Annotated in this window: 96 protein-coding genes (2 of these 96 cut by a window edge); 43 read left to right on the top strand and 53 right to left on the bottom strand. The window is 58.7% G+C overall.

Translation table 11 applies throughout. The annotated features are described in order from the left end of the window. Together HU754_RS08555 and HU754_RS08560 are read right to left on the bottom strand one after the other, a co-directional pair. Window positions 1-82, bottom strand: the 5' portion of a protein-coding gene (locus HU754_RS08555; protein WP_007956512.1) for a vWA domain-containing protein. It extends 1,097 nt beyond the left edge of the window; 82 of the gene's 1,179 nt are visible here — the first part of the coding sequence; its start codon is at window positions 80-82; its stop codon lies beyond the left edge, outside the window. Between the two features lie 25 nt (window positions 83-107). Continuing rightward, the gene (locus tag HU754_RS08560) at window positions 108-953 is read right to left on the bottom strand and encodes an AAA family ATPase (RefSeq protein ID WP_025110627.1); all 846 of its coding nucleotides are present in this window, start codon (window positions 951-953) and stop codon (window positions 108-110) included. Window positions 954-1,232: 279 nt separating this feature from the next. On the opposite strand from HU754_RS08560, the gene HU754_RS08565 reads away from it, so the two are divergent. Next, window positions 1,233-1,538, top strand: coding sequence for a DUF2442 domain-containing protein (locus HU754_RS08565; protein WP_186622724.1), 306 nt, complete (start codon window positions 1,233-1,235; stop codon window positions 1,536-1,538). On the opposite strand, the gene HU754_RS08570 is transcribed toward HU754_RS08565, so the two are convergent. Beyond that, on the bottom strand, window positions 1,498-2,574 hold the full coding sequence (locus HU754_RS08570) for a DUF748 domain-containing protein (RefSeq protein ID WP_186622727.1): 1,077 nt from the start codon (window positions 2,572-2,574) through the stop codon (window positions 1,498-1,500). The genes HU754_RS08565 and HU754_RS08570 overlap by 41 nt on opposite strands. A gap of 127 nt (window positions 2,575-2,701) precedes the next feature. On the opposite strand from HU754_RS08570, the gene cysK reads away from it, so the two are divergent. Beyond that, the gene (cysK, locus tag HU754_RS08575) at window positions 2,702-3,676 is read left to right on the top strand and encodes a cysteine synthase A (protein ID WP_186622729.1); all 975 of its coding nucleotides are present in this window, start codon (window positions 2,702-2,704) and stop codon (window positions 3,674-3,676) included. 184 nt (window positions 3,677-3,860) lie between these two features. Further along, window positions 3,861-4,799, top strand: a complete 939-nt coding sequence (locus HU754_RS08580) for an aspartyl/asparaginyl beta-hydroxylase domain-containing protein (RefSeq protein ID WP_093438167.1) — start codon at window positions 3,861-3,863, stop codon at window positions 4,797-4,799. A 56-nt stretch (window positions 4,800-4,855) separates the two neighbouring features. Here the strand turns inward: HU754_RS08580 and HU754_RS08585 are convergent, their stop codons facing one another. Next, a complete protein-coding gene (locus HU754_RS08585; protein ID WP_099758281.1) occupies window positions 4,856-5,053 on the bottom strand; it encodes a hypothetical protein in 198 nt (65 codons plus the stop codon). Then, on the bottom strand, window positions 5,050-5,244 hold the full coding sequence (locus HU754_RS29675) for a hypothetical protein (RefSeq protein WP_367617450.1): 195 nt from the start codon (window positions 5,242-5,244) through the stop codon (window positions 5,050-5,052). The genes HU754_RS08585 and HU754_RS29675 overlap by 4 nt, the downstream gene beginning before the upstream one ends. 784 nt (window positions 5,245-6,028) lie before the next feature. Here HU754_RS29675 and HU754_RS08595 point away from each other — a divergent pair. Then, window positions 6,029-6,892: a DMT family transporter gene (locus HU754_RS08595; RefSeq protein ID WP_186622730.1), complete on the top strand. Its 864-nt coding sequence runs from the start codon at window positions 6,029-6,031 to the stop codon at window positions 6,890-6,892. 121 nt (window positions 6,893-7,013) lie between these two features. Here the strand turns inward: HU754_RS08595 and HU754_RS08600 are convergent, their stop codons facing one another. Both HU754_RS08600 and HU754_RS08605 read right to left on the bottom strand, forming a co-directional pair. Further along, the gene (locus HU754_RS08600) at window positions 7,014-7,922 is read right to left on the bottom strand and encodes a DMT family transporter (protein WP_186622732.1); all 909 of its coding nucleotides are present in this window, start codon (window positions 7,920-7,922) and stop codon (window positions 7,014-7,016) included. An 85-nt stretch (window positions 7,923-8,007) separates the two neighbouring features. Next, complete coding sequence (locus tag HU754_RS08605) at window positions 8,008-9,633, bottom strand: methyl-accepting chemotaxis protein (RefSeq protein ID WP_093438144.1); 1,626 nt, start codon at window positions 9,631-9,633, stop codon at window positions 8,008-8,010. Between the two features lie 401 nt (window positions 9,634-10,034). Here HU754_RS08605 and aceK point away from each other — a divergent pair, with 401 nt between their 5' ends. The 5 genes from aceK (at window position 10,035) to HU754_RS08630 (ending at window position 18,389) form a co-directional block, all read left to right on the top strand. Continuing rightward, on the top strand, window positions 10,035-11,756 hold the full coding sequence (aceK, locus tag HU754_RS08610; protein ID WP_186622739.1) for a bifunctional isocitrate dehydrogenase kinase/phosphatase: 1,722 nt from the start codon (window positions 10,035-10,037) through the stop codon (window positions 11,754-11,756). Between the two features lie 292 nt (window positions 11,757-12,048). Further along, window positions 12,049-15,960 carry an ATP-dependent RNA helicase HrpA gene (hrpA, locus tag HU754_RS08615; protein ID WP_186622749.1) on the top strand — a complete coding sequence of 1,304 codons (3,912 nt, stop codon included), beginning with the start codon at window positions 12,049-12,051 and terminating at the stop codon, window positions 15,958-15,960. 328 nt (window positions 15,961-16,288) lie between these two features. Further along, window positions 16,289-17,410, top strand: a complete 1,122-nt coding sequence (locus HU754_RS08620) for a beta-ketoacyl-ACP synthase III (protein ID WP_093438130.1) — start codon at window positions 16,289-16,291, stop codon at window positions 17,408-17,410. 137 nt (window positions 17,411-17,547) lie between these two features. Beyond that, the gene (locus HU754_RS08625) at window positions 17,548-18,159 is read left to right on the top strand and encodes an RNA polymerase sigma factor (protein ID WP_093438125.1); all 612 of its coding nucleotides are present in this window, start codon (window positions 17,548-17,550) and stop codon (window positions 18,157-18,159) included. Next, a complete protein-coding gene (locus tag HU754_RS08630) occupies window positions 18,153-18,389 on the top strand; it encodes an anti-sigma factor family protein (RefSeq protein WP_093438121.1) in 237 nt (78 codons plus the stop codon). The genes HU754_RS08625 and HU754_RS08630 overlap by 7 nt, the downstream gene beginning before the upstream one ends. Before the next feature lie 145 nt (window positions 18,390-18,534). On the opposite strand, the gene HU754_RS08635 is transcribed toward HU754_RS08630, so the two are convergent. Next, window positions 18,535-19,857 (bottom strand): putative porin, encoded by a 1,323-nt coding sequence (locus tag HU754_RS08635; protein WP_186622751.1) that lies wholly within the window; start codon window positions 19,855-19,857, stop codon window positions 18,535-18,537. Window positions 19,858-20,139: 282 nt separating this feature from the next. Between HU754_RS08635 and HU754_RS08640 the strand changes: the two genes are divergently transcribed. Then, window positions 20,140-21,264: a GNAT family N-acetyltransferase gene (locus HU754_RS08640; RefSeq protein WP_186622753.1), complete on the top strand. Its 1,125-nt coding sequence runs from the start codon at window positions 20,140-20,142 to the stop codon at window positions 21,262-21,264. Between the two features lie 113 nt (window positions 21,265-21,377). On the opposite strand, the gene aqpZ is transcribed toward HU754_RS08640, so the two are convergent. The 5 genes from aqpZ to HU754_RS08665 all read right to left on the bottom strand — a co-directional run bounded on the left by aqpZ (window position 21,378) and on the right by HU754_RS08665 (window position 26,606). Continuing rightward, window positions 21,378-22,073, bottom strand: a complete 696-nt coding sequence (aqpZ, locus tag HU754_RS08645; RefSeq protein WP_064586473.1) for an aquaporin Z — start codon at window positions 22,071-22,073, stop codon at window positions 21,378-21,380. 309 nt (window positions 22,074-22,382) lie between these two features. Next, a complete protein-coding gene (locus tag HU754_RS08650; protein ID WP_093438109.1) occupies window positions 22,383-24,215 on the bottom strand; it encodes an ABC transporter ATP-binding protein in 1,833 nt (610 codons plus the stop codon). An 88-nt stretch (window positions 24,216-24,303) separates the two neighbouring features. Beyond that, window positions 24,304-24,861 (bottom strand): peptidylprolyl isomerase, encoded by a 558-nt coding sequence (locus HU754_RS08655; RefSeq protein ID WP_186622754.1) that lies wholly within the window; start codon window positions 24,859-24,861, stop codon window positions 24,304-24,306. Between the two features lie 3 nt (window positions 24,862-24,864). Continuing rightward, the gene (locus HU754_RS08660; protein ID WP_186622755.1) at window positions 24,865-25,668 is read right to left on the bottom strand and encodes an alpha/beta fold hydrolase; all 804 of its coding nucleotides are present in this window, start codon (window positions 25,666-25,668) and stop codon (window positions 24,865-24,867) included. A gap of 14 nt (window positions 25,669-25,682) precedes the next feature. Then, window positions 25,683-26,606: a PA3225 family LysR-type transcriptional regulator gene (locus tag HU754_RS08665; RefSeq protein ID WP_007914443.1), complete on the bottom strand. Its 924-nt coding sequence runs from the start codon at window positions 26,604-26,606 to the stop codon at window positions 25,683-25,685. A 49-nt stretch (window positions 26,607-26,655) separates the two neighbouring features. Here HU754_RS08665 and HU754_RS08670 point away from each other — a divergent pair, with 49 nt between their 5' ends. The 3 genes from HU754_RS08670 to HU754_RS08680 all read left to right on the top strand — a co-directional run bounded on the left by HU754_RS08670 (window position 26,656) and on the right by HU754_RS08680 (window position 29,014). Beyond that, window positions 26,656-26,970 (top strand): 3-phosphoglycerate kinase, encoded by a 315-nt coding sequence (locus tag HU754_RS08670; protein WP_186622757.1) that lies wholly within the window; start codon window positions 26,656-26,658, stop codon window positions 26,968-26,970. Between the two features lie 231 nt (window positions 26,971-27,201). Beyond that, window positions 27,202-27,801 (top strand): FMN-dependent NADH-azoreductase, encoded by a 600-nt coding sequence (locus HU754_RS08675; protein WP_099758291.1) that lies wholly within the window; start codon window positions 27,202-27,204, stop codon window positions 27,799-27,801. A 346-nt stretch (window positions 27,802-28,147) separates the two neighbouring features. Further along, the gene (locus tag HU754_RS08680; RefSeq protein ID WP_186622759.1) at window positions 28,148-29,014 is read left to right on the top strand and encodes a carboxylate/amino acid/amine transporter; all 867 of its coding nucleotides are present in this window, start codon (window positions 28,148-28,150) and stop codon (window positions 29,012-29,014) included. Window positions 29,015-29,120: 106 nt separating this feature from the next. Here the strand turns inward: HU754_RS08680 and HU754_RS08685 are convergent, their stop codons facing one another. Beyond that, window positions 29,121-30,419 carry a mechanosensitive ion channel family protein gene (locus HU754_RS08685; RefSeq protein ID WP_186622761.1) on the bottom strand — a complete coding sequence of 433 codons (1,299 nt, stop codon included), beginning with the start codon at window positions 30,417-30,419 and terminating at the stop codon, window positions 29,121-29,123. A 191-nt stretch (window positions 30,420-30,610) separates the two neighbouring features. Between HU754_RS08685 and HU754_RS08690 the strand changes: the two genes are divergently transcribed. Continuing rightward, complete coding sequence (locus HU754_RS08690; RefSeq protein WP_038358505.1) at window positions 30,611-31,951, top strand: DEAD/DEAH box helicase; 1,341 nt, start codon at window positions 30,611-30,613, stop codon at window positions 31,949-31,951. Window positions 31,952-32,006: 55 nt separating this feature from the next. Here HU754_RS08690 and HU754_RS08695 read toward each other — a convergent pair whose 3' ends face one another. The 4 genes from HU754_RS08695 to HU754_RS08710 form a co-directional block, all read right to left on the bottom strand. Then, entirely contained in the window at window positions 32,007-32,606 is a 600-nt protein-coding gene (locus HU754_RS08695) for a hypothetical protein (protein WP_186622763.1), read from the bottom strand. Between the two features lie 12 nt (window positions 32,607-32,618). Further along, complete coding sequence (locus HU754_RS08700) at window positions 32,619-33,197, bottom strand: papain-like cysteine protease family protein (protein ID WP_186622764.1); 579 nt, start codon at window positions 33,195-33,197, stop codon at window positions 32,619-32,621. A 262-nt stretch (window positions 33,198-33,459) separates the two neighbouring features. After that, window positions 33,460-33,735: a hypothetical protein gene (locus HU754_RS08705; RefSeq protein ID WP_093438074.1), complete on the bottom strand. Its 276-nt coding sequence runs from the start codon at window positions 33,733-33,735 to the stop codon at window positions 33,460-33,462. Between the two features lie 106 nt (window positions 33,736-33,841). Then, a complete protein-coding gene (locus HU754_RS08710; RefSeq protein ID WP_186622799.1) occupies window positions 33,842-34,576 on the bottom strand; it encodes a DUF899 domain-containing protein in 735 nt (244 codons plus the stop codon). A 175-nt stretch (window positions 34,577-34,751) separates the two neighbouring features. Between HU754_RS08710 and HU754_RS08715 the strand changes: the two genes are divergently transcribed. Beyond that, window positions 34,752-35,144, top strand: coding sequence for a transcriptional regulator (locus HU754_RS08715; protein WP_186622766.1), 393 nt, complete (start codon window positions 34,752-34,754; stop codon window positions 35,142-35,144). A 121-nt stretch (window positions 35,145-35,265) separates the two neighbouring features. Here HU754_RS08715 and HU754_RS08720 read toward each other — a convergent pair whose 3' ends face one another. From HU754_RS08720 to HU754_RS08730, 3 genes are all read right to left on the bottom strand, one after another. Further along, a complete protein-coding gene (locus HU754_RS08720; protein ID WP_186622768.1) occupies window positions 35,266-36,135 on the bottom strand; it encodes a DUF6279 family lipoprotein in 870 nt (289 codons plus the stop codon). Between the two features lie 78 nt (window positions 36,136-36,213). Continuing rightward, a complete protein-coding gene (locus tag HU754_RS08725) occupies window positions 36,214-36,930 on the bottom strand; it encodes a TorF family putative porin (RefSeq protein ID WP_186622769.1) in 717 nt (238 codons plus the stop codon). A gap of 205 nt (window positions 36,931-37,135) precedes the next feature. Continuing rightward, window positions 37,136-37,324, bottom strand: a complete 189-nt coding sequence (locus HU754_RS08730; protein ID WP_170844885.1) for a PFL_1563 family small protein — start codon at window positions 37,322-37,324, stop codon at window positions 37,136-37,138. A gap of 340 nt (window positions 37,325-37,664) precedes the next feature. Between HU754_RS08730 and HU754_RS08735 the strand changes: the two genes are divergently transcribed. The 3 genes from HU754_RS08735 (at window position 37,665) to HU754_RS08745 (ending at window position 40,110) form a co-directional block, all read left to right on the top strand. Further along, complete coding sequence (locus tag HU754_RS08735; protein WP_093438054.1) at window positions 37,665-38,501, top strand: CvfB family protein; 837 nt, start codon at window positions 37,665-37,667, stop codon at window positions 38,499-38,501. A gap of 46 nt (window positions 38,502-38,547) precedes the next feature. After that, window positions 38,548-38,952, top strand: a complete 405-nt coding sequence (locus HU754_RS08740) for a DUF2177 family protein (RefSeq protein WP_099758296.1) — start codon at window positions 38,548-38,550, stop codon at window positions 38,950-38,952. A gap of 225 nt (window positions 38,953-39,177) precedes the next feature. Beyond that, complete coding sequence (locus tag HU754_RS08745) at window positions 39,178-40,110, top strand: DMT family transporter (RefSeq protein ID WP_116254445.1); 933 nt, start codon at window positions 39,178-39,180, stop codon at window positions 40,108-40,110. On the opposite strand, the gene HU754_RS08750 is transcribed toward HU754_RS08745, so the two are convergent. Continuing rightward, entirely contained in the window at window positions 40,055-41,236 is a 1,182-nt protein-coding gene (locus tag HU754_RS08750; protein ID WP_186622771.1) for an MFS transporter, read from the bottom strand. The two genes, HU754_RS08745 and HU754_RS08750, sit on opposite strands and share 56 nt — an antisense overlap. A 104-nt stretch (window positions 41,237-41,340) precedes the next feature. Here HU754_RS08750 and ptrR point away from each other — a divergent pair, with 104 nt between their 5' ends. Together ptrR and HU754_RS29590 are read left to right on the top strand one after the other, a co-directional pair. Next, complete coding sequence (gene ptrR / locus HU754_RS08755; protein WP_095125552.1) at window positions 41,341-42,234, top strand: putrescine utilization regulator PtrR; 894 nt, start codon at window positions 41,341-41,343, stop codon at window positions 42,232-42,234. Between the two features lie 142 nt (window positions 42,235-42,376). After that, complete coding sequence (locus HU754_RS29590; protein ID WP_007914492.1) at window positions 42,377-42,505, top strand: PA1414 family protein; 129 nt, start codon at window positions 42,377-42,379, stop codon at window positions 42,503-42,505. A gap of 104 nt (window positions 42,506-42,609) precedes the next feature. On the opposite strand, the gene HU754_RS08760 is transcribed toward HU754_RS29590, so the two are convergent. The 6 genes from HU754_RS08760 to speB all read right to left on the bottom strand — a co-directional run bounded on the left by HU754_RS08760 (window position 42,610) and on the right by speB (window position 48,213). Further along, window positions 42,610-42,858 (bottom strand): phosphopantetheine-containing protein, encoded by a 249-nt coding sequence (locus HU754_RS08760; protein WP_034153223.1) that lies wholly within the window; start codon window positions 42,856-42,858, stop codon window positions 42,610-42,612. 43 nt (window positions 42,859-42,901) lie between these two features. Next, complete coding sequence (locus HU754_RS08765) at window positions 42,902-43,627, bottom strand: MBL fold metallo-hydrolase (protein WP_093438035.1); 726 nt, start codon at window positions 43,625-43,627, stop codon at window positions 42,902-42,904. A gap of 86 nt (window positions 43,628-43,713) precedes the next feature. After that, on the bottom strand, window positions 43,714-45,093 hold the full coding sequence (locus HU754_RS08770) for a sodium:solute symporter family protein (protein ID WP_186622773.1): 1,380 nt from the start codon (window positions 45,091-45,093) through the stop codon (window positions 43,714-43,716). A 177-nt stretch (window positions 45,094-45,270) separates the two neighbouring features. Continuing rightward, entirely contained in the window at window positions 45,271-46,773 is a 1,503-nt protein-coding gene (locus tag HU754_RS08775) for a purine-cytosine permease family protein (RefSeq protein ID WP_186622775.1), read from the bottom strand. Between the two features lie 56 nt (window positions 46,774-46,829). Then, complete coding sequence (locus HU754_RS08780; RefSeq protein WP_186622777.1) at window positions 46,830-47,252, bottom strand: YybH family protein; 423 nt, start codon at window positions 47,250-47,252, stop codon at window positions 46,830-46,832. Between the two features lie 10 nt (window positions 47,253-47,262). Then, the gene (gene speB, locus HU754_RS08785) at window positions 47,263-48,213 is read right to left on the bottom strand and encodes an agmatinase (protein ID WP_003222717.1); all 951 of its coding nucleotides are present in this window, start codon (window positions 48,211-48,213) and stop codon (window positions 47,263-47,265) included. Window positions 48,214-48,608: 395 nt separating this feature from the next. On the opposite strand from speB, the gene HU754_RS08790 reads away from it, so the two are divergent. Both HU754_RS08790 and HU754_RS08795 read left to right on the top strand, forming a co-directional pair. Further along, window positions 48,609-49,502: a LysR family transcriptional regulator gene (locus HU754_RS08790; protein ID WP_007956593.1), complete on the top strand. Its 894-nt coding sequence runs from the start codon at window positions 48,609-48,611 to the stop codon at window positions 49,500-49,502. Window positions 49,503-49,507: 5 nt separating this feature from the next. Beyond that, window positions 49,508-50,104, top strand: a complete 597-nt coding sequence (locus tag HU754_RS08795) for a tRNA-uridine aminocarboxypropyltransferase (protein ID WP_186622779.1) — start codon at window positions 49,508-49,510, stop codon at window positions 50,102-50,104. Between the two features lie 121 nt (window positions 50,105-50,225). Here HU754_RS08795 and HU754_RS08800 read toward each other — a convergent pair whose 3' ends face one another. The 3 genes from HU754_RS08800 to HU754_RS08810 form a co-directional block, all read right to left on the bottom strand. Further along, complete coding sequence (locus HU754_RS08800) at window positions 50,226-51,587, bottom strand: HlyD family type I secretion periplasmic adaptor subunit (protein ID WP_099758304.1); 1,362 nt, start codon at window positions 51,585-51,587, stop codon at window positions 50,226-50,228. A gap of 10 nt (window positions 51,588-51,597) precedes the next feature. Further along, on the bottom strand, window positions 51,598-53,757 hold the full coding sequence (locus tag HU754_RS08805) for a type I secretion system permease/ATPase (protein ID WP_093438012.1): 2,160 nt from the start codon (window positions 53,755-53,757) through the stop codon (window positions 51,598-51,600). 167 nt (window positions 53,758-53,924) lie between these two features. Further along, a complete protein-coding gene (locus HU754_RS08810) occupies window positions 53,925-55,283 on the bottom strand; it encodes a TolC family outer membrane protein (protein ID WP_093438007.1) in 1,359 nt (452 codons plus the stop codon). 532 nt (window positions 55,284-55,815) lie between these two features. On the opposite strand from HU754_RS08810, the gene HU754_RS08815 reads away from it, so the two are divergent. The 4 genes from HU754_RS08815 to HU754_RS08830 all read left to right on the top strand — a co-directional run bounded on the left by HU754_RS08815 (window position 55,816) and on the right by HU754_RS08830 (window position 70,719). Beyond that, a complete protein-coding gene (locus tag HU754_RS08815) occupies window positions 55,816-63,672 on the top strand; it encodes a retention module-containing protein (RefSeq protein ID WP_217827611.1) in 7,857 nt (2,618 codons plus the stop codon). Window positions 63,673-64,239: 567 nt separating this feature from the next. After that, window positions 64,240-66,159 carry a hypothetical protein gene (locus tag HU754_RS08820; RefSeq protein ID WP_186622789.1) on the top strand — a complete coding sequence of 640 codons (1,920 nt, stop codon included), beginning with the start codon at window positions 64,240-64,242 and terminating at the stop codon, window positions 66,157-66,159. A gap of 150 nt (window positions 66,160-66,309) precedes the next feature. Then, window positions 66,310-68,250 carry a hypothetical protein gene (locus HU754_RS08825; protein WP_189661452.1) on the top strand — a complete coding sequence of 647 codons (1,941 nt, stop codon included), beginning with the start codon at window positions 66,310-66,312 and terminating at the stop codon, window positions 68,248-68,250. A 183-nt stretch (window positions 68,251-68,433) separates the two neighbouring features. Then, the gene (locus HU754_RS08830; RefSeq protein ID WP_186622791.1) at window positions 68,434-70,719 is read left to right on the top strand and encodes an autotransporter outer membrane beta-barrel domain-containing protein; all 2,286 of its coding nucleotides are present in this window, start codon (window positions 68,434-68,436) and stop codon (window positions 70,717-70,719) included. 203 nt (window positions 70,720-70,922) lie between these two features. Here the strand turns inward: HU754_RS08830 and HU754_RS29400 are convergent, their stop codons facing one another. The 5 genes from HU754_RS29400 to HU754_RS08860 form a co-directional block, all read right to left on the bottom strand. Beyond that, window positions 70,923-75,458, bottom strand: a complete 4,536-nt coding sequence (locus tag HU754_RS29400) for an Ig-like domain-containing protein (protein WP_225919970.1) — start codon at window positions 75,456-75,458, stop codon at window positions 70,923-70,925. Window positions 75,459-75,859: 401 nt separating this feature from the next. Then, entirely contained in the window at window positions 75,860-76,222 is a 363-nt protein-coding gene (locus HU754_RS08840; RefSeq protein WP_186622793.1) for a DUF6124 family protein, read from the bottom strand. Between the two features lie 532 nt (window positions 76,223-76,754). Continuing rightward, the gene (locus HU754_RS08850; RefSeq protein WP_217827613.1) at window positions 76,755-80,819 is read right to left on the bottom strand and encodes a hypothetical protein; all 4,065 of its coding nucleotides are present in this window, start codon (window positions 80,817-80,819) and stop codon (window positions 76,755-76,757) included. A 146-nt stretch (window positions 80,820-80,965) separates the two neighbouring features. After that, window positions 80,966-81,361, bottom strand: a complete 396-nt coding sequence (locus HU754_RS08855) for a YbaN family protein (RefSeq protein WP_186624437.1) — start codon at window positions 81,359-81,361, stop codon at window positions 80,966-80,968. Between the two features lie 10 nt (window positions 81,362-81,371). Beyond that, on the bottom strand, window positions 81,372-81,959 hold the full coding sequence (locus HU754_RS08860) for a UPF0149 family protein (RefSeq protein ID WP_016984205.1): 588 nt from the start codon (window positions 81,957-81,959) through the stop codon (window positions 81,372-81,374). Window positions 81,960-82,355: 396 nt separating this feature from the next. Here HU754_RS08860 and recQ point away from each other — a divergent pair, with 396 nt between their 5' ends. The 3 genes from recQ (at window position 82,356) to HU754_RS08875 (ending at window position 87,118) form a co-directional block, all read left to right on the top strand. Then, window positions 82,356-84,485, top strand: coding sequence for a DNA helicase RecQ (gene recQ, locus HU754_RS08865; protein ID WP_186624436.1), 2,130 nt, complete (start codon window positions 82,356-82,358; stop codon window positions 84,483-84,485). Between the two features lie 301 nt (window positions 84,486-84,786). Continuing rightward, on the top strand, window positions 84,787-85,221 hold the full coding sequence (locus HU754_RS08870; RefSeq protein ID WP_016984207.1) for a MarR family transcriptional regulator: 435 nt from the start codon (window positions 84,787-84,789) through the stop codon (window positions 85,219-85,221). Window positions 85,222-85,348: 127 nt separating this feature from the next. Further along, a complete protein-coding gene (locus HU754_RS08875; protein WP_186624435.1) occupies window positions 85,349-87,118 on the top strand; it encodes a motility hub landmark protein FimV in 1,770 nt (589 codons plus the stop codon). A gap of 121 nt (window positions 87,119-87,239) precedes the next feature. Here HU754_RS08875 and HU754_RS08880 read toward each other — a convergent pair whose 3' ends face one another. Then, a complete protein-coding gene (locus HU754_RS08880; RefSeq protein WP_186624434.1) occupies window positions 87,240-89,429 on the bottom strand; it encodes a patatin-like phospholipase family protein in 2,190 nt (729 codons plus the stop codon). Between the two features lie 71 nt (window positions 89,430-89,500). On the opposite strand from HU754_RS08880, the gene HU754_RS08885 reads away from it, so the two are divergent. Next, a complete protein-coding gene (locus HU754_RS08885) occupies window positions 89,501-89,788 on the top strand; it encodes an Rdx family protein (RefSeq protein ID WP_186624433.1) in 288 nt (95 codons plus the stop codon). On the opposite strand, the gene HU754_RS08890 is transcribed toward HU754_RS08885, so the two are convergent. Next, a complete protein-coding gene (locus HU754_RS08890; protein WP_186624432.1) occupies window positions 89,782-90,675 on the bottom strand; it encodes a DMT family transporter in 894 nt (297 codons plus the stop codon). The genes HU754_RS08885 and HU754_RS08890 overlap by 7 nt on opposite strands. Before the next feature lie 195 nt (window positions 90,676-90,870). After that, window positions 90,871-91,635 carry an AraC family transcriptional regulator gene (locus tag HU754_RS08895; protein WP_093442629.1) on the bottom strand — a complete coding sequence of 255 codons (765 nt, stop codon included), beginning with the start codon at window positions 91,633-91,635 and terminating at the stop codon, window positions 90,871-90,873. Between the two features lie 135 nt (window positions 91,636-91,770). Between HU754_RS08895 and HU754_RS08900 the strand changes: the two genes are divergently transcribed. Next, window positions 91,771-92,586 (top strand): UDP-2,3-diacylglucosamine diphosphatase, encoded by an 816-nt coding sequence (locus tag HU754_RS08900; RefSeq protein ID WP_007919701.1) that lies wholly within the window; start codon window positions 91,771-91,773, stop codon window positions 92,584-92,586. 116 nt (window positions 92,587-92,702) lie between these two features. Here the strand turns inward: HU754_RS08900 and HU754_RS08905 are convergent, their stop codons facing one another. Next, complete coding sequence (locus HU754_RS08905) at window positions 92,703-93,293, bottom strand: HD domain-containing protein (RefSeq protein ID WP_186624431.1); 591 nt, start codon at window positions 93,291-93,293, stop codon at window positions 92,703-92,705. A gap of 14 nt (window positions 93,294-93,307) precedes the next feature. Next, window positions 93,308-93,619: an Mpo1-like protein gene (locus HU754_RS08910; protein ID WP_093442638.1), complete on the bottom strand. Its 312-nt coding sequence runs from the start codon at window positions 93,617-93,619 to the stop codon at window positions 93,308-93,310. 164 nt (window positions 93,620-93,783) lie between these two features. On the opposite strand from HU754_RS08910, the gene HU754_RS08915 reads away from it, so the two are divergent. Further along, window positions 93,784-94,845 carry an AraC family transcriptional regulator gene (locus tag HU754_RS08915; protein WP_202894563.1) on the top strand — a complete coding sequence of 354 codons (1,062 nt, stop codon included), beginning with the start codon at window positions 93,784-93,786 and terminating at the stop codon, window positions 94,843-94,845. Here HU754_RS08915 and HU754_RS08920 read toward each other — a convergent pair. After that, entirely contained in the window at window positions 94,802-96,256 is a 1,455-nt protein-coding gene (locus HU754_RS08920) for a TrkH family potassium uptake protein (protein WP_093442646.1), read from the bottom strand. The two genes, HU754_RS08915 and HU754_RS08920, sit on opposite strands and share 44 nt — an antisense overlap. A gap of 121 nt (window positions 96,257-96,377) precedes the next feature. Between HU754_RS08920 and HU754_RS08925 the strand changes: the two genes are divergently transcribed. After that, window positions 96,378-96,944, top strand: a complete 567-nt coding sequence (locus HU754_RS08925) for a nitroreductase family protein (protein ID WP_186624430.1) — start codon at window positions 96,378-96,380, stop codon at window positions 96,942-96,944. 371 nt (window positions 96,945-97,315) lie between these two features. On the opposite strand, the gene HU754_RS08930 is transcribed toward HU754_RS08925, so the two are convergent. From HU754_RS08930 to HU754_RS08955, 6 genes are all read right to left on the bottom strand, one after another. After that, window positions 97,316-98,656, bottom strand: a complete 1,341-nt coding sequence (locus HU754_RS08930; protein ID WP_186624429.1) for a sensor histidine kinase — start codon at window positions 98,654-98,656, stop codon at window positions 97,316-97,318. Between the two features lie 174 nt (window positions 98,657-98,830). Continuing rightward, on the bottom strand, window positions 98,831-99,280 hold the full coding sequence (locus tag HU754_RS08935) for a Spy/CpxP family protein refolding chaperone (protein ID WP_016987938.1): 450 nt from the start codon (window positions 99,278-99,280) through the stop codon (window positions 98,831-98,833). Window positions 99,281-99,509: 229 nt separating this feature from the next. Then, entirely contained in the window at window positions 99,510-100,187 is a 678-nt protein-coding gene (locus tag HU754_RS08940; RefSeq protein WP_093439526.1) for a response regulator transcription factor, read from the bottom strand. A gap of 7 nt (window positions 100,188-100,194) precedes the next feature. Continuing rightward, window positions 100,195-100,605, bottom strand: coding sequence for an SH3 domain-containing protein (locus HU754_RS08945; RefSeq protein WP_103305312.1), 411 nt, complete (start codon window positions 100,603-100,605; stop codon window positions 100,195-100,197). Window positions 100,606-100,754: 149 nt separating this feature from the next. Further along, a complete protein-coding gene (locus HU754_RS08950) occupies window positions 100,755-101,054 on the bottom strand; it encodes a YciI family protein (RefSeq protein ID WP_007919677.1) in 300 nt (99 codons plus the stop codon). A 1-nt stretch (window position 101,055) separates the two neighbouring features. Then, complete coding sequence (locus HU754_RS08955) at window positions 101,056-101,655, bottom strand: septation protein A (RefSeq protein WP_099758321.1); 600 nt, start codon at window positions 101,653-101,655, stop codon at window positions 101,056-101,058. An 87-nt stretch (window positions 101,656-101,742) separates the two neighbouring features. On the opposite strand from HU754_RS08955, the gene HU754_RS08960 reads away from it, so the two are divergent. The 6 genes from HU754_RS08960 to rluB all read left to right on the top strand — a co-directional run bounded on the left by HU754_RS08960 (window position 101,743) and on the right by rluB (window position 106,771). After that, complete coding sequence (locus HU754_RS08960; protein WP_186624428.1) at window positions 101,743-102,606, top strand: PHP domain-containing protein; 864 nt, start codon at window positions 101,743-101,745, stop codon at window positions 102,604-102,606. A gap of 13 nt (window positions 102,607-102,619) precedes the next feature. Then, window positions 102,620-103,249 (top strand): L-threonylcarbamoyladenylate synthase, encoded by a 630-nt coding sequence (locus HU754_RS08965; RefSeq protein ID WP_093440143.1) that lies wholly within the window; start codon window positions 102,620-102,622, stop codon window positions 103,247-103,249. Then, a complete protein-coding gene (locus tag HU754_RS08970; RefSeq protein WP_024012074.1) occupies window positions 103,250-104,071 on the top strand; it encodes a segregation and condensation protein A in 822 nt (273 codons plus the stop codon). It abuts the gene before it with no gap. Window positions 104,072-104,082: 11 nt separating this feature from the next. Beyond that, entirely contained in the window at window positions 104,083-105,069 is a 987-nt protein-coding gene (scpB, locus tag HU754_RS08975) for an SMC-Scp complex subunit ScpB (RefSeq protein WP_093439535.1), read from the top strand. A 143-nt stretch (window positions 105,070-105,212) separates the two neighbouring features. Beyond that, window positions 105,213-105,404: a DUF1289 domain-containing protein gene (locus HU754_RS08980; protein ID WP_034153249.1), complete on the top strand. Its 192-nt coding sequence runs from the start codon at window positions 105,213-105,215 to the stop codon at window positions 105,402-105,404. A gap of 143 nt (window positions 105,405-105,547) precedes the next feature. Further along, entirely contained in the window at window positions 105,548-106,771 is a 1,224-nt protein-coding gene (gene rluB / locus HU754_RS08985) for a 23S rRNA pseudouridine(2605) synthase RluB (protein WP_116254430.1), read from the top strand. A 198-nt stretch (window positions 106,772-106,969) separates the two neighbouring features. Here rluB and HU754_RS08990 read toward each other — a convergent pair whose 3' ends face one another. Beyond that, window positions 106,970-107,935, bottom strand: a complete 966-nt coding sequence (locus HU754_RS08990) for a M29 family metallopeptidase (RefSeq protein ID WP_186624427.1) — start codon at window positions 107,933-107,935, stop codon at window positions 106,970-106,972. A gap of 71 nt (window positions 107,936-108,006) precedes the next feature. Next, a complete protein-coding gene (locus HU754_RS08995) occupies window positions 108,007-108,144 on the bottom strand; it encodes a hypothetical protein (protein ID WP_003222780.1) in 138 nt (45 codons plus the stop codon). Window positions 108,145-109,037: 893 nt separating this feature from the next. On the opposite strand from HU754_RS08995, the gene HU754_RS09000 reads away from it, so the two are divergent. Continuing rightward, window positions 109,038-110,456 (top strand): amino acid permease, encoded by a 1,419-nt coding sequence (locus HU754_RS09000; protein ID WP_186624426.1) that lies wholly within the window; start codon window positions 109,038-109,040, stop codon window positions 110,454-110,456. 68 nt (window positions 110,457-110,524) lie between these two features. Here HU754_RS09000 and glyA read toward each other — a convergent pair whose 3' ends face one another. After that, window positions 110,525-111,874, bottom strand: a complete 1,350-nt coding sequence (gene glyA / locus HU754_RS09005; protein WP_186624425.1) for a serine hydroxymethyltransferase — start codon at window positions 111,872-111,874, stop codon at window positions 110,525-110,527. 533 nt (window positions 111,875-112,407) lie between these two features. Between glyA and HU754_RS09010 the strand changes: the two genes are divergently transcribed. Next, window positions 112,408-113,013 (top strand): helix-turn-helix transcriptional regulator, encoded by a 606-nt coding sequence (locus tag HU754_RS09010; protein ID WP_186624441.1) that lies wholly within the window; start codon window positions 112,408-112,410, stop codon window positions 113,011-113,013. Then, window positions 112,997-113,872: a queuosine precursor transporter gene (locus HU754_RS09015; RefSeq protein ID WP_093439557.1), complete on the top strand. Its 876-nt coding sequence runs from the start codon at window positions 112,997-112,999 to the stop codon at window positions 113,870-113,872. Before HU754_RS09010 ends, HU754_RS09015 begins: the two co-directional genes overlap by 17 nt. Before the next feature lie 54 nt (window positions 113,873-113,926). Here the strand turns inward: HU754_RS09015 and queC are convergent, their stop codons facing one another. Next, a complete protein-coding gene (gene queC / locus HU754_RS09020) occupies window positions 113,927-114,625 on the bottom strand; it encodes a 7-cyano-7-deazaguanine synthase QueC (RefSeq protein WP_186624424.1) in 699 nt (232 codons plus the stop codon). Window positions 114,626-114,781: 156 nt separating this feature from the next. Here queC and arfB point away from each other — a divergent pair, with 156 nt between their 5' ends. Continuing rightward, window positions 114,782-115,195, top strand: coding sequence for an alternative ribosome rescue aminoacyl-tRNA hydrolase ArfB (gene arfB, locus HU754_RS09025; RefSeq protein WP_007920134.1), 414 nt, complete (start codon window positions 114,782-114,784; stop codon window positions 115,193-115,195). Here arfB and HU754_RS09030 read toward each other — a convergent pair. Continuing rightward, window positions 115,192-115,343 carry the 3' end of an MFS transporter gene (locus HU754_RS09030; RefSeq protein ID WP_175559663.1) on the bottom strand. 1,036 nt of this gene lie beyond the right edge of the window, so 152 of the gene's 1,188 nt are visible here — the last part of the coding sequence; its start codon lies off the right edge, out of view — the gene reads right to left on this strand; its stop codon occupies window positions 115,192-115,194. The genes arfB and HU754_RS09030 overlap by 4 nt on opposite strands.

Raw genomic sequence — 115,343 nt, forward strand, 5'->3', positions numbered from 1 at the left:
GCGCGTTGATCAGGTCGAGCAGCTCACGCACCGACACCGGCACCTTGGCTGCACGCATTTCATTGAAGAGGTTGAGCAGCATAACGATGGCCCCTGCTTACAAGTGCTTAGCGAGAGCCGCGACGGCTCATGAACGCCAGGCGCTCAAGCAATTGCACGTCCTGTTCGTTCTTCACCAAAGCACCGGCCAGTGGCGGAATCGCTTTGGTTGGATCGCGCTCACGCAGCACCGCTTCGCCGATGTTGTCGGCCATCAGCAGCTTCAGCCAGTCCACCAGCTCCGAGGTCGACGGCTTCTTCTTCAGGCCCGGCACCTTGCGCACGTCGAAGAACACGTCCAGCGCTTCGCTGACCAGATCCTTCTTGATGTCCGGGTAGTGCACGTCGACGATTTTTTGCAGGGTAGTGCGGTCGGGGAAAGCAATGTAATGGAAGAAGCAGCGGCGCAGGAAGGCGTCCGGCAGCTCTTTCTCATTGTTGGAGGTAATGATGATGATCGGGCGTTTTTTCGCCTTGATGGTCTCGTCGATTTCGTAAACGTAGAACTCCATCTTGTCGAGTTCTTGCAGCAGGTCGTTGGGGAACTCGATGTCGGCCTTGTCGATTTCGTCGATCAGCAGAATGACCCGCTCCTCGGACTCGAAAGCCTCCCAGAGCTTGCCCTTCTTCAGGTAATTGCGCACGTCGTGGACTTTTTCGTTGCCCAATTGCGAGTCGCGCAGACGGCTGACCGCATCGTATTCGTAGAGACCCTGATGGGCCTTGGTGGTGGACTTGATGTGCCAGGTGATCAACTTGGCGCCGAACGATTCGGCCAGTTGCTCGGCGAGCATGGTCTTGCCGGTGCCCGGCTCGCCCTTGACCAGCAGCGGCCGTTCCAGGGTGATGGCGGCGTTGACTGCCAGCTTCAGGTCATCGGTGGCGACGTAGGCCTGGGTGCCTTCGAACTTCATCTGCTAATCCTCGAACGGTAACGCCGACCTGACGGGCAGGGCGGGGGCGAAATAATCGGATGCCCGACTATAACGCGCAGCCCGGTCGACTGTGAACGCAGACGGCTTATTCAGTCTCTGAATGGGGCGTCACATGTTGACTCAGTCTCGGCCGATGGCCAGTATTCAGGTATCGCCGATTTGGCGATAGCCTTCAGGATGTCCGCTGAATCTGTGGCGAGGGAGCTTGCTCCCGCTGGGCTGCGAAGCAGTCCCCATGTGCCTGGAGGCGCTGAATTGATGCTATCCACAAAACGACCACGCTTGGCGGCAGTTACTGCACTCTCTGATTGCCGGCTTGCACTGGACTTTGTTGATGGTCGAGCGCTGACACTCGATTTAAGTCGAGATATTCAAACGTGTAAGCAGTTGCAGCCTTTGCTTGATCCCCAAGTCTTTGCGACTGTCATCTTGGGCGATAAAGGTTGGACCGTTGAATGGCCGGCCCCGGATATTCAGATTGGCGCCGATACTCTATATCTGGATGCTTTTCCAGAAATGAACCCTAACCCGCATCCGGCTTCGGCCGCTCATACCGGGCGTTGAACGCCTGTATGAATCCATTGCGCAAAATCTGCAAAAACGCTTCGAATGCACTGATGTTTTGCTGATGCACGTTACCGCTGAGTTCGACCTTGGTGGCGAACTGATTTTTCGCCTGGTTCTTCAGCACGGTTTCCGAGCCGCCGACGATGGCCTCCCAGACCGAGCGGAAAATGCTCTTGTTCTTGTTTTCCACGTCCTGCTGCCAGTTGAACACTTCGACGTCGCGCAGCAGGGGTTTGATGTAGCCGTTGACCTGCGCTTTTTTGGCTTGGGCTTCGATTACCACGTCACCGTGGCCTGCGTTGAAGTCGAACTTGCCGTAGGCGGAGGCGAAGTCGTTCATGCTCTTGAGTTCGATGTCTTTGGCGCGCAGGCGGAACTGGAAGTCTTCGAAATTGCTCAGCGGGTCGAAGGTGGCAGTGGTTTCCAGTGGCGCATGCCCGAGCAAAAGCGCTTTGCCTTCGAAACGTGCGTCACGTTTGCCCTGATTGTCGACCACGTTGGTCAGGTTGTAGATGCTGGCCTCGACGTTGGTGGCGTTCATATTGACCGGTGGCTTGGAGTTGAAATTGCGGAAAGTGATTTTGCCTTCGTGAATCTGGACCTCGTCGAGGGTAATCGGCAGCAATTTGCCCAGTTGTTCGCGCCAGTCGGTACCTTGACCGGTTTGAGAGTTCTGCTTGTTGGCACCGCCGTCGACGAAGTTAATCTCAGGTTTGACGAATTTCACCTGGGCTACGACGGCATGGTCATACCACAGCGAATGCCAGCTGACCGCCAGATCGATCAGCGGTGCATTGACGAACGGCACCGGCACCTTGCCATCGACCTTGACGATCTTCAGTCCATTGATCTTGTAGGCGCCGCGCCATAGGGCGAGGTCGACATCAGTGATCTGGCCCCGATAGTCACCCATGTCCGCCAGTTTGCCGTTCAGGTAGTCGCGCACCATGTAAGGCAGGGCGATGTGCAGTGCGATCAGCAGCACAACGACGACGGCGAAAATCCCTAGTGGCCAACTGTAACGACGCTTCATGACGGCAATTCCCTGACGATGTAAGCGATTGACTGTTACGTCGCGCAGACGTTCGACCCGACTGGACTGTGATGGGCAACAGGCATACCTTGGAAGGCTGAATTCAACGCTGCATAAGGACCCAGCCATGAGCCGTATTTTTGCTGACAACGCCCATTCCATCGGTAATACGCCGCTGGTGCAGATCAACCGCATCGCACCGCGTGGCGTGACCATTCTGGCCAAGATCGAGGGGCGCAACCCCGGTTATTCGGTCAAGTGCCGGATCGGCGCCAACATGATCTGGGACGCCGAAAGCAGCGGCAAACTGAAGCCGGGCATGACCATTGTCGAACCGACGTCGGGCAACACGGGGATCGGTCTGGCCTTTGTTGCCGCGGCCCGTGGGTACAAGTTGATGCTGACCATGCCGGCCTCGATGAGCATCGAACGCCGTAAAGTCCTCAAGGCTCTGGGCGCCGAACTGGTGTTGACCGAGCCGGCCAAGGGCATGAAAGGCGCAATCGAGAAGGCGGCCGAAATCGTTGCCAGCGATGCCGACAAATATTTCATGCCGGCGCAGTTCGATAACCCGGCCAACCCCGCCATTCACGAAAAGACCACCGGTCCGGAAATCTGGAACGACACTGACGGTGCCGTCGATGTACTGGTAGCGGGCGTCGGCACCGGCGGAACCATCACCGGCGTTTCGCGGTATATCAAGAATACCCAGGGCAAACCGATTCTGTCGGTGGCCGTGGAGCCGATGTCGTCGCCGGTGATCACCCAGGCGCTGGCGGGTGAAGAAATCAAACCGAGCCCGCACAAGATTCAGGGGATCGGTGCCGGCTTTGTGCCGAAGAACCTGGATCTGTCGATGGTCGACCGGGTCGAGCAGGTCACCGACGAAGAATCCAAGGCCATGGCCCTGCGGTTGATGCAGGAAGAGGGGATTCTATGCGGCATCTCTTGTGGCGCGGCCATGGCAGTCGCGGTGCGTCTGTCCGAGACGCCGGAGATGCAGGGCAAGACTATCGTGGTGATTCTGCCCGATTCCGGCGAGCGTTATCTGTCGAGCATGCTGTTCAGCGATCTGTTTACTGAGCAGGAGACTCAGCAGTAATCCAGTTGATTCAGATCAGCCGGGGTTCAGGATCGTTATGCTAATAAATGCTTTGTTGCGCAATTCTTAACACTGAATCTTGTGTAAGGCGGGTTTTGCCCGGCGCCGGTAGTGTTTATCATGGCCGGCTGCCATGCCGGGTAAAGGGCATTGCGCAGCGTTGTCTTTATTCAAGGAGTCGTTGATGACCTTTTCGTTAGCCGCCAAGGTATTGGTGCTGCTGCTGTTCGTGGGCAGCATCCTCTATGTGCATTTGCGCGGCAAGGCGCGTTTGCCGGTTCTGCGCCAGTTCGTCAACCACTCGGCGCTGTTCGCTCCGTACAACGCCCTGATGTATCTGTTCTCCGGCGTGCCGTCCAAGCCGTACCTGGATCGCAGCAAATTTCCGGAACTGGACGTGCTGCGCGACAATTGGGAAACCATTCGCGACGAGGCCATGCACCTGTTCGACGAAGGTTATATTCGCGCGGCAGAAAAGAACAACGACGCCGGTTTCGGCTCGTTCTTCAAGAAGGGCTGGAAACGTTTCTACCTCAAGTGGTACGACAAGCCGCTGCCATCGGCCGAAACCCTGTGCCCGAAAACCGTGGCGCTGGTCAGTGCGATTCCCAACGTCAAAGGCGCGATGTTTGCGCTGTTGCCGGGTGGCAGCCACTTGAACCCGCATCGCGATCCGTTCGCCGGCTCGCTGCGTTATCACCTCGGCTTGTCGACGCCAAACTCCGACGATTGCCGGATCTTTGTCGATGGTCAGGTTTATGCCTGGCGTGACGGTGAAGACGTAATGTTCGACGAGACCTACGTGCATTGGGTCAAGAATGAAACCGACCAGACCCGCGTCATCCTGTTCTGCGACGTCGAGCGTCCGCTGAGCAACCGCCTCATGACCCGCATCAACCGCTCCATCAGCGCCTGGCTCGGCCGTGCCACTGCACCGCAGAACCTTGATGATGAACGCGTCGGCGGGATCAACCAGGCCTACGCCTGGAGCAAGAACTTCAGTGACAAGTTCAGTGGCGTGGTCAAGCAGTGGAAACGCCGTCATCCGAAAGCCTACCGCGTGATGCGTCCGGTGCTGGCGGTGGTGGTATTGACGTTGTTGGGGTATTGGCTGTTTGGCTGAGGCTGGACAGGCAATGAAAAACCGCTCCTTGTGAGCGGTTTTTTATTATCTGCGAGTCAGCGCCGCCCAGCGAGAACGTTGGGTTCGTCTTCGATGCCTGTAATCAATAGCTGAAGAAAGCGCTGCTGATTGGCTGATAGTTCGGAGGAGATAAACTTTTCGTCCGTTTTGATTGATCTTTTCTTAGTAGGGGATTTTTTCACGGATTTACGCATGTTCCCGCCCTCGTTGATCATTACTTGAACAGTTTTCACGATACTTTACTCTCCACTGCGAGGACAAGGCGGCCTTCCAAATCAAATTTGAAGCCGAGTTTTGTATAAACAGGAATTGCTCCAGGTATCGGTTCCTGAACTTCAATGCACTTGCTACCGATTATTTGCGCAAACTCATCGATGGCCACCATCGACAAAAGCGCAATACGCTTTTTAAGCGGGTGAGGCACTCCGGGCCGCCCCTCCAATCGTACGATTCGAATTCGCTGGCGGCTTTTGTTCGGATTGACGAAACACAGCCCGCACAGCTGTTCTTCAAGTCAGATCGCGATATCCAGGGACAAGGGTTCTCGTGACTTCCATTTGGCAATCTCTCGCCAGCAAAAATGCGGATTCTCCCAAAGCTCGAACGCACCTAGTGCTTCGGCATCGATAGGTTCAAAGCGTACTGTCGACAAGTCTTGTCCCGCCGGTAGCTGCAACAGAGCAGTGGCGATGCTTGCCTGCTTCCTGGCCAGCGACCGATACAACTGATAGCGCAAATACGTCCGTTCTCTTGGCATATGATTTCGAGCATTCCATGTCTCCCCATCGATAGGTGTTGCGGTTGCTCAAAAGCCTATTCAGCTCTCATGCATCCGTTGCTACTGGCCCTTTGTCCAAATCATTGCAATCCATGTCGCCTGGTGGTTATAGTCGGCGCTCGTGAGCCCCCATGGCTCACCTTCCAACCCTTCAAAAAAGATCTGCGCCAATGCCTGCATCCCTCAGCAACGCGGTAGTCGATTCAGCGGTCAACGCTGGCGTCGTGCCGTGCGGGAATCAGCAGCCCAAGCAGATCAGTCATTACCCCCCAGCTGTCAGTAGCACGCCGGTGTGCGCAGTCGTATCACCGCCGGGCGTTGGCGTTTCGGGCTGATCGGCAGTTTTTGCTGACCCCTGCGCCCGCCAGAAAAACCTACTGAATTTCAGCTTCGGCTGAGTTGGCTTCTTGCCTGACTACAGGTGGTAATCATGTTTGTCCTGTCGAAAAAATCCGCGCTCGCGGCCGCGTCCACGAGCCTGTTCGTTCTGCTGTGGAGCAGCGGCGCGATCTTCTCCAAATGGGGGCTGGCCCACGCGTCACCATTTGCCTTTCTGCTGATTCGTTTCGCGATTGCCTTGTGCGGCCTCTTGTTGTTGGCGCCGCTGCTCAAGCTCAAGTTGCCCAAGGGCGGCAAACCAATGCTGTTTGCGATTGCCACGGGTGTGGTGTTGTTGGGGGCCTATCAGATCTTTTATCTACTGGCCTTGAACAGCAAAGTCACTCCGGGCGTGATGGCGACCATCATGGGCGTGCAGCCGATTCTCACCGTGGTGTTGATGGAGCGGCAGCGCTCGGCGAGCCGGATGTTTGGTCTGGCCTTGGGGTTGGCGGGGCTGATCATGGTGGTTTACCAAGGCATCGGTTTGGCCGGGATGTCCTTGGCGGGGATGCTGTTTGGTCTGCTGGCGCTGGCGAGTATGACGCTGGGCTCGATCATGCAGAAACGCATCACCGACAATCCTCTCGGTACGCTGCCGGTGCAGTACTTGGCCGGTCTGTTGTTATGCGGGATTTTCGTGCCGTTTCAGCCGTTCCACTTCGAGCACAGCACCGGTTTTATCGTGCCGGTGTTGTGGATGGGACTGGTGGTGTCGGTGCTGGCGACGCTGTTGCTGTATCGGTTGATCGCGCGGGGCAATCTGGTCAATGTCACCAGTCTGTTCTACCTGGTGCCGGCGGTGACGGCAGTGATGGACTATCTGATTTTCGGCAATCGCCTGGCGGCGTTGAGTGTGCTGGGGATGCTGTTGATCATTGTCGGTCTGGCGTTTGTGTTCCGTAAAACCAGCTAACAGATCGTCAGGTGGCGGCTTTTAGGCCGCCGATCGCAAGCAGGCTCACTCCTACAGAGGAACGCATTCCAATTGTAGGAGTGAGCCTGCTCGCGATGGCCTTTTCGGCAACCGCACAAATTTATCGGGCCGGCGCCTCAGCCGGTTTCACCACCGCCGGCTTCAACACCAGCCACAACGCCAACGCAATCAACACCCCGCCATAAATGTGCGCCATCGACAACGGCTCATCCAGCAGCAACGCCCCCCACAGCACGCCGAATGGCGGAATCATGAAGGTCACGGTCATCGACTTCACCGGCCCGATCGAACTGAGCAGGCGGAAGTAAATGATGTAGGCAAACGCCGTGCAGCCAAGACCCAGGCCCAACAGCGACAGCCAGACATTCCAGCCGCCCCAACTGGCCGGCGGTGCGGTGATCACGCTATATCCAAACAGCGGCAACAGAAACAGCGTCGCACCGAGCATGCTGCCCAGCGCCGACAGGCGACTGTCCAGACCACCGGCCTGATCCAGCCAGCGTCGCGCGAGGAAACCGGCGAAGCCATAGCAAGTGGTCGCGAGCAGGCAGGCGAGGGCGCCCATCAACAGTTGCAGATCGAACGCCACGGGACCGGCGCGGGTCAGCACGCCAACGCCGAACAGGCCGAGGAACACCCCGCCCAGTTTGGCTGCGGTGAGTTTTTCACTGAAGAACAACCCGCCAATCAGCACGCCCATCAACGGCGTGGTGGCATTGAAGATCGCCGAATAACCGGCCGGTAACACCTGGGCCGCGACCGAATACAGCGTCGCCGGAATCCCCGAGTTGATCACACCCAGCAGCATCACGGTTTTCAGTTTGCCTTTGAAGTCCCAGCGCACGCGCATCAGCCCGAGGATCACCAGCAGGCCGACGGCCGCAATTGACACGCGAAAGAATCCGGTCGGGATCGTGCCGATCACCGGCGCAATAATGCGCATGAACAGAAAACTCGCGCCCCAGATGGCCGCCAGCGACAACATACGGAAAATATCGACAGGGCTCACGGCGGGTCTCCTTCCTTGATCGGGACGAGAGTGTTGCCGAGCGCCCTGCCGAAGGCAACCGCTAATCGGGCATGCAACTGTTCGTTCAGATCACAAAGCGTGTGACCAGGCCGTTCAAGTCGACGGCCAGACGCGACAGTTCCTGGCTTGCGGCCGAGGTCTGGGTGGCGCCAGCGGCGGTCTGGGTCGAGAGGTCGCGGATGGTCACCAGATTCTGATCGACCTCGCGAGCGACCAAGGCCTGTTGCTCGGCTGCACTGGCGATCACCAGATTGCGCTGGTTGATCTGCGAGATCGACGCGGTGATTTTCTCCAGCGCCTGACCTGCGCTGTTAGCCCGGCGCAGCGTCTGACCCGCCTGCTCGGCACTGCTCTGCAGCGCGCCCACGGTCGACCCCGTACCTTGCTGGATGCTGCTGATCATCAGCTCGATTTCTTCAGTGGAATTTTGCGTGCGTTGTGCCAGCGAGCGCACTTCATCGGCCACCACCGCGAAACCGCGCCCGGCTTCACCGGCGCGGGCCGCTTCGATCGCCGCATTGAGCGCCAGCAGGTTGGTCTGTCCGGCAATCCCGCGAATCACTTCCAGCACTTTGCTGATGTCCTGTGCCTGCGTGGCCAGGCCTTCGGCTTGTGCAGAGGCGCCCAGTACGGCGTCGACCAGTTCTTGAATCGAGCTGATGGTTTCGCTGACCTGCACATGGCCGTGCTTGCTGTCCTCGTTCGACGCGGCAGACGCCTCGGCGCTGGACACCGCGTTGGCCGCGACTTCGTCCACCGCGGTGCTCATCTCGGTCACTGCGGTGGCGGCTTGTTCGATCTGATCGTTCTGCTGTTGCAGGCCGCGAGTGCTTTGCTCCATCACCGAACTCATTTCCTCGGCCGCGGAAGCCAGCTGCTGCGCCGATTCGCTGATGCCGCGAATGGTCGAGCGCAGATTGCCCTGCATCTCGGCCAAGGCGTTGAGCAAATGCGCAGCCTCATCTTTACCGGTGCTGACGATCTCGCCGCTGAGGTCGCCGGCAGCAATGCGCCGCGCCACATTCAGGGCCTGATTGATCGGGGTGGTGATGCTGCGTGTCAGTTGCCAGGCCAGCAGCAGCGTGGCAATCAGGGCAACCACGATGATGGTCGCGACGATCCACAATGCCCGTTGGTACATCGCTGCGGCGGCATCTGCGGCGGCGTCGGCACCTTGCTGATTGAACGCGATCATCTGCTCGAGGGTTTTGTCGAGCAGCGTTCCCTGTGGCGCCAGTTCATTGTTAAGCCGCGTGTAGGCCTGCTCACTTTGCCCGGCGTCGATCTGGCCGATGATCTGTTCGAGAATGCTCATGTACTTGGCGGTGTTGGCATTCAAACCGTCGAGCATCAGCCGTTCTTCTTCGCTGGTGAGCAGGGCTTTGTGATCGGCGAGGCGCTTGAGCAGTTCTTCGCGCTGCGCCTTGATGAGGCCTTTGCTTCTGTCGCGCACAGCAGACTGGGTGCTGGTGATCAGGCGCAAGGATTCAAGACGGATGCTGGCGATGTTCGCCGCCGTGTCATGGATGCTCTCGATGCTCGGCATCCACGATTCTTCAATCACTGTTGCACTCTCGCGCAGGGTTTTCATCTGGCCCAGACCGAACAGGCCGACCACCACCAGCAGACCGGCCAAAACGGCAAAGCTCAAACTGGCGCGCAAACCTATGCGCAGATTCCGGATAGACATCAGTGTGCTCCTTGATCTTTGAGGGGGGGGAAGGTCGTCCTCGTCAGCGAGGATCTTGTTATGAAGGGGGGAATGGTGGGCTGTATATCAAAGTGCCACTATTTTGGTAAGACCAATCTGGAAGCGTTGCCGTCGGTAAGTGCATTTGCAGTAAAGCCGCGAGCTAGACGCGTTTGATCAGTATTGGATCCGAAGCCCAGAGAATTCGCGGCCTGGCGCAGGGCGGCCAGAAGGACCATCAAGGTGATTAACTGACCGAACGGTCGATTAAAAAAACTTTGCTAAAAACTGTGTCGCTGTACAACCCTGACGCGGATTTGGCAGAAATTGCACTTCACGCGCACACGCTTGCGTGGCTAAGCTCAGGCACAGATTTCCCCACGCACGCCGAGGTCTTATCTATGCCGCAGCAATGGCCAGCCACCGATATCGCCCGCATGATCCTCGATGGCTTTGACGATTACCGCGAGCATTTCCGGCGAATCACCGACGGCGCCCGGGAGCGCTTCGAGCAGGCGCGCTGGCAGGAGACGCAAACGGCGTCGGCGGCACGGATCAATCTCTACGAAGAAAAGGTCAGCGAAACTATCGCTCGCCTGCGCGAATACTTCGATGATGAAACGCTGATGAACGTCAGCTGCTGGCCGTTGGTGAAAAGTGCCTACATCAGCGTCATCGACCTGCGCTTCGATGATGAGTTGTCCGAGACCTGGTACAACTCGATTTTCTGCGGGCTGTTCAGCCACGACCTGATCAGCGACGGCTGCATGTTCATCCACACCACCCGCCCGAGCCTGCGCCGAGCCCGCGCCGCGCAAACCCGCACCTACAAACCGCAGGGGCAGTTGTCGGGGATGCTCGCGAGCATTTTTGCCGACTATCGCTTCAGCGAGGATTACGCCGATCTGCCGGGTGACCTGCGTCGCCTCGAAGCGCAACTGCGTGAGAACCTGCCGGACTGGGTGTGCAAGGATCCGGAGCTGAGCGTCGAGCTGTTTTCCTCGGTGTTGTACCGCAACAAGGGCGCCTATCTGGTTGGACGCATCTTCACCCGCGACGAGCAATGGCCGCTGGTGATCCCGCTGTTGCATCGAGAAGGGCGCGGGATTCAGATCGACGCGTTGATCACCGACGAAGCTGATGTATCGATCATCTTCTCGTTCACCCGTTCGTATTTCATGGTCGATGTACCGGTGCCGGCGGAGTTCATCGGCTTCCTGCGGCGCATTCTGCCGGGCAAGCACATTGCCGAGCTGTACACCTCAATCGGCTTCTACAAGCACGGCAAGTCCGAGTTTTACCGCGCGCTGATCAATCACCTGGCCAACACCGATGATCAGTTCATCATGGCGCCGGGTGTGCGCGGCATGGTCATGAGCGTGTTCACCCTGCCGGGCTTCAACACCGTGTTCAAAATCATCAAGGACCGTTTCTCGCCGTCGAAAAACGTCGACCGCGCCACGGTGATCGAGAAGTACCGACTGGTGAAAAGCGTCGACCGGGTAGGGCGCATGGCTGATACCCAGGAGTTCGCCGATTTCCGTTTTCCGCTGAGCAAGTTTGATCCGGCGTGCCTGGAGGAGCTGCTGGAGGTGGCGCCGTCGACGGTGTCGGTCGAGGGCGACACGGTGTTGATCCGTCACTGCTGGACCGAGCGGCGGATGACCCCGCTCAACCTCTATCTGGAAAACGCCAACGATGCGCAGGTGCGTGAGGCGCTGGAGGATTACGGCCTGGCGATCAAGCAACTGGCGGCGGCGAACATCTTTCCCGGTGACATGCTGCTGAAGAACTTTGGCGTCACTCGCCACGGGCGCGTGGTGTTCTACGACTACGACGAAATCTGCTTCCTGACCGAAGCCAACTTCCGCCACATCCCGCAACCGCGCACACCGGAGGATGAAATGGCCTCGGAGCCGTGGTATTCGATCGGGCCGCTGGATGTCTTCCCCGAGGAGTTTCCGCCGTTTCTGTTTGCTGATTCGGGGCAGCGCAAGTTGTTCGATCAGTTGCATGGCGAGTTGTATAACGCCGATTACTGGAAGAGCTTGCAGGAGGCGATTCGGGCCGGGAAAGTGATTGATGTTTTCCCGTATCGGCGTAAAGGTCTCGATAACGAGTAGCTCTTTTAAAAAAACACCCTCACCCCAGCCCTCCCGAAACGTCGGACCGCCCGTAGGGAGAGGGGGCCGACCGAGGTGTCTTGCGCCAAACACCGACCTGAAAGAGCTTGGCGATTGTGGATTCGGTGATGCGCGTTCAGGTCGGCGAAGCTGGCAAAGTTGACTCGGTCGGTCCCCTCTCCCTTTGGGAGAGGGCTAGGGTGAGGGCCGCAATCCCCCAGACACGCCACAAATCCGCCAAATCTGCGACAATCCGCCCCCTGCATAAATAGACGACCGAATTGCCTACCCGATGACCGACGAATCGCCCTCCATCGACAAACTGCTGAAGAACCTCGATCACGCCATGCTCGCCGACCGTCACCGGCTGCGGCGACAGTTGCTTGAGCTGCGCAAGAAACCCGACGAGGCCAAACTGGCCCAGTGGGTGACGCGCATGCAGGCGTCCTGTGATCAGGTGCTGGCCCGCCGTGCCAGCCTGCCGGTGATTCGTTACGACGACAGTCTGCCGATTGCGGCCAAGCGCGACGAGATCAAGAAGGCGCTGGAAAAGCATCAAGTGCTGATCATCGCCGGCGAAACCGGCTCGGGCAAAACCACCCAGTTGCCAAAAATCTGTCTGGAAATCGGTCGCGGTCAGCACGGTCTGATCGGCCACACCCAACCACGTCGAATCGCTGCGCGCAGCGTCGCCAGCCGGGTCGCCGAAGAACTCGCTACGCCGCTCGGTGCGCTGGTCGGCTATCAGGTGCGTTTCGAGGATCAAAGCGATTCCAACACCCTGATCAAGCTGATGACCGACGGTATTCTGCTGGCGGAAACCCAGAACGATCGCTACCTCGAACGCTACGACACGATCATCGTCGACGAAGCCCACGAACGCAGCCTCAACATCGACTTCCTGCTCGGCTACCTGAAAACCCTGCTGCCGCGTCGCCCGGACCTGAAAGTCATCATCACTTCGGCGACCATCGATCTGGAGCGCTTCTCCAAGCACTTCGACGATGCGCCAATTGTCGAAGTCTCCGGCCGCACCTTCCCGGTGGACACCTGGTATCGCCCGCTGACCCTGGAGCAGGACGAAGAGGGCAACCGCGTCGAGGATGACCTGACGGTGGATCAAGCGATCCTCGCGACCCTTGACGAAATCGCCGCTTACGAGCGCAGCGAACGCCGCAGTCCGGGAGACGTGCTGGTATTTCTGCCCGGCGAGCGCGAGATTCGCGACGCCGCCGACATGCTGCGCAAGGCGCAACTGAAACACACGGAAATCCTGCCGCTGTACGCGCGCTTGTCGCCGGCCGAACAACAGCGGATTTTCCAGTCGCACCCGGGCCGTCGCGTGGTGCTGGCGACCAACGTTGCCGAGACCTCGTTGACTGTGCCGGGCATTCGTTACGTGATCGACAGCGGCACCGCGCGCATCAGCCGTTACAGCTACCGTGCCAAGGTCCAGCGTCTGCCGATCGAGGCGATTTCCCAAGCCAGCGCCAACCAGCGTAAAGGTCGTTGCGGACGGGTTGAGCCGGGCATTTGTATTCGGCTGTACAGCGAAGAAGATTTTAACGGGCGCCCGGAATTCACCGATCCAGAGATTCTGCGCACCAACCTCGCTGCCGTGATTCTGCAGATGCTGCATCTACGTCTCGGCGAGATCACCGCATTCCCGTTCATCGAGCCGCCGGATGGCAAGGCGATCAGCGACGGTTTCAACCTGCTGCAAGAACTCTCGGCGGTTGACCGCAACAGTCAGCTGACCCCGCTCGGTCGCCAACTGGCGCGCCTGCCGGTCGACCCGCGCATGGGCCGTATGCTGCTTGAAGCAGCCAAGCTCGGCAGTTTGCAGGAAGTGCTGATCGTCGCCAGTGCGATGTCGATTCAAGACCCGCGCGAGCGGCCGCCGGAGCGTCAGCAAGCCGCCGATCAGGCCCACGCGCAATGGAAGGACACCGATTCGGACTTCGCCGGACTGGTCAATCTGTGGCGTGGTTTTGAAGAGCAGCGCCAGGCGCTGACCGCCAGCCCGTTGCGCAACTGGTGCCGGAAGAATTTCCTCAATTACCTGCGTCTGCGCGAGTGGCGCGACTCGCATCGGCAGTTGAGCCTGATCTGCCGCGACATGCAGCTGAGCCTCAACAAAGAGCCGGCGGATTACCCGAAACTGCACAAAGCGGTGCTGGTCGGCTTGCTCAGCCAGATCGGTCAGAAAACCGAGGATGGCGATTACCTCGGCGCGCGTCAGCGACGTTTCTGGATTCACCCGTCGTCGGGCATAGGCAAGAAGCGCCCGCAGTGGCTGATGACCGCCGAACTGGTGGAAACCACCAAGCTTTATGCTCGCATGGTCGCCAAGATCGACGCCGACTGGATCGAGCCGCTGGCCGGGCACTTGATCAAGAAAAACCACTTCGAACCGCATTGGGAAAAGAAGCGCGGCCAGGTCGTGGCCTACGAGCAGATCACTCTGTTCGGGCTGATCGTGGTCGGCCGCCGGCCGGTGCATTACGGTCTGGTGGATCCCGTGGTTTCTCGCGAGTTGTTCATTCGCGAAGGCTTGGTGCGTGGCGAGATTCAATCGAAAGCCAAGTGCCTGACCGCCAACAAACAGTTGCTCGAACAGCTCGACGAACTGGAAGCCAAGGCCCGTCGTCGCGACATTCTCGCCGATGAAGAAACCTTGTACGCGTTCTACGACGCGCGGTTGCCGGCGGAGATTCACCAGACCGCGACCTTCGACAGTTGGTACCGCATCAACAGCCAGAAGAATCCGCAGTTGTTGATCATGCGCGAAGAAGACGTGCTGGCTCGCGAAGCCAGTGAAGTCACCGCGCGGGATTACCCGGACACGCTGCACATCGGCGATCTGGAACTGGCGCTGACTTATCACTTCGAGCCCAATCATCCGCGCGACGGCGTGACCCTGCGCGTGCCGGCCCCGCTGTTGCCGATGCTGCCACCGGAACGCCTGGAATGGCTGGTGCCGGGGATGATCGAGGCCAAGTGCATCGCCCTTGTGCGCAACCTGCCGAAGGCCTTGCGCAAGAACTTCGTGCCGGTGCCGGACTTCATCAAAGCCGCGCTGCAACGCATGACCTTTGCCGAGGGTTCGTTGCCGCAAGCGCTCGGTCGCGAACTGCTGCGCATGACTGGCGCGCGGGTCAGTGACGAGGCGTGGGCCGAAGCCGAGCAAGGCGTCGAGGGGCATCTGCGGATGAACCTGGAAATTGTCGACGGCCAAGGCAAATTCCTCGGCGAAGGTCGCGATCTGGCCGAGCTGACCGCACGGTTTGCCGAAGCCAGTCAGGCCGCGCTGGCGGTGCCGCAGAGTGCGAAAAGTCAGCAACCGGTGGAGGCCAAGGTCTTCGCCCCGGTAGCAGAAAAGACTCAACAGAAGATCGCCGGGCTGTCGATGACGGTATATCCGGCGCTGGTTGAAGAGGGCGGCACGGTCAAGGAGGGGCGCTTCTCGACCCCGGCCGAAGCCGAATTCCAGCATCGTCGCGCCTTGCAGCGGTTGTTGATGCAGCAACTGGCGGAACCGGCCAAGTTCCTGCGTGGCAAGTTGCCGGGGCAGACTGAGCTGGGCTTGCTCTATCGCGAGTTGGGCCGGGTTGATGCGCTGGTCGAAGACATTCTGCTGGCGAGCCTCGACAGCTGCATTCTCGAAGGCGAAGACCCGCTGCCCCGCGACGGCGCCGGTTTGGCGGCACTGGCCGAGCGCAAACGCGGCAACTGGACTGAACACGCCGAACGCGTGGCGCGCCTGACGCTGGAAATTCTCAAGCTGTGGCACAGCCTGCAAAAGCGCTTCAAGGGCAAGATCGATCTGGCCCAGGCCGTGGCGCTCAATGACATCAAGCAGCAAATCAACAATCTGGTGTATCCGGGGTTTGTCCGCGAAACGCCGATGCAGTGGCTTAAGGAGTTGCCGCGTTACCTGAAAGCGGTCGAGCAGCGCTTCGAAAAGCTCGGCGCGCAGGTGCAGAAGGATCGCGTCTGGAGCGGCGAACTCGCCGGCCTCTGGGGGCAATACCAGACTCGCGCGGCGAAACATGCCCAGGAAGGCAAACGCGATCCGCAGCTTGAGCTGTATCGCTGGTGGCTGGAGGAATACCGGGTCTCACTGTTCGCCCAGCAGTTGGGGACGAAAGTACCGATTTCCGACAAACGCCTTAACAAGCAGTGGACCCAGGTCGAGCCCTGACCTAGAGGCATATGCAGTCCCTTGTAGGAGTGAGCCTGCTCGCGATTGCGGTGTGTCAGTCACCTTGCCACTGGCAGACAGACCGCAATCGCGAGCAGGCTCGCTCCCACATTGGGATTTGGGTTGTGCTTGAGAAAGGCGCCAAAACCCCGCGTTTATGGCAAACTTCGCGACCATAAACGCCGGTTTCGCGACCCAGAGCCTTCGCCCGGTTCGCGCGACGGAATAAAGCGATGCCAGGTTTGCGTCCCCCGGATGGGAATAGACCCTTTGTGTGTTGGTACGACGGTTCCAGCACTTTCTGCCTGAACAGATTAGAGAAACGACCATGCATAACGTCGTCATCAGCGGCACCGGCCTGTACACCCCGGCCAACAGCATCTCCAATGAAGAGCTGGTGCAGTCTTTCAACGCCTACGTCGCCCAGTTCAACGCCGACAACGCCGAGGCCATTGCCCGCGGCGAAGTCCAGGCCCTGACCGAATCCAGCGCCGCGTTCATCGAAAAAGCTTCAGGCATCAAGAGCCGCTTTGTCATGGACAAGGACGGCATCCTCGATCCGCAACGCATGGCCCCGCGTCTGCCGGAGCGTTCCAACGACGAATGGTCGGTGCTTTGCCAGATGGCTATCGGCGCTGCCGAACAGGCCCTGCAACGTGCCGGCAAAACTGCTGCCGACATCGACGGCGTGATCGTTGCCTGTTCCAACCTGCAGCGCGCCTACCCGGCCATCGCCATCGAAGTCCAGGAAGCCCTGGGCATTCAGGGTTTCGGTTTCGACATGAACGTGGCCTGCTCCTCGGCGACTTTCGGCATCCAGGCCGCCGCCAACAGCGTGCAACTGGGCCAGGCCCGGGCGATCCTGATGGTCAACCCGGAAGTCTGCACCGGTCACCTGAACTTCCGTGACCGCGACAGCCACTTCATCTTCGGCGATGCGGCGACTGCAGTGATCATCGAGCGCGCTGAGACCGCGACGTCCAAACACCAGTTCGATGTGGTCAGCACCAAGCTGCTGACCAAGTTCTCCAACAACATCCGCAACAATTTCGGGTTCCTCAACCGCGCGGCGGAAGAGGGCATTGGTGCCCGCGACAAACTGTTCGTGCAGGAAGGCCGCAAGGTGTTCAAGGATGTCTGCCCGATGGTTGCCGAGCTGATCGGCGAACATCTGCAAGAGAACCAGCTCAACGTCGGCGACGTGAAGCGCTTCTGGCTGCACCAGGCCAACCTGAGCATGAATCACCTGATCGTGCGCAAGTTGCTGGGTCGCGAAGCCACTGAAGAAGAAGCCCCGGTGATTCTCGACACCTACGCCAATACCAGCTCTGCGGGTTCGGTGATTGCGTTCCACAAGTATCAGGATGATCTGGCTGCCGGTTCGCTGGCGGTGTTGAGTTCGTTCGGTGCAGGCTATTCGATCGGTAGCGTGATTCTGCGCAAGCGTTGAAAATCGGTTTAATTTCCACCTGATCGCGCCGACCTTTCCTACATCCGAATCGGCTCAAACGCTGTAATTTTTCGGAAATGGCGGCAGGTGAAGACCTGCCGCTATCATTTTCGGAATCGGCACAAGGAGATTTTTGGATGGCGGCTGACGACACCCAACTGCTTGCGCGCCTGCTGGCGGGTGAGCAAAAGGCTTTCAAGGAACTGGTGACGACGTATCAGAGCGCCATGCGCGCCGTGGCGTATGCGATTGTCGGCCAGCGCCATGTCGAAGAAGTGGTGCAGGACGCCTGGTTGTCGGTGGTGCGCCACATCGCCAGCTTCGAAGGCCGCTCCAGTCTCAAGACCTGGCTGTTGACCATCACGGCCAACTCGGCCAAAAGCCGATATAAACAAAATCGCCGGGAAGTGTTGATGGATGATCTGCCGTCACCCCATGGCACGATCGACGATGACCGCTTTTCTCCCGGTGACGGCCATTGGCTGGTTGCCCCGTTCGCCTGGCATCAGGACACCCCGGAAGCCTTGCTGACCGAAGGTGAATTGCGTGACTGTCTGGAGCACACCCTGCTGAACCTGTCGGAACTGCAAAGCAGCGTTTTGTTGTTGCGCGAACGCCAAGGGCTGGAGCTGGAGGAGATCTGTAATCTTCTGGAGATCTCGCTCTCCAATGTCCGTGTGCTGCTGCATCGTGCGCGGCTGAAAGTCTTCGCGACCGTGGAGCATTTTGAGGAGACAGGGGAATGCTGACCTGTAAGGAACAAGTGGCGCGCTCCAGCGATTATCTCGATGGCCAATTGAGCTTTCGTGAAAAACTGATGGTGCGCCATCACCTGATGTTTTGCCCGAACTGTCGGCGTTTCATTCGTCAGATGCGTTTGATGCAAGCGACCTTGAAGGCGATGCCGGAGAAACCGGAAGAGGGTGTGGACGCGCTGGCTGAGCGTCTGGCTACGCAGAGGCGGGACGATAGCCCATGAAAAAACACAGCCCGGTGCAGCGCCAGCGAACGGATGATGGGGATCGCTGTAGCTGCACCGGGCTGCAGGAAAATCAGCTTCGATCGGCAAATCGCAAGGGGAGCGGTGACTTGCAGCTTGTCGCTCGAAGCTTGTAGCTGTTTTCTTAGAACTTGGCTTCCGCGTCCAGCTGCAAGGTGTTGGCGTCAGCGTCACGCTGGGTACGGCTGGCGAAGTCAGCCTTGGTCAGGAAGTACGTAGCGCCGATGGCGAAGTTCTTGTCGATGTCGTAACCGACCTTGAACTTGTGGCCACGGGAACCGGTGGTGCCGTTGGCGAAGTCGGAGTCGGTGAAAGCGCCGACTACGGCGTTGCGCTGCACGTCACGATAGTTGTAATCGAGGTTCAGGCCGAAGACTTTCGACTTGGCACCCAACAGCCACGCAGTGTCCTGATCGGTTACGGCATCGTTGTTCTTCACGTACTGACCGTAGAACGACAGTGGCATCGGCAGACCGCCGATGTCGACCTGGCTGAAGCCTTCATACAGACGGAATTCGTTGTTGGCCGAGTTGCCGTTGACCGCCAGTGCGCACGGTGTGGAAGTGCCGGTGCAGCGGCTGTCTTCGTCGTTCTGGTAGGCATAGACACTACCGCCCAGAGTCACTTTCAAGTTGTCAGTGATGTTGAAGCGGCTACCCAACTGGCCGGCGGTCAGACGCAGGTCGTGACGGAATTGCACGCCATCGCCATCGACGTTGTCCTTGAGGTTGTAGTTACCCAGGCTGCCGAACAGTTCGGCGCTGCTGCCCAACGGGTATTTGTAGGTAACGGCCAGACCTTCCGGGTTGATGTCGCTATCCCAGATCACGTCGCCCATGCTGACCCACGGCTGGAGCATCTTGCCGCCGATGATGTGCAGGTTCTTGATCTGGTCAGGGTGGTAGTCGATGTAGCCCAGATCCAGCCAGATCTGCTTCTTGTCGAAGTAGTTGTCCTGGTCCTGGTTGGTGGAGCGGGCATCGTCGCCGCCGCCGGTGGCAATACGGATGCCGGTGTCGACCTGCGGGTTGATCTCGGTGTAGGCACCCAGACGGGCGCGGATGCGCTGACGGTCCTTGTCGCGGCCACCGTTGTTCGGTTCGCCGTCGATCTTGATGGTCTCCTGACGGATACGCACATCGCCCTTGAATTGGGTCTTGGCTGCCCAGGCGAGTTTCTGGTCGAAGGCGCTTTGTTCGTTGGTTTTCTTCGCAACAGCGGCGACTTGTTCGTTGGTCTCTTGCTGCGCCTGCTGCGCGATTTGCTGAGCCTTCTGATCCTTGGCCAGTTCAGTTTGCAGTTCGATGTACTGCGCCTGGGAAATGGAACCGTTAGCCTTGAGCATGTCGAGCAGTTTGGCGTCGACTGCAGCACTGGCCGGAACACTCATGGCCAGCAACAAGCCACCGCACAGGGCCGCCGCAGTTTTCGTGGAAGCAAGACGCATAGCAATCTCCGAAGATGAGAGGGGATGGCACAACCATCCGGGGCACAACCGACGATTCGAACGTCGGAAAACAGTGTCCGGGTAGAACCCGGCGCTCTAAAAACAGGCGCCAGTATCGCGATGGTTTATGACAGAGCAGTGGCACAGTGATGGCAGGTTGATGACGATATCGATTTGTCCTGAACTATTGATCTAGAGCGCTGTCGGCCGATTGCGGGTGTGCAATGCCACGCAATCGGCGATACTCGCCGGGCGCTGAAGTCTTGTTGTGGAGAGCTGTCGATGCCGTTGCAATGCCTGCAAAACCTGTCGCAAATCGCTCCGGCAACCTGGGATGCGCTGGTGCCTGAAAGCCAGCCATTTCTGCGCCACGCTTTTCTCAGTGCACTGGAAGACAGTGGCAGCGTTGGCCCTCACACCGGCTGGCAACCTGAGCATTTGCTGCATATTGAAGATGATCGACTGATCGCCGCACTGCCCAGTTATCGCAAGTGGCATTCCTACGGCGAGTACGTGTTCGATCATGGCTGGGCCGACGCCTGCGCCCGCGCCGGCATCGATTACTACCCCAAGCTGTTGAGCGCTGTGCCATTCAGTCCAGTCAGCGGCCCGCGCCTGTTGGCGGCCAATGTCGAAGACGGTTTCGAACTGCTCAAGAGCCTGCCTGGTTACCTGGAGATCGAAGGGCTTTCCAGTGCGCACATCAACTTCACGGATCCTTTCACCGACGCTGCAATGGCCGAGCAACCAGGCTGGCTGCAACGTATTGGCTGTCAATATCACTGGCAGAATCGCGGGTATCGCGACTTTCAGGATTTCCTCGACGTACTCAGTTCGCGCAAGCGCAAACAGATGCGCAAGGAGCGCGAGCAAGTGGCGGGGCAGGGCTTTGCGTTTGAATGGCTGGAGGGGCGCGAGCTGGACGAGGCGCAGTGGGATTTTGTCTACGCCTGCTACGCCAATACCTATGCGGTGCGGCGTCAGGCACCGTACCTGACGCGGGAGTTTTTCAGTCTGCTGGCCGAGCGTATGCCCGAGGCGATCCGCGTGGTACTGGCCAAACAAGGCTCACGGCCGGTGGCGATGGCCTTCAGTCTGGTCGGTGGCGACAGTTTCTACGGGCGCTATTGGGGCTGTCTGGCGGAGTTCGATCGACTGCACTTCGAGACGTGTTTTTACCAGGGCATGGATTACGCGATCGCGCAGGGTTATCAGCGTTTCGATGCCGGGGCGCAGGGCGAGCACAAACTGATTCGTGGGTTTGAACCGGTGATCACCCATTCATGGCATTACTTGCTGCATCCGGGGTTGAAAGCGGCGGTGAAGGATTTCCTGAAACAGGAACGCGCCGGCGTCCTCGCGTATGCCGAAGAAGCCAGAACAGCCTTGCCCTACCGCCAAACCTAGATCCCTTGTGGGAGCGAGCCTGCTCGCGAAGGCGTCGTGTCAGTCGACATATACGTTATTGACACAACGTCTTCGCGAGCAGGCTCGCTCCCACAGAAGGATTTCATACGTCCTCAGGTTTCCTCTTTGCCCAACCAGCGATAGATCCCGCCACCGACCACCGCGCCAATCAACGGTGCGACCCAGAACATCCACAACTGCGCAATCGCCCAGCCGCCGACCATCAGTGCCGGTCCCGTGCTACGGGCCGGGTTCACCGAGGTGTTGGTGACGGGAATCGAGATCAGGTGAATCAGCGTCAGACCCAGGCCGATGGCGATCGGTGCCAGCCCCGGTGGTGCGCGTCTATCGGTCGCGCCCAGAATGATGATCACGAACATCGCCGTCATCACCAGCTCGGTCACAAACCCCGCCGCCATGGAATACTTCCCCGGCGAATGCTCGCCATAACCATTGGATGCGAGGCCGGCGGCGATATCGAAACCCTCCTTGCCGCTGGCAATGTGCGCAATCAGCGCCGCCGCGAGAATCGCGCCGAGCACCTGCGCGATGATGTAGGCGGGCAACTCTTTGGCCGGAAACCGACCGCCGACGAACAGACCGACCGACACGGCCGGGTTTAGGTGACATCCGCTGATGTGACCGATGGCGAATGCCATGGTCAGCACCGTCAGACCAAACGCCAGGGCCACCCCCAGCACCCCGATTCCCAACGGTGAAGACGCGGCGATCACCGCGCTGCCGCAACCACCCAATACTAACCAGAACGTACCCAACAACTCAGTGACTGAACGTTTGAACAGAGACATGAGAGGCGTCCTTGATAGCCCTGCTATCGAGACTGCATCGAGTTGTGCATCCCTGCAGATTTACGACAGGTTTCGTACCGAAACCTTGGCTGAGTACAGCAGGCTTTCTGCGGATTTCCAGCAGCCACAAAAAAACCGCCAGCGCCCTTGGTTTGCGGGCTGTGGCGGTTTGATCGGTCACTCATTTCACACATCCTTTGTAGGAGTGAGCCTGCTCGCGATAACGGTGTGTCATCAACATTAGTGGGCCTGACACACCGCTATCGCGAGCAGGCTCACTCCTACAGGGTTTTGTGGTGACGGAAAAAGTCAGTCGATGCCGACAAACCCTCCGGTCTGGTGCGCCCAAAGTCGTGCATACAGACCGCGATGGGCCAACAGCTCGGCATGGGTGCCGCTCTCGGCAATCTTGCCGTTCTCCAGCACCACCAGCCGATCCATACGGGCAATGGTCGAGAGTCGGTGCGCAATCGCAATCACGGTTTTGCCCTGCATCAGGGTTTCCAGGCTTTCCTGAATCGCCGCTTCAACTTCCGAGTCCAGTGCCGAGGTCGCTTCGTCCATGATCAGGATCGGCGCGTCCTTGAGCAACACCCGCGCAATCGCAATGCGCTGACGCTGACCACCGGACAGTTTCACCCCGCGTTCACCCACATGCGCATCGAAGCCTGTGCGCCCTTCGGCGTCCGACAGCAGCGGAATGAACTCATCGGCGCGCGCTTTGTGCACTGCATCCCACAACTCTGCGTCGGTCGCATCGGGTTTGCCGTACAGCAAGTTGTCGCGGATCGAACGGTGTAGCAGCGAGGTGTCCTGGGTAATCATGCCGATCCGTGCACGCAGGCTTTCCTGACCGACTTCGGCGATGTTCTGGCCATCAATCAGAATCCGCCCACCCTCGACGTCGTACAGGCGCAGCAATAGATTGACCAGCGTCGATTTGCCGGCGCCGGACGGCCCGATCAAACCGATTTTCTCACCCGGTTTAATGTTCAGATTGAGATCGCCGATGATCCCGCGCTTCTTGCCGTAGTGAAAATCCACGTGCTCGAAACGCACTTCGCCACGGGCCACTTCCAGCGGTTTGGCCTGCTCGTGATCGGTGACGCTGACCGGTTGCGAGATGGTCTGTAAGCCGTCCTGGACCATGCCGATGTTTTCGAAAATGCCGGTGACCACCCACATGATCCAGCCGGACATGTTGACGATGCGAATGACCAGACCGGTTGCCAGGGCAATCGCCCCGACAGTGATCAGCGACTGCGTCCACAGCCACAAGGCCAGGCCTGTGGTGCCGACGATCAACAGGCCGTTCATGGTGGTAATGGCGATGTCCATGCTGGTCACAACGCGGCCCGCCAGTTGGGCTTTTTCGGTTTGTTCTTCGATTGCTTCGCGGGCGTATTGCTGCTCGTAATTGGTATGGGCGAACAGCTTCAGGGTGGCGATATTGGTGTAACCATCGACGATCCGCCCCATCAGTTTGGAGCGTGCATCGGAGGACACCACCGAGCGCTCCTTGACCCGCGGCACGAAGTAACAGAGCGCGCCAATGTAAGCGGCGATCCACGTCAGCAACGGAATCATCAGGCGCCAGTCCGCCTCGGCGAACAGCACCAGCGAGCTGATCGCGTAGATCAGCACATGCCACAACGCATCCACTGCTTGCACCGCAGAGTCACGTAGCGAGTTGCCCGTCTGCATGATGCGTTGGGCGATACGACCAGCGAAGTCATTCTGGAAAAAGTTAAGGCTCTGCTTGAGCACGTAGCTGTGGTTCTGCCAGCGGATCATGCTGGTCATGCTCGGGCTCAGGGTCTGGTGCACCAGCAGGTCGTGCAGGCCGACAAAGACCGGGCGCAAGATCAGCGCGACCACGGCCATCCAGGCCAATTCCAGGCCATGCTCCTGAAAGAAATTCGGATTCGGTGCACCTTGGGCGAGGTCAATGATGCGACTGAGGTAGCTGAACAACGCCACTTCGATCAAGGCGCCGAACAGTCCGACGGTGAGCAGGGCGGCAAAACTCGGCCAGACCTGCTTCAGGTAATAGGTGTAGAAGGGCAGCACGCGATCCGGCGGGGATGCCGTGGGGGCGTCGCGGAACACGTCGATCAGTTGTTCGAAACGGCGATAGAGCATCAGATAACCGCCCGGAGCACGGGCTCTCCTTTTATCGGTGTGAGCGGCGCGGGATCAGGCCAGCGCCGCTCGATACGCCCTGTACAGCTTAGTCGATGACTTTGGCCGACTTGATGAATACAGGGTCGGCAGGTACGTCTTTCATGCCGCTTTTGATGGTGGTCGGCGAGTTGACGATGATGTCGACCACGTCCATGCCTTTGACCACTTTGCCGAATACTGCGTAGCCATCGCCCTGGTCGAGGAAGTCGTTGTCCTTGACGTTGATGAAGAACTGGCTGGTCGCCGAATCAGGTACGGAAGTGCGAGCCATGGACAAGGTGCCACGAACGTTAGCCAGACCGTTTTTGTGTTCGTTCTTGATTGGAGCCTTGGTTTCTTTCTGCTGCATCTGTTGAGTGAAACCACCGCCCTGGACCATAAAGCCCGGGATCACACGGTGGAAAATCGTGTTGTTGTAGAAGCCGCTGTTGACGTAATCGAGAAAGTTCTTGGTGCTGATCGGTGCCTTGACCGGATCCAGTTCGATTTCGATCTGGCCGTTGGTGGTGTCCAGCAGCACATGCGGTGCCTTGGTTGGCGTGGCAGCCATCAGGTTGGCGGCAAACAGCACAGTACCAGCGGCGAGGGCGAGTTTTTTCAACATGGGTCAGTGATCCTGAGATTGAATATCGGCTGCGGCGAGAAACTCCAGCAGCGTTTGATTGAAACGTTCGGGTTGATCGAGCGGGGTGGCGTGGCGCGAATCGGCGATCACCACCAGCCGCGCATTCGGCAGCAGTTTTACATAGGTTTCTTTCAGTGCCACCGGTGTGTAGTCACGGTCGGCGCTGATGACGAGCGTTGGACAGGACACTCGGGAAAGTCGTTCCTGAACGCCCCAGCCAACAATCGCATCGAAGCTGGCGAGATAAGCACGTTTGTCGTTTTTTGCCCAGCGTTCGGCCATTTTCTGTCGCAGATCCGCCTGTTCCGGTTTCGGAAAAAGTTTACCGCCGAGGGCTTTGCCGATGGTCGCGAGGCTGAGTACGCGCATCAGGCTCCAGCGTTTGAACCACTGCCAGTAGTCGTCGCGGCTGCGGATTTTGACCTCGGGCGCACTGTTGACGATGGTCAGGCTCTTGAGCATTTGCGGATGATCGACGCCGAACTGGAAGCCGATCATGCCGCCCATCGACAGCCCGACGTAATGCACCGGGCCGAGGTTCAAGTGCTCGATCAACGCCAGCAGGTCGTTGCTGAAACCGGCGATGCTGTAGCGCTCGCGCGGTTTGTCCGAACGCCCGTGGCCCCGAACATCCGGGACGATCACCCGATAGTGCGCGGCCAGCGCCGGGATCTGCATTTCCCAATCCAGTGTGCTCGAGCCGAGCCCGTGAACCAGCAGCAACGGCGCGCCGTGGCCATATTCCTCGTAGTGCAGGTTGCAACCTTCATGTTCGAACCAGGCCATCGGTGAACTCCGTGTCAGGCTTGTTCAGGGGCGGCGAACGGTGCGTCCAGCGGCAAGGTGTCGAAGGTGCGCAGCAGTTCGATGAGGATTTGCGTGGCCGGGCCCAAGGGTTTGTCCTTGTTCGAATACAGATAGAAGCTGGAGTTGCGGTTACCGCCCCTGTCCAACGGTAGCAGCTTGAGCGAGCCATCCTTCAGCTCTCGTTCAATCATGTGGCGAGGCAGCCAGGCAAAACCGAGGCCGCTGCTGACGAACGTCGCCGCTGTGGCGAGGCTGCCAACGGTCCAGCGCTGTTCGGCGCCGAGCCAGCCGACATCCCGTGGTTGCTGGCGGCCGGAGTCGCGGATCACCACTTGCATCTGGGTTTCCAGATCCTGAAAGCTCAGTTCGCGATTGAGCCGGTGCAGCGGGTGATCGGGATGAGCAACGGCGACGAATTCGACGTCGCTCAGTTCCGCACCAAGGTAACCGGGAATGCTCAGGCCGGTGATGGCCAGATCGGCCACGCCTTCGAGCAGCACTTCTTCGACACCCGACAACACTTCCTCACGCAAACGCACGCGGCAGCCGCGACTCTGCGGCATGAACGCGGTCAATGCGCGCACAATTCGCGCGCTCGGGTAGGCCGCATCGACCACCAGCCGCACCTCGGCTTCCCAACCTTGCTCCATATGGTGGGCAAGATCTTCCAGTTGGCTGGCCTGTTTCACCAATTGTCGCGAACGACGCAGCAACACGCCGCCGGCTTCGGTGAGCACGGCTTTGCGCCCGTCGATGCGCAGCAACGGCACGCCGAGCTGGTCCTGCATACGGGCGACGGTGTAACTCACCGACGATTGCGAACGGTGCAAGGCCTCGGCGGCCTGGGCGAATCCGCCGTGGTCGACCACGGCCTGCAATGTTCGCCATTGATCAAGGGTCACGCGGGGCGCTTTCATCAATAGCTCCTCTTGTCCTAAGCTGGCCGTCCCTCATGGAGACTGCCGAATGAAAAAATTCTGTTGTGTGCTGCTGGCGCTGCTTCCGCTGACCGCTTTTGCTTATCCGATTGATGTGCAGAAAGATCTCAACGGCATGAAGATCGATTACGAGCCTTACGACACCGACAATGACATCGGCTCCATTCGGGTGGCCAACTACGGTGACGTCGACGCAGTCTGCAAGGCGGTCTTCAACAATGGCCCGGAAGCACCGCGCACCCGCACAATCGATGTACCGGCCGGCAAACATAAAAACGCCACGGCCAAGTTCACCCGCGAGATCATCAAGCTGCGCATCAAACTGACCTGCGTCCCGAAATAACACCGTATTTACCTGTGGGAGCGAGCCTGCTCGCGAAGGCGGTGTGTCAGTAAACACATTCCTTGACTGACACACCGCCTTCGCGAGCAGGCTCGCTCCCACAGGGTATGAGGTGCATCTAAACGAATTATTCGATGCTTTGCAGCAATTATTTGCGCTTTTTCATCGATTCGACTCTGTTTAACCTCCACTCCATCGACCTACAACATTCTCGGATGGAGGCTACACACCATGTCCCGCGTTCTGATCATCGAAAGCAGCGCCCGCCAGCAAGACTCGGTTTCCCGTCAACTGACCCAGACTTTCATCAGTCAGTGGAAAGCAGCGCATCCCAACGATCAGATCACTGTGCGTGACCTCGCCGTGAACCCGGTGCCACACCTGGACAGCAATCTGTTGGGTGGCTGGATGAAGCCTGCCGATCAGCGCAACGCCAACGAGCAATCGTCGCTGGATCGTTCCAACGAATTGACCGATGAGTTGCTCGCCGCCGACGTACTGGTCATGGCTGCACCGATGTACAACTTCGCCATCCCGAGCACCCTCAAGGCCTGGCTCGACCACGTGCTGCGTGCCGGCGTGACCTTCAAGTACACCGAAACCGGCCCCCAAGGCCTGCTCAGCGGCAAGCGTGCTTACGTGCTCACCGCTCGCGGCGGCATCTACGCCGGCGGCCCGGCCGACCATCAGGAACCGTACCTGCGTCAGGTCATGGGTTTCATCGGCATCAACGACGTGACCTTCATTCACGCCGAAGGCATGAACCTCGGTGGCGACTTCCAGGAGAAGGGCCTGAATCAGGCCAACGCCAAACTGTCCCAAGTCGCTTGATATGTTAATCGCCAGATAATCGCTGGATGGTCTAGTGACCTGGCGCAACCCCTTCAAGGCTCTACGCGCATCGAACCTCCCTTTGCACTTGTTGCTCCTGAGTGCTGTAGCCCGATTGAACGCATTTGCGAGATCGGGCTTTTTTTTGCCTGCGATTTGATGAACAACGCAATTTCCCTTGTAGGAGTGAGCCTGCTCGCGATAGCGGTGTGTCAGTCAATGCTGATGTGTCTGAACAACCGCCATCGCGAGCAGGCTCACTCCTACAGGGGATTTGTGTTGTTCGAGGGTTCGCGGTCTGGTGCAAAAACCGCTATCGTCGCCGCCATTCAAATTAGGGGCGAGCATGGGCTATCTACTTTTTGTCACGCTGATCCAGGCGTTTTCCTTCAGTCTGATCGGCGAATACCTGGCCGGTCATGTCGACAGTTACTTCGCGGTGCTGGTGCGCGTAGTGCTGGCGGGGCTGGTGTTCATTCCGTTGACCCGCTGGCGTTCGGTGGAACCTTCGTTCATGCGCGGCATGTTGTTGATTGGGGCGTTGCAGTTCGGTGTGACTTACGTTTGCCTCTATCTGAGCTTCCGCGTGCTGACGGTGCCGGAAGTGTTGCTGTTCACCATCCTCACGCCGCTGCACGTGACGTTGATCGAGGATGCGCTGAACCGACGCTTCAACCCGTGGGCGCTGATCGCCGCGTTAGTGGCGGTGGGCGGGGCGGCGGTGATTCGTTTCGACAGCGTCAGTCCGGACTTCTTCATGGGCTTCCTGCTGCTGCAACTGGCCAACTTCACCTACGCGGCGGGGCAGGTGATGTACAAGCATCTGGTGGCGAAACACCCGAGCGATCTACCGCATTACCGCCGTTTTGGCTTCTTCTACCTCGGTGCGCTGGCGGTGGTGCTGCCGGCATTCCTGATGTTCGGCAAAGCCAACTTCCTCCCGGAAGCGCCGCTGCAATGGGGCGTGTTGCTGTTCCTCGGCCTGGTCTCGACCGCGCTGGGCATGTACTGGTGGAACAAGGGTGCGTGCATGGTCAACGGCGGCACGCTGGCGGTGATGAACAATCTGCATGTGCCGGTGGGGTTGCTTCTGAATTTGCTGATCTGGAATCAGCATGAGGAACTGGGGCGGTTGTTCCTTGGCGGCAGCGTCATCCTTGCCGCCGTATGGATCAGCCGACTGGGCATCCGAAAAAAAACGGTCGCTGCATAACCCCTGTGGGAGCGAGCCTGCTCGCGAAGGCGCTGGGTCAGATAAGTATGGGTCGACTGACACATTGCATTCGCGAGCAGGCTCGCTCCCACATTTGATCTTTGGGTTACATCAGGTGTTTTTGCGGCTCGGGAATGCTGGTCGCGCCGAGCACCGCCGGCAGCAGGCCAGAGCGCAAATCCCCGCCACTCGGTTGCTGATACAGGCTCAAGCCAAACTCCGGCAGTACCGCCAGTAGATAATCAAAAATATCCCCCTGAATCCGCTCGTAATCGGCCCACACCGTGGTGCGGGTGAAGCAGTAAATCTCCAGCGGAATACCCTGCGCCGTGGTCTGCATCTGCCGCACCATGCAGGTCATGTTCGGCTGAATCTCCGGATGACTCTTCAGGTACGCCAGTGCATACGCGCGGAACGTGCCGATATTGGTCATGCGCCGACGGTTAGCCGACATCGCCGCGACATTGCCCTGCGCTTCGTTCCACGCCTTGAGTTCAGCTTTTTTGCGGCTCATGTAATCGCTGAGCAGGTGCACCTGGGAGAGCTTTTCTTCTTCGTCGTCACGGATGAAACGCACACCGCTGGCATCGATGAACAGGCTGCGCTTGATCCGTCGTCCGCCGGATTGCTGCATGCCGCGCCAGTTCTTGAACGACTCGGACATCAGGCGCCAGGTCGGGATCGAGACGATGGTTTTATCAAAATTCTGCACCTTGACCGTGTGCAGGGTGATGTCGACCACATCGCCATCGGCGCCGACTTGCGGCATCTCGATCCAGTCGCCGACCCGCAACATGTCGTTGCTGGTCAACTGCACACTGGCGACAAACGACAGCAGGGTGTCCTTGTAGACCAACAGAATCACCGCCGACATTGCACCCAGACCGGAGAGCAGCAACAGCGGCGAACGGTCGATCAGTGTGGCGACGATGATGATCGCGCCGAACACGTACAAAACCATTTTTGCCAGTTGCACGTAGCCTTTGATCGAGCGCGTACGCGCATGTTCGGTACGCGCATAGATGTCGAGCAGGGCATTGAGCAGAGCGCTGACCGAGAGCAGCAGGAACAGAATGGTGAACGACAACGCGACGTTGCCGAGAAAGGTCATCGCGGTTTTGTTCAGTTCCGGCACCAGATGCAGGCCGAACTGGATGACCAGCGATGGCGTCATCTGCGCCACACGCTGAAACACCTTGTTATGGCGAAAGTCATTGATCCAGTGCAACGCCGGCTGGCGTCCGAGCATGCGGCTGGCGTGCAGGATCAGGTAACGCGCCACTCGTCCGAGCACCAGTGCGATGACCAATAGCACGGTCAGTGCGAGGCCAGCCTGCAAGAACGGATGCTGTTCGAGGGTGCCCCAGAGGTCTTGGGCGTTGTGCCAGAGCTGTTTGAAATCCATATGAGCAACGATTCTTCTGTAAGACGCGATGGGCGATTAGAGCATTTAAGACGCCGTGTATTACCGTTGAAGACAAATCGAGCAACAAAAAAGCCACTGATTACGTCCGTTTGTATAAAGAAACTCGGCCTGAGCGCTCGAAACCGGTAACCTATGCAGCTGTTTTTTTGCATATCTTCGAGGTAGCACCCGTGTTTTCCCAATTCGCCCTGCACGAACGCCTGCTTAAAGCTGTGGCCGAGCTGAAATTTGTCGAGCCAACGCCTGTGCAAGCCGCGGCCATCCCGCTGGCGCTCCAAGGGCGTGATCTGCGGGTGACGGCGCAAACCGGTAGCGGCAAAACCGCCGCTTTCGTACTGCCAATCCTCAATCGCCTGATCGGCCCGGCCAAGGTTCGCGTCAGCATCAAGACGCTGATCCTGCTGCCGACTCGCGAGCTGGCCCAGCAGACGCTGAAGGAAGTTGAACGCTTTTCGCAGTTCACTTTCATCAAGTCCGGCCTGATCACTGGCGGTGAAGACTTCAAGGTCCAGGCGGCGATGCTGCGCAAAGTGCCGGACATCCTCATCGGCACCCCGGGCCGGATGATCGAGCAACTCAACGCCGGCAACCTCGACCTCAAAGAAGTCGAAGTGCTGGTGCTCGACGAAGCCGACCGCATGCTCGACATGGGCTTCGCCGAAGACGTGCAGCGTCTGGTCGATGAATGCCCGAACCGTCAGCAGACCATGCTGTTCTCCGCCACCACCGGCGGTTCTGGCCTGCGCGAGATGATCGGCAAGGTGCTGAACAACCCTGAGCACTTGCAGCTCAACGCGGTCAGCCAGCTGAACTCGACAACCCGTCAGCAGATCATCACCGCCGACCACAATCAGCACAAAGAGCAGATTGTGAACTGGCTGCTGGCCAACGAGACCTATCAGAAGGCCATCGTCTTCACCAACACCCGCGCCATGGCCGACCGCATTTACGGCCGCCTCGTGGCTCAGGAATACAAAGCGTTCGTGCTGCACGGCGAGAAAGACCAGAAGGATCGCAAACTGGCGATCGACCGTCTGAAGCAGGGCGGCGTGAAGATTCTGGTCGCGACCGACGTCGCGGCCCGTGGTCTGGACGTTGATGGCCTGGATCTGGTGATCAACTTCGACATGCCACGCAGCGGCGACGAATACGTGCACCGCATCGGCCGTACCGGTCGTGCCGGCAACGACGGTCTGGCGATCTCGCTGATCTGCCACGGCGACTGGAACCTGATGTCGAGCATCGAGCGCTACCTGAAGCAGAGCTTCGAGCGCCGCACCATCAAGGAAGTCAAAGGCACCTACGGCGGACCGAAAAAGGTCAAGGCCTCGGGCAAAGCCGTTGGTGTGAAGAAGAAAAAGACCGACGCCAAGGGTGACAAGAAGAAAACTGCCGCCAAGACGCCGACCAAGCGCAAGAGCGTCAATCGTCCGAAGCCTGACTCGTTGGTGAGCAGCGACGGCATGGCACCGCTCAAGCGTCGCAAGCCAGCAGAGCCTGCGGCTGAGTAAGGCGTTTCTAGCGAGCATAAAAAACCCGGACAGTGTCCGGGTTTTTTTTCGTCCATCAGTTGCCGAGCTGACCACTGGTGTCGGCATCAAAGCGCCGTTTGGCTTGATCGGCCGCCGGCTTCAATGCTGCGAGCAAGGCTGCCTCGCTGTACAACCGCGTGACCGCCAGCTCCTTCGGCGTCGGCTCGATCGGGATCAGCACGTCCTCACTGTCGGCATGCAGCCAGATCGTCACAACATGCAGCGCCGAGACAAACAGCACGCGCAACTCAACGGTTTTACCCTGCAATTGCGGTGCTTGTTCTGCCAGTTTCAGCGCAGCCACCGTCGCGGCGGCGTGATCGCCGTGATTCAGCGAGGCAAACTCGACATGCCCGCGCACCTCGGCCAGTTGCGCATCGGCAATCGTCACGCCGTCGGCAAACACCAGGTAATGCCAGTCGCCGATTCGTGCGTCTTTCAGACCTTTGCCGTGGCTCAGGTCTTCCAGATTCAGTGAGTAGCCGCGATAGGCCTCACTGAGGCTGATCTTCGCAGGTGCTGCGTTGGCGAATTGGCGATTGGCGCCAAAGCCTTGGGTTTGCAGTGCCGCTTGCAGCGCCGGGCGCAAGGTCTGTACGCCGTTGGAAGGCGCCTTTGGATAAGTCAGTTGCATGATGCCGCCCTCCTAGTTTTTCACGGTGAAGTAAGTGTGGGTCCAGTTGCCGCCGCCGTTGTAGGCACGGGGGAACGCGTTCAGTGCTCGGGTCGAATAGCCGTAGATCGAGTCCGCGACCAACACGTAATCGCCATTAGTGCCGTAGATCGTCAGGAAGTGCGCTCCACCACCGTACCAGGCGCAACGCAGGCCGACCGGGCGGCCCATGTTGATCTGGTTCTGAATGGCCGACATCTGCAGCGAGCCCTGATTCATGCCGTTGTAGCTGCGAGTGGTTTGCAGAGCGGAATCCAGATAGCCGTAGACGTTGCACGGCCCCGGCTGATTGCAGCAATTGCGGTCCAGTTGGGTGCTGGCCACGCCGCACTGCGTCCAGTTGCCGGTGCCGTAATAGTTGCCGACCGAAGCGGACACGGCGGCCCAGCACCAGTTGGTCTGGGTCTGTTTCTGCATGTTGAAGTTGAGGCTGCCGGCGGCGAGGGCGCTGAGCTGTTCAGCGGCTTCGACTAGCTGCGGGTCGAGCAAGTGACCGGCCAGGCACCTTGGCAGTGATTCGCCGGTGAATTGTGTTGCTGCTGTTGTTAACATTTTTCAATCCTCCATGAGTGAAAACAAGCGTCCAGCTTGTGTGGGTGTTGCGGTGTTGCCGAGCGATCGGTGTTCACGGGTTGCCATGTCATATGGCGGGTTCCGATCTCGTTGCTCGATGTAACCGTAGATGTGGATATGCGTTAGTGCAAATAAATAAATGCATTAATGCATTTCCATAAGCAAAAGATCGCAGCCTTCGGCCGTTCCTACAGGGATCGGTGTAGGAGCTGCCGCAGGCTGCGATCTTTTGATCTGGCTTTTAGCTTTCCGCTTTTTTCTCCGCCGTGCCCAACTCTTTCAACCGCTGATCAATCAACTGACATTTATCCGGCAGATCGGCACTGGCCGTGCCCAGATCCATCTTCTGTAACTCGGCGTTGATCTCCTTGGCCTTGGCCGGATTCTGCTCGGTGAGCTTGGCGACTTCCTTGGCCAGTTGTTCGCGCTTTTCGGTGGCTTCCTCCGGCGTGCAGGCCCAGACGGGCAGGGCGCAGGCCAAGGTGGCGGCGAGGGTGAGCTTGATCAGGGTTTTCATGGGCAGGCCTCGGTTCCGGTTAAGGCGGGTTAACCGGTTGAGCGGCGAAACTGGCGAAAAGTTCAGACTCTATGGGCGCGAGCAAGCTCGCTCCCACAAAAGGCTTTCAGTTACCGTGGCAGCAACTGGATTTTGCCGCTAGCTCATAGCGATCGTGATGCCGCACCCACTCCATGATCTCGTTTTCATTCCTGCCCTTGGGCGTGAGGTCGAGGTAGTTATAGGCGCCGACCAGCATGTCGAGACCGCGAGCGTAGGTCGAGTAGGTGTGGAAAATCTCCCCGGCCTCATCGCGATAAAACACACTCAACCCCGGCATTTCCTCCTCAGCACTGTCAGTCTTTTCGTAGTTGTACGTAGCCTTTCCCGTCGCGACATCCTCAGCCCGGGCACAAACGCCGAAGTCATAATTGAAGTCGCAACCCTCTGACGACACCCAGTCAAACTTCCAGCCCATCCGTTGTTTAAACGCCTGGAATTCGTTGAAGGGCGCATGGGACACAGCTACCACCGCGATGTCGTGATGAGCCAGATGCTGGTTAGCGCCATCAATGTGGTCACTGAGGAACGAGCAACCCTGACAACCTTCCTCCCAGTCCTTGGCAAACATGAAGTGGTAAACCACTAATTGGCTGTGTTTGCCAAACAGATCCCTCAGCTTGAGTTCGCCGTTCGGGCTCTGAAAGTGGTACTCCTTGTCGACCTTTACCCATGGCAATGCGCGACGTTTGGCGCTGAGGCGGTCGCGTTCTTTGGTGAAAGCTTTTTCGTCAGCGAGATGCTGCTTACGGGCGGCGAGCCATTCTTCGCGCGATACCACCGGATGATTCTCAACGTTAATGATGATTTCTCCTGCGGGGTTGAAACCGTCTGTTTCAGACTAGTCGTTTAACCCTGCTGCAAATCGACAGACCGCCGGTCGGTCGCTGCGGGAAATGCGGCTGAACGGCTGGGAACCGCTCAGGTCACAACCTATGAACGCGCCACAAATCATGCGCATCGGAGGTTGTATCAGGATGACGACTTATAACTGGGATTTGATTGAACGCTTGCTGCACGAAGTGCAGAACAGCGCCGGCCACAGTTTTGCCCCTCGGGCCTACGCCGAAGACTATGCCGCGGAAAAAGCCGCCGCGGGCGAGCCGATCGAGAACCTTGATCACCTGAAAACGCTGGCCTGCGACTATGAACGGTTGTTGCTCCTGCGTGGCTATATCGCACCGCGCCCGGATGAGGAGGGCAGCACGGGAAACAATTTTGTTCTGACGCCTCGCGGTTCCAGCCTGCTGAGCCTGATCGACAGCAGCATTCCTGGCAACGATCACCCGCGTCAGGTGCTGGATGAGCAAGAGGATGCGCTGGCCGAGGCGACCTTTGAGGAAGTGGCGTCTAAAGCCCAGATCGCCTGAGTTTACGCAGATCCCCTGTAGGAGTGAGCCTGCTCGCGATAGCGGTCTTCCAGTGACATCAATGTTGACTGGAAACCGCTATCGCGAGCAGGCTCACTCCTACAATTGGATGTAGGTGTCTTCAGGTTTTTTGCGCGGCCTTGAGGCATTTGAGGTCGTTGAAGTCTTTGCGCACTCCTTCGATCTTCTTCAACAACCGCTGACGCTGTTGCGGCGTACTTTCCGCCATCAGGTCAACCGCCAGCGAGCGTCCCTGCGCTTCGGTATCGGCGAAGGCCTTGCGGTAATCGGCTGTCCATAAACTCTCGCGATTGACCAGAAGCGTCTCGATTCTCTGTGGGAATTCGGGACTTTTGCGTTGTGCGACAGCTGCACTGAATTGCTTCTGCCAATGGGCGCGGTTGGCAATCCATTGGGTGTACTGATCGCCCAACGCGGTCGACCACGCCATGACCCGCTGTTCTTGAGTGGCGCTCAATGGCCCCAGCCAGTCGTTCAGACGTTTAACCATTCGCGCGCCACGCTCGGCAATTTGTTGATCAAGCGGCGGCTTGAGGTATTCCTGCTGACGCTTGCGCAAATCCTTGGCAAACGCGTCATTCATCTCGGCGACCTGTTTGTCATCCAGCCCCTGCAGCAACTCGATCGCCGACGGGGTGATCTCTCGAGCGGTTTCGGCAATGGCCTGCTTGGCTTCGGCAGTGCGCGCCTGCAACGCGGCATCGGTGACCTGATTGGATTCGACCATGGTCTGCAGGCGATCAAGCCAGTCCAGATAGCCCGGCAATTGCGTGGTGCAATGCCAGCTCAAATGATCCTTGAGGCGTTCGTTGAACCAGTCTTTCTGCTCGCCGTTCATGTCCAGATAGTCGCTGAGCGTCCATGGAATGATCACGTCGAGATTGCGATAGGCCAGGCCGACACGGCTGCAGGCGCCGAGGGCGAGGGTGAAGATCAGTAGCGCGGCGATCTGTTTGAACCAGCGAGACATGGGCGAATCCTTGCGTGAGCCTGGCTTCGAGGGACTGATTCCTATGTGAACGCAGAATGAACCCGGCAGTTCAGCCGATCAATAGAACGCGCGCGCAGCCTTGAGGGTGACGAGGCCGTCGCACTCGCTGTTGTGCCCGGAGTAGGCCGAACAATCGCTGCCGCTGAGGCTGGAGTCGCTGTAGATCAGATCGAGGTCGACGCCCATGAACGGTCGCGACAATTTCACCGACCAATCGGTAAAACTGCCGACATAACCACCGTCCACGGCCACTGGCGTGTTCAGTTGGTGGGTGGTGTATTTCATGCTGACGCCGATGCCGAATGGCTGGTTGCCGCCAAGATCGGCAAACAACGTGTTGTTCTGTTTATCCGGGTCATTGCTGAAGGCCACGCCGAAACGACTGCCGAGCAAGGTCAGGCCACCGAACAGCTCCTGGCTGTCGAGAGTGTCTACCTTGGGATAGCTGTAGTGGATCATGCCGACTTCATAGCCGAGGGTCTGATCGAAAGGTTGTTTAAATCCGACGTAGGAGTCGATTTCGAGGTTCTTGCCCGGGGAGATGCCCATGCTCGGTGCGTACTGGCCGACATAGAGGCCGCTGTCGTGGCTCAGGTCGAGGCCGCCATGGAAGGAACCGACTGCCGCCGGTTTGACCAGGCCTTGAGCCATGCTGCGCGTGGGCGTGGTACCGAGTTTGAGATCGAAGTCGCCGAGTTCACGCTGGAAAATCTGCGCGTGCGCGGTCGCACTGGCCAGAAGGCCTACAAGAAATAAACAGGATGTTTTGCGCATGCGTCACTCCATGAACAGCGAGCGCAGGAAGGCGGGCCTGCTGAAACGCTTGATCTAGACGCGTGAAAGGATACCGGCGAATGATCGGCATTGAAGGCCGTTCGTCGATTCACAAGGAATTTTGTTTAAAAAGGAGGGAGGTTACGCGGTGCCAGTCCAGGCGCTTCAAAGCTCAAAGCGCCTCTGGACGGGTGTAAAACCGGTGTTACTTCTTGCCCAGGCTGATCTGCTTGGACGGGCCGAATGTCTGGCCACTGACGCCTTTGGCAATTTGCTGGATCTCGCCACCAGACTTGAGAAACGCTGCAATCTGATCGTTGATCGATTCGCTGGTTTCAACGGCTGGAGCTGGCTTTGCTTTGCTGGAGGATGCTTTTACACGCATGGCGGCCATTAACCTGTAGAAAAGTAACTCGGCCATGCATCGTACAGGAATAACTTGACAATTGCTTGGTAAATATCCCCCGGAATAACCAACCGCATTGCTGCATTATTCTCGATCCAATATTCGAAATATCCGGCTAACCTGCTGTTTTAAATAACAACATTTATGTGCGCGTGCATTGAAATATTCAGTCATGAGCGTTCGTGCCTGTCTGACGAGCGGCACCTCGGCCCGGCTGCGCCCGAGGAAAATCAAGGAGTTGAACCGGTTTCACAAGCGTGCCGATCTGTCACCCGACGGCCACGATAAAAACGGGTAGAATGCCGCCCACGCAATGAGGGTTCTGGAAATGGCTTTAGTCGGGCGTTACAACAGTTTGCAAGTGGTTAAACACACTAACTTCGGTTTATATCTGGATGGCGGTGCCGATGGCGAGATTCTTTTGCCTAATCGTTATATCCCGAAAGATATTCCGACCGAAGATGAAGATTGGCTCAACGTTTTTGTTTATCTGGACAGCGAAGACAAACTTCTCGCCACCACGGAAAAACCGAAAGTGCAGGTCGGCGAATTTGCCAGTCTGAAAGTCGTTGAAGTCAACAGCATCGGTGTGTTCCTCGATTGGGGGCTGCCGAAGGATCTGTTGCTGCCGTATTCCGAAGAGAAGCGCCAGATGACCGCCGGCGAATACTGCGTGGTGCATGTCTACCTCGACAAGCACACCCGCCGTATCACCGCCACTGCGCGACTGGATCGCTACCTCGACAAGACTCCGGCCAATTACAGTCAGGGTCAGGAAGTTGATCTGCTGGTTGCCGAAGCCACCGACATGGGCTTCAAGGCGATCATCAACAACAAGCACTGGGGTCTGATTCACAAGAATGAGATCTTCAAGTTCATGCGCGCCGGCATGCTTGAGAAGGGCTACATCAAGGAAGTGCGTGCCGACGGCAAGATCGCCCTGAGCCTGCAACCGGTTGGCCAGGAAGCTGCCAGCAGCCTGAACTCGAAGATCCTCGCCAAGTTGCGTGACAACAGCGGCACGTTGCCGGTCAGCGACAAGAGCGATCCAGCGTTGATCAGCAGCCTGTTTGGCGTCAGCAAAGGCAACTTCAAGAAGGCCATCGGCTCGCTGTACAAGGAAGGCAAGATCGTTATTCATGCTGATCGCATTGAACTAACCTGAGCCTTGGGTGGCCCATCTTGCATGGGACACACACGAGATCGGGTCGATGAAAAAAACGCTGATTGCCTACGTCGCCACACTGGTGATGTTTTTATTGCTCGACGGTATCTGGCTCGGCCTGTTGATGGCACCGACCTATCGCGAACTGCTCGGCCCGCTGATGCTCGAAAAACCGCTGCTGATTCCTGCAGCGGTTTTTTATTGCCTGTATGTTTTTGGCTGCGTGGTGTTTGTGGTGCTGCCTGCGGCGACCTGGCAGTGGGCGGCGAAGCGGGGCGCGTTGTTGGGGCTGGTGGCTTATGGCACCTATGACCTGACCAATTGGGCGACGTTGCGTGGCTGGTCGGTGCAGGTGACGCTGATGGATTGGGCGTGGGGGACGTTTGCTACTGCTGTGGCTTGTAGCGTCGGGTTTTTGTTGGCTAAACGGTTTGGCATATCTGATCGGTAGTCTGGGTTGGCAATGCCGGCCTCTTCGCGAGCAGGCTCGCTCCCACAGGCGAACGCATTCCAAAGTGGGAGCGACGGCGTAGCCGACAGCCATTCACCACTGGCGCCAATGAAGCACAAAATGTCTTTTCCAGACGGCTTTTTGCGCTCGAGTCATTGATAATCCTCGACACTGTTTTCTGACCATTGGATGGCCTGCCATGTTGTGTGTATTCGAGGTGTTGCGGTGAGTGTCGAGCGGCGCAATGCCGACAGTTTTGCCCTGCAAGTGATGATCGGTCTTTGCCTGATCTGGGGCGTGCAGCAGGTGATGATCAAATGGGCGGCGCCGGACATTGCGCCAGTCATGCAAGCGGCGGCACGCTCGGGAATTTCCGCGTTGCTGGTCGGTTTGCTGATCTGCTGGAAGGGCGGCTGGGATCAGGTCGGCGTTACCTGGCGCGGCGGCTTGTTAGCCGGTGCGCTTTTTGGTCTGGAGTTCTTCTTCATCGCCGAAGGCTTGCAACTGACCACCGCCGCACACATGTCGGTGTTTCTCTACACCGCGCCGATTTTCACTGCGCTGGGCGTACATTTTCTGTTGGCCAGTGAACGGCTGCGGCCGTTGCAATGGCTGGGCATTCTGCTCGCGTTTATCGGCATCGCGATTGCCTTCGCCGGTGGCGTGTCATGGGACAACCTCGACCGGCGCATGCTGTTGGGCGATGCCTTTGGCGTACTGGCCGGAGCCTGTTGGGGCGCAACCACGGTGGTGGTGCGCGCCTCACGGCTGTCGGAAGCTCCGGTGACGCTGACCTTGTTCTACCAGTTGATCGTCGGCTTCCTCGGCCTGCTCCTGATCGCGCTGTTCAGCGGCCAGATCACCCACGTCAGCCTGACCACCGTGGCAGTGGCCAGCGTGCTGTTCCAGGGGCTGGTGGTGTCGTTCTTCAGTTACCTGATCTGGTTCTGGTTGCTGCGTCGTTATCTGGCAGCCAACCTCGCGGTGTTTTCGTTCATGACGCCGCTGTTCGGCGTGACCTTTGGCGTGTTGCTGCTCGGCGAACAGTTGACTGTGAACTTCGTCGTTGGCGCTGTACTGGTGCTGTTCGGCATCACTTTTGTCAGCGCCGAGCAGTGGCTGCGTCGGCGTTTGCGCAAAGCGCTGGGCCAGCGCTAGTCGACTGCATCGCCAGACCGCCGGCAATCAACAATCCGCTGCCGGCGATGACCAATGCTGGCTGCAAACCGCCGCTGAAATGGCTGCTCAACGCTGCCAGCAACGGGCCGCTGAGTTGGCCGACGGCGAAGCACGCGGTGAGCATGCCGGCATTGCGTTGGGTGGCATGCGGCGCCAGTTCCCGCGAGCGTTGCATGACCAGTTGCATGCAGGCGAGGAACGGTGTGCCACAGAGGATCACGCCCAGTGCGAGGCCCAGGCCACTGCCGAGCAGGCAGGCAAAGACACCGGCCGCTTGCAGCCACAACGTCGCCATCAACCAGTGGCGCGTCGTTTCGGGATCGTGACGCCGTAGGCTCACCAGCAACACGCCAAGCGCCGCAGCCAGACCGAAGCACGGCCAGAACAAGTCCGCCTGCCATTGTCCGTGAAACTGCTCATTGGCCATCTGCGACAGGAATGTCGCCGGAATGATGTAGCCGACGCCGTACAGCGCATAAATCACGGCCAGCCGCCCGATGCCGCGATTCGATGGATTGCCCGCCGCCACAGCAACCGCAGCCGTTGCGACGGGCTTAGGCAGCAGTCGCCAGACCCCCAGCATCATCACCAACGCAGCCGCTGCGTAAATCAGCCACAACGTCGCGGAAGTCTGGTTGAGCAGATGTGAGACCAGTGCCAACAATCCTGTCAGAAAAATCCCTAAGCCCGGTCCGGCGAATACCAGTGCGCCCAAACGTGGACGACCCGCTGCCGCTGCCAACGGTTGGCTTAAAGCCGTAATCATCACCAGCACCCAGGCACTCGCCACCCCGGTGCCGAAGCGCAGCACCAGGTGCGACCAAAAACCATCGGCCCAGAACGATGCCAGGGTCAGCAGCACACACAGCCACAAGCCACCGTGCAGGCGCCGCTGAACCTGCTGCGGGCGATGGGCGAACATCGCGTCCACCGCGCCGAGCAAGTAACCGAGGTAGTTGGCCGCTGCAATCAGACCAGCGGCTGTCAGGTCGATCTGACCTTCGCTGAGCAGGTGCGGCATTTGCGGGGTGAGAGCGAAACGTCCGATGCCCATGGCCATCATCAGGGCCACGAAGCAGGCAGATAAGCGAATAAGCGGCGACATGGTCGGAATTCCGTGAGGGCTTCAATGACCGTCAGGCTAGGACTGATTGACTTTCTTTAAAATTGAATAATAGTGAGTAACTTGTTCTGTTCTGGAGAAAGGTTGTGGAATTCAGCCAACTACGGATCTTCCAGGCCGTGGCCGAGGAAGGTTCCATCACCCGCGCTGCGGAACGCCTGCACCGCGTGCCATCGAATCTATCGACCCGACTCAAGCAACTGGAGGAGCAGCTCGGTGTCGAGTTATTCGTCCGTGAGCGTCAGCGTTTGCAACTGTCGCCTGCAGGAAAAGTCCTGCTGGACTACACCGGTAAACTCTTCGCCCTGCGCGATCAGGCCAGTGCGGCGGTGATGGGCGGCAAACCCGCCGGTGACTTCGCTCTGGGCACCATGTACAGCACGGCGGCGATTCATCTGCCGGCGCTGCTGGCGCAGTATCACAAGCGCTATCCAGCGGTGAATCTGCAAGTGCAGTCAGCACCGAGTGGCGAGTTGCTGGAGGGGTTGCTCACCGGGCGCCTTGATGCCGCGTTGGTCGATGGCCCGCTGGAACTCGCCGGGCTCGACGGCGTGCCGTTGTGCGAGGAGCGGTTGGTATTGATCACTGAAATCGATCATCCGCCGGTGCGCAGCGCGCGGGATGTTGAAGGGCGTTCGGTGTTCACCTTTCGTCGCGGCTGTTCCTACCGCATGCGCCTGGAGGCGTGGTTTTCGCACTATCACGCGACTATGGGCCGGGCGATGGAGATCGAGTCGTATCAAGGCATGCTCGCCTGTGTAATTGCCGGCAGTGGCGTGGCGCTGATGTCGGAGTCGATGCTGGCCAGTCTGCCGGGGCGTGACAGCGTCGCGGTGCATCCATTGGCCGAGCCATTTGTGGGTGCGACAACGTGGCTCATGTGGCGCAAGGGCATGGTCGGCGCCAACCTCAATGCATGGATCGAGGTGCAACAGGCTGTCTATCCTGCGGCTCAGATTGAAACCCGAGAAACAGCCTGAACCAATGGCGGCATATTCTGTTCAATTCAGTAACAGATCATTGCGGATTTGGCCGAGCATTACGTAGGACTTCGGACTATTATCAGTGCGAAGCGGCCTCAGAATTCCGGCCGCTCAGCACCACCCTGAAGGGGGCATGACGATGAAAGAGAAAATTCAAAACTGGCTGCACGACTTGGGTGTTGCCCTTGGCTTGATCGAACCGCCTCTGCAACCTGTCCCGATCCGCACCGATGACGAGCAGCGCCGCCGTCAACAACGGCGCCGGTAACGCCCCCGATCCGAGATCAAGGATTCAAGATCAAGAGATCGCAGTCTTCGGCAGCTCCTGCATTAATCCGTGTAGGAGCTGCCGAAGGCTGCGATCTTTTGTTTTCAGTGCCGCCCGATTTCCAGCAAAAACCGGCTCAAGTCATTCGCGGTCTTCGCTGTCTTGAGCATGCGGTCTTCCTCGGCGGTAAACGCCGTCAGGCCGAATTCATCTTCCAGATGAAAGATCAGATCTTCTATATCGGCTTTCTCCAGGCCCAGTTGCACAAGGCTGGTGTTGTCGTTGAATTCGCGGGTTTCCAACAGACGCCGGATATATCGGTGCACGGCGGCACGCACGGCAGCTCTTCTCATGGCAGATATTTCTGATTGTTGTTGTGCTTGAGTGAAGCAGGCCTCAGACGTGGCCGCGCAACCACTCGTCAATCATCGAACGCAAATGCTCCCCGGAAAAACTGCCGAAATGTCCGCCATGCACCGTGCGAATCGGCAACGCCTGCAAACGTCGCAGGCTGGCGGCGTAATCCTCAAGATTGGAGTGGTAGGCGTCTTCGATCAGCGGCCCGTCGTAAATGATGTCGCCGCTGAACAGCGTTTCAGTCGCCGCCTCATACAGGCTGATGCCGCCCGGCGAATGCCCCGGTGTATGCAGCACCTGCAGCGTGCGATTACCCAGATCGAGCACATCACCGTCCTCGACAAACCCGGTCGCCGGCGCGGCTTTGACCCGGTATTCGGCGTAGCACAACGGGCAATCCGGATGCGCTTCGAACATGTCGTCGCCAACGAAAGCGCGGCTCAAGTCGTTTTCGCCATCCGGCGCGGCCAGAATGTCCGCTTCGGCCGGATGCACCAGCCGTTCAGCAAATTCGTGATGCCCGGCGATATGGTCGAAATGGCAATGACTGGCCACTGCCACCAAAGGCCGCTCGGTAATCCACGGCAACTGTTCGCGCAGGCTGACCAGTCCTGAGCCGCTGTCCAGCAGCAGGTCTTTGTCACGGCCCTGCACATGCCAGAGGTTGCAGCGGTAGAACGGGCGGATATACGGCTCGTGAATCAACCGAATGCCATCGCTCAGGTGCTGCACTTCAAACCACTGATCACGAGAAACGATCTTCATCGGTACTTTTCTCCAAGCGTAAAAAAACGAGTGTGGCAACCGACGCCACACTCGTCGAAGAAAGCATCAAGTCGTTATGTTTCAGCTTAGATCGCGCGGGCCACCGAGACAGGACGGCGCGAGGCGAGGCTGACCACGACAAAACTCAACAGACCCACCGCCAGGCTGTAGTAGATCGGTGTATTGGCATCCAGACCGTCCTTGAACATGAACAGCAGTGCGGTGGCGAAACCCAGGCCCATGCTGGCGATGGCGCCGGCGGTGGTTGCGCGTTTCCAGAATATCGCACCGATCAGCGGAACCAGCATGCCACCTACCAACAGGTTGTACGCCAGCGTCAGGGCGCTGATCACGTCATTTACCACCAGCGCGATACCCAGCACTACGACACCGGTCAGCAGAGTGAACAGGCGGTTGACGCCCAGGCTCGACTGTTTGCCGCCACGCAGTTTTGGCAGCAGGTCTTCAGTCAGCGTGGTGGCGGCGGCAAGGAGGCCAGCACTGGCGGTGGACATCATTGCCGCCAGTGCTGCAGCGATCACCAGGCCACGGATGCCGTCCGGCAGCGACAGTTTGACGATGGCGGCGAAGGCGTTGTTGACGTTGTCCAGATCCGGGATCAGCACGTGCGCAGCCATGCCGATCAGCGCGCAGGCCAGGCCGTAGACGATGCAGTAGATGCCGGCGATGCTGCCGGCGTATTGCGCGACTTTGGCGGTCTTGACGGTGAACACCCGTTGCCAGATGTCCTGACCGATCAGGATGCCGAAGAAGTAGATCATGAAGTAGGTGATGATCGTGTCCCAGCCGATGGTGGTGAAGCTGAAGGCAGTCGCCGGCAGTTTCAGCACCAGTTCGTCCCAACCGCCGACGCGGTACAGGCAGATCGGCAACAGGATGAACATCAGGCCCACGGTCTTGATGATGAACTGGACGATGTCGGTCAGGGTCAGCGACCACATACCGCCGATCGCCGAGTAGATCACCACCACGCCACCGCCGAGCAATACCGACACCCAGAATGGCAGGCCGAACAGCACTTGCAGGACGGTGCCGATCGCCAGGATCGAGGTCACGCCGATCATCAGTGCGTAGGCCAGCATTATCGCCGCGCTCGCCGAGCGGGCCATCGGGTTGTAGCGTTTTTCCAGGACCTGGGTAACGGTGTAGATCTTCAGTTTCAGCAGCGGTTTGGCGAGGAACAGGTTCAGCGCAACGATGCCGCAACCCAGAGCCGCGCACAGCCAGAAACCGGAGATGCCGTGCACGTAGCCCAGGCGTACGGTGCCGACGGTCGACGCGCCACCCAGAACAGTCGCGGCCATGGTGCCCATGTACAAGCTTGGGCCGAGGTTACGACCGGCGACGAGAAAGTCCTCGTTGGTCTTGGCCTTGCGCATGCCGAAGTAGCCGAGCAAAAGCATGCCGGCGGCGTAGATGAGTACGACGAATAAATCCAAAGCCATGATGGCGTGTCTCCGATTGTCTTTTTTATGTTGAAACAAATCTGGTTCAGCAATGCTGCCCACTGTGGGAGCGAGCCTGCTCCGGGCGGCGATCCGACGAAGGCGTCAGCACATTCAACACAGAAGTGACTGAAAGATTGCTTTCGCGAGCAGGCTCGCTCCCACAGGGGATCTTCGTCAGGCGGCCTGACGCAGTTGAGGTTTTACTGCGGCTTCACGCCGGGCATCCTTCGGGCCGAACACTTCGCGCGGTTCCGAGAACAGACTCAGCAGCGTCAGGTACACCACCGAAGCCAGGCCCAGGGTCACCGGCAAACTGATGTCGATACCGCCGGCCATTTCACCCAACGGGCCAACGAACTGCCCCGGCAAATTCACGAAGCACAGGCCAACCGCCGCGCTAGGTATCCACGCACCCAGACCGCGCCAGTTCCAGCCGTGGCTGAACCAGTAGCGACCGCCCTGTTCGCCGCGCGTGAACACTTGCAGGTCATCCGGGCAGTAGAAGCCGCGACGCACCAAGAGGCCGATGATCATGATCACCATCCATGGCGTGGTGCAGGTGATGATCAGCACGGCGAAAGTCGACACGCTCTGCACCAGGTTCGCCGCAAAACGGCCGATGAAGATGAAGGCAATCGACAGCACGCCGATCAGCAGCGTCGCCTTCACTCGCGACAGCACCCGCGGGAATACGCTGGACATGTCCAGCCCGGTGCCATACAGCGAGGTGGTGCCGGTGGACATGCCGCCGATCACCGCAATCAGGCACACCGGCAGGAAGAACCAGCTCGGCGACACCGCCAGCAAACCGCCCACGTAGTTGTTCGCCGCGATGTAGTCCGGCGCCTTGATCGCGACGATGGTCGCGGTGGCCAGGCCGAACAGGAACGGGATGAACGTGGCGATCTGCGACAGCACGACCGCTGCCATGATCCGTTGTTTGGAGGTGTCACGCGGGATGTAGCGCGACCAGTCGCCGAGGAACGCGCCGAAGGAAATCGGGTTGCTCATCGCCACCAGCGCAGCACCGATGAACGCGGCCCAGAAGCCCGGCTGACCTAGGCTCACCGTACCGGCGTAGTTCACATCGAAAGGACCGGCGAAGGCGAAGATGCCCAGCAGGAACAACAGGCTGGCGCTCCACACCGCGATCTTGTTCACCCACAGCAAAAAGCGGAAGCCGTAGATGCACACGGTCAGCACCAGAATTGCGAACAGACCGTAGGCCAGGCCCAGAGTCAGGTCGGTTTCCGGCAGACCGATCAGGCGTTTTGCACCGCCGATCAGCGCATCGCCCGAACTCCACACCGAGAGCGAGAAAAACGCGATAGCGGTCAACAGCGACAGGAACGAACCGACGATGCGCCCATGCACGCCGAAATGCGCACCCGACGACACGGCATTGTTGGTGCCGTTGAGCGGGCCGAACAGGCCCATCGGTGCGAGGATCAGCGAGCCAAGCAGCACGCCCGACACAATCGCCCAGACGCCGGCCTGAAAAGACAGACCGAACAGCACCGGGAAACTGCCGAGCACGGCGGTGGCAAAGGTATTCGAACCACCGAAGATCATCCGGAACAAGTCCGTCGGGCCTGCGCTGCGTTCGTGGTCCGGGATCTGTTCGACCCCGTGGGTTTCAATCTGCGTAAGGCTTTGGTCGTTGTTGTTGTTATTCATGATCTGCTCCGATCATAAAGGCGCGCTCATCGTGCGTGAGGCGTGACCTGTTTTGGCTAAGTGGATGGCAGCCCTTCCGGCATTGCGGACAAATGTTCGTGGCAGGCCAGCCAATGGCCTTGTTGTTCTAGGCTCGACGCTTGTTTCTTGAAAACAATCGTCTCGCGCTCCTGGCTGAAGTGTTGCTCCCCTTGCATGCGCAGCTCGGTGGCCACGTCATGGATGAAAATCGCCACATCACCTTGCAGGCTGACGAAGGCGTTGCTCGACGTGCACGCAAGCACCTCGAAGCCATCCTCGGCGCGCCAGCTGTCCCACAAGGCCTGATAGGCATCGCGCGACAGCAGCGGCTGTTCGAGGGTGTAGAAAACGAAACTCGCATCGGCGCTGAAGGCGCCGAAGTAAGCTTCGCGATCGTTACGGGCGAAGGCGGACACCAGTTCGGCGGCCGCTTGCAAAACCTGATCACGTTCGTTCATGACCCGATCCTCAGCGATGGACCACGCCAGGCAGTACGCAGAGCATTTCGTACAGCAGGTTGGCGGCCAGCAGCGAGGTGTTGCCGGTGGTGTCATAAGCGGGCGAGACTTCTACCAGATCGCAACCGATCAGGTCGAGGCCTTGGCAGCCGCGAACGATTTCAATCGCCTGAATGGTCGTCAGACCACCGATTTCCGGGGTGCCGGTGCCCGGTGCCCAGGCCGGATCGATGCCGTCGATGTCGAAGCTCAGATACACCGGACCGCCGCCGACTTTCTCGCGCACCTCGGCCATCAGTGGCGCCAGCGACTTGTGCCAGCACTCTTCGGCTTGAACAACGCGGAAGCCCTGATCGCGGCTCCAGTTGAAGTCATCAGCGGTGTAACCCTGCGCACGCAAACCAATTTGCACCACGCGGTCGCAGTCCAGAAGGCCTTCTTCGACGGCGCGACGGAAGGTCGTACCGTGGGCGATCTTCTCGCCGAACATGTGATCGTTGACGTCAGCGTGAGCATCGATGTGCACCAGACCGACCTTGCCGTGCTTTTTATGAATCGCCCGCAGGATCGGCAGGGTGATGGTGTGGTCGCCACCCAGGGTCATCGGGATCACGTTGTGCTCGAGGATGTTGTCGTAGGCTTCTTCGATGATGCGCACGGCGTCGAGCAGGTTGAAGGTGTTGATCGCCACGTCACCGATGTCGGCGACCGACAGCGAGTCGAATGGCGCCGCGCCGGTGGCCATGTTGTACGGGCGGATCATCACCGATTCGGTGCGGATGTCGCGTGGCCCGAAGCGGGTGCCGGGACGCAGCGAAGTACCGATGTCCAGGGGCACGCCAACAAAGGCAGCGTCCAGGCCGGCAGCGGTCGGTACATGGGGGAGTCGGAGCATGGTGGCGATGCCGCCGAAGCGCGGCATTTCGTTGCCGCCCAGTGGTTGGTGAAGAATCTTGTCCACGGGTAAGGCCTCATCGTCTTTGTTTTATTTATGTCGGCGCGCCGTGGAGCAGGGGAGCGGGCGCCGCTGTGGGGCCGATGATGCGAAATGTAGTGAGGGGAAAGAATCGCTACGGGCAAAAACTTAGTTCAGATTTTTCTAAACTAATGGCGGGGCTGGGATTAGACTTTGGCGGGTTCAAGATTGTGATCGGCTGGGGATTGCTGCCCTCACCCCAGCCCTCTCCCAGAGGTAGAGGGGGCCGACCGAGTTGTTGGCGGAATCTGCATCGACCTGAAAAATCGAGTCGAACTCAGGATTTGAAAGCCATGGAGATCAGCTCCCTCTCCCTCGGGGAGAGGGCTGGGGTGAGGGGCTTTTCCCACAGACACGCAGTTGCAAACCCCGGAGCAGACATGGCCAACGCTTTACCCGACCTGAAACTGTTGCGCATCTTCGTCAGCGTCGTCCGTCATCAGGGTTTCGCCAACGCCCAGCAGGAACTCAACCTGTCGACCTCGGCGATCAGCACCTACATGAGCCAGCTCGAAGCCGCACTCGGCCTGGTGCTATGCCATCGCGGCCGCGGTGGGTTCAGCCTGACCAGCAAGGGTGAGCTGTTCCATCAGGAAACCCTGCGCCTGCTCGCCGAACTCGAAGGTTTCGAGCAATACGCCGCTGCGCTCAAGGGCGAATTGCGTGGCACGCTCAACCTCGGCGTCATCGACTCTACCGTCAGCGACAAGGCCCTGCCGTTCGCCGAAGCCATCGGCGCTTACAGTCAGGAACACCCGGCGGTGCATTTGCATTTGTCGGTGATGAGCCCGTACGAACTGCAACTCGGTGTGCAGGACAACCGTCTCGATCTGGCCATCGGTGCGTTTTCCACGCGCATGAGCGGTCTGGTCTACATGCCGCTGTACCGCGAGCAGCACTGGTTGTATTGCAGCAGCCGCCATCCGTTATTCAACGAGCGGCGGATTCCTGAGCAGGTCATCACTCAACAGCGCATGGTCGGACGCGGTTACTGGAGCCAGGCCGAGCTGGCCCGGCACGGCTTCAAACACAGCGCCGCCACCGTGGAAAGTATGGAAGCGCAGCTGATTCTGGTGCTGTCCGGCGCCTACATCGGTTACTTGCCGGAGCATTACGCTCAGGCTTGGGCCGACAAGGGTGACTTGCGTGTGTTGCTGCCGGCGACCTTCGGTTACCAGGCGCCGTTTTCGATGATCATGCGCCGCGGCCGCAGTCGCGAGCCGCTGATCCAGACCTTCCGTGATTTGCTTAAAGCACAGCTCAATCAGGCTTAAGAACGATGTCCAGACCTCAATGCCCGCGCTGCCTGCGCCCCCAAACCCATTGCCTTTGCCCGCTGATCCCGAGCCTCGACAGTCGCACGCGGGTGTTGCTGTTGCAGCATCCAAGTGAAGTTAATCATGCGTTGAATACCGCGCGGTTGGCGGCACTCGGGCTGAGCAATGCCGAGCTGATCGTCGGTGAGGTGTTCGAGGATTTGCCGACGCTGTTAAGCCGCCCGGGGTATCGGGCGCGGTTGTTGTTTCCGGCCGATGACGCGCAGCCGATGCAGGCTTACGGTGAGTCCGAGGAACCGTTGTTGCTGGTGGTGCCGGATGGCACCTGGCGCAAGGCGCGCAAGATGTTGCACCTCAATCCATTGCTGGCGGCGCTGCCCCGGGTGACGCTGGCCGAGGGCGGGGTGTCGCGGTATCGCTTGCGCAAGGCACCGGGACCAGGGGCGTTGTCGACGATTGAGGCGATTGTGCAGGCGTTGCAGACGCTGGAGGCGCCGGCTTCATTCGAGCCTTTGCTCAAGCCGTTCGAGGCGTTGATCGAGGGGCAGATTGCGGCGATGGGGGAGGAGACCTTCCAGCGTAATCATGGTGATAGATAGGCGTTGATTGTGCCGGCCTCTTCGCGAGCAAGCTCGCTCCCACAGGGGAACGCATTCCAAAATGTGGGAGCGAGCTTGCTCGCGAAGGCGCCAGATCAATCACCGCAAATCTTAACAATGACTAGCGCTCACGCATCGCCTCGGTCCGCGCTTTCAACACTGGCTTGAGCAGGTAATCCAGCACACTTTTCTCCCCGGTAATAATGTCCACCGTCGCCACCATCCCCGGAATAATCAGCAACGGTTTCACATCCCCGCCCAAATGGTTTTTATCGGTACGCACCTGAATCAGATAAAAGCTATTGCCCTTGTCATCGGTAATCGTGTCCGCACCGATCAGCTCCAGTTTGGCACTCAGTCCGCCGTAAATCGTGTAGTCGTAAGCGCTGAACTTGACCATGGCCTTCTGGCCCGGATGCAGGAACGCGACGTCCTGCGGCCGCACTTTGGCCTCGATCAACAGGTTGTCTTCCAACGGTACGATTTCAACCATGTCGCTGCCCGGCTGGACCACGCCGCCAATGGTGTTGACCTTCAATTGCTTGATCACCCCGTGCACCGGTGAGGTCACGGTGGTGCGGCTGACACGGTCGTCGATGGCGATGCTGGTGGCAGTGATTTTCGACAGGTCCGTACGTTTCTCGTTCAGCTCCTTGGCCGCCTCGGAACGGAAGGTCTGCTCGGATTCGTCGATCTTGCTGCGGATCTCGGCAATCGCCGATTCGGCGCGGGGAATCGCCAGCGTGGTGGCGTTCAGCGAACCACGGATTTCCACGGCGCTGCGTTTCAGCCGGAGGATTTCCACGGGTGACACCGCACCGGTTTTTACCAGCGGTTCAGACATGTTCATCTCTTGCTGCAACAGCGCCAGGCTGGAACTGAATTGGCCCTGTTTGGAACGAAACTCCGCCAGCTCCTGAGTCTTCTGCCGCAGCTGTTCGCTAAGCGTACGCTGTTCGCTGGCCAGTCGGCGCTGACGCTGGTCGTACAGTGAGCGTTCGTCTTCGGCGACTTGCGGTGCCTTGGCGATCACCTCATCGGAGAGCTTGAACGGCCGGCCCTCGGCCTCCGCCGACAGCCGCTCGACCTGCGCGGTCAACGCATAACGATCGGCCTCGCTCTCACCCTTGTTCGAGCGAAAGCGTGTGTCATCCAGGCGCAGCAACGTGTCGCCCTTGTTCACCATTTGCCCTTCGCGGACGAAAATCTCGGTGACGATCCCGCCTTCAAGGTTCTGGATCACCTGAACCTTGCTGGACGGGATCGCCTTGCCTTCGCCCATGGTCACTTCTTCGAGCACGGCGAATTTGGCCCAGACCACTGCGCTGATCAGCAGCGCTGCCGCCAGCCACACGGTGATTCGCGACCAGCGCGGCGAATCCTGTAACGAGGCACCGGCGGTTTCCGGCATGAATTCGGCTTCGGCGCTTTTGCCGAAACTGTCGAAGTAGCCGCGATCTTTGCTATCGGTGGAAGCAGACATGGGGCAACTCCTAAACCGCCGCCGAGCCGACACGGCCCTTGCGCAGTGCATCGATGACCGCTTCCTTCGGACCGTCGGCGACGACCCGGCCGTTGTCCAGCACCAGCAAGCGGTCCACCAGACTCAGCATTGAAGTGCGGTGGGTGACCAGCAGCAGTGTCTTGCCTTGCACCCAGCCGTGCAGCTTCTGCCGCAGTTGGTCTTCGCTGCTGTTGTCCATGGCACTGGTGGGTTCGTCGAGCAGCATGATCGGTGGATCGAGCAACAAGGATCGCGCGAGCAAAACGGCCTGACGTTGACCGCCGGAGAGCAATTGCCCGCGCTCGCCCACCGGCCGGTCGAAACCTTGCGGATGCTGGCGGGCAAGTTCGGTAACGCCGGTCAGTTCGGCGACTTCGAGCATCCGCGCATCGCTGATGTAACGTGCGCCGAGGGTCAGGTTGTCACGCAGGCTGCCGGCCAGCAGCGGCAGATCGTGAGCGACGTAGCCGATCTGCTGACGCAGGTCAGCAACATCGAGTTGGCGCAGGTCGAGGCCGTCGAGCAGCAGTTGGCCTTCCTCGGGTTCATAGAAACCCATGACCAAACGGGCCAAGGTACTTTTGCCCGAGCCGCTGCGGCCGATGATGCCGACCCGTTCACCGGGTTTCAGGCTGAACGAAACATTGCTCAGTGCCGGCGCATTCTGGCCGTTGTAATGAAAGGTCACGCCGCTGACGTCGAGTGCGCCTTGCAGTTGCGTGCGCTCCAGCGGCCGCTGCTTGCCGTCGCGTTCCTGCGGCAGGGCCATCAGCGCATCGGTGCTTTTCATGGTCAGTTGCGCTTGCTGATAGCGGGTGATCAACCCGGCAATCTGTCCCAGCGGCGCAAGCACGCGGCTGCCGAGCATGTAACTGGCAACCAGCGCACCGACGCTGAGGTTTCCAGCGATGATGCTGTAGACCCCGGCGACAATGGTCGCCATCCCCGAGAATTGTTGAATGAACAATGTGCCGTTAGTGGCCAGTGCCGACAGATTGCGTGCGTGGCTGTCGAGGCGGGTGAGGGCGCCGTGGGTGCTCTCCCATTTGTGCTGGCGCTCGCTTTCGGCGCTGCAAGCCTTGAGGGTTTCCAGGCCACCGAGGGTTTCGATCAGTACCGCCTGGCGTTCGGCACCGAGGCTCAGGCTCTTCTGCACGGTGTCGCGAAGGCGCACCTGAATGATCATCGCGAAGATGATGGTGATCGGAAACGCCAGCAGCGGAATCACCACCAGCCAGCCGCCGAGCAGGCCGATCACCACCAGCATCAGCACGACGAAGGGCAGGTCGATCAGGCTGGTCAGGGTCACCGCTGTGAGGAATTCGCGCAGGCCCTGGAAGTCATGAATGCTCTGGGCGAAACCACCGATGGTCGCCGGCCGGGCCTTCATCGACATGCCGGTGATGCGTTCAAATAAAGTCGCGGAAAGGATCACATCGGTTTTCTTGCCGGCGGTGTCGAGCAGGTGCGCGCGAACTACCCGCAGGACCAGTTCGAACCCGGTGCCGATCAGCAAACCGATCGACAGCACCCACAAGGTCGAGGTGGCCTGATTCGGCACCACGCGGTCGTAGGTCTGCATGACGAACAGCGGCACCATCAGGCCTAAAAGGTTGATCAGGAAACTGGCGAGAATCGCATCGCTGTAGAGCCATTTCGACAGCTTCAGGGTGTCGCGAAACCATGCATGTACCCTTGGCACCAGCGGCGAGCGCAGGTCTTCGAGTTCGTGGCGCGGACGGGCGAACAAGGCCTGGCCGCTGTAGTGCTCGCTGAGCTCTTCGCGGCTGATCCATTGCTCGCCGCCATCGGCTTCGCTGGGCAGGATCAGCGCTTTGCCGTCGTCGCTGAAGCGCCGCAGAACAGCGGTGCGACCGTCGTTGAGCAGCAGCAGAATCGGCAGATTCAGTGGTGAGATGTCTTTCAGTTCACGGCGCAAAATCCGCGCCTGCAACCCGGCCCGGGCTGCTGCGCGGGGCAGCAGGTCCAGACTCAGGCGTTGCTTGTTCAGGGGCAACCCGGCACTCAGGCTGGCGCGACTGACCGTCGCGCCATGCAGTTTGCAGAGGATCAACAGACCGTCGAGTAACGGATCATCGAAGCTCAGCCGCGGATCGATCCCGGTGTGGCCGGGTTCCATGCTGGTCATATTGATCGCTCCCCTGTTACCGCTTCATTGATCGTTCCCACGCTCTGCGTGGGAATGCCTCTAGGGACGCTCTGCGTCCAGTGACGCGGAGCGTCACGGGCTGCATTCCCACGCGGAGCGTGGGAACGATCAAAAGATCGCAGCCTTCGGCAGCTCCTACATGGGACTTACTTCAGTTCCGGCAGGCGCGCTTCGTTTTTCACTTCGGTCGCGGCGATCGCATCGGCCGGCAGCACCACCCGTTGTTTGCTCAGCAACTGGCCCATGTTCGCCAGCACGCGGTACATCGAATATTCCTCGGTGTAGCGGATTTCGGTGTAGCGACGGTTGGCGTTGTAAAGCTCGTTTTCACTGTCGAGCAAGTCGAGCAGGGTGCGTTGGCCCAGGCCGAACTGATCCTGATACGCGGCGCGTACGCGTTTGGTGGTTTCCGCGTATTCGCGTGCGGTCGGGGTCTGTTTCTTCGCGTTCTGCATGGCGTTCCAGGCCAGGCGAATGTTCTCGTTGAGTTGACGCAGGGCGTTGTTGCGGATGTCCATCGCCTGATTGATCTGGTGCGCATCGGAGGCCAGGCGCGCCTTATCGCTGCCGCCACGGAACAGGTTGTAGTTCATCACCACACCGACGCGCCATTCGTTGTCGTGGCCTTCATCGCCTTGCACATTGTTGTTCGCGCCGACGGCCGCTTCCGCGTCGAAGCGCGGGTAGAACGGCGACTTGGCGACTTCGTACTGGCTCTCGGCCGATTGCACGTCAGCCTGGGCGGACTTCAGATACGGGTTGTTGTCGACCATGCTCTGCTGGGCTTCACGCAATTCGGTCGGCAGTTCGCCACGGGTTGAGGCCGGGGTTTCCAGCTCATCGGGCATGCGCCCGACGACGCTGTAGAAGTTGGCTTCGGCGTCAGACAGATCGACTTCGGCGGTGTCGAGGTTGTTCTGCGCCAGCGCTTTACGCGCAACCGATTGATCGGAGTCGGCGGTGCTGCCGACACCCCGCTCGGTGCGCAGGCCAATCTGATCGTTGACCCGCAAGTGTGCCTGCAGGTTGTTGCGAGCCAGGGTCACCAGTTCACGACGCTTGAGCACTTCGAGGTAGACCTCGATGGTGCGCAGAGCCAGATCCTGGGCAGTGCCTTGCGCGTAGTACGCGCGCGAATTGGACACGCCTTTGGTGCGCTCGACTTCATTGGCGGTGTTGAAACCGTCGAACAGCATCTGCCGCAGGCGCAGTTCGGACTGGGTGTAATTGAGGATTTCGGTGTGGTGATTACCGAAGGCCCGGGTGTTGGTGTTGTCGCTGTAGCCGCGGCCATAGGCGGCGTTCAAATCGACGGACGGATAGAAACCGCCCTTGGCGACTTTGACTTGTTCATCAGCCGACAGGCGGGCGTCCACGCGCGAGGCCAGTTCCGGGTGAGTGGCGATGGTGCTTTGAATCGCTTCGGTGAGGTTCATGGCCTGAGCTTGAGAAGTGCAAGCCATGGCCAGCAAAACCGCGCTGCAGAGGGGGGTTAGAACGCGCATGGGTGCATCTCCCTGAGTCCTGATGGTGTGTTACTGTCGCCAAATATTTGACGATATTTTTAGGTGTAGGCGTTTCACTCTTGTAACAACAGAGCTAAGAACATCCTGAAGCGTAGCTAAGAAAAAATTTTCATAAGGCTTATGCCGAAAAAAACTTATGCGCTTTGTAAAAACCGGCACATTGTTCAGCATGAAAGCCTTTGTTTTATGCGCTTTAGGGAGCGCAAAAAGGCTTGAGGAAAGTTCCATTCACTTTGCGACATACGGCGAAGTACTGCTGAAGGGGAGGGACGCGTAGCGGCTGATGGGCGACAGATTTTTGTCACTCGAGTGATTCACCACCGTTACGTAGCGTTAGTAGGCGTATGGCTTTGATCAGGATCCGGAAGTGCTTGATAGCACTGATGTTTCCGGAATAAGCCACCTGCGAAACGAACTGTTGAAGGTGCGAGCGTCGCCTCCAACAACCCGATTGAGCCATGGGCTGCTTCGCTTACCAGTGCCGACGGTGGTCGGCAGCGGAGGATTTCACATGGCAACGCTCATCGGGATAGTCACCAAAGTCATTGGCCAGGTTTTCGCCCAGTCAGCCGACGGCACTAAACGCGCACTGGTTAAGGGGGATCGCCTGTTTGCCGGCGATCAACTGATCACCGGCGCAGAAGGCGCCGTCGCCGTTCATCTGCAAAACGGCCAGGAACTGACCCTGGGCCGTGACAGCAGCCTGACCATGACTGGCCAATTGCTGGCCGATCAAGCGGCGCACGTGAATGCGCCAGAGGCGGTGACCCCGAGCGAAGCGCAACTGACTGACGTTGAGCAAATCCAGAAAGCCATCGCCGCCGGTGATGACCCGAGCAAAAACGCCGAAGCCACTGCCGCCGGCCCGAATGCCCCGGGCGGGGCACCGGGTGAATTGGGCGGCGGCCACAGTTTTGTCTTGCTGACCGAAGTCGGCGGCCGGGTCGACCCGATCATCGGTTTCCCTACCGCCGGGTTCGGCGGTATTCCCGAATTCCCTGAAGAACGCCACAACGCGGTCGTCGACAATGGCACCCCGGCGCCCATCGTGCCGCCACCGGTCAACAACATCGTGACCCTCGCTGGCCTGGCCGTGCCGGGGGGCGAGTTGACCCTCAACGAAGCCAATCTGCCGGACGGCTCTGCCGCCAACCCTGGCGCACTGACCCAAAGTGGCAGCTTCACTGTCACGGCACCGGACGGTTTGACCAGCCTGAATGTCGGCGGCATCAACCTGATCAACGGCGGCGTAGCGGTCGGGTTCCCGCAATCGATCACCACGCAACTGGGCAACACCCTGACCATCACCGGTTACAACCCGGCGACGGGCGTGGTCAGTTACAGCTACACCCTCAACGGCAACGAAAGCCACGCGGCCGGCGATGGCGCGAACAACCTCAGCGAACAGTTCACGGTGATTGCCGGTGACAGTAATGGCGACACCGCGACCGGCACGCTCGACGTCAACATCACCGACGACGTGCCGAAAGCGTTCGATGACAGCAATGGTACGGCTTCAGAGACTCAACTGACGCTGACCGGCAATGTGCTGACCAACGACGTGCAAGGCGCCGACCGCGTACCGACCGGACCGGTCACCCCGGGCACGTTCACCGGCACTTACGACACCTTGGTACTCAACGCCAACGGCACCTACACCTACACGCTGAACACCAATGACGCCGACTTCAAAAACCTGCACGGTGGCGGTAATGGCACGGAAATCTTCGCCTACACCATCACCGATTCCGACGGGGATACCAGCACGGCGAATCTGGTGCTGCAGATCCACAACAACGACGATCCAGTGGTCATCAATGGCCTGAACGTCGAAGGCGGCGAGCTGACGGTCTACGAGAAAAATCTCACTGACGGCAGCGCACCGGATTCCACCGCGTTGACCCAAAGCGGCACGTTCACCATCACCGCACTCGATGGCGTCACGACGCTGACTGTCGGTGGCATTGCTGTCGTTACCAACGGTGTGGCCGCCGGTTTCCCGCAATCGGTCACTACGCCGCTGGGCAGCACGTTGACCATCACCGGTTTCAACGCTGCCACCGGCGTGGTCAGCTACAGCTACACCCTGGTCGACAACGAAGCGCACCCAACCGCCAACGGTGCGAACAATCTGCCAGAGCAGTTCGCCGTCACCGTGGTCGATGACAACGGCACCACCGCCAACGCCACCCTCGATGTGAACATCGTCGACGACTTGCCAAAAGCCGTGGATGACAGCAACGCCGGCACCGCGTCGGAAACCTTGCTGACTCTGACCGGCAATGTACTGACCAACGATGTGCAAGGCGCCGACCGCGTACCGACTGGGCCGGTAACCCCAGGCACTTTCACTGGGACTTACGGCACCTTGGTGCTGAATGCCAACGGCACGTACACCTACACGCTGAACACCAACGATGCCGATTTCAAAAACCTGCACGGTGGCGGTAATGGCACGGAAACCTTCGCCTACACCATCACCGATTCGGACGGTGATACCAGCACGGCGAATCTTGTTCTGCAGATCCACAACAACGACGATCCAGTAGTCATCAGCGGCCTCGACGTGAATGGCGGCGAACTCACCGTTTACGAGAAAAATCTCACTGACGGCAGCGCCCCGGATTCCACCGCGTTGACCCAAAGCGGCACGTTCACCATCACTGCGCTGGACGGCGTCACGACGCTGACTGTCGGTGGCATCGCCGTCGTCACCAACGGTGTAGCCGCAGGTTTCCCGCAATCGGTCACGACGCCATTAGGCAGCACATTGACCATCACCGGTTTCAACGCCATCACCGGCGTGGTCAGCTACAGCTACACCCTGGTCGACAACGAAGCCCACCCAACCGCCAACGGTGCGAACAATCTGCCTGAGCAGTTCGCCGTTACCGTAGTCGATGACAACGGCACCACGGCCAACGCCACCCTCGATGTGAACATCGTCGACGACTTGCCAAAAGCCGTGGATGACAGCAACACCGGAACTGCATCGGAAACCTTGCTGACCCTGACCGGCAATGTTCTGACCAACGACGTGCAAGGCGCCGACCGCGTACCGACTGGGCCGGTAACCCCAGGCACTTTCACCGGGACTTACGGCACCTTGGTGCTGAACGCCAACGGCACTTACACCTACACCCTCAACACCAACGACGCCGACTTCAAAAACCTGCACGGCGGTGGCAATGGCACGGAAACCTTCGCCTACACCATCACCGATTCGGATGGTGATACCAGCACTGCCAATCTGGTGCTGAACATCCACAACAACGACGATCAGGTCTACCTCAACGGCCTCGACGTCAACGGCGGCGAACTCACCGTCTACGAGAAAAACCTCAGTGACGGCACCAGCCCCGACACTCCGGCGCTGACCCAGAGCGGCACCTTCACCGTCACCGCCCTCGACGGTCTGCAAACCCTGACTGTGAGCGGCATCAACGTGGTCACCGGTGGCGTAGCCGCAGGCTTCCCGCAATCGATCGTCACGCCGCTCGGCAGCACGTTGACCATCACCGGTTACAACCCGGCGACCGGCGTGGTCAGTTACAGCTACACGTTGGTCGACAACGAAACCCATCCGAACGCCAATGGCGCCAACAGCATCACCGAGAACTTCAACGTCGTCGCCACCGACACCGATGGCAGCACGGCCAGCGGCCAGATCAACGTCAATATCGTCGATGATTTGCCCAGCGCCCATCCTGACGCCGCTTCGGTGGCGGAGGGCGGCACGGTCAGCGGTAATGTGTTGAACAATGACATCGGCGGCGCCGACGGCCCGGCGGTGACTGGTGCAGTGGTCGGCGTGCGTGCAGGCGCCGACACCTCGACTTCGGCCATCGGCGGCCTCAACAGCAACATCAACGGCACCTACGGCTACCTGACCCTGGACGCCAACGGCAACGCGGTCTACCACAGCAATCCGAATGCGGTGAACGGGCCGGGCGCAATGGATGTGTTCACCTACACCGTGCGCGATTCCGACGGTGATGAAAGCACCACCACCATCACCATCGATGTCGCCAACAGCAAACTGTGCGCGACCAGCGACACCGACGTCTCCGTCTACGAGAAAGCACTGGACCTGACCAAGGACGGCGCGGATCTGGCTCCCGGGACAGTCACTGGCAGCGACCCGACCAGCACCGGCGAAACTGCGTCCGGCACCCTGGTCGGCGCGGTCACCGGCGCCGTCGGCGCGATCAGCTACGCGCTGGTTGGCAGTGCCACCGGCAACTACGGGCAGATCGTCCTCAACCCCAACGGTACTTACACCTACACCCTGACCTCACCGGCGAGCACCACGCCGCATGCCGACGACGGCGCCAACACCCTGAGCGAAACCTTTACCTATCAGGCCACCGATTCGCTGGGCAACGTTGTCACCAGCACCATCGTTGTCAGCATCGTCGATGACGTGCCCAAGGCGATGAACGATAGCAACGCCAACAGCGCCTCGGAAACGCAACTGACCCTGACCGGCAATGTCCTGACCAACGATGTGCAAGGCGCCGATGTGGTCGCGACCGGACCGAATGCCGGGCCGATCACCGCCGGCACGTTCACCGGCACTTACGGCACGCTGGTGCTCAACGCCAACGGCACGTACACCTACACGCTGAACCCCAACGATGCCGACTTCAAAAACCTGCACGGCGGCGGCAACGGTACTGAAACCTTCACCTACACCCTGACCGATGCCGACGGCGACACCAGCACCGCCAACCTGGTGCTGAACATCCACAACAACGACGATCCGGTGGTGCTCAACGGCCTCGACGTCAACGGCGGCGAGCTCACCGTCTTCGAGAAAAACCTCAGCGACGGCACCAGCCCCGACACGCCGGCACTGACCCAGAGCGGCACCTTTACCGTCACGGCGCTCGATGGTCTGCAGACCCTCACCGTCGGCGGCATTGCCGTGGTCACCAATGGCGTTGCCGCAGGTTTCCCGCAATCCGTCGTCTCGCCGCTGGGCAGCACCTTCACCGTCACCGGTTACAACCCAGCCACTGGCGTGGTCAGTTACAGCTACACCCTGGTCGACAACGAAACCCATCCGACCGGCAACGGTGCCAACAGTCTCACCGAAAACTTCAACGTGGTGGCCACCGACACCGATGGCAGCACCGCCAGCGGCCAGATTAACGTCAACATCATCGATGACCTGCCGACCGCCAAACCCGACACCGGCTCGGTGGCGGAGGGTGGTACGGTCAACATCAGCGTGTTGGGCAATGACATCAGCGGCGCCGATGGCGCAGCCACTGTGGTCGGCGTGCGCGCCGGCAGCAACACCGGCACTTCGGCCATCGGCGGCCTCAACAGCAACATCAACGGCAACTTCGGTTACCTGACCCTCGATGCGGCGGGCAACGCCGTCTATCACAGCAACCCGAATTCGGTGAGCCCACCGGGCGCCACCGACACTTTCACCTACACCATTCGCGACAGCGACGGCGATGAAAGCACCACAACCATCACCGTCAACGTTGCCGACAGCAAGCTGGTGGCCTCGGTCGATCAGGACGTAACGGTCTATGAAAAAGCCCTCGACCTGACCAAGGACGGCCAGGATCTGGCCGCCGGTACGGTCACCGGCAGCGATCCGACCAACACCGGTGAAACCGCGACTGGCACGCTGGTCGGCGCCGTCACCGGCGGCACCGGCGCGATCACCTACACCTTGGTCGGCAGCGCCACCGGCAGCTATGGGCAGATCCAGCTCAACGCCGACGGCACCTACACCTACACGCTGACCTCGGCGCCGAAAACCACGCCGAGCGCCAACGACGGGGCGAACACCCTCAGCGAAAGTTTCACCTACAAAGCCACCGATGCACTGGGCAACAGCACCACCAGCACCCTTGTGGTGAACATCGTCGATGACGTGCCAAAAGCGGTGGCGTCGGATCGTTCGGTGGCGGCGGTGGAGATCGACTCCAACATCCTTATCGTCCTCGACATCTCTGGCAGTATGGCCGACGCCTCCGGCGTACCGGGCCTGTCGCGGCTGGCGCTGGCCAAGCAGGCCATCAGTGCCTTGCTCGACAAGTACGATGACCTCGGTGATGTCAAAGTCCAGCTCGTCACTTTCAGCAGCAACGCCACCGACCGGACGACGGTGTGGGTCGATGTGGCCACCGCCAAGACCCTGCTGGCCGGCCTCACCGCTGGCGGCGGCACCAACTACGACGCTGCCGTGGCGACCATGTACAACGCGTTCAACACCTCGGGCAAACTCACAGGGGCGCAGAACGTCGGCTACTTTTTCTCCGACGGCAAACCCAACGAGGGCGATATCGGCACCGCCGATGAAGCAACGTTGAAAGCCTTCCTCGATGCCAACAACATCAAGAACTACGCGATTGGCCTGGGCAGCGGCGTGAGTAACGCCAACCTTGATCCGCTGGCGTACGACGGCATCACCCACACCAACACCAACGCGGTGGTGGTTACCGATCTCAATCAGCTCAACTCGGTGCTGTCCGGCACCGTAGAAGGCGCGCCAGTCACCGGTTCATTGCTGGGCGAGGGCGGTACCTTCGGCGCCGATGGCGGCTTCATCAAATCCATCGTCGTTGACGGCACCACTTACACCTACGATCCGAAGGCTCTCAGCGGCCAAGGCTCGTTGACCGCCACCGGTGGCGTCAACCATGGCACCTTCAACACCGTAAACAACACGTTGAGCATCGCCACCAACAACAGCGGCACGCTGGTGATCAACCTCGACACCGGCGACTACAGCTACACCTCGCAGAAAACCACGGCGGTGGTGATTACCGAGAACATCGGCTTCACCCTCAGCGACAACGACGGCGACCTCGCCAGCTCGACGCTGACCGTGAAAGTGATCCCCAACGCGCCACCCGTGGCGGTGGACGATCACGTCATCACCAACGTGTTGTCGAGCAACATCGTGGTGCCGGGCGAGTTGCTGCTGGCCAACGACACCGACCCGAATGGCGATACGCTCAACGCCACACCGACCACCTTCAATACTGGTTGGATAGCGAAGGGCGCGGACTTCACCGGCACCGGTGCGATCACGTTCAACGGCAACAGCAATACTGCCGCCAACCAGACCCTGGCCGATGTGCGCAATGCCTTCGCCGCCAACAGCGCAGCGATGACTGCGGTGCTGGTGATCAGCGGCTACCTCGGCGCGGTGACCAACGCCAATGCCAACGATGAAGACCTGATCACGGTCAAACTGAAACAGGGCGAAACGCTGAACCTGGATCACAACCTGGCGGCCGGGCACGTCACCCTGGAGTATTCGCTCAACGGTGGCGCGTTTGTCGCGATTGCCGATGGCGGCACCATCACCGCCAGCGCCGATGGCACCTACCAGATCCACGTCACCAACATCAGCAATACCAGTGGCGGTAACCCGAATGCGGCGGAAAACTACCAACTGACCATGACAGTCAATTACGCCGGGGCCCACGATCTCACCCCGGACTTCCACGGCAGCTACACCGCCAACGACAACCACGGCGGCAGCGACACGGCCAACGTGACCATCAGCTATCAGGACGGCCACACCCTCACCGGCACCTCGGGGGATGACGTGCTGGTAGCCGGCACCGGCGACAACATCCTCAACGCGGGCGACGGCAACGATGTGCTCACCGCCGGTTCCGGCAACAACGAACTGCACGGCGGCGCCGGCAACGACTTGCTCTACAGCGGCCCGGGCAATGATCTGCTCGACGGCGGTACCGGCATCGACACCGCCAGCTACGCCCACGCCACCGCCGGGGTGACGGTCAACCTCGGTCTGCTCGGTGCGCAAAACACCGTCGGCGCGGGGACGGACACCCTGACCGGCATCGAAAACCTCGTCGGCTCGAACTTCAATGACACCCTGACCGGCGACAACAATAACAACGTGATCAACGGTGGCCTGGGTAACGACATCCTCAACGGTGGTGGCGGTGATGACCTGCTGATCGGCGGCATGGGCAACAACACCATGACCGGTGGCGCAGGGGCCGACACCTTCCAGTGGCTCAAGGGCAACAGCGGCCATGACCTGATCACCGACTTCACCCCCGGCACCGACAAGCTCGACCTGTCGCAACTGCTGCAAGGCGAAAACGGCACCACCGCCTCACTGGATGACTACCTGCACTTCACCGTCACCGGCAGCGGCGCCTCGCTGCTTACCAGCATCGACGTCAGCGCCATGGCCGGCGCCACGCCGAACCAGACGATTGATCTGGCCGGCGTCAATCTGGCCAGCCATTACGGCGTGACGCCGGGAGCGGGCGGGGTAGTGGCTGGCGGGCACGACACGGCGACGATCATCAGCGGGATGCTGAATGATCATTCGTTGAAGGTGGATACCGTTTGATGAGGGGCTGAAATGACAAAACCCGCCGTCCCGATTGATGAGGGCGGCGGGTTTTGTCTGTCTGAAGCAGTTACCCCAGTCGCAGCCTTCGGCAGCTCCTACAGGGGCACGGTGACTATTTACGGTTCTGCATTACAGCGGCAACTCCAGATTATCCAGCAGCCGATTCACCGCCCACCACCGCGACAGGATTTCAGGTAATGCCTGAGCACGTGCAGCACGCTGATACGCCGTGATGTTCGGCGGACGGTCAATTCCGATCGCTGATTCGTCAGCGACCGACCCACAATGGAACCCGCCCCAACGCGCACAAGCGCCGGATTCTGGCGTAGCTGTAGGCGATGGCGCCAGGTCATGTAGCTCGACTCGTCGTCGCACTTTTCTGATAAACGCACAGGTTTAAGCCTCTAGCGTTCAAACACTGATTCCGACGAGCGGTAGCAATACCTGTAACTTCTGACAGTAGGCAGGACCCTCCCAACATCGTTAAATCAATCACAGCAAGGCCACAGACAACTTGGTCATTTGTGCATGTTCTGCTTGGTTTGATGCGAGGGAGTTCGTTCAATGACACGCTCTGAACACAGGGTTGATGACCTGCTTGAGATGCCAGGCGTACCTGCCATCCTCAAGGACGAAGACGGGAACGAGAGTCCTGAAGGGCTGCTGCCGCGTAGCGCTTTGGCTGAAAATCTGACGGTCATCATCCCCGATTGGAGCGCTCCCTTTGAAGACCCCATTCCCTTCATTATTATTGTCAGTTGGGCAGAACAAGGTGGCGAGTTCACAGAGGTCTACCGTGAACATTTTGACGACCCCGGAGAGAAGACCCTGGTTGTGCCGCGGGAAAGGTTGAAGCTCGATCACGGCACTTATTCTCTGTCGTACAACGTCAGCTACGGCGGCAACCCTCTGTACTCCCATTCCAAACGAGTCACGGTCGACAGATCTCCGCCGAACGACAATCAGGAACCCGATCGTCTGATCATGCTGGATGTTACAGGGGAAATCACTGACGACTACCTCTCCCGGTATGGCGAAGTCCGGTTCCAGGTACCGCTGTATGTAGACGTCAAAGCCAGGGATCGTGCGATCTATTATTGGACAGACGACCCGGCTCCACCGGATTCGGAAATCGAAATTCGTGAGCAAGCGTTCAGCCAGCAAGACATCGATCAGAAGCGTCTTATCATCACGATGTATGAGGCAGATATTCGTGGACGTGGTCCCGGGCAACGCTACGTTTACTACCGGCTCCGTGACTGGGCGGGAAATCGCGGGCCGCGCTCAACGCTTTTGGCGGTTTTTGTCAACTTGAATCCGGCTCCGGGCATTCTCAAACCGCCGAGAGTGCCGTTGTCAGCGCGTGGCCTGATTGACCGTCAACATGCCCGTGAAGGCGCGGTGAACCAGCGGGCTGTCACTGTCGAAATTGATACGTATGAGAACCCGGATCCTTCCGACAAGGTCCTGATTCAGTGGAACGGGCATGATCTGGCCCCGCTTGACGTCAATCTCGGCAAGTTTCCGCAAGTCGCTACCGTCCCATGGCCGACCTTGATGGCAGATGGGCCAGGACCATTGGACGTTCGAGTGAGCTACCGCATTCTGCGTGGCGGCACACCGACCTTGCCATCTGCCGAAACGCGGGTGCTGGTGAATCTGTCAGTCGCCGGGCAGGATCATGCCAACGCTCCGGCATTGTTGAATTCCACATTGGCCAGGCTGGAAGTCTATGGCGCCAGATCGAAACAACTGAACAAGCTGTTAACCGAGGATTTCGGCGAGCCGGCCGAGGCATATCTGCCTCTGTATGACTCTCCGATGCCCGGTGAAAAACTCTTCCTCCATTGGGGCGCAATCGGCACACCTGTCGCCGAGTACAAGGTTGAAACCGGTGACGTCGCCGGTAAGCCGATCAAGTTCGTCATCCCTTGGGAGACCATTGAACAGGACAAAGTAAATCCCTCGCTGCTGACTTGGTACACCACCAGTAATGGCGTGAATCTGCAGCAGGCTGATGTGACAGCCGTTGAAGTGGCGATCATCGTGATCGAGAACATGCCGGAACCGACGTTTCCCGACGCCAACCGTAATGGAATACTTGACTGCTGCGCCAAACCCAGGTTGTGGGAGGGCGTCTGGGTACATATCAACGGCAATGCAGCGTTTGATAAAGACGATATCGTCGATTTGTCTTGGCAGGGATGTTCCGGTCTGAATGGAACCGATCCGATTGATGGAACGTACGACACATTCGAGACAAAACTCACTGCCAGTCAGGCTAGTGAAGGTTTTGATGTGCATGTCAGTGATTACGAGCGTCTGATTTCGCCCATGGTAAATAATGGCTCGGCGTTGTGTCGTTATCACCTGAAAAAAGCCAACGGTGGCATCGGTAATTCAAAAGAGGAATTTGTCATTATCAATCGAACGTTGCCGAGTGGTGAAGTTTGTGGTCCGAGTAACGAACTTTGTGAAGAGTAGTTTGTAGAAGTGCTGTCGCTGTATTGATCGAGGTTGGTTTCAGGTTCTATTTAAATTCTGTTTGACCCATGCAGTCATTGTGTAAGAGCTCTGGCAAGGCGGCTGTTTGCCCTGTGCCAGTCAATCAAGTTGCTGAGAGGATGACAAAAGATGACAAGTTTTCACTCGTTGACACCGGCGCAGAACCGCGAACGTTTCTTTGGTGTACGATTTCGCAGTCCAAAAGCTGCAGCATTACCACCGAAACTTCATCCGGATAATCCGTTGCTGGATGATGAAACGGATGATAGTCCCAACCAACTGCATTCAAGCTTTCAAGGCTTTCCTCTGAAGGTGCAGATCCCGCGATTTGCCGAGGCGGATGATCCAAACACTGTTCAAGGATTCCTTGAACTAGTGTGGGACGGGACTAGCATACGTTCTACTCGATTACCTTTCACTACACCCGTTGATTCAGCAATTACCGAATTTGACCTTGTTTTGCCTCAAGGCTACACATCGGCCTCAGGACCTCATGAGTTGAGTTACGATTTGAACTTTGGTGGTAATCCATCTGAGGTAACACCGCTTGAAATCAATATTGATACAACAGCACCGGTAGCTTTCGGCAAGGCGACTGTTCCTCCCGAGGTGGAAAGAGATGGTATTACAAAACAATACCTCGATGATAACGGTTTTGTATTGATCACCATTCCAAACTATGGGAGTAAAAAGCTCGGCGACTTCGTTGAGTGCTATTTTGGCTCGAGTTTGCCAACCCCGACGCTGGTCGGCGAGTTGACCATAACGGACGTCACAGATCCGATCACGTTTCAATTGACTCCCGCGCTGGTCGGTACCGAGGAAGGTTTAAGATCCATTTTCTATTACCTCAGCGACCGTAAGGGCAACCGCAATACACCACAATATTACACCGAACTGAATGTCACTCTGACCGACCCACCCGCAGGGCTTGTGGAACCCAGCATTCCGCTCTTTGATGACGACGCAACACCAAAGCTGGTGGATCTGGCCGATGCTCAGGCCCCATTGGGGGTCGGTATTCTGGCTGAGTACACAAACTACCTGGCTGATATCGACGAACTGGAAGTGACATTTGACGGTATTGTGCAACCTGCGCAGAAAATCAATACTTTTCCATTCTATGTGAACATTCCTTACCGGGATGTATTCAACGGCAACCTGGATGTAAAAAAGGTCGCCGTCAGTTATCGGATCAAACGCCATAACTTGCGCTACCCATTGGGAACAGCCGCGCCTGCAAAAGATGTGGATGTCGATCTGCGCCGGCCAGGAGATGGCGACGGTGGAGAAAACCCGGATCCTAATCTGGCTCTGGTTACTGTGCAAGGTAAGGGTGGTAATGCCCCGAACATTCTGACGGATGCCGACGCGATTGGTAATGTCGATGTAACTGTAGCTGTCTTTGCTGGTGTTAAAGATGGAGACATTATTACGTTGATATGGAAAGGGGACGAACTCACGGCGGCACAAGGTGGTGTTATTGAACTTGATGGGACAGAAACCGGGAACTTGACGTTCGATGTAGAATGGGATGCCGTGGACGCGGGTGGCAACGGTAAACCGCTGCCAGTCACTTATAAAATTACCAACCCTGATATCAATGATAATGAAGTCCACTCACTGCCTCGAAATGTCGATGTGAATATTCGGCCCGGTGTTGTTCCTGAAATCAAGTTTCAACATCTTTATCCGGAGTTCATAGACTGGTTCAACTGTCTCTCCCTGCGATCAGATCCGGTACTGGTCAAATGTGCAGAAGTGCTGATTTCTCCTGGTGAACCGCAGTTGGCCGGTCAAACACTGGAATTTATCTATCAGGGTTATATCGATTCGGCAGGTACTAATAAAAAACCTGGTACTGACGAGAAGGTCACATATACGCCAACGTTACAGGAAGCGAATGCCGGGTTCATCGTGAAAATTCCCTATCAGAAAATTTTGGCAACGGAGAGTGCGTGGGGCGATATAACTTATACGGCAATGATTGACGGACGCCCGGTGCCAGCTCAGCGACACCTTGTCAGGGTGCACATGAAAAAGGGTGATGGATCAGTGTGTGATATCTGATCTTTGAAGTCAGGGAGGCATTAAATGCCTCCCTTTTTCTTATAAGGATTACCAGACGTTAGGACTTTTCTAATATGTATTAAAGACTTTTCCTACATTTTTCAGGGAGTAGATAACGTTAATGTACGCCCGCAAACGCTACGGAGCTGCTTTGGCCTGTAATTATTTTGAGGTGAATCAATCATGAAAATGTTGGATGTATCACACGTTCGCGTTATTCCAGCAGGCAGGTCCGGAGTAATGCTTTGCCTACCGGCTGTTTTTTTTTTCGCGGGTTTTGCACATTCGGCAACTATTGTCGATAACACCACGCTGGATATCGATTCATCGGTTGCGTCTACCGACTATCTGGTGCGCAACAGTGGCGTATTGAACGCTTCCGGGGCCAATACCCGATCGATCACGGCGCGGTCCGGTTCGTCGTTAAATCTCAACGGGGCCAGCATCGTTGGTAACGACGGGGGGGATGGCGTAACAGTGACCAGCAGTCAGGCAACCATCGATCAAACGACCGTGACCAGTGATGAAATCGGGCTAGCGGTCAACCGCTCCAGTGTCGCGGCGGGTGGATCTACGGTGACGGTGTCCAATAGCCAGATCAGTGGACAGCTTATCGGGTCGCAGGTCACTGGGCTGAGCTCGCTGTCATTGAGTAATACGCAAATCGTGGGCGCGGCCAGCAATGGCATTGGTGTGAATTTACTGGGTGGTGAGGTCAGTGCTTCTGCGGGTACGACCATCACTGGTCAGGCGACAGGTGTGCGGATGGTCAATGACGCCGTCAATGTTGGCAGTCGTACCTTGTCGCTGGATAACTCAACGGTGCAGGGTGTCAGCGGTTCTGCGATTCTGGTGGATAGCGGTACTCAGGCCACGATAGGCATCTCCAACGGTTCCAGCCTTCTCGCTGGCAACGACAGATTACTGGATGTTCAAGGCTCATCGACCGCCAGTATGACCGTTGCCAACAGCACCCTGAATGGCAACATCAGCGTCGCGGACAATAGCACGGCCAATCTCATTTTCAACCAGGGGATAATAACGGGGGATGTTCTGGTTGATGGCAGCTCTACCGCCACGGTCACGCTGGACAACCTCTCGCAATTCACCGGGCGCCTGGACAACGTCGACAGCGTGAACGTCAACAGCAACTCCAACTGGACACTCACCGGCAACGATTCGATCGGTGCACTGGGCATGAACGGTGGCACCGTCACCTTTGGCGCCCAGGACGCTCCCGGTACGTATTACACGCTCAATGTCGGCTCGCTTTCCGGAAGCGGGACATTTGCGATGAAGGGCGATTTCGCCAGCGGTGAGCGTGATTTTCTCAATGTGCAGGGCGCTTCGGCAGGGAACTTCGCGCTGGCGGTTGCGGCCTCTGGCCTAGACGCCGCTTCGCCGCAAGCGTTGACGCTGGTGCGTACCGGCACCCTCGACGGTGCAAATTTTGCCTTGGCTGGCGATCAGCGGGTGGATGTCGGCACCTGGTCTTACGGTTTGTCCAGTCGGGAAATCGAGGGGGGAGCGAAGGAGTGGTTTCTCGACCCGACCACCGAAGTCATCAGCCCCGGCGCGCGCTCGGTACTGGCCTTGTTCAATACCGCACCGACTGTCTGGTATGGCGAGTTGTCATCGTTACGCAGCCGCATGGGTGAGCTGCGTTTGAACGGCGGGCAGGGTTTCTGGATCCGCACCAACGCCACCAAGCACAACGTCGCCGATGGATCGGGTGTCGGCTATCAGCAGACGCAACAGGGGTTGTCCCTTGGCGCCGATGCCCGGGTGGGCGAAAGCCAGGTGCTGGTCGGGGTCCTTGCCGGCACGAGCGAGTCCAATCTGGATCTGAATCGCGGGACCTCGGGTACGGTGAAAAGCTACTACGTCGGCCCCTATGTCACCTGGCTCGACAGTGACACCGGTTACTACTTCGACGGCGTGCTCAAGTTCAACCGCTTTCGCAACGAGTCCAAGGTCAACCTGAGTGACGGCAGCCGCACCAAGGGCGACTACGACAACTGGGGGGTGGGCGGTTCTGCCGAGTTCGGTCGGCATATCAAACTGGCCAACGACTATTTCGTCGAACCGTTCGCGCAACTGGCGGCCGTGCAGATCCAGGGCAAACACTACACGCTGAACAACGATATGGACGCCGACGGCGATCGCATGCGCTCACTGCTTGGCAAGGCCGGGGCCACGTTCGGGCGCAACTTCGGTTTTGCTAACGGCGCTGTCGCTCAGCCTTATGTGCGCGCGGCGATTGCTCATGAGTTCGCTTCGAACAACGAAGTGAAGGTCAACAACAACGTGTTCAACAACGACTTGTCAGGTTCCCGGGCGGAATTTGGTGCGGGGGTGGCGGTGGCCCTGTCGGAGAAGTGGCAGGTGCATCTCGACCTGGATTATTCCAATGGGGAGCATATCGAGCAGCCGTTTGGGGTGAATGTGGGGGGGCGGTACAGCTTTTAACTACTGTCTGGTACAAGGAAGGTGTCTCGTAATCAGCGAGATACCTTAACGGCCGCTGTTCTGTCGATGAGCAGCGGCCTTGTCATTTCTGTTAGTGGGTTTTGCCTGATGCCGAAGTCATCAGCTGTCCCGCCCCAGCGACACGAGTGCTAGTGGAACCGCTGATACTCCTCGATCAGGCGTTCACCCTCGTCAACCATTGTTCAAGGGGTGATGCCCACTCCGGGCACTACATTCAGGTTCATAATCGCTTTTTCTTCCCCTGTAACCAGATTTCTACAGTGATAGAACGGGTTGGGGTTGGGCCAATAAAGGATCGACTCGTTAGACCAGTAGAATGAATTCCCCAATGGCCAACGATTGCCAAAAGCACTGCTTATTGCCCGTAACTCGCCCATTGAAGGCAACCTCAGACCTCGACTTTTTGCCTCATCACCTACCCTGGACAACCAGTTTGCGCTTAATCCATAACATTGCGTCACCCCTGTTACCGACACCGAATAGCTTTTCCCTTGTCCCGCCTGATCCCTTACCGAAATCGTTGCACTGCCGTTACTTCGCGCAGTGACGAGTCCACTTTGCGAATCCACGGCAGCCACGTTGCCATTACTGGTGCTGTAAGTGTAGTGAGGTTGGCCACCACTCGCCTCGTGCTGCACCGAAGTGCCTGGGCCGAAGGCCGGCAATACAGAACTCCCCGGAATGATATAAATCCTGCCGCTCAAGGTTACCGGGTTGGTATTGAAGTTCAGCGGCGGTATCACCGGCAGTACCGTAAAAGTACGAAGTGGCTGAGACTCCTGGCCGGTGCTGACAGCTTTAACCTTTAAGGAATGACCACCCACACCCACCGCCAATGTGGTATTCCATGTGTCGTCAACCGCTCTCACCGTATGCTTTGGATTGTTGTTGTCGTAGACCTGGACTTCACGGTTGGGCGTAACTTTGCCACGCAAGGTGACCGAGGTCCTTTTGGTTGTTCCGCCGTTAACGATTTCAATGAGGCCATCATGCACAGACGTCAGCGTCGGCTCGATGTGGGCGGCGACGTTGAAGTTTCTCGCCGGGCTCTCCACCGGAATCGCGTCATATATGGCCTTGGCCGTCAGGCTGTGAGAGCGGATGGCCAGACCGGTGACAGACGTTGTCCATTGTTTATCGGCATTGACGTTGACTGGTGTACCGACGGGCGCACCATTGTCGTACATCTGGATCTGCTCACGCGGGGTGGCTTCGCCTTTGACGGTCACCGTGGTGTCATAGGTCGTTTGATTCGGTCCCACCGTGCCGACCGAGTCGGTGACCGTGGTAATCGTCGGTGAAATAAAGGCTGCAACTGTAAAGACCCGGGGAGGACTGGACTCCGGGTCGCTGCCGTAATCGCCTCGCGCGGTCAGGCGGTAAGTGCTCAGATTCAGGCTGCTGAAAACATATCGCCAGTCTCCGCTGGCGTTGACATCCACGGTATCGACTCTAGCACCGGCATTGAGCAGGATGATTTTTTCGTTTGGACTGGCCTTGCCTGTCAGAGTGACGCTCCGGTAGTAGGTCGTACCGTTGGCGGCGACCTCACCGCGCAGGTCGCTCACCAAGGAGATCGTCGGCTCGACTGCTTGTGCCACGACGAAATCCCGTGGTGGACTGGTCGCAGGATCAATCTCGTACAGCGCCTCGGCAGTGAGGCTGTAGGTGCGAACTTTCAGATCGTTGAGGCGGTGGTTCCAGTCACCCTTATCGTCGACGTCAAGGGTAATGAGCGGCTGTTTGTTCTCCAGCAATTTGATCTGCAGGTTTGGCGTCGCGCTGCCGGCCACCAGCACACTGTTGTCATAGGTGGTTGTTCCATGGGCAACGTCCCCCCGTGAATCGCTGACCGCAAGAATTTCCGGGGTCTCTGCGAATTTCACGGTGAATGTTCGCGGATCGCTGGACACCGGGTCGGCGTCATAAAGGGCCTTGGCGCTGATGCGGTAAGACTTCTCGGTCAACGGGCCGATCTCTCGCCGCCAGGTGCTGTCGGCGTCCACCAGTGCCGTGCCCATCGATGTCGTTGGCCCATCGAACAGCTCGACCGTTTCGCCGCGTGTGGCGGTGCCGGTGACGGTGACTTTTTCGTCGCGGGTTTTGCCGTCCTCTTCCACTTCGCCCCGTGAGTCCGTCACCCCGGTGATGGCCGGTTGCACGTAGTCGTAGCGGGTTCTGATGGTCAGGGGCAACTGTGGAAATACGCAGGCAGTGTCCTCTTTTTCACTGCCATCGAATGCCACTTTGCAGATCACGTTGGCGGATGTGGAGTGGCCCAGTTTCATCAGCTCGCTTCTGCGCAAGGTTTCGTTGAGGCCGTTGCTGACTTGGGTGGGGGTTATTTCCAGCCCGGTGATTAGCGGGATCGTCAGGGGCGCGCCTGAAGTGGTTTGTCCTGCCAGGTAGAACCACAGGCGCTGTTTCAGGGCAATGTAGGGCCAGATAGCAAGAACAGCTTTGGCATCGCCGCTGAATGTCATCAGATCCAGAACGTTGTTCTGTGCTTGGGGTACTTGCGGGTGGGGCAGTTCGTTTTCAGGGTCCTGGAAGTCTGAAACATACAAGTCGAGCATTTGCGAGGGCGTTGTGAGGGTATAGCGGGTTACGTAGTAATCAACCAACACTCTTTTCGCAATATTGGCGCCAACCACTGAAGCCGGTAAATGGAATTGCGCGGTGCCTGTGGGACTGCCTGGCAGTTCCAGGTCGTCGGAGGTACCCGCGCCGGGCGTCCCTGACCATTTCAGACGGATCATATCCTGGTCAGGTTTCATGCTGGCGTAGCTGACGTTGACGTCTACCCCGTTCAAACCATCCTTCGGGTTGAGGATCTTGTCGGGCGCCTGGACCACCTCTGGCGGTGGCAACTCACCGACCAGTTCTCCTATCAGCAAGACGAGTGTGGCGGAGTGCTCATACTGTTTGTTCGAAGCCCGCAACACCGAGTAGCGCACTTTCACATACTGGCCAATGTTGGGCGTCACGAATTCAGCGTCCACCGGAAAACGCACAGGTTGACCTTCAGTCACGGTGGTAATGGGCAACCAGTCACTGGTGCTGGCGAAGGGATTGGGACTGCGCCAGTAATAGGTAAGAACATCCCCCTGCAAGGTCTTCGCCTCGCTGATCCACACATGCACCCTCTCGAACACCTTGGACGGATCCAGCACATCCCCCGGCGGATCGGCCTCTTCCACTTCGGGGGCCGGCAGCGTCGCGCGGACCTTCCCGACCTTGGCCAGCAACCGCTCGGATTCCCTGATGTCGAGGAGGCCAGGTGCATCGTTCGCGACCACATAAGAAAGGTCGAGCGTGCCGTTATCAAGCACACTGATGTGCTGGGAGTCGATGTAGACCGTGACCAGGCCTTCCCTGGCTTCGTTGTCGCTGACGATATGCGAGACTTCATGCAGATAGTCATCGCCATTGGACTTGATGCCAGACCATCTCAGGCAGATCAGGTCGCCATTTTTCATCGCATAGCGCACGTCGACCGTGGCGTAGAGCTCGTCCGGTTCGAGGGTGTCGCCGAGCAGTTCGCGGATGCTCGGCTCGGGGAGCATGTTGACGTCGCCTTCTACCCTGGCAAGAGCGCGCCTGGAAGAGATCGGGTCGCCACCGTCCTTTTTGTAGAGAATATAAGACGCATCGGCGCGCCCTTGCGCGATGGCCCTGATCAACTCATAGGGCACTTCGATTTCCAGCACCGAAGGGACGTTATCGATGTCGCGGGTTTCGCTGCAGATGAGCGGTTCAGCGTTATCCGGCGGTGAGCCGATGAAGGTCATTTTCACGCTGTCGCCCACAGCGAAGTATTGACTGCTGACATGGATCTGAATCTTGACTGGCTGCTTGTTCAAATCCCTTATAGTAATGACGCCGTTGAGGGCTTCCCTGATGATCGGCGCCTCCAGTCGCCAGCCACCCGCATCCACGTCGATGTAGGTGCGTTTGGAGTGGCGGTCGGCCCAATTCCAGACTTCGTCATTGATGTCGTATTTGATTTCCCGTCTGAGACCGTCGCCGGCGCCGAGAATGGCGTCCTGATCCATGAGGATTTCGATCGGCTGCTGGCCTTCGGCTTGCTCCTGAGTGATGCGGTGCGCAGGAAGCCGGTATTCGCCCAGCTGTAAACGGACCTTGTCGTTGCGTGTGCAATACACATAATGAGGGATGGTGGCCAGTACACCTTTTTTGGCCCATTCTGCGTCTATCACGCCCTGATCGACCAGCTCGGGCGGCAGTTGCACGATGTTCAGCCGTGAATGGCCGTCGGGATTTTGCGGCTCCCTGTCAAAGTCACCCGGCTTGTAAAGCTTGACCCATATCCGCAAGGCCACCGAGGGCGGCTCGGCTTCGGTCTCGCCTTTGCGGGTCAGCACATAGTGGCAGTTTTCAAGCCACCCCGACTCGACAGGCGTCGGCAGATAAAAGAACACCCGCTGGTTGACTTCGTCGGCCTCGACGAATCGCTCGCGCACTCTCGTGCCATTGCAATAAATCTCGAGTTTGTCACCCTCGCTCATGGTAGGCAGATAAGGATTGATGACGCACAGCACGCCGTCGGGGTCATCGGTGGCGACCTTGATGCTGATCCCTCCATCGCCATCTTGCACCGGTTCGACCGCCCCCGGAATCAGCAGGGGACGCAGCACCGCCAGTGGGGTGTTGCCTTCCGGAAGGGGAGGGAAGCGGAAACGCTTTTGAGAAGGCATCAGGCAAGTCCTCTTGAAGAGAATTCAGGCGTTTTTTGATGACGACCGGTGCAGTCTCACTCAGTGGGAATCAGCGGTGATTCCGGCTTGAGGTAGTTGACGAACACAGGAAGGCACTCCAGTTGGGTGATGAAGTGATTGAACCTGTGCTGATGGGTTTGCGCACCTGTCAGATCTGACAGGTGCGCAGGGGTATCCGACGAGCGGTTGTTGTTTGTTTTGCTCGATCGATGGGAAGTCTTTGAAGACGCCTTCGTGAGCAGGCTCGCTCTCACAGGTTCGGCGGTGTAAACACAGCCTTGTGATCGACACCGATCCCTGTGGAAGCGGACTTGCTCCGGGCGGCGATCCGACGAAGGCGGCGGCAGCTAAAGCGCCTCATTCAAGGCCTGAGATCCTTGCTACTGCTGCGGCACCTCCAGATTATCCATCACCCGATTCACCGCCAGCTCGCCGAGCATGATCAGTTGCGCGATCCCCAGCAGCGTCCTGCGCTGCGATGCGGGTATGAGGTGGGCGAAGTCCTGGGCGATGGTTCTGGCTGAGGCGAGGGTTTCGCTGGCGTCGGCCAGCAGTTCTTCATTTTTGAAGTCGGCGGTAACGGCGTACATCCGGCGGGTTTTACGGGGCGGAGGGGTGGAGCCGGGTGGGCAGAGGTAGTGGTCGAGGGCGCGTTCGGCGGCGTCGTTGAGTTTTTTTGAGTCGAGGGATTCGTAGGGGGAGGCGAGATCGGTTTCGGGCGGGTTGGGTGTTGGTTTGATCATGGTGAAACTCCGTGGTTGATTTAGCCGCCACGGCTCATCGCTAAACAAGTAAAGGTGGCGGCTGTACGCAGGTTAGCGATCCGGGTCACAGAAACCCCGGGTAGACCCGAAGGTCTCCCACGCACAGCCACCATGACGCCAAGTGCAGATAGACAAAGCCGCAATTGAGACTGGGGATTGAGCGTCTGTAGGGTATCGGATCGCTAAACCCGATCACTGATTCGTCAGCGACCGCACCACAATAGAACCCGACCCCAAGGCGCACAAGCCGGCGGATTCTGGCTTGGCTGTAGGCAGTTGCGCAAGGATGTGTAGCCTTGAAGGCGTGTCTTGAGGTTTCTTTTAAACACTCCAGTTTAAAAGGCGAAAAGTCGGGCGAAGATCTGGGACGTAAATAAATGCGTCCCCTTTTTCTACTGAAAACGCCCTGTTTTTACACAACATCAATGAGTAAGGGCGGTAATCGTGTGATGCCCCCCGGATAACGCAAGTCCTCATACAGTCACGCTTACCTTACTGTGAGACTCTCCAATCAAAAACACATCGCGCACTTGTGAGGGTGCGGGGTTACAACTCCGCCTTCGGACATAGTGGTGCCGTTGGGGCGAATGAGTTGCCACAAAGGCCCGTTTCTTTGAAGCCAGCGTACATAGTAACCACCGGTTGGGCTAGGCAATAGTTCATGCCCGGTTAAGACATAGATGCCGTAGCCGGGGTCGAATCTGACAAATAGTGCGACGTCATTTTCATTAATCAATGTTCCTCCTACTGATACTCGCCAATTGTAGGCCCCGCGTACGGAAAGACCTGTAGTGTTCACTCGAGGCTTGAATACATTGCTTACCCTAACTTCGAAACTACCCGAACGGTTGAGGCTGTCAGTCACAATGATCCGCGTGTTCCCGTTCCACTCGCTTCTTACGCATCCCTTTGAATCAACTGACGCGGTTGCACTGCTTTCGGAACGGAAAGTATAGGGCGGGGCACCACTAGTAGGATGGCGAATGGCGAAGGTCCCGACGGGATCACTTCCAGTGCGAGGCCAGTTAAGCCCCGTGCCATCAATAGACAAGCAACGCCCAGATAAAACGAGAGTAGATGTATCTATAACGAATGGTGGCGCTACTGTCAGAGTCCTGACCGCCGATTCGGCACCCGTGCCATACAACGCCTTGACCTTGAAACTGTGCGCGGCCTCGCTCAGGCCTGTAACCGGCAGTTCCCATATGCCCGTTGCGGGATTGGCAGTCGCTTTACCTTTTGAAGTTGCACCGTCGAATACTTCGATTTGCTGACCCTTGGCAGCGATCCCGGACAGCGTTGCGGCTGTTTCTACGGTGGTGTCGTTATGCGGAATTTCTACACCGCTCGGGTAGCCTTTAACAGAGTCAATGGTAGGGTCGACATCTTCAATCACGCTCACGTGGCGCACATCCGAATATGTCGAGCTGCTGTGATAAAGAGACTTTGCATACAACCGGTGCAGTGCTTCCTGAACCGCAACTTCGATTTCACGCTCCCATGCACCAGTCGTTTTATGTGCAGTCGATATCCCCTTGGACACTGCGCTTGCCCCGCTACCATCAAAGATTTCGACCTTCTGGCCGTAACTTGCCTTGCCTTTGAGTTTCACTGTCGTGCTGACGGTCGTTGCACGGTCAGGTACTTCCACACCTTTGTCATCCAGCACATTGTCCAGCGTCGGCACTACCAGTGCGACCACAACCACATCGCGGGTATTCGACAGTGTGCCGTCCTTGCGTCGGGCGCTCGGTTTGTAGGTGGTTCCGGCAACTAGTCCCGTCAGTTGAAATGTCCATTCCCCCTGTGGATCTACTTGAATTTCAGTATTCGGCATCAGTACGCCGTTATTGGTCAGATCGATTTTTGTGTTGGGCGTGGCCATTCCACTCAGCGTGACGGCTGTTTCTACGGTAGGACTACCGTGAGGAATGTCATCCTCGCTGGGTGAGCCTTTTACCGAATCCAGGGTCGGCACTATGGTTTCGTAGGCCTTGATCTTGTAAGTACGTAGAGCAAACGTCACGGCCTCACTCTCAATCTGAGTGCCACCAAAGCCTGCCTTGAACTCCAATTCCAGGTCACTGCCATCTTCCAGGCTTTGCAAGTCCGCCAGCGGAAATGCGAGGGTGTAAAAACCCTGGTTGATCCATGTCGCATTGGTTTGCCAACCCGGCGGTTGCCAAAAGGTTCTCGAGTACACCCCCCCGCCTTTTAAAGTCCCTTTCACTCTGAACCAGACATATTGTTTCAACGCAATATGCGGGTAACTGTTCACGCGAAGGGTGGCGTTGGTGGTCATTTGGCTGACGTCCAGTTCGCGTCCTTCGCCTGCTTCGGATGCCTGCACGATCAGCGGCTTGGGCAAATGGCTTTGGGCAATCGGCAACACCGCCAACGTACGAGTCCGCGAGTCTTTTGGATCCTGGGTGCCGCGCTTCACGGAGTAGTCAAGCGTGCTTGACTTGTCGAGGTTGAAGGCGATCACCGAGACGGCCAGCGGTATTTCCTGCGGGCCGACAGTGGTGACCGGCCATGGATCCGTGGTGTGCGAGCCGGCGGGCAGTGTTCCGGGGGCGCCTTTCCAATTGGCGGTAATGTCGTCGCCGACCTGCATGCCGTCATAGTTGATCACCGCCGTCAGTGCGCTCTGGGCAGCGAGCGGGTCAAGGGTGCTGTCGTTCGGGGCTTCCTTGATTTTCGGCTCTTTCAGATCCAGCGCCACGCCGACACCGAACTCCAACGGCTCGGCATGACTGGTCCCGCCCGCCGCACGTTCGATTTTGTACGAGGCCTTTACCTTGCCGCCTTCGTTGCCCTTGATCATCGCCGCCGGAATGGTGAACGGCACTTCCTCGCCGGCGGTGAATTCGTTCAGCTTGATCCTGTCGGGGTATTCGCCGGTGATCGAGCCGAGCCAGGACAGGAGCACTTCATCGCCGGGGACCGTTTCCTTGTAGATCACCGTCGCGGTGGTGCCGGCGGTGTCGGGTGGCAGGACGCCGTCCACCACGCCGGCCACTTCCAGTTGCGGCAGTTCCAGGCGTGGTTCGCCGACGCGCAGGATGTCGCTGTGGATCGACTCGCGAATGGCGCGGGTGGCCTCGAACGGGTCCAGCGTGGCGAGCACCGCGCTCGAAATCAGTAGCTGGTAGTAGAACTCCGCTGTGCCGCCGTCGACCGGGGCCATGTGTTTGCCGTCGATGTTGTACAACAGTGGTTTGGCCGCGACGATGTCGTTGTAGGTGATGGGGCGCGTTGGCAGCTCAGGCAGGTACGGCTTGAGGCCGGGCGTGGTGCCGAGCATGACCGGCTTAAGGAGCATGCCTTCGACAAAGGATTTGTCGAAGGGGAACTCGAGACGGATTTGGGGCAGTGTCGGGTCCAGCGCTCCGGAGTCCTCGTCCAGCACCTTCGGCGCGGCCAGCCGCTGGACTTCGCCGATGGCGCGGATAAATTGGCTTTTGGATTTCAGATCGGCGGAGCCGTCGGCTTTTTCCAGGCGGTAAGACAAAGTGATCTGGGACTTGGCCAACTGACGCAGCACGGCGTTGGGAGCCGTGGTTTCCAAAATGCTCGGCACACTTTTCAACTCGACGCCTGCTGACGGTTCCCAATCAATCGGCGGCCCCTCGACGGGAGTGCCCTTGATCCTGATGAATACCTTGTCTCCGACTTTGAACTTGCTCGTATCCGTGGCAATAACTTGCACGGTGCCATCGGCATCGCCCAGTTTGTCGACATCCAGCACGTTGTTCTGCGTTTCCTTGAGCAGCGGCGCGATCAGCCGGGTCGCATCCACGGCCACTACCACACGCTGTTCGGGGCTCCAGTCCTCGGAACGGTTGAAGACCTTGTCGTACACCTCGAACACCACGGCGACGCCGGGAGACTCTGCATCGCCGGCGTCGCGAATGACCGCTTCCGTGATGGTGATGATGATCGGGGCCTTACCTTCGGCCTGTTCCTGGGTCAGCGGCTCACTGAACACGTAGCTCCCGCCCCAACTCAAGCGACAAGTATCGCCGGCCGCAGCGCAGGGATAGGGCTCTGTGCCATCGGCCTCGCCAATGCTGATTTTCACGCCATCGGCCACGTTGTCCTTGTCGATGCCGCCGTCAAGAATGTCCTGGGGAATGATCATGATCAGCTTGGAGTGCCCGCCGTCACCGTTGTCATCATGGCCGCCCGGGCGCGTCAGCTTGACCAGCACCTGCATGACTTCGGACGGTTCATCTTTGCTGGCGCCCAGCGGCCTGACGGAATAGGACGCCGCAAACTCGCCATCGACCATGTGCCGGGAAGCCACGAACATGCGCAGTTGCTTGTTGACCTCGTCCTTGTTGACGGTTTCCACCCAGACGTTCTGCCCGGTGCCCCAAAAGATCGTCAACTTGTCGCCTTCGGCCATGTTGCCCCACGGCCCCGCCTGGCACAGCAAGCCATGAAGCGGAAAGTTGTCCAGCGCCGCGGCGATGTTGATGCCCCAGACATCGGGATCCGTCGACACCGGGTCTTTGCTGCGCCCGGGGATATCGAGTTCCTTGAGTAGCAGGGGTTTGTTGGGGCTGGACATGGCGCTGACTCCGTGGCGGGAAGTGACGGAGTGATTGAACGGTTAAACGGCAGAATGCGCACCTGTCAGATCTGACAGGTGCGTAGGGCTTTCAGATGAACGGTATCAACGGGGACGCTGTTTTTAGTCAGGTATTTACCGACGACTCAGGGCTTGTGCAGCGTTTTTTGTCGCAAAATATAAACCGTCACCAACACCGCACTAGTCAACATGAACCCCCGCGCCCATGGCAGTGGCACCAAGTAGCACGAGAACAGAATGCTCGCCCACATCAGCCCGATCGCGTAGACCTTGCCCTTGAGTGGTATGCCGTTGCCATCGAGGTAATCGCGGATCCATGGGCCGAGTCGGGGATGCTCGACCAGCCATTGATAGAAACGCGGAGAGCTGCGCGCGAAGCAGGCCGCGGCGAGCAGAAGGAAAGGGGTAGTGGGCAGGACGGGCAGGAAAATCCCGATCACCCCCAATGCCACGCTGAGCCAGCCGATGGCCAGCAGGAAGTAGCGCAACATCAGGGGGCGGTTGCCTATGGGGTTGTCCATAGGCTGGATCTTAGTGGTGACGTGGCTTGAGGATCGCCGGTTTTTCGTCGGGCGCCTGGCACAGCAGGTACAGCGCGGTCAGGGCTTCCGGGATCTGCACGATCATGTCGTCCATCAGGTTGGCGTCCTTGGCGATGTCTTCGAATTCCGGCTGTTCGTCGAACAGGCCCGAACCGACCATGATCGGCAGGAGCATTTCGCTGACTTCTTCTTCGGCGGTTTCGAACCAGGCCGCTTCACGCAGGAACACGCCTTCCATGAAACCGATGCACCAGCCGCGCAGTTCGGAATCGTCCGGCTCGTCGCCCAGATCCAGTTCGCATGGCAGCTCGAACTCTTCATCCGAGGCCAGTTGACGGGCGATGTGGGCCTTGAGGCCGATCAGGGTGGCTTCGATCTCTTCGCGCTGGGCGTCGCTGCTGTAGTGCGGCTCTTCAGCGAACAAGGCATCGATCCACTCACGCTCCGGTACGTCTTCAGCGCAGATCGACAGCGCGGTCAGGTAGCCGTGAGCGGCCACGTAATCCAGCGCCTCGTCATGCAGCTCGTCGGCGTCGAGGAAAACTTGCAGGCGGGTCAGTTGCTCAGCGAAGGACATTACGGGGCTACCTTGGGGAATAAACAATGCGGGAATTCTAGGCCTTCTTGCGCGCTCAAGCCAGCCGCATGGCAGATTTGCCGCAATTGCCGGGCCACATGCCAAACCTGTGGGAGCGAGCCTGCTCGCGAAAGCGGCGTATCAGGCACCTTAGTGTCGACTGATCCACCGTATTCGCGAGCAGGCTCGCTCCCACAGGGTTTTGTGTGTGGCAGGTTTATCAGTGTCTTATCAGCGGCACCCTGTGCAGGGGAGGGCTCGGGTATACTGCCGCGTTTTGCGATCCCTGCCCGCATTGCGGTTGTCGTGCAATGCGCTCTTACGTTTTGTTTAAGCAGCTCCGGCTGTTCTGAACCAGCCTGCGCAGGGATGTATCGGTAGATTTTTGGAGTTTTTATGCTCGAACAGGCTCAACGCGTCCTCAAGGACATCTTCGGCTACGACAGTTTCCGTGGCCGTCAGGGTGCAATTATTGAGCGCGTGGCCAGTGGCGGTGATGCGCTGGTGCTGATGCCTACCGGTGGCGGCAAGTCCCTGTGCTTTCAGGTGCCGGCGCTGTTGCGCGATGGCCTGGCGGTGGTGGTGTCGCCGCTGATTGCGCTGATGGACGATCAGGTCGCCACCCTCGAAGAACTCGGTGTGGCCGCCGCCGCGCTGAACTCCACCCTGAGCGCTGAACAGCAGCGTGACCTCGCAGCGCGGATCAAGCGCGGCGAAGTGAAGATGTTGTATCTGGCGCCCGAGCGTCTGGTACAGCCGCGCATGCTGTCGTTCCTGCAAGGCTTGAACATTGCGTTGTTCGCCATCGACGAAGCGCATTGCGTGTCGCAGTGGGGCCACGATTTCCGTCCGGAATACCTGCAACTGGGCCAGTTGGCCGAGATGTTCCCCGATGTACCGCGTATCGCCCTGACCGCCACCGCCGACAAGCGCACCCGCGAAGAAATCGTCACCCGCCTGCATCTGCAGAATGCCGAGCGCTTCCTGTCGAGCTTCGACCGCCCGAACATCTTTTACCGCATCGTGCCCAAAGAGCAGCCGCGCAAGCAGTTGCTGGCGTTCCTCGCCGAGCGGCGCAGTGACGCCGGCATCGTCTATTGCCTGTCGCGCAAGAAAGTCGAGGAAGTCGCGGCATTCCTCAGCGAGCAGGGCTTCCCGGCGTTGCCATATCACGCTGGTCTGCCCAATGATCTGCGCGCCTTCAATCAGAAGCGCTTCCTCAACGAGGAAGGCTTGATCATGGTCGCCACCGTGGCGTTCGGCATGGGCATCGACAAGCCCAACGTGCGTTTCGTCGCCCACCTCGATCTGCCGAAATCCCTTGAGGCGTATTACCAGGAAACCGGGCGCGGCGGCCGTGACGGGCTGCCGGCGGATGCCTGGATGGCCTACGGTCTGCAAGACGTGGTGATGCTCAAGCAGATGCTGCAGAACTCCGAAGGCGACGAGCGGCACAAGCGTCTGGAACAGCACAAGCTCGACGCCATGCTGTCGCTTTGTGAAGAGACCCGCTGCCGTCGACAGACCCTGCTGGCGTACTTCGATGAAGATATGCCTGAGCCGTGTGGCCATTGCGACAACTGTGTCGACGGCGTGCAGACCTGGGACGCTACCGAGCCTGCACGTCAGGCCTTGTCGGCGATTTTCCGTACCGGCCAGCGTTATGGCGTCGGTCATCTTGTCGACGTGCTGCTGGGCAAGGACAACGAAAAAGTCCGCAGTTTCGGCCATCAGCATCTGTCGGTGTACGGCGTCGGCAAGGCACTGAGTGAAAGCGAGTGGCGCTCGCTGTTCCGCCAGTTGGTGGCGCGCGGTCTGGCGGATGTCGATCACGAAGGTTATGGCGGCCTGCGTCTGAATGACAGTTGCCGGCCATTGCTCAAGGGCGAGGTCACGCTGGAGCTGCGCCGCGATCTCAAACCGCAGGTTACGGCCAAAACCGCCAGCAAGAGCCCAGCCAGCCAACTGGTGCGCGGCGAAGAGCGCGAACAGTGGGAAGCCTTGCGCGCCCTGCGGCGCAAGTTGGCCGAAGAGCATGGCGTGCCGCCGTACGTCATCTTCCCCGATTCCACGTTGTTGGAAATGCTCCGCAGCCAACCGACCTCGCTGGCGGAAATGGCCCGGGTCAGCGGTGTCGGCGCACGCAAGCTGGAGCGCTACGGCGATGCCTTCCTCGAAGTGCTCGGCGGCGAGGCCGAGGCGCCGAAAGCGGTGGCCGACGTGCGCCACGAACTGATCACCCTGGCCCGCGCCGGCATGACGCCGCTGCAGATCGCCGGGCAGTTGCAGTGCTCGGAAAAGAACGTTTACACCATGCTCGCTGAGGCGATCGGCAAGCAGCAGTTGTCGCTGGAACAGGCGCTGGATTTGCCTGAGGAGTTGATGGGTGAGGTGCAGGACGCGTTTCTCGATGGCGAAGGCGAGTTACCGTCGGTCGCCGAAGTGGCGGAGCTGTTTGCCGGGCGTGTGCCGGAGGGCGTGCTGTATTGCGTGCGGGCTGCGTTGCAGTCGGAATTTGAGATGTAATTTGGCCGTCGCCCCTCACCCCAGCCCTCTCCCGGAGGGAGAGGGGGCCGACTGAGGTGTCTTGCGCCATACATCGACCTGAATGACCGGGTCGATTATGGATTCAGCGTTGAGCTGTCAGGTCGGCGTAATTCCCAAATATCCCCCGATCAGTCCCCTCTCCCTCTGGGAGAGGGCTAGGGTGAGGGGCTCTCAAGATGTAACGATTCAGTACAGACCGCCACTTGCCTATAACTGCAGCTCATGCTTAGCTGGCTAATAATTAGATTTTCTTTATTTTCAGTCTAACCGTGAGTGTTTTATGCCGTTAACCGATCAACACCGCTTTGGCATGCAACTGGCCCAGATGTCCCGTGGCTGGCGTGCCGAACTGGACCGCCGACTGGCCGGACTGGGACTGTCCCAGGCGCGCTGGCTGGTGCTGCTGCACCTGGCGCGTTTTGAAGAAGCGCCGACCCAACGTGAGCTGGCGCAGAGCGTTGGTGTCGAAGGTCCGACCCTCGCTCGCTTGCTCGACAGTCTGGAAAGCCAGGGCCTGGTGCAACGCCAGTCCGTGATGGAAGACCGCCGGGCGAAAAAAATCGTCCTCTGTGCACCGGCCCTGCCACTGATCGAACAGATCGAAACCATTGCCACACAACTGCGTCATGAATTGTTCGAAGGCGTCGACGAGGCGGATTTGAAGGTGTGCATGCGGGTTCACGGGCACATTCTGGGCAACCTGGAAAAATCTTGAGGCACATCCACGTGCCGTATCTTTGAGAGATCGCGCTGAGCCGACTATAAGAACTACTGGGCAATATCGTGTTCGTACCGGATGTGCGAACGCATAGAAGTCGGTTTTGCTTATTTAAGGGATGCTCATGCTCGCAAGTCGGCACGTGGTACTGCGCGGTGGCGCCAAATGGCTGCTGGCCGCTGGCGTATTCAGCTATTCGGCCTGGTCGATGGCTGTGGGGCTGGGTGATATCACCGTTCATTCAGGTCTCAATCAGCCGCTCAAGGCCGATATCGCGTTGGTCGATGTTGGCGGGCTGACGCAAAACGATCTGACGGTGCGCCTGGCCACGGCGGATGAATTCGCCGAGGCCAGGGTCGAGCGGGTGTTCTTCCTCAACGACCTCAAGTTCATCCCGATCCTGCATGGCAATCGCCAGATGATCCGGGTCACGTCAAGCAAACCAGTCAACGAACCTTTTCTGAATTTCCTTGTGCAGCTCAATCAGCCCAATGGCCGTTTGCTGCGTGAGTACACGGTGTTGATCGACCCTCCGGGTTCGCCGGGTATCGTGCCGGCCACCGATGAACCGGATCCGCGTGCACAATCTTCCGCTTTTCCCAGCGTCGAGCCTGTTGTCGCAGCGCCGCAGGCACCTCAGGCCAAACGCGATGCCGTGCCCGCGCCAACGCCTGCAAATCCGCCGGCCAACGATGCACTGGCCGAGCAACTGACTGCCAGTGCGTTGCTGAATCAGCAATTGCAAAAGAGCGTCGATGAGCTGAACGCCAAACTGCAGACGCAGGATGTGCAGATTGCCGCTGGCAAGAAGCAGATTACTGAGCTGCAAACGCAATTGACCGAACTCAGGAAAGCCCCGCCACCGACCGAAGTCGCTCCGGCACCTGTCCCGGTTGTGGTACCTGTCGAGTCCACAGATGACGGTTTGAACTGGCCATTGTTCGGGGGCCTGTTGCTGTTGCTGGGGGCCTTGGCCGGTCTGTTTGTGCACCGTCGACGGCAACAGTCGCAACAGGCTGATCGACCGCTGCCACAGTTGCCGCAGGGCGATGAACCTAACGTTGCTGAAGTCGAAAGCGCAGAGTCTGTCAGGGCTCACACCTCAACCCAACACCGTGAAGAACCGGCAGCGGGCGATGTGCTGGAGGCGGTAGGAATCTATCTGGCCTACGGCCGCTTGGGCGAAGCTGCTGGGTTATTGCGCGACGCTTTGCACAAGGAGCCGGAGCGCACCGATATCGGTTTGCAGTTGCTCGAAGTCCTGGGACGCCAGGGTGACAGCGCCGCGTATGAACAGCAGGAAAGTCAGTTGTGTGAACAAGGCGTAGATGCCCAGACGTTACAGGACGTTCGTGTTCGACATCCGAAACTGGCGGGTGCCGCACCGTTGGCCGCGGCGGCGCCCGTCATTGCGCTGGCGCCTGCTGTCACGGCCCAACCGGCACCTGAAGATGATTTCGAGTTGAATCTGGGCGAGCTGTCGATGGATTCCAGTTGGGATCTGGAAGACAGCCGCACGGCCACTACTGAGCCAGCGGCAGACACCTCGGCGCTGGGCTCCAGCCTGAAAATACTGCCGCAGGATTTTGAACTGCCGGAAGCGGCCGGCGAGGACGCCGAACTTGAGTGGATCCCTGAGCCGGACGCCGAGCCGCTGGATGAAGATTTTCTCAATGAGTTTGCCGATGCCGAGCCGTCTCTGGTGTTGCAACCGTTGGACTTGCACGCAGCTGAGCCGCTACACGATGAAAACTCTGGAAAACTCGAACAGGCGCAGACCTGCATTGATGACGGTGACATCGACAGTGCGATTGCGCTGCTTAACGAGTTACTCAAGGAAGGTGATGAGCCGTTGAAGCAAACGGCGCGAACGTTGTTGGCGGGGATTCGCTAATACCCGATTGATTTGCGGTGGCGCTGATATCGTTTTCGCGAGCAGGCTCGCTCCCACAATTGGAATGCGTTCCCCTGTGGGAGCGAGCCTGCTCGCGAAGACGGATTGTCAGGCGACCTGATCAGAAGGTCTGGCCAAGGTTCAGATAAACCGCCTGCTCATTCGCATCATTCAACCCGTAACTGAAATTCAACGGCCCCAGCGGCGTGTCAAAACCAATGAACACGCTGGCGGCGTTGATGTAGCCACTGTCGAACTCATTGTCGTTGTTCCACGCCCGCCCGCGCTCCAGCGAGGCGCCGGCATACAGCGGGAAGTCCAGCGGCAGATACGAGCGCGGTGTCAGCCGGCGGTAGTACACCGCGCGCATCAGGCTGACGTTCTGCCCGGAAATCGCGTCTTCACGGAACCCCGACAATTGCCGCGCGCCGCCGAGCAGGAAGCTCGACGTCACCACATTGGCATCGTCCAGCGTACGCCCGTAGCGCCCGCCGAGAATCAGCGTGTCCGGGCCACGGCTCATGGCTTTGTCGAGTTTGAATTCCCACTGTCGATAACGCGTATCCGAACCCAGCCCCGGTTCGAACTGCATCAGCGTCAGGCTGACGTCCTTGCCTTCGTGAGGGAAGTAGACGTTATCCAGTGAGTCGTACGAATATTTCAGCGCATAGAAGCCTTCGTTGAAGTTTTCACTCGGCAGATCCTGATCACCAATGCGCACATCGGCCTTGCCCCAGGCCTCGCCGACACCGAACCGCACTTCGCCGTTGTTGCCGATCTGGCGACCGAAGTTAAGGCCGAAACCGTAGCGCTCGACGCGGTACTGTGCGATCGGATCGTTATCGAGCACCGCCTCGACGTTCTGTGCTTCAAACGAGGCGTACGGCGCGACGAAATAGCGCGAACCGACGTCCAGTGGTTGATAGAACTCGGTATACAGCTCTTGTTTGTCACCAATCTGCGCGCGGGTCAGCCATTCCGCGCCGAGGCGGTTGATGCCGTTGATGCGGTAACTGGCACCGAGGTTGAAGGCGCTATCGCCGCGCATGTCGTCGGACAGATTGAGGCCGACCCGCAGGTAATCGGTGCCGCTGCGCTTGCCCCGGGCACTGATCACCAGGGTGTGGTCCTGGCCCTTGTGCACCACGCGGTACTGCACTTGTTCGAAGTAGTCGAGGCCATACAAGGTGCCCATGTCCGAGTGCAATCGCCCCAGATCCAGCGGCTCGCCGATGTGCTGGCGGATGTAGTAGCGGATCACGTCGTCATCGACTTTCGAGTCGTTCTCGACACGGATCGCGGTAATGATCGGCGTGCGCTGCCCCGGGGAACGGGCGGCAGCGAGTTCGGCGTCTTGGGATTCCTCGGGTTTGAGCACGGCGAGGCGCGCATCGAGGATGCGGGTCGCGCGGTAACCGGCGTCGATCATGTCCTGGGCTTTACCGAAATCGGTGACACCGTATGCGGCCAGCGCAGGCTGGATCAGCACATCGGAGGATTTCAGCGCGGCCAGTTGTTCTTCGGAATTACTGCGGGTCATCAGGGTGATCGATTGATTCAGCACGTCGACCACGGTGGTCAGTTGCTTGCGGTTGCGCAGCGGTGTGCCGATGTCGACGACGATGGCTACGTCAACGCCCATTTCCCGCACGACATCGAGAGGAATGTTATCGGTCATGCCGCCGTCCACCAGCAGCCGGCCATCGAGTTCGACCGGGGCGAACACCGCCGGGATCGACATGCTGGCGCGGATCACCTGGGGCAGGTGGCCTTTGCGGAACACCACTTTTTCGCCATTGGCAATGTCGGTGGCCACGGCGCGGAACGGGATCGGCAGTTTGTCGAAATCCCGGGTATCGCTGGTGTGGGCCAGCAGGCTTTCCAGCAGCAACGCCAGGTTCTGGCCCTGAATCACACCCAGAGGCAGGCCGAGACTGCCGTCGTCGCGAAAGCTGAGTTTCTGTTTCACCAGAAAGTCGCGGTCATCCTGTTTGCGTCGAAACGGTACGTCCTCGCGCGGCGGGGCGTCGGACAATGCGGCTTGCCAGTCGATGTTCAGCGCGAGTTTTTCCAGCTCATCGATCTTGTAGCCCGAGGCGTACAGGCCGCCGACCACCGCGCCCATGCTGGTCCCGGCAATCGCATCGATTTTGATGCCTTGCTCTTCCAGGGCTTTGAGCACACCGATGTGCGCCAGACCACGCGCGGCGCCGCCGGACAGCACCAGGCCGACTTTCGGTCGCGGCGCGTCACTGGCGTGAACAAACAGTGGAAGCAAACCAAGCAGCAGGCAGAACAGCAAACGGCGCATTGTGAGTCTCGGGGCAAGCGATAAAGCCGGCTATTATAGCGGCGCCCTCTGTCTCAGGAGTTTCAGCGAACATGACTGTCGCAAAAGCAGAAGTTGTCATCACCTATTGCACCCAATGCCAGTGGCTGCTTCGCGCCGCGTGGCTGGCGCAGGAACTGCTCAGCACCTTTGGCGATGACCTCGGCAAAGTGTCTCTGGTGCCCGGCACCGGCGGGGTATTTCACATCACCTGCGACGGCGTGCAGATCTGGGAACGCAAGGCTGATGGCGGTTTTCCCGAGGCCAAGGTCTTGAAGCAGCGGGTTCGTGATCAGATCGATCCTGACCGCAACCTCGGTCACAACGACCGCACTCAGTGAGACGCGGCCTCGGCGGCGACGGCTTTCTTGTCGGCATGGCCGGACATCCGCGCTGACACGACGATGGCAACAATGATCAACGCACCGCCGATCAACATCTTCGACGTCGGGTTTTCATTGAACAACAGCCAGGCGACGGTGATGCCGTAGACCGGCTCCAGCGCAAACACCACCGCCGCCGTGCGCGCCTTGATCACCGCCAGGCTGGCGACGAACAGGCTGTGCGCGACGCCGGTACAGAACACCCCGAGCAGGGCGATCCACAGCCAGTCCAGTGCACGCACCTCGCTGAGTTGCGGCGCCGCCACTGGCAGCAGACACAGCGCCACCAGCACGTTTTGGCACAACGCCGCCTGTACTGCCGGGATGCGCCCGGAGCTGGCGCGGTTGGTCAGCGACAGTAGCGAGAACAGCAGCCCCGAAAGCACTGACCAGAGCAAGCCGATGGTCGCACCGCTGCCGAGATCGAAGGCCGGGGTCACCAGAATCAGGCCGATGCTGACCAACACCACCAGCAGTATTTCATTGGCGCGGATGCGTTCACGGAAGATCAGCCCTTCGAGAATCACCGTGAAGGCCGGGAAACTGGCAAAACCCAACGTCGCGATGGCGACACCGGCGATCTTCACAGACAGAAAGAAACTCACCCAGTGCCCGGCCAGCAACACGCCGCTGAGGGCGAGGCGGCGCCAGTCCACGGCCTGAAGTTTCTGCCAGCCTTGCTGGCTGGCGAAACGGGCGAAAAATGCCAGGGCGAGTACGGCGAAAGCCGCGCGTCCAAAGACGATCACAGCGGGGGACGCGGCAGCGAGTTTGCCGAACACACCCGTCAGGCCAAACATCAAAGCACCGATATGCAGAGCGCCGAGGGCGGTACGCGGAGTCATTGCAATCCTTCTATCTCAAACACAATCTCAACTATTGATTGTTCCCACGCAGCAGCGTGGGAATGATCATTTACTGTAGGAGCTGCCGAAGGCTGCGATCTTTTGATCTTGCTTTTAAAAAACAACATCAAAAGATCGCAGCCTTCGGCAGCTCCTGTATTGAAGCGCGTCGAGGTAAATAAGTCTGTCGGCAGACTATCGTCTTTTGTCGCAGGAATCGCGCCGAAGCTGGCCGGGCGATGCGCTGAACTCACGTAGGATCGCGGCCGAGAAAGCGCTCTGCGAGCTGTAGCCGACGCGACTGGCAACTTCGCCGATCGGCAGTGCTGTGTCGCGGAGCATTTGCACGGCCAGATGCAGGCGTCGGCTGCGGATGTAATCCATCGGCGTCTGCCCGCATTCGGCCATGAACCGCGCATGCAGACGCGCGCTGGACAATCCTGCCACCCGTGCCAGATCGGCGACTTGCAGCGGATACGCGGCGTATTGCTCGATGTGCGCATCCAGTGCGGCATAGGGCAGGCGGCGAATGGCGTGTTCCGCAGGTTGCGCGTGATTCAGACTGGCCAGCAGCAACACCGCGCCTTGCTGGGCAATCAATGGATCGCTGACCGGACTGTTTGCCAGCCAGCTGACCAACTGACTTTGCCCCGAATCCAGCGACAGGCGCGCCGGTTGATCGAGCAGACGATGGCTGGCGTCGGCATGTTCGCCCAGTGAATCCGTCAGCCATTGGCCGTTCGGGATATCCAGTACCAGACAGCGGCTACCATTGGGACTGCCGCAGGCATGATGAGCGCCGGAAGGGATAACTACAAAACTCTGCTGACGCACCTGACTGCCACTGCCCTCGACCTCGAAATCCAGCGCACCGGACAGCCCGAACACCAATTGCGCGTGGTCGTGGCTGTGGGCGATCAAATCGTGGGTGTACTGGCGCAGGGTGAGGATCGGTCGCATGGCAGGTCGTCTCCGAAGTGGTCGTCAGTCTACACCGGCGCACACCGGATGCGTTGTCACAGGACTGACTCACGCTTGTCATGATCGATTAACCGGGCGCGCGCACAGTGGCGAAAACATCGCAGAGGGTTGCCCATGACCAGCGCCGAGCTCGCCCGACCCAGTCGTAAACAACGGGTGCGAACCCTGTGGATCTCCGACGTGCACCTAGGCACGCGGGATTGCCAGGCCGAGCACTTGTCGCAATTTCTCAAGGGCTACCATGCCGACAAGATTTACCTGGTTGGCGACATCATTGACGGTTGGAAGCTACGCGGCGGCATGTACTGGCCGCAGGCGCATACCAACGTGATCCGCCGCTTGCTGACCATGAGCAAGCGCGGCACCGAGGTGATTTACGTCACCGGCAACCACGACGAATTCCTGCGTCGTTATTCGAAGCTGATTCTGGGCAATATCCAGTTGGTCGACGAAGCGGTGCATGTCACGGCGGATGGCCGGCATCTGCTGGTGATTCATGGCGATCAGTTCGATGTAATTACCCGTTATCACCGCTGGCTGGCCTTCCTTGGCGACTCCGCCTACGAATTCACTTTGACCCTCAATCGCTGGCTCAACCACTGGCGTGCGCGCTATGGCTACGGCTATTGGTCGCTGTCGGCGTACCTGAAACACAAGGTGAAGACGGCGGTGAGTTTCATCAGCGACTTTGAAGAAGCCATCGCCCATGAATGCGTGAAGCGCGAGTTGCATGGCGTGGTGTGCGGGCACATTCACCATGCCGAGATCCGCAAGGTCGGCGAGGTGGATTACCTCAATTGCGGCGATTGGGTGGAGTCGTGCACGGCGCTTATCGAACACTGGGATGGCACGATCGAGTTGTATCGGCTGGCGGATGCGCAGGCGCGGGAGGCGGAGCTGAAAGCGGCCAAAGTCGCCGAACTCGCCTAATGCTCTGGTGATTGAGAGGGCCTCATCGCGAGCAGGCTCACTCCTACAGGGGTACGCATTTCAACTGTAGGAGTGAGCCTGCTCGCGATGAACCGCGCAGCGGTTCCCGAGGATGATTACGCTGGCGAGTGTTGCTCCATCGCGGCTTTGTAAATCGAGTTCTTCGGCTGCGCAAACAACCGCTCCATCATCGGCTCGAAAAAACTCAACGGCAGCGTGTCATAGTCAGGATCAAACGCCGCTGCATCATATTTGGCGCAAAATTCGGCGGTCGCCTGAAACTGCGGATGCTCCCTGAACTGCTCACGCAGATGCCGATCCATGCCCAGGTGATGAAAAAAGTAATAACCCTGAAACACCCCGTGCTTCTCGACCATCCACACATTCTCAGCACTGACGAACGGCCTGAGTATCGCAGCGGCAATGTCCGGATGGTTGTACGAACCCAGGGTGTCGCCGATGTCATGCAGCAAGGCACAAACCACATATTCCTCGTCGCGCCCGTCACGAAAGGCACGGGTGGCGGTTTGCAGCGAGTGGGTCAGGCGATCCACCGGGAAGCCACCGAAATCGCCTTCCAGCAGTTTCAGGTGGGTCATGATCCGTGCGGGCAACTGTTTGGCATAGGCGCTGAAGTCGGCGGCGATGATCGCCCAATCTTCTTGGGTACCGTCCTTCATATGGGTGAAGCGGGCATTGGCATTCATTGGCTGACCCTCATTCAGAACGCCACGCGACCCAGAATCATGTCGCGGTACATGACGAAGTCGCCAAGCAGGCTGTACAGCGGATGCTGGAAAGTCGCCGGCCGGTTCTTTTCAAAGAAGAAGTGCCCGACCCAGGCGAAGCTGTAACCGGCCAGCGGCAAGGCCAATAACAGCAGCCAGGCGCCCTTGGCGATGGTCAGCGCGAGAATAAAAATCACCAGTGTCGTGCCGATGAAATGCAGGCGCCGGCAGGTGCTGTTGCTGTGTTCGCTGAGGTAATACGGATAGAACTCAGCGAAGCTGTTGAAATGTTTGATGTTTTCCACGACCGCGTTCTCTGTGGTTATTGTTCTGGCGACGAGTTGTGCTGCGGGTAGCTTATTTGAGTCTAGAGTGATCATTGGCGTGGGCCAGTGACAATCGGCGCCACTTTAGTATCCTTCGCAAATCGGGCCGTAACATGCGGCCCATCATGTAAAAGAAAAACGCCATGAGCGAACGAACGACTTCTGCAAGCTGGGCGATGGGGATTGTCAAAGCATTGGAGATGGACGGCCTGGATTGCCGGGTTCTGTTCAAACAACTGGGGCTCGATTACACGGCTCTGGATGATCCGGATGCGCGCTTCCCGCAAGATTCCATGACCCGTCTCTGGCAACGGGCGGTAGAGTTATCTGGCAACCCGGCGATCGGCCTGAACATGGGCAAGGTGGTGCGACCGGCGTCTTTTCATGTCGCCGGCTACGCGTTGATGTCGAGCAATACTCTCGCCGAAGGCTTTCAACGGCTGGTGCGCTATCAGCGCATCATCGCCGAGAGCGCCGATCTGAGTTTCCGATTGCTTGATGAAGGTTATGCGCTGATTCTGACCGTGCACGGTGACCATCTGCCGCCGACCCGGCAAAGCGCCGAAGCCTCGCTGGCCTGTGCGCTGGGCCTGTGCGGCTGGTTGACCGGACGCACGTTGCACCCGGTCAAAGTGCTGGTGCAGGGCGCCGAACCCGAGGACCTGGAACCCTACAAACAAGCCTTCCACGCGCCGCTGATGTTCAACGCGCCGTATGACGCGCTGATCTTCGAACGGGCCGACATGGAAGCGCCGCTGCCGACTGCCAACGAGGCGATGGCGCTATTGCATGACCGCTTTGCCGGGGAATACCTGGCGCGGTTTTCCGAAAGCCGCGTGACCCACAAGGCGCGACAGGTGCTGTGCCGTTTGCTGCCGCAAGGTGAGCCGAAGCGCGATACTGTGGCGCAGACTCTGCATTTATCGCAGCGTACCTTGCAGCGTCGTTTGCAGGAGGAGGGCACCAGTTTTCAGCAGTTGCTCGATGACACCCGCCGCGAACTGGCCGAGCAGTATCTGGCGCAACCGAGCATGACGCTGCTGGAAATCGCTTATCTGTTGGGATTTGCCGACCCGAGCAACTTCTTTCGCGCGTTCCGCCGCTGGTTCGACACCACGCCCGGCGATTACCGGACGCGGTTGTTGCAGGCGCCGAGCGCGGTCAGTGACGCCAAAAGGCCGGAATACACAGTACAAACACCGTAATGATCTCCAGTCGGCCGAGCAGCATGCCGAACGACAGGATCCACTTGGCCGCATCCGGCAGGGTGGCGAAGTTACCTGCCGGGCCGATGGTTTCGCCCAGGCCCGGGCCGACGCCGGACACGGTGCTGGCAGCGCCGGTCAACGCGGTCATCCAGTCAACGCCGAGCAGCGACAGGAGCAGGGCGATCACGCAGATGGTGATGGCGAAGAAGAACGAAAAGGTCAGAATCGAACGGACGATCTCTTCGTCGAGACGGTGGCCGTTGTACTTCTGCTTGATCACCGCGCGCGGGTGAATCAGTTGATTAAGGTTGGCCTTGAGCAAGATGTAGGCGACCTGGAAACGGAAGATCTTGATCCCGCCCGCCGTCGACCCGGAACAACCACCGACAAAACCCAGATAGAAAAACAGCATCAGTGAGAAGTTACCCCACAGGCTGTAGTCGCCGAGGGCGAAACCGGTGGTGGTGACCACCGACGTCACGTTCAGCGCTACGTGACGTAGCGCCTCCAGCCAATGCAAATTGGTCGTCCACCAGTACCAGGTGCCGAGCACCAGCCAGGTCACCAGCAGCATACCGAGCAAACCCTGCACCTGCTGATCCTTGATCAGCGCCTTGCGGTTGCCGCGCAACGTCGCCACGTACAGGGTGAACGGCAGGCTGCCGAGAATCATGATGACGACTGCGACCCAGTGCACCGCCGGTTGCGTCCACTTGGCCAGCGACTGGTCGGAGGTCGAGAACCCGCCGGTGGAAATCGCCGACATCGCGTGGTTGATCGCGTCGAACGGACTCATCCCGGCCCACCAGAACGCCAGACTGCCAAGGATGGTGATGCCGACATACGCTGCCACAATCAGGCGCGCCACCATGTGCGAGCGCGGCATGACCTTTTCCGAGCGGTCTGAGGATTCAGTCTGGAACAGGCGCATGCCACCGATACGCAGCAGCGGCAGAATCGCCACCGCCATGCCGATAAAGCCGATGCCGCCGAGCCAGTGCAGCAGCGAGCGCCACATCAGGATCCCCGGTGACATGGTGTCGAGCCCGCTGAGTACGGTCGAGCCGGTCGCGGTGATGCCGGACATGCTTTCGAAAAACGAGTCGGTGTAGCTGATGTGCTGGGTCAGCAGAAACGGCAGCGCAGCAAAAATGCACACCACCAGCCAACTGCTGACCGTCAGCAGGTACATGTCGCGCGGGCGCAGGTGAATGTGTTCCGGGCGGCCGGGAATCACCAGCGCGAGGCCGGCGACAAAGGTGATCATGCTCGCCCAGAGGAACGACGGCAGATCACCGGTGCGCTCGAAAATCACCAGGGTGGCCATAGGCACGACCATGGCCACAGCCAGGGTGATCAGGAAGATGCCGATGATGAAACCAATGATCCGTAAGGTCGGCAACGCCATGAAGTCCGCTCGGGCTGATGTGGGAAAGGCGCCATTCTACCCGTGGGGCAGGGCATGTAAACCGGCATCCTGTTGGCAGATACCGCTAGAATAGCCGCACATATTTTTCAGGAGGTGGCCGATGCAGGCTCTCGACGCGTTGCTCAACCGTGTTTCCGTTCCACGACTGGTCGAACCGGCCCCCACTGCCGAGCAGCGCGAAGCCCTGTTTGGCGCCGCGTTGCGCGCGCCGGATCACGGGCATTTGCAGCCGTATCGCTTCCTGACGGTCGAAGGCGCGGCACGCGAGCAAATGGGCGAGTTGCTGGCGCAAGCTGCGCAAATGCAGGAAGGCGAAGTCACTGAAGCGATGATCGACAAGGCCCGTAATGGTCCGCTGCGTGCGCCGCTGGTGGTTGTGGTGATCGCCAAGTTGCAGGAACACGCCAAGTACCCGAAGGCCGAGCAGTTGCTGGCGGCCGGGTGTGCGGCGCACGGGATTTTGCTGGCGGCGTATGCGCAAGGGATTGGTGCGGTGTGGCGTACGGGTGATCTGGCTTATTCGCAGCACGTGGCCAAAGGTTTGGGCTTGGTTGAAGGTGAAGAAGTGATCGCGTTCTTGTACCTCGGCACGCCGCAGAAAGAACCGCGTGTGGCGGAGAAGGTTGATCTGGCTGAGTTTGTCAGCGCCTGGCCCGCCAACGCCTGAAGATCAAAAGCCCCTCACCCTAGCCCTCTCCCAGAGGGAGAGGGGACTGATTGGGGGATGCTCAAGAGGTACGCCGACCTGAAAGTGCTCGGCTGAATCCAGAGTCGATAACGGCTCCAATGCATTTCGAGTTCGGAGTCGATAACGGTTCCGATGCATTTCGAGTTCGGAGTCGATAACGGCTCCAATGCATTTCGAGTTCGGAGTCGATAACGGTTCCGATGCATTTCGAACCCAGAGTCGGCGACGATTCACGTGCCTTCCTGGCCCATAATCGACTCGGTGTTTCAGGTCGATGTCTGACGCAAGACACCTCGGTCGGCCCCCTCTCCCTCCGGGAGAGGGCTGGGGTGAGGGTAGCTTTTAGGCTCTTAAAGTTGCACCACCGCTCCGGGCACCAACGGCAATTCCAGACTGGCAATAAACCCACCCTGCGGATGATTGGCCAGCGTCAAACTCCCACCATGCCGCTCCGCTGCCCTTCGCGCAATCGCCAGGCCCAAACCGTGTCCCGCCGCCGTCTGCCCCGGCGCCCGGTAAAACGGCTCGCCCAACTGGCTCAAATGTTCAGCCTGCACCCCCGGCCCATGGTCGCGCACGCTCACGATGATTTTTTCACCCTGACGTGAAGCCTGCATTTCAATCGGCTGACCTTCCGGGTTGAAGCGCTGGGCGTTGCGCAGCAGGTTATCGACGGCGCGCTCGATCATGGTCGGCCAGCCTTTCAGATTCAGCTGCGGTTCGGCATCCAGACGCACGATCTGCTCGGGCGATCCCAGTTTTGCATCCTTCTGCAAGAGGCCGAGCAACGCATTCAGATCCACCTCTTCAGCACTGGCGTTGTCGGCATCGACCCGCGCCAATACCAGAATTTCACTGATCAACGCTTCCAGCCGATCACACTCGCGCGTCAGGCGTGGCCAGAGTTTCTCGCGTTCTTCAGGGTTGGCGCGTTCGGCCAGGGCCAGGGCGATACGCAGCCGCGCCAACGGTGAGCGCAATTCGTGGGAAACGTCGCGCAACAGCTGTCGCTGGCTGCCAATCAGGCTTTGCAGGCGCGCGCCCATGCGGTTGAAATCGTTGGCCAGCACGCCGAATTCGTCGCGGCGGTTGGCCAGTTTCGCCAGGCTGTTCTGCTGATAAGTGGTCTGCCCGAGATCATGCACCGCGCCGCGCAAACGGCTGAGCGGGCGGGTGATGGAGAAGGTCACCAACAGACTGAACAGGGTCAGCACCACCAGCGCAATCCCCAGCGCACTCAATGGCCAAAGCAGGCTTTCGCGGTGCCAAGAGTCGAGTTCCGGATGCGGGATGCGGTAGATGAACAGGTAGGTGTCACCGGTTTTTTCGCTGGTGAATTCATCGGTCAGACGTCGCCATGGCAGACGCCGGTCATCATTGTTCTGGCGGGCTTCGAACGCGGCTGCGCGGCGCGGGAAGGTGCCGTGAACCACCGGGTCGCCGGATTCGTTCAGTACCTGAACATCGATGTGATATTGGCGTTTGCGCTGTTCGAGGATGTCCTGGGCAGCTTCCTCGCCCTGGGCTTCGTAGGTTTGCGTCCATTCGCCAGCGAGGGTGTTGAGGCCCGGATGGCGACTGAGGATCCACGCGTCCTGGTTGAGCATGTGCCCGAGCAGAATGGACAGCCCGGCCACCAGAGCGATGGCCAGCCAGAAGCTCGCGAGAATACGCCAGAACAATGAACGCACAGAAAATCCTCAGAACAAACGCAAATCCCTGTAGGAGTGAGCCTGCTCGCGATAGCGGTGAGTCAGACAAGTATTCGTTGACTGACACACCGCTATCGCGAGCAGGCTCACTCCTACATTGGATCGGTGGAAAAAGACCCGGCGGTGTTTAGCCGTCGGGTCCGGGTCAGAACATTATTGCGCCTTTTGCGCCTGTTGCGCTTTCCACGCCTTGAACTCGGCCCATTCGGCGCGACGCTCGGCCTGTTTTTTCTGGATCTCGTCGAATTTCTTCTGTTGATCCGGTTTCAACACGGCGCGAACATCCGTCTCGGCTTTCTTGTGGTTGGCGGCCATCTCGTCCTTCATGGCTTTCTGGTCAGCCGGCGAGAGTTTTTCCAGATACTTGTCGACCACTTGCTTACGCTCGTGCATCTGCTCGCCCATGATCTTGCGGATCTGTTCGCGCTGTTCGCGGGACAGGTCGAGTTGGCTGTACGGGCCTTTGCCGTGCATGCCGTGCATCTGACCGCCGTGGCGTGGGCCGTCGAGCGGGCCACCCATCGGGCCACCGTCTTGCGGCATGGCCATGGCGACGGTTGGCAGAGCGGCAGCGAACATCAGAGCGATAAGAGTCTTGCGCATGGTGTATCTCCTTGTCTCGTTCCCGGTACGTTCCGGATGAGTTCAGATTACGGAGATCAAGGTCAGCGGCGGTCAGCACTGCGTAAAGCTTCGGTAAAGACACTCGAGCGCTGACCTGACAAACACACCCTGTAGGAGTGAGCCTGCTCGCGATAACGGTGTATCGGGCAAGAACATGTCGACTGACACACTGCTATCGCGAGCAGGTCCACTCCTACAAGGGGGAGCCTCAGAGGCTGTAGTAGTAACCGCGGCTGCGCAACGCGACGATGCGTGGGCGGCCGTCGGGATGCGGGCCGATTTTCTTGCGCAGGTTGCTGACGTGCATGTCGAGGCTGCGGTCGTACAGGGTCAGCTTGCGGCCGAGGGCGATCTGCGCCAGTTCCTGTTTGTCCAGCGGTTCGCCGGGTTGCTTGAGCAGGGCTTCGAGCAGACGGCTTTCGGAAACGGTGAGGGTCAGTTCTTTCTCGTCGATGCTGACCACGCCGCGCACCGGACTGAAACTCAGATCGCCCAGCTCAAGCTGCGTCGAGACTGCCGCCGGGTGGCTGCGGCGCAGTACGGCGCGCAGGCGAGCGGTCAGTTCTCGTGGGTCGCAGGGTTTGGCCAGATAATCGTCGGCGCCCAGTTCCAGACCGAGGATGCGATCCAGCGGCTCACCCCGGGCCGAAAGCATCAGCACCGGCAGATCGGCGTGGTCGTTGCGCAGTTGCTTGAGCAGTTCCAGACCGCTGCCATCGGGCAGCATCACATCGAGCACCACCGCCGCCGGGGCCGTTTCGGCCAACGCCTTGCGCGCACTCTGGCCATCGTGGCACGCGCGCACATGGAAGCCTTCCTGGCTCAGCCAGCTACTCAGGAGTTCGCACAACTCCTGGTCATCATCTATCAGTAACAGCTCGCTCATGACTCACTCAATTTAGCCATTGCCGACGTTTTCGGCTTGCTCCACTGGCAAAGATACCGCAGAGCAGCGCCAATAGCGCTACTCCGGCGCCCGTGACGAACCATTGCTGCTGATCAGTCAGCAGACGCGGCAGCGGGCTGGCCTGGGCTTCCTTGAGTTGCAGCTTGAGACGCTGGTTCTCCTGGCGCAACCGGGCGAGCTGGGCACTTTCACGGGTGTTGTCGGCATTTTGCAGTTGTTTGTTCAGTTCTTCCCGCTGCTGCTCGCTGGCCTTGAGGCGCTGCTGCAACTCGGTGATCTGGCTGCCGGCGCTTAACGACAATGGCGTGGAATTGCCGCCTTCGGTGGTTTCCTCACCATGGGCGGGTGCCATGATCGACAACGTGACCAACATCAGACACAACGGACCCTTGCGCATCGCGACACCTGTTTCCAAATGGATATTGGGCAGGTTGTCGGCAGACAAACGAGAATAATGAGCGATTGAGAGCAGCAAGAACCAGGAAGGTTCATTGCATGAGGCAGTGTCGCGAGTGATGAGGGGTAAATCCCCTCATCACCGGACGTTTAAGGCAGGACTTGCTTGAACGGCTTGACGACCACGTTGGCGTAGACACCCGCGGCGATGTACGGGTCAGCATCGGCCCATGCTTGCGCAGCGCTGAGGGAATCGAATTCGGCGACGATCAGGCTGCCGGTGAAACCCGCAGCGCCCGGATCATTGCTGTCGACGGCCGGGTGCGGGCCGGCCAATACGATGCGGCCTTCGCCCTTGAGCGCTTGCAGGCGTTCCAGATGCGCAGGGCGCGCGGCCAGGCGTGCTTCCAGCGAGTTGGCGACGTCGGTGGCAATGATGGCGTAGAGCATGTCAGTCCTCGGTTTTTGGTGTTGTTGGGGTATCGGCATCGTGCAGATGACGCGACAGGTAAATGCCCTGTGCGACCAGGAATACCAAGGTCATGCCCAGGCTGCCGAACACCTTGAAGTCCACCCAGTAGCTCTGGAAGGTGAAGGCGACGAACAGGTTGGCAGCGCCGCAGAACAGGAAAAAGCCGATCCAGGCGATGTTCAGGCGGGTCCAGACCGGATCCGGAAGGCTCAGTGCGTGGCCCATGATGCGTTTGATCAGCAGGCGGTCACCGATGAAGTGGCTGCCGATGAAGGCGACGGCGAACAGCCAGTTGACCACCGGGGCTTTCCACTTGAGGAAGGTCTCGCTGTGGAAGGCCAGCGTCAGGCTGCCGAAAACCAGGCAGGCAATCAGGGTCAGCCATTGGCTCTTTTCCAGCTTGCGCTGTTTGATGAACAACGCGCCGTACACCACCAGGGAACTGATGATCAGCATCGCCGTGGCGCTGTAAATACCGCCTACAGTCACTTCATGGCCAGCGATGTCGACGACCCGTGGATCAAGTTTGTAAACGATGAAGAACAGCAGAAGCGGGATGAAATCGATGAATTGTTTCACAGTGAGAGCCAGAAGCTGGATGTGGCGGCATAATAACAAACATATGGGCGCGCGATAGCGCCAGCTGATTTGAGGTTACAACTCCCCGTGAATGTTGATTTGCACTGCCATAGCACGGCCTCCGATGGCGCCCTCGCGCCTGCGGTTCTGGTTGCGCGTGCGTTCGAGAACGGCGTGCGAGTCCTGGCGTTGACTGACCACGACACCCTCGAAGGCCTCGCCGAAGCGCGCACGGCCGCCAACGAATTGGGCATACAACTGGTCAACGGCGTCGAATTGTCCTGCACCTGGGGCGGCGCGACGATTCATGTGTTGGGCTACGGTTTCGACGTCAACGCCACACCGTTGGTCGAAGCGATTGCCAGATTGCACGATGGCCGCTGGCTGCGGTCGGAAGAAATAAGCCGCAAGCTCGCCCTCAAGGGTATGCCCGGTGCCCTCGAAGGTGCCCGGCAGGTCCAGCAGGAACTGGGTGATAGTGGCAACGCCCCGGCCCGTCCGCATTTCGCCGACTGGATGGTGCGTGAAGGTTTTGTAAAGGATCGCGCCGAGGCATTCCGCAAATGGCTCGGCGCCGGCAAGCTGGGTGATGTCAAGTTGCACTGGCCGACGCTGGAAGACACCGTTGGCACACTGCGTGCCGCCGGGGCCTGGGTCAGCCTCGCGCATCCGTGGCACTACGATTTCACCCGCAGCAAGCGCCGGAAGCTGATTGCCGACTATATTCAAGCAGGCGGGCATGCGATCGAGGTGGTCAATGGCCATCAGCCTGCGGAACAGGTCGGCAGCCTGGCAATCCTTGCCCGTGAGTTCGGTCTGCTGGTCAGCGCCGGCAGTGACTTCCATGGCCCTGGCGGCTGGTCAGAGATCGGCCAGTACCGGCCGGTTCCCGAGGACCTTCCACCCCTGTGGTGTCGGTTCAAACATGACACAGATATTGCCGCCGTCTGAACAGGTAGAAAATGTGAGTCAATTTTTCCAGATACATCCGGAAAACCCACAAGCGCGCCTGATAAAACAGGCGGTCGAAATCATCCGCAAAGGCGGGGTGGTGGTTTATCCTACGGATTCTTCCTACGCCATCGGCTGCCAGATCGGCGACAAGACCGCCATCGAGCGCGTGCGCCGTTTGCGTCAACTCGATGAAAAGCACAACTTCGCGCTGATCTGCAGCGACCTGTCGCAACTGGGCAACTACGCGAAGATCGACACCGGCACCTTCCGCATTCTCAAGGCGCATCTGCCGGGGCCTTACACCTTTATTCTCAACGCCACCCGCGAAGTGCCGCGTCTGTTGCTGCATCCGAAGAAGCGCACCATCGGTCTGCGTGTGCCCAGCCATCCGATCGCGCTGGCGCTGCTGGCCGAACTCGGCGAGCCGCTGATGAGCGTGACCCTGATCATGCCCGGCGACGAAGACCCGCTCAGCGATCCTTACGAAATGCGCCAACTGCTTGAACACCAAGTGGACTTGATCATCGACGGCGGTTTCGGCGGCATCAAAGCCTCCACCGTGATCGACCTGACCGGCGACGACCCTGAAGTGATCCGCGTTGGTTGCGGCGACCCCGCGCCGTTCATGGTCGAGGCCTGAATGTCCGCAGTGGAAACCGTTGTCGATCCCCAGGCTGGCGCTCAGCAAGAACTGCCGTTTGCCATGGTCTATGGCCAGGCAGTCATGGAGATGCCGCTGGACCTGTACATCCCGCCGGATGCGCTGGAAGTCTTCCTTGAAGCCTTCGAAGGCCCGCTCGACCTGCTGCTGTACCTGATCCGCAAACAGAACATCAACATCCTCGATATCCCGGTGGCGGAAATCACCCGCCAGTACATGGGTTATGTCGAGTTGATGCAGTCGGTGCGTCTGGAGCTGGCCGCCGAGTATCTGGTGATGGCCGCGATGCTCGCCGAGATCAAGTCGCGCATGCTTCTGCCGCGCGCTGAAACCGTCGAAGACGAAGAAGACGACCCGCGTGCCGAACTGATCCGCCGCTTGCAGGAATACGAGCGTTTCAAGGCGGCCGCCGAAGGCATCGACGGCTTGAGCCGCGTTGGCCGCGATGTGATCGTGCCCAAGCTCGACGCCCCGGAAGCCCGTGCACGCAAGCTGTTGCCGGACGTTGCGCTGGAAGAGATTTTGATGTGCATGGCCGAAGTGCTGCGCCGTGGCGATATGTTTGAAAGCCACCAGGTCAGCCGCGAAGCACTGTCCACCCGCGAGCGCATGAGCGATGTGCTGGAACGGCTCAAGGGCGGCGGTTTTGTGCCGTTCGTCGAGCTGTTCACCGCCGAAGAAGGGCGGCTGGGTGTGGTGGTGACCTTTATGGCGATCCTTGAACTGGTCAAGGAATCCTTGGTCGAGCTGGTGCAGAATGAGCCGTTCGCCGCGATCCACGTGCGAGCCCGAGCCGAATAACGAGTCGAAACATGAATCTGACTGAACCCCGCGAGCTGGCCCCCCTGCTTGAAGCCTTTCTGTTGGCCTCGGGAAAGCCGCAATCCCTTGAGCGCCTGTTTGAACTGTTTGAAGAAGGCGAACGGCCCGAGCCTGCGGTCTTCAAGAAAGCCCTGACCCTGCTGGGCAAGTCCTGCGAGGGCCGTGCTTTCGAGCTCAAGGAAGTCTCATCGGGCTATCGCTTGCAGATCCGCGAAAAGTTTTCGCCGTGGGTCGGCCGCTTGTGGGAAGAGCGCCCGCAGCGTTACTCCCGCGCCTTGCTCGAAACCATCGCGCTGATTGCCTACCGTCAGCCGATCACCCGTGGCGAGATCGAAGACGTGCGTGGCGTGGCGGTGAACAGCAATATCGTCAAGACCTTGCTGGAGCGCGAGTGGATTCGTGTTGTTGGTTACCGCGATGTGCCGGGCAAACCGGCGATGTTTGCCACCACCAAGATGTTTCTCGATCACTTCAACCTGAAGAACCTCGAAGACCTGCCGCCGCTGGCCGAATTGCGCGAAATGGAAACCGACCCGGTGCTCGATTTCGACGACGCTCCGGTGCCGCAGGGTTTGCAGGAGTTGGCCGACGCCAGCGCCGAGCCGGAAGAGGAGAAGGAAGAGACCAGTTTCCATACCTTGCTGCTGGAGCTGGACAGCATGGAGGAGGGGATCAAGACCGACTTCGACGATTTGCTGCGAGATGCGGCGGATGGTGAGGCGGGCGACAGTGACGCGCCGACGACCGAGCCTGAAACCGAAGTCGCTGAGCCAGCGATTGAAGTTGAACTTGAAGCCGAGCCAGAAGCCGAACCGGAAGAGGACATTCTTGGCGTCGCCGAAGCCCGCGAAAAGCTGTTGGCCGCCGTCGCCGCGCTCGAACAACCCGCGCCAGAACCCGAGCTGAGCGAAGAAGAAGCCGAAGCCCGCGCCTTGGCCGAAGCCATCGAAGCCGAACGCCGCGAGTTCGAAGACTGATCCGATCCCAAGAACACCGCAAACCCCTGTAGGAGTGAGCCTGCTCGCGATTGCGGTGTGTCAGTCGACATCTTCTTGGCAGATACACCGCAATCGCGAGCAGGCTCACTCCTACAGGGGATTTGTGTGTTTCTGGAGTAGGTATGAGTTCAACAAAAGACCCGTGCATCAGCCTCTGCAAATTCACCGACGACATCTGTCTCGGCTGCGGCCGCAGCAAGCGCGAAATCAAGGCCTGGAAGAAACTCGACAAGGACGACAAGCGCAGCGTACTGGCCGAAGCCGCGCTGCGCCTGATCAAACTCGGTGGCGCCGGTCGGCGGAAAAAGAAATAACCTTGGCCTGATCGACTAGTCTCTGATGCGCGATGGCGCACATCCGCGTATGATTCGCGACCCTCCGCCGATCCCTTCGGCCGAGAACCCAGATTTCAATGCTTCAGGCGCCGCCTGAACAGACCACACCGGGAGGTGCCCAGATGAGCGACATCATTCAGAAAGACGACCAGGAAATCGGCCCAGCAGGCGAAAAGCTGCAGAAAGTCCTCGCCCGTATCGGCGTCGGCTCGCGCCGTGACGTGGAATCCTGGATCAGCCAGGGCCGGATCAAGGTCAATGGCAAAGACGCCACCCTCGGTCTGCGCGTCGACATGCACGACGCCATCACCATTGATGGCAAGGTGATCAAGCGCGAAGAAGCGGCCGAATCGGTCCGCCGCGTGATCATGTACAACAAACCCGATGGCGAGATCTGCACCCGTGACGACCCTGAAGGCCGTCCGACCGTGTTCGACAAGCTGCCGCGTCCGAAAGAAGGTCGCTGGATCAACATCGGTCGTCTCGACATCAACACCACCGGTCTGCTGATGTTCACCACCGACGGTGAGCTGGCCAACCGTCTGATGCACCCGTCCTACGAGATGGACCGTGAGTACGCCGTGCGCGTACGCGGTGAAGTCGACGACGAGATGATCGAGCGCCTGAAGGCCGGCGTCGTGCTGGAAGACGGCCCGGCGAAGTTCACCGACATCAAGCAGGCGCCAGGCGGTGAAGGCTTCAACCACTGGTATCACTGCGTGGTGATGGAAGGCCGTAACCGTGAGGTTCGTCGTCTGTGGGAATCGCAGGGTCTGGTGGTCAGCCGTCTGAAGCGCGTGCGTTTCGGTCCGGTGTTCCTCAACTCCGACCTGCCGATGGGGCGCTGGCGCGAAATGAGCCAGTACGAAGTCGACATCCTCAGTGCTGAAGTCGGCCTGACGCCGGTAGCGATGCCGCAACTGAACGCCAAGAGCAAAGACAAGCTTGAGCGCATGCAGCGCAAATCGTCGCGGCCGATGGCCAAGACCGAGCGCGTGCGCACCCTGCGTCCAGCCGCTGGCGCGCCGACCGGCCCACGCCCGAGCCGTGAGCCGCAGATCGAAGGCGAGCGCCCAGGTCGCAAGCCAGTTGCCGCCCGTGACGGCGAACGCGCTCCGCGTCCGGCCAACGGTCGCACTGAACGTGGCGAGCGTGGTGCTCCGAGCGGTCGTGGCACGCCTGTGGCGGATCGTCCGGCGGACACCACCAACAAGCGCCCGGCCAAACCTGCGCCGAAGCGTCCGGGGATCAAGCTGGTTGACGGTGACAAGCCGTCGGGCAAGCGTCGTGGCGCACCGGCCGGTTCCGGTCAGCGTCCGGGGTTTGGTCGCAAGAAGCCGGAATAAGGCAGCTGTGAGCTTCTAGCGGCAAGCTTCAGGCTAAAGCAAAAACGCCAACCTCAGGGTTGGCGTTTTTTTTTCGTCTGGCGAAAGTTATATAGCGACTGATTTGGCCTCTTCGCGAGCAGGCTCGCTCCCACATTGAAATTGCGTCAAACATAAATCCCCTGTGGGAGCGAGCCTGCTCGCGAAGGCGTCAATCGCCTAAAAGACAAAGCGTCCGTCAAACACCGGCTTGTTATCCAGCGCCAACACCCCGCCGGAGAAGATCAGGTCCAGGTGATGGCTGCCCTTGGCCCCGCCGCCCAATCCGAGATGCAAGCCACAATGCCGCTCCTCAAACCCGGCATTACGCGCATACAAATCCTTCACGCCTTCATTGGTGCCAATCCCCAACTCCTCAATCCGCCGGTTCGACGGATTGGCGTCCAGGTACTTGTTGAAATCATGCTCCAGCCCCGGCACCTCCGTGGCGATGCGGCTGATAGTCGAATTCTCGATCCATAGCTCCAACGGCGATTCCAGTACGCCGTATTTGCGCGCAAACGGGATGGTGCTGAGGAACGTGCCCTTGAATTTCACATGGCCATTGATGGCCTCGCTGTGCGTGGCGATTTCGCCGGGGGCCAGGTCGAAGTTGCCGATGCCGTTGATATCGGTCCACTTCTTGATGCTGCTCAGCGGCGTTTCAAACCATGAGCCGTCATCGTCTTTGAAACTCAGCGTGGTCGCCTGGGACATACGCTGGATCAGGTGACTGTTCAGGCCAGCAATGCGCTGCGGCGTGACGCTGAAGGTGTCATAGAAATAATCGCCGTAATCCTTGAACAGCAGCGACTTCTTCCAGTTCTCCGCCATCACCGCTTGCAGCGCGCGGACGAACTCCGGGCCGTCGGGGCGTGGGTTGGGCAAGGTGGAAGAGTCGTAGAAGAAAATGTACAGATCGCTGTCGGTGATTGCCGAGGTCAGCGTTGCAGTGCTGTCCAGGTCCAGACGTCGGCTGCTGAACTGGAAACGAGGATGATCGCCTGCCTGTTCGGCGATCGCGCCGGTCAGCGCTTCGTAATCAGCCGTGTGGCCGAGCAATACCTTCGCCGAGTCGAGACCGGCAAGGGCGGGGTGGTGTTCGAGGTAGTAAAGGAAATGCGAGATCGCGCGGGGCTTATCCATGAATCCTCCCTGACTGACCGTGTAGAAAGCGGCAGGCACGACCGGCCGGATCGTGCCTGCCCGGAGATGTCTTACAGAGGCCACATCGCCGTGCCGAACGGAACTACCGCGTCGGCTTGCATCATTTCTACAGCCGCCTCGTGGGTCGGTGCTTCAAACCATTCGTCCAGTTGCAGTTCGGTATCCAAGTCTTTTTCCAGTGCTTGCATGGTCGATCTCCTAGATGACATTCACGGTTGTGACTGGCCGGTCGAGGTGGCCGGCAAGACGTGAAGAACCTAGTTCAGGGTTTTTTGTAATGCAAAAAATTATTCATTTAATTTTTAAATAGACTTTTTATTCTGTTTTTCGGCGGCAGTTTTCTTATTTGAAAACAAAAAACTAAACGGCACGTTTCATTAGCAAGCTAGCTACCGTCAATTTGCAGACGTCTGACAGATATTTCTGAAATGGAAACTCTGCGTTACGCATCGTAAAGAAATGTTTACAAAAAAGCCGGTAAAACCGAGGGAAACCAACCCGTCATGATCGCTGTAAGGAAAAGCTGCCGAAGCCTGCTCCGCCGCGGGCCGGACAAGGCTCTGGCGCGCTTGTTTCAGCGCCGTTTGCAGGGTGAGATGCGCCTCATGCCTGTCGTGCAGGTGCATAACAAGAAGGAGGCGCAATGAACGCCGTGACTGATCTCCATCTCTCTCCGTGGGACGGTTTTTTCCTCGTCCACGCCGATGGCCTGCAAAGGCCTGACTCAATTTTTGCAGCCGCTCGAGTGACTCGAGGCGGACACACGCAATCCCGGCAACCGCCACGCTGATCCAGCGGGGTCTGGCAGCAGGGGGTTAGCGGTGTACAATGCGCCGCGTTTTAACTGTGACCCTCTGCGTAATCGCGCAAATCTCAAGGCTATCCGCCTTGTTCACTCCGTGGCGCCACAAGCGTTTCGGGTTCGATTTCGTCACAGATAAAAACAAACAGGTGACGCATGACCGTTGTAAACAAGCTGAACTCCTGGTGCCTGCGCTGGGGTTTGATCGGGGCTGCCTGAAATCGCAACCTTGCAGCAACGTCTACTGAACACCATCAAACCTTGCGTGAGACCTTTTTCATGAGTGGACAACCCTCGCAATCAGGCGAGCTGAAACGCGGCCTGAAAAATCGCCATATTCAACTGATCGCCCTCGGTGGCGCGATCGGTACCGGATTGTTCCTCGGCTCGGCCGGGGTACTGAAATCCGCCGGCCCGTCGATGATCCTCGGCTACGCCATCTGCGGCTTCATCGCCTTCATGATCATGCGCCAGTTGGGCGAGATGATTGTCGAAGAGCCGGTGGCCGGTTCCTTCAGCCATTTCGCGCACAAGTACTGGGGCGGCTTTGCCGGGTTCCTGTCCGGTTGGAACTGCTGGATCCTGTACATTCTGGTGGGCATGTCGGAGCTGACCGCGGTCGGCAAATACATTCACTATTGGGCGCCGGATATCCCGACCTGGGTGTCTGCAGCGGCTTTCTTCGTGCTGATCAACGCGATCAACCTGGCCAACGTCAAAGTCTTCGGTGAGGCGGAATTCTGGTTCGCGATCATCAAGGTCGTCGCGATCGTCGGCATGATTGCGCTGGGCAGCTACCTGCTGGTCAGCGGCAACGGCGGCCCGCAAGCCTCGGTGAGCAATCTGTGGTCGCACGGTGGTTTCTTCCCGAACGGTGTGAGCGGTCTGGTGATGGCCATGGCGATCATCATGTTCTCCTTCGGCGGTCTGGAAATGCTCGGTTTCACCGCCGCTGAAGCGGACAAGCCGAAAACCGTGATCCCGAAAGCGATCAATCAGGTGATCTACCGAATCCTGATTTTCTACATCGGTGCACTGGTGATCCTGCTGTCGCTGACGCCATGGGACAGCCTGTTGGAAACCCTTAACGCGTCTGGCGATTCGTACAGCGGCAGCCCGTTCGTGCAAGTGTTCTCGATGCTCGGCAGCAACACCGCCGCGCACATCCTCAACTTCGTGGTCCTGACCGCTGCGTTGTCGGTGTATAACAGCGGCACCTATTGCAACAGCCGTATGCTGCTGGGCATGGCCGAGCAGGGCGATGCGCCGAAAGTGTTGGCGAAAATCGACAAGCGCGGTGTGCCGGTGCGTTCGATTCTGGCTTCGGCGGCAGTGACGCTGGTGGCTGTGCTGCTCAACTACCTGATTCCACAACACGCGCTGGAACTGCTGATGTCGCTGGTGGTTGCGACGCTGGTGATCAACTGGGCGATGATCAGCTTCTCGCACTTCAAGTTCCGCCAGCACATGAACAAGACCAAACAGACGCCGCTGTTCAAGGCGTTGTGGTATCCGTACGGTAACTACATCTGCCTGGCATTCGTCGCCTTCATCCTCGGCGTGATGCTGTTGATCCCGGGCATTCAGATCTCGGTGTATGCGATTCCGGTGTGGGTCGTGTTCATGTGGGTCTGCTACGTGATCAAGAACAAGCGCGGCGCGCAGCAGGCCGTGCACGCGGCAGGTGCTGCCAAGTAAGCGCTGATGCAGAAAAACAAAACCCGGCCTGAGTGCCGGGTTTTTTTATGGCTGAAAATGTTGGAGCGCTATTGGTAGTCGGCGAGAGGATAGTCCCTGCACAGGGTTTCGACCTCTGAGCGAAACTGCGCGAGGAGCAGGGGTTCCAGTGTGTAATCCTGTTCGCCGAGCGGCGCTACCGTATTCAGAACCCGCACTATCAAATCGACGATCTGGCGGCTGCCGTGGACATCGACCCGGCGTTGCGCCAGAGCGCCCGTGCCGATGCGCAGTCCGCTCGTCACCAGTGTCGAGCGGTGATCGCCGGGAACGCGATGGCGATTGACGATGATCCCGCAGTGACCCAGTGCCGCCTCCGCGATAGCGCCCGTGATGTCGCCACGCAAGCGAACCAGTACCGTATGGTTTTCACTGCAGCCGCCAACCACTTCGTAATCCTGTGCCTGGAAGGCGCGGGCCATTTCATCCGCAGTACTGCGGATCTGCGCCATGCAGACGTCGAATTCTGCCGACATGGCGTAACCCAGCGCGGCAGCCTTCGCAGCGATCATGTTGGCAGCGAGCGCACCCTGCATTCGCGGGTAAACGGCTTCATCCAGCAGGCGACTGAAGGTGGTTCTCAAGCCGGGAATCTTGGTGTTCGCATCAGCACCGCTGAGGATCACGCCACCCCGAGGCCCGGCGAGTTGCTTGTGCGTGCAGGTGACGGTGACATGTGCGGCGTCGATCGGACCTGGATGCCGACCGGTGGCCACAAGCCCGGCGATATGCGAAATGTCGGCGAGCAGGATGGCGCCGGCTTCATCGGCAATTTCGCGAAACCGCGTGAAGTCGACTACGCGTGAATAGGCGGTGGCGCCGCAGAGGATGATGCGTGGGCGATGGGCGAGCGCCAGCAGGCGCACTTTGTCGTAATCAATAAGACCGTCGGATGTCGTGCCGTACTGGATCGCCTTGTAGTAGGCGCCCGAAAACGCCGCGAGGCTGCCATGGGTGAGATGACCACCGTGCTCCACCGCCATACCCAACAGGGTATCGCCAGGCTCCATTAAGGCCGTAAGGACTTGGTATATGGCGTTCGACGCTGAGTGTGGTTGCACGTTGGCGTATTGCGCGCCGAACAGTTGCCGGGCCCGGCGAATGGCCAGCGACTCGACCAGCTCGACATTCTCGCACCCTGCACTGTGGCGCTTGCCGGACATGCCCTCTGCCGTCACGTTGACCAGCACGGAAGCGCAGGCCGCCAAGGTTCGCGGCTGAACTGCGCAGGAGGAGGAAACCAGTGAAAGCGTGTGCTGTTGACGCGTGATTTCCGCGTCGAGAATGGCCGCCAGTTCGGCATCTTCTGCGCGAAGATCCGTCAGGCCACGACGCAACATGTCAGCCTGGTTCTTGAGCGGTTCAGTAATGACTGCCATTGCTTGATTCCTTCCCTGGTTTTGCGAGATTTGCGCATGTCCTTGCTTGCCGGATCTGTACAGGCGAATCCGTGTTTTGACCGCTGTGCGCGCAAAACTAAACCCTGTACAGGCCCACCCGTTTTTTCGTTCTTTCACTCTTGAGAATGCGACGCCGGATTGACGCATCATAAATTTTTCAGTGAGGAACGCCACAGAATTAATCAAAAAAATGAACATTCTTCAAAGAAAATGATTCTTTTTGTAGTCGCGTCGGGTGTAAAACAGGCATTGCCCGGAGCCGATTTTCAGGCCATGGGTGGAAGTCGAAAGGAACTGACGAGTCATTACCGAGGCTGAAATGACCCCGCACGTTGGCGGAAGCAGCCTGTGAAAGCTGACTTTTTATACCGAACCCAAGGAGGGAGAATGCTATGATCCTGCGCGGCACTGACAGGGATATAACTGCAATTTCCTACCTCACTTGTGTATGTCCGGAATGATCATTCGGGACGTGACATTGATTGCAGTTAAAAATGGATGATAAGCATGTGATGCACAGAAGAGAAAGATCGGAGAATCTGAAGAACAACATCAAATACCTGATAAAGAGTCGCGGGGAGACGCAGTTGTCCTTGTGTCACTCCAGTGGTTTGACGCGTACCACCATCTACAACATCCTTGAAGGCAAAGTGGTCAATGTACAGCAGTCCACTGTACGCAAGATTTCTGATTTTTTCGGCGTGTCTTACGAGGAAATAGAAACGATTGATTTTGAAGAGAAGGAAATAATCGAAAGCAGTATTTCGCCACAGGGGAATATGAATCCGGCGGCGGTTCCGGTGATTAAAGAAAGTCTGCTGCTGCAAAGTCTGGATAAGAGAATTGGTGAGTTGGCGACGATTTATCCATTGACTTACTATTTTGGCGCTTCTTTTAATCTGATTGGTGTGCTGCTGGAAAACGAAATCAGCGGTCTGCATGAACCCGGTGAGCTGTTGATCGTACAGAAAGGAGCATCGACCAGCGACAGGGAAAAACTGGTGTATGACAAAATCACAGCGAAGTTATCTATAAGCCATGAAGGCAACTTTGATGCGGATCGTGTATGCGTGATCGGAGATGTAATCGAGGAACGATTTAATGGATTGCAGTGTTGAAATGGAAAACAGCAAGTACAAATTGCTGGGGTTCGAAAATGGAAAAAGCCTGGCCGTTATCATGGTCATTGCGACAGGCAAGATAATTAAAATAAAACTGAGTGAAGTGTTGAATAGTGAGATTATGGATAATCTGAATAAAATCGAAGTGAAAAACCTCTACAAGAAGTTCTACTCCCAGGGTGGGGCGCTGACGGCATACGAAATCAATGATCGTCATGAAAGTTCGTGGATGATCTACATCATTCTGAACCTGATGCTGTTCACGCTTTATATTTTCACCAGCATTGCGGCGACCAAGCCGATCTACCTGGATTACTTTGACATTGTCGTGACCCCGGGAACCTTTCTTTACCCGCTGACCTTTCTGATCGTTGACTTGTTGAACGAGACCTTTGGTCTGCGGCTGGCGCGCCGGGCAATTCTCTTTGCGTTCATCAGCAATGCGGCGATTATCATTCTATTGGCGATCACCACCCATTTGCCGGGGTTGCCGGGGTGGAAGCTCGATGGACCTTACAATGACGTGATCAGTCAATTGTCTTCTGTTCTGGTAGCGTCTTCGATATCGTTTCTGGTGTCCGAAAACATAAACTCGTATCTGTTGTGCAAGATCAAGGAACTGACCAACTCCAGATTCCTGTTCTTGCGAGTATTCTTGAGTACATTGTTTGCAGTAATCATCGACAGCTTTCTGTTCTGTTACATTGCATTCTATGGAACGATGGAGAACAGTGCGATCTTGAGCATGATCTATGTGCAGATCGCGATCAAAGTAGGTTTTGCTTTCTTTAATATCATGCCCGCTTATGGGGCGCGGTCGCTGTTCAAGAAGTATCTGACGGGAAGCCAGGTTTGATCGAATAGCAGAAGCGCTCGCTTGGACTGTCCCAGGCGAGCGTTTTTTTGTGTCTTATTTTAGTTTGAGTTTCAATTTCAAACTGTTGGTTACCTGATCTTTGTTCTCCAGGAACTCGTTGAGGCCTTTCGCGCGAAGATTGCACGCGTCACAGTCGCCGCATCCGCTTCCAGCTATACCGTTGTAGCAGGTCAGCGTCTGATGATGAATCAGGTCCAGTTGATTGTGGTAATCAGCCAGTGCCCAGGTTTCGGCTTTGTTCAGCCACATCAGTGGCGTTTCCAGACGTAACTTGTAATCCATGCCCAGTTCAAGCGCGTTGTTCAACGCCTTGACGAACTCATCGCGGCAATCCGGGTAACCCGAGAAGTCGGTTTCGCAAACACCGGTAATGACTGTTCTGGCTTGAACCTGATACGCATAGATAGACGCGAGGGTCAAAAACAGAATGTTTCTTCCCGGTACGAAAGTGCTCGGCAGACTTTCTCCGGAGCTGTTGACGGTCGGCACGGGAATGTTGTCGCGGGTCAGGCTGCTGATCGCCAGTTCATTCAGCAGAGAGACATCCATTACCTTGTGAACGGTCACGCCAAGCTGTTTGCAAAGTTGCTGGGCAACTTCAATTTCCGCGTGGTGACGCTGACCATAATCAAAGGTAATGCAGTGAACTTCATCATAGTGGGTCAGCGCATGGATCAGGCAGGTCGTAGAGTCCTGGCCACCACTGAAAACGATAACTGCCTTGTTGCTCATAAGTTTGCTTCCTGCATAAACGGGTAAATTTAAAGGTCGCAATGGTAACTCGAAATGATGCTCGATATAAGTGCGCTGGAAGTTGCGCCCGCAGGCGGCAGGTCGCTTTGCAGCTAATCGCGGTATCCTGTGCACTCTGATTACGGACGCTTTTCCATGCTGGTGATTTCCAACAACGTGCATCTTCCCGATGCCGAGATCGAACTGACCGCCATCCGCGCGCAAGGCGCCGGTGGGCAGAACGTCAACAAGGTTTCCAGTGCGATGCACCTGCGCTTCGACATTCCGGCCTCGTCCTTGCCCGAGTTTTACAAGGAGCGACTACTGGCGTTGCGCGACAGTCGTATTACCAGCGACGGCGTGTTGATCATCAAGGCCCAGCAATACCGCACGCAGGAAGCCAACCGCGCCGATGCGCTTGAGCGTCTGGTCGAGCTGATCCTCAGCGCCACCAAAGTCGAAAAGAAACGCCGCCCCACCAAGCCGACCCTCGGCTCGAAGAAGCGCCGGCTCGAATCGAAAACCAAGCGCGGCAGCATCAAGGCCGGACGCGGCAAAGTGGACTTCTAGTCTTCGCGGTACTTGGCCGTGTGCTTGTACAGATAGACGCTCAAGGCCAATCCGCTCAATGCAGCGAGAGCGGCGAACAGGAAGATCGAAGCAAAGCCGAAGCCTGCCGCAATCGCCCCGGCCAATGGCCCGGTGATCCCCAGCGACA

The organism is Pseudomonas zeae, assembly GCF_014268485.2.
Lineage (GTDB): Bacteria > Pseudomonadota > Gammaproteobacteria > Pseudomonadales > Pseudomonadaceae > Aquipseudomonas > Aquipseudomonas neuropathica.

Coding starts and splice junctions, on each gene's coding strand:
- HU754_RS08560 (WP_025110627.1), bottom strand. CDS start 953: ATGAAGTTCGAAGGCACCCAGGCCTACGTCGCCACCGATGACCTGAAG.
- HU754_RS08565 (WP_186622724.1), top strand. CDS start 1,233: ATGCTATCCACAAAACGACCACGCTTGGCGGCAGTTACTGCACTCTCT.
- HU754_RS08570 (WP_186622727.1), bottom strand. CDS start 2,574: ATGAAGCGTCGTTACAGTTGGCCACTAGGGATTTTCGCCGTCGTCGTT.
- cysK (WP_186622729.1), top strand. CDS start 2,702: ATGAGCCGTATTTTTGCTGACAACGCCCATTCCATCGGTAATACGCCG.
- HU754_RS08580 (WP_093438167.1), top strand. CDS start 3,861: ATGACCTTTTCGTTAGCCGCCAAGGTATTGGTGCTGCTGCTGTTCGTG.
- HU754_RS08595 (WP_186622730.1), top strand. CDS start 6,029: ATGTTTGTCCTGTCGAAAAAATCCGCGCTCGCGGCCGCGTCCACGAGC.
- HU754_RS08605 (WP_093438144.1), bottom strand. CDS start 9,633: ATGTCTATCCGGAATCTGCGCATAGGTTTGCGCGCCAGTTTGAGCTTT.
- aceK (WP_186622739.1), top strand. CDS start 10,035: ATGCCGCAGCAATGGCCAGCCACCGATATCGCCCGCATGATCCTCGAT.
- hrpA (WP_186622749.1), top strand. CDS start 12,049: ATGACCGACGAATCGCCCTCCATCGACAAACTGCTGAAGAACCTCGAT.
- HU754_RS08620 (WP_093438130.1), top strand. CDS start 16,289: ATGCATAACGTCGTCATCAGCGGCACCGGCCTGTACACCCCGGCCAAC.
- HU754_RS08625 (WP_093438125.1), top strand. CDS start 17,548: ATGGCGGCTGACGACACCCAACTGCTTGCGCGCCTGCTGGCGGGTGAG.
- HU754_RS08630 (WP_093438121.1), top strand. CDS start 18,153: ATGCTGACCTGTAAGGAACAAGTGGCGCGCTCCAGCGATTATCTCGAT.
- HU754_RS08635 (WP_186622751.1), bottom strand. CDS start 19,857: ATGCGTCTTGCTTCCACGAAAACTGCGGCGGCCCTGTGCGGTGGCTTG.
- HU754_RS08640 (WP_186622753.1), top strand. CDS start 20,140: ATGCCGTTGCAATGCCTGCAAAACCTGTCGCAAATCGCTCCGGCAACC.
- aqpZ (WP_064586473.1), bottom strand. CDS start 22,073: ATGTCTCTGTTCAAACGTTCAGTCACTGAGTTGTTGGGTACGTTCTGG.
- HU754_RS08650 (WP_093438109.1), bottom strand. CDS start 24,215: ATGCTCTATCGCCGTTTCGAACAACTGATCGACGTGTTCCGCGACGCC.
- HU754_RS08655 (WP_186622754.1), bottom strand. CDS start 24,861: ATGTTGAAAAAACTCGCCCTCGCCGCTGGTACTGTGCTGTTTGCCGCC.
- HU754_RS08660 (WP_186622755.1), bottom strand. CDS start 25,668: ATGGCCTGGTTCGAACATGAAGGTTGCAACCTGCACTACGAGGAATAT.
- HU754_RS08665 (WP_007914443.1), bottom strand. CDS start 26,606: ATGAAAGCGCCCCGCGTGACCCTTGATCAATGGCGAACATTGCAGGCC.
- HU754_RS08670 (WP_186622757.1), top strand. CDS start 26,656: ATGAAAAAATTCTGTTGTGTGCTGCTGGCGCTGCTTCCGCTGACCGCT.
- HU754_RS08675 (WP_099758291.1), top strand. CDS start 27,202: ATGTCCCGCGTTCTGATCATCGAAAGCAGCGCCCGCCAGCAAGACTCG.
- HU754_RS08680 (WP_186622759.1), top strand. CDS start 28,148: ATGGGCTATCTACTTTTTGTCACGCTGATCCAGGCGTTTTCCTTCAGT.
- HU754_RS08685 (WP_186622761.1), bottom strand. CDS start 30,419: ATGGATTTCAAACAGCTCTGGCACAACGCCCAAGACCTCTGGGGCACC.
- HU754_RS08695 (WP_186622763.1), bottom strand. CDS start 32,606: ATGCAACTGACTTATCCAAAGGCGCCTTCCAACGGCGTACAGACCTTG.
- HU754_RS08700 (WP_186622764.1), bottom strand. CDS start 33,197: ATGTTAACAACAGCAGCAACACAATTCACCGGCGAATCACTGCCAAGG.
- HU754_RS08705 (WP_093438074.1), bottom strand. CDS start 33,735: ATGAAAACCCTGATCAAGCTCACCCTCGCCGCCACCTTGGCCTGCGCC.
- HU754_RS08715 (WP_186622766.1), top strand. CDS start 34,752: ATGACGACTTATAACTGGGATTTGATTGAACGCTTGCTGCACGAAGTG.
- HU754_RS08720 (WP_186622768.1), bottom strand. CDS start 36,135: ATGTCTCGCTGGTTCAAACAGATCGCCGCGCTACTGATCTTCACCCTC.
- HU754_RS08725 (WP_186622769.1), bottom strand. CDS start 36,930: ATGCGCAAAACATCCTGTTTATTTCTTGTAGGCCTTCTGGCCAGTGCG.
- HU754_RS08730 (WP_170844885.1), bottom strand. CDS start 37,324: ATGGCCGCCATGCGTGTAAAAGCATCCTCCAGCAAAGCAAAGCCAGCT.
- HU754_RS08735 (WP_093438054.1), top strand. CDS start 37,665: ATGGCTTTAGTCGGGCGTTACAACAGTTTGCAAGTGGTTAAACACACT.
- HU754_RS08740 (WP_099758296.1), top strand. CDS start 38,548: ATGAAAAAAACGCTGATTGCCTACGTCGCCACACTGGTGATGTTTTTA.
- HU754_RS08750 (WP_186622771.1), bottom strand. CDS start 41,236: ATGTCGCCGCTTATTCGCTTATCTGCCTGCTTCGTGGCCCTGATGATG.
- HU754_RS29590 (WP_007914492.1), top strand. CDS start 42,377: ATGAAAGAGAAAATTCAAAACTGGCTGCACGACTTGGGTGTTGCCCTT.
- HU754_RS08760 (WP_034153223.1), bottom strand. CDS start 42,858: ATGAGAAGAGCTGCCGTGCGTGCCGCCGTGCACCGATATATCCGGCGT.
- HU754_RS08765 (WP_093438035.1), bottom strand. CDS start 43,627: ATGAAGATCGTTTCTCGTGATCAGTGGTTTGAAGTGCAGCACCTGAGC.
- HU754_RS08770 (WP_186622773.1), bottom strand. CDS start 45,093: ATGGCTTTGGATTTATTCGTCGTACTCATCTACGCCGCCGGCATGCTT.
- HU754_RS08775 (WP_186622775.1), bottom strand. CDS start 46,773: ATGAATAACAACAACAACGACCAAAGCCTTACGCAGATTGAAACCCAC.
- HU754_RS08780 (WP_186622777.1), bottom strand. CDS start 47,252: ATGAACGAACGTGATCAGGTTTTGCAAGCGGCCGCCGAACTGGTGTCC.
- HU754_RS08790 (WP_007956593.1), top strand. CDS start 48,609: ATGGCCAACGCTTTACCCGACCTGAAACTGTTGCGCATCTTCGTCAGC.
- HU754_RS08795 (WP_186622779.1), top strand. CDS start 49,508: ATGTCCAGACCTCAATGCCCGCGCTGCCTGCGCCCCCAAACCCATTGC.
- HU754_RS08800 (WP_099758304.1), bottom strand. CDS start 51,587: ATGTCTGCTTCCACCGATAGCAAAGATCGCGGCTACTTCGACAGTTTC.
- HU754_RS08805 (WP_093438012.1), bottom strand. CDS start 53,757: ATGACCAGCATGGAACCCGGCCACACCGGGATCGATCCGCGGCTGAGC.
- HU754_RS08810 (WP_093438007.1), bottom strand. CDS start 55,283: ATGCGCGTTCTAACCCCCCTCTGCAGCGCGGTTTTGCTGGCCATGGCT.
- HU754_RS08815 (WP_217827611.1), top strand. CDS start 55,816: ATGGCAACGCTCATCGGGATAGTCACCAAAGTCATTGGCCAGGTTTTC.
- HU754_RS08820 (WP_186622789.1), top strand. CDS start 64,240: ATGACACGCTCTGAACACAGGGTTGATGACCTGCTTGAGATGCCAGGC.
- HU754_RS08825 (WP_189661452.1), top strand. CDS start 66,310: ATGACAAGTTTTCACTCGTTGACACCGGCGCAGAACCGCGAACGTTTC.
- HU754_RS08830 (WP_186622791.1), top strand. CDS start 68,434: ATGAAAATGTTGGATGTATCACACGTTCGCGTTATTCCAGCAGGCAGG.
- HU754_RS29400 (WP_225919970.1), bottom strand. CDS start 75,458: ATGCCTTCTCAAAAGCGTTTCCGCTTCCCTCCCCTTCCGGAAGGCAAC.
- HU754_RS08840 (WP_186622793.1), bottom strand. CDS start 76,222: ATGATCAAACCAACACCCAACCCGCCCGAAACCGATCTCGCCTCCCCC.
- HU754_RS08850 (WP_217827613.1), bottom strand. CDS start 80,819: ATGTCCAGCCCCAACAAACCCCTGCTACTCAAGGAACTCGATATCCCC.
- HU754_RS08855 (WP_186624437.1), bottom strand. CDS start 81,361: ATGGACAACCCCATAGGCAACCGCCCCCTGATGTTGCGCTACTTCCTG.
- HU754_RS08860 (WP_016984205.1), bottom strand. CDS start 81,959: ATGTCCTTCGCTGAGCAACTGACCCGCCTGCAAGTTTTCCTCGACGCC.
- recQ (WP_186624436.1), top strand. CDS start 82,356: ATGCTCGAACAGGCTCAACGCGTCCTCAAGGACATCTTCGGCTACGAC.
- HU754_RS08870 (WP_016984207.1), top strand. CDS start 84,787: ATGCCGTTAACCGATCAACACCGCTTTGGCATGCAACTGGCCCAGATG.
- HU754_RS08875 (WP_186624435.1), top strand. CDS start 85,349: ATGCTCGCAAGTCGGCACGTGGTACTGCGCGGTGGCGCCAAATGGCTG.
- HU754_RS08880 (WP_186624434.1), bottom strand. CDS start 89,429: ATGCGCCGTTTGCTGTTCTGCCTGCTGCTTGGTTTGCTTCCACTGTTT.
- HU754_RS08885 (WP_186624433.1), top strand. CDS start 89,501: ATGACTGTCGCAAAAGCAGAAGTTGTCATCACCTATTGCACCCAATGC.
- HU754_RS08890 (WP_186624432.1), bottom strand. CDS start 90,675: ATGACTCCGCGTACCGCCCTCGGCGCTCTGCATATCGGTGCTTTGATG.
- HU754_RS08895 (WP_093442629.1), bottom strand. CDS start 91,635: ATGCGACCGATCCTCACCCTGCGCCAGTACACCCACGATTTGATCGCC.
- HU754_RS08900 (WP_007919701.1), top strand. CDS start 91,771: ATGACCAGCGCCGAGCTCGCCCGACCCAGTCGTAAACAACGGGTGCGA.
- HU754_RS08905 (WP_186624431.1), bottom strand. CDS start 93,293: ATGAATGCCAATGCCCGCTTCACCCATATGAAGGACGGTACCCAAGAA.
- HU754_RS08915 (WP_202894563.1), top strand. CDS start 93,784: ATGAGCGAACGAACGACTTCTGCAAGCTGGGCGATGGGGATTGTCAAA.
- HU754_RS08920 (WP_093442646.1), bottom strand. CDS start 96,256: ATGGCGTTGCCGACCTTACGGATCATTGGTTTCATCATCGGCATCTTC.
- HU754_RS08925 (WP_186624430.1), top strand. CDS start 96,378: ATGCAGGCTCTCGACGCGTTGCTCAACCGTGTTTCCGTTCCACGACTG.
- HU754_RS08935 (WP_016987938.1), bottom strand. CDS start 99,280: ATGCGCAAGACTCTTATCGCTCTGATGTTCGCTGCCGCTCTGCCAACC.
- HU754_RS08940 (WP_093439526.1), bottom strand. CDS start 100,187: ATGAGCGAGCTGTTACTGATAGATGATGACCAGGAGTTGTGCGAACTC.
- HU754_RS08945 (WP_103305312.1), bottom strand. CDS start 100,605: ATGCGCAAGGGTCCGTTGTGTCTGATGTTGGTCACGTTGTCGATCATG.
- HU754_RS08950 (WP_007919677.1), bottom strand. CDS start 101,054: ATGCTCTACGCCATCATTGCCACCGACGTCGCCAACTCGCTGGAAGCA.
- HU754_RS08970 (WP_024012074.1), top strand. CDS start 103,250: ATGTCCGCAGTGGAAACCGTTGTCGATCCCCAGGCTGGCGCTCAGCAA.
- scpB (WP_093439535.1), top strand. CDS start 104,083: ATGAATCTGACTGAACCCCGCGAGCTGGCCCCCCTGCTTGAAGCCTTT.
- HU754_RS08980 (WP_034153249.1), top strand. CDS start 105,213: ATGAGTTCAACAAAAGACCCGTGCATCAGCCTCTGCAAATTCACCGAC.
- rluB (WP_116254430.1), top strand. CDS start 105,548: ATGAGCGACATCATTCAGAAAGACGACCAGGAAATCGGCCCAGCAGGC.
- HU754_RS08990 (WP_186624427.1), bottom strand. CDS start 107,935: ATGGATAAGCCCCGCGCGATCTCGCATTTCCTTTACTACCTCGAACAC.
- HU754_RS08995 (WP_003222780.1), bottom strand. CDS start 108,144: ATGCAAGCACTGGAAAAAGACTTGGATACCGAACTGCAACTGGACGAA.
- HU754_RS09000 (WP_186624426.1), top strand. CDS start 109,038: ATGAGTGGACAACCCTCGCAATCAGGCGAGCTGAAACGCGGCCTGAAA.
- glyA (WP_186624425.1), bottom strand. CDS start 111,874: ATGGCAGTCATTACTGAACCGCTCAAGAACCAGGCTGACATGTTGCGT.
- HU754_RS09010 (WP_186624441.1), top strand. CDS start 112,408: ATGCACAGAAGAGAAAGATCGGAGAATCTGAAGAACAACATCAAATAC.
- HU754_RS09015 (WP_093439557.1), top strand. CDS start 112,997: ATGGATTGCAGTGTTGAAATGGAAAACAGCAAGTACAAATTGCTGGGG.
- queC (WP_186624424.1), bottom strand. CDS start 114,625: ATGAGCAACAAGGCAGTTATCGTTTTCAGTGGTGGCCAGGACTCTACG.
- arfB (WP_007920134.1), top strand. CDS start 114,782: ATGCTGGTGATTTCCAACAACGTGCATCTTCCCGATGCCGAGATCGAA.